Source organism: Dongshaea marina (genome assembly GCF_003072645.1).
GTDB lineage: Bacteria > Pseudomonadota > Gammaproteobacteria > Enterobacterales > Aeromonadaceae > Dongshaea > Dongshaea marina.
Map to the genome: position 1 here is coordinate 1,511,500 of NZ_CP028897.1, position 115,343 is coordinate 1,626,842.

Genomic DNA, 115,343 nt, shown 5'->3' on the forward strand with positions numbered 1-115,343 from the left:
ATACAGTTGGCTTCTCGCTGGTTTTTTATTCGTTTAGCGTAATAGGAGAAGCAACTTATCTTTAGGGCTTGGTTAGTTTTAACTTTTAGATCTATTTCCAGTAGGAATCTACTTTTGCACAGCCAGTATTACCATCGATATGCCAGCAACTTCTTTTCTTGGGTTCACTCCAGTTAGAGATATAGGCATGGCTTCCATATACATATTCAGGGTTTCCCGGTACATATACCTTACTAGTTTTCATGACTTTTCCATCATTTTGCCATAATTCAAAATGAATATTATTTATGCCAGCCTTACCACAACCACCGTCTCCGCTAGGGTCATTCGGGCCCCCCACAGAAACTTGAGTTGAGCCAACAGCAGGGTCAACCCACCACTGATGAGCTTTTGGACTAGTGGTTACATCACCATTGCAGATCATTTTGACATATAGGGTAATAAGGTTGATTGAGTTATCAGGATTCCCATCATTAAATTGACACTGGCCATGGTGACTATCTGAAAATGACTTGCAATAGATTGTATATTTATCTGCATGAGCCGTTGAAAATATAAAAATAGCTATTAAGAAAAGTATGATTCTCTTCATGTTTACTCCCTGAATGCTCACATTGTATATTAAATGGTATTTATTTTTATTGTGAGAAGGGATGTTAGATTATTTCTTATAAAAAGTCCCGCTATATTTTCAAAAATAGCCTTGTAGTATTTAATTAATTGCATGAGTGAGTTTTCTTTTGTTCAATCAATAAGATGGAGTTTTTTTGATATTATATTCTAATGTTTTCTTCTCTGTCTTTTATCATTACCTTAGAAGGGGCATCCAGGTGCTTGGCTCTTGCTATCAGAAATAGATGCTCTGTATTATCGAGGCATGGGATACGCTGTGGAAGTTGCCAATTGGTTCCATGACTTGGATTTGCTGCTAAGATTAAAAGTGTGAGTTTTTATGATGTAAGCTCACGTCGGGGCTCAGGTTTCAATCCTCCCTGAGCCCCACCTTCTCGTACCCCTAAGATCCTGTCGCTACTCTTTGAAAGCCTTGATCTCCCCCTGTTTGGTGAAACTCCAGACCGCAGGTGTTGCAGGAGCTCCTCCCATTCCAGGGCTCCCCGCTGGCATTCCGGGCACCGCGATGCCAGCGATATCTGGCTTGTCCCTGAGTAATTTCTTGATAAATTGCACCGGGACATGCCCCTCTACGATATAACCATCAACGATGGCAGTGTGGCAGGAACTAAGCTTCCGGGGGACTTTCATCTGGCTCAGCATCTGGTTGAGCGCTTTGTATGAGAGATCGTGCTCAGTCACTTTAAATCCGTTCTCTTTCATGTAGGTAGACCACCCACGACAACAGCCTCAGGTCGGGTCTTTATACACATCGACCGTTTGAGATGCCAAGGTTGCAAATGACCAGACGAACAACAGCGTACCGATAAATATTTGCTTCATACCAAGCTCCTTGTTAATCCATGTTCAGACCAGGTACTCCAGCTAATTTTGTGCATGGAGTCATTTCAGCTTAATCCTTCCACCGGCTGGAAGGTCAAGGAGTGATGGCGAGCTGCTCGCTTGTGCCTTTGGCACAGATGCCGCTGCCGATCGGCTGCGGGTTAAGGAGAGCGCGCCTCCCTCCTTAACAATCCTCCTGCGCCCCGGATCTCGCTGAATTCTCTTCATTTTTATTCTGCGGATAGACTATTACTGCTACGCAGTATTTGCCGGGGTGCCGGCAGCACATTACTTTTGTTCCGCCAAAAGTAATCAAAAGCTCACTCCGAACGATGGGTCCAACCATCGACCTGCGTGGCTTGGCATCCTGCCTCGAGAAGAAACAAAAATAACTTCCGCGTTTTCACCCAATGCTCGATCACGGGGAACAATAAACCCGTTCTACGATTTGGCTTTTTTATGGTTGGTTATTTCTGGTAGTAGAGCTGGAGAGTCTGCCCTGGGACTGCTTGTTTGTGCCTTTGGCACAGGCGTCCGGCCGCGGATTGCGGGTTAAGGAGAGAACGCCTCCCTCCTTAACAATCCTCCAGTGCCCCGGATCTCGCTGAATTCTCTTCATTTTTATCCTGCGGATAGACTATTACTGCTACGCAGTATTTGCCGGTGTGCCGGCAGCACATTACTTTTGTGCCGCCAAAAGTAATCAAAAGCTCACTCCGCACGATGGGTTCAACCATCGACCTGCGTGGCTCGGCATCCTGCCTCGAGAAGAAACAAAAATAACTTCCGCGTTTTCACCCAATGCTCGCTCACGGGGAACAATAAAACCCGTTCTACGATTTGGATTTTTTATGGTTGGTTACTGCTGATAGTAGAGCTGGAGTGTCTGCCCTGGGACTGCTTGTTTGTGCCTTTGGCACAGATGTCGCTGCCGAGTGGCGGCGGGCAAAAGACAGTTCTCGGGCATCGAGCCCTTATTCAGTACAGCCCTGCTATGTTTAAGTAGAGATATATAACTCAATCTGAAGAACAGGGAAGTTCGTATGTGGTACGCACTCCACCATAAGAGTGGTAGCAAGGTGATGTCTGCGGAGGATAAACGATGATCCTCAGGCTATTCAGACATAAAGATCCCCTGTCACAAAAGCTGCTGGTATGGATTCTGGCTCTGAGCTTTTTTTTCGCTTTTTTGGCTACTGTGGCACAGCTTTATACCGATTACCGTGAGTCACGAAGTGTACTGGATCACTCACTCAATGAGGTCTCAGTCGTTACACTCCCCTCTATTAATGTAGCGATGTGGAATATGGATGGTAAGGTCCTCAAAAGTATACTCGGGGGAGTGATCACTCAACCCAATATCGAATATATTGAGATCCGCGACAGCTATAATCACCTTTTCCTGGAGCTGGGAACATCTGCAGTTATCAATGCCATCCATCGGCACTACCCTATTATCCATACCAAAAAAGATGGCCAACAGGTCAAGATTGGGCAGCTCAACATCACCGCCAGCCTGACAGGGATCTATAAGCAGCTACTATCCAAGCTGGTCATAATTAACCTGAGCTGCGCATAAGAGGGGAACTAAAAGCCCAAGCTGCGATCTGATCGTTTGTCCAGAACCATCAATCGCCAAGGAGCTTGGGCATGATCAATTTAGAAGCTATTTTCGTTGATGTCGATGATTTCTGTCAGGTCTTTCTACCCGCTTGGCAAAAACAGCAGATCTCCTTAGGTGTGAAGCAGCGGAACAGACCCTCTCGCCTGGCTGTCAGTGAAGTGATGACCATCGTCATCGCATTCCATCGCTTGGGATTCCGAGACTTTAAATCCTATTATCTTCAGTTCGTATGTAAGTACTGGAAAAGCGAGTTCCCCGGCCTGGTGAGTTACACCCGGATGTTGAAATTGATGCAAACGACCCTTGTCCCTTTGTGCTCCTATTTCACCCACAGACAAGCAAAACCTACTGGGATTGCATTCGTCGACTCAACAAAACTTCAGGTTTGCCATAACCTTCGCATCCCTCGACATCAAGTATTTCAAGGTGCTGCCAAGCGTGGCAAAGGAACCATGGGGTGGTTTTATGGATTTAAATTGCACCTTATCATCAATGATCAAGGTGGTGTTATCTCGGTCAAATTAACCCCAGCCAATGTTGATGACAGAACTCCTCTTCCTGAAATGTGCGAGCAGCTCTGGGGTTCACTCTATGGAGATAAAGGCTATATTTCAGGACCACTTGCAGAAGAGCTGGCAGACCAAGGGGTCACATTAATTACCAGCATCAGGAAGAATATGAAACCAAAGTTGATGCGGCTATGGGATAAGCTGATGCTTCGCAAACGCTTCATCATTGAAACCGTCTTTGATCAGCTGAAGAACATCTCTCAGATAGAACACTCACGGCATCGTAGCTGCGTCAGCTTTATGGTGAATCTCCTTGCTGGCCTCATTGCATATACCTTCCAGGAAAAGAAGCCGAGCATCCGAATGTCTCGGCTTGAAAAGGAAGCGCTTATGCAGATCTGAGGTTAATTATCATTACTCAAACCGTCAAAACGTTTTTTATGTCTCTATGCATCCTGCTTCTAATCGATTGGATGGTGATCCGTTATCTTAAAAAATTATCAGACTGGGCGTTCAGAGTCCGGCTCGATGATTTCTGTCTGCCACTGGACATCAACCGCTCCCATAAAGGAAGAAGAGATGCCTTAGATATCCTGGTGATGGGAATTCAGAAGATGCAGAGCAGGCTGTCACAAACTATGGAGGAGAAAAACAGAGCCGAGATGGAAGTACGCGAGTGGAACAAGAAACTGGAGAAGCTTGTCGAGGAAAGAACCAAAGAGCTGAATGACTCACTAAAAAGTCTGAAAAAAACTCAGAAGCAGCTGGTTGAAAACGAAAAAATGGCAGCACTGGGTCAGTTAACTGCTGGCGTTGCTCACGAGATCAATACCCCCTTGGGGATCAGTGTTTCTGCCAATACCCTATTGTCCGAAAGCATCGAGGAGCTTGAGGAGCACATTCATTCCAATAACATCAAGCGATCTCAGCTGGATAAAATTATCAACACCAGCCAGGAAGCTTCTAAGATGCTAACGCTTAATCTCTCACGGGCAGCACAGCTGATCCAAAGCTTCAAGCGTATCTCAGTTGATGAGTCATCCGAGATTGAATGTATTTTCAATGTCCACAATTATCTGCAAGATATCATGGTGAGTGTCTCTCCTCTCATAAAGCAGTATCCGGAGCCGATAGCCCTCCATTTTGAGTGTGAGCAGAGAATTAACATCCACTCATGTCCAGGCTCTCTGGCACAGATAATCACTAACTTGGTTTCCAACAGTATTCAGCATGGTTTTAACGATGTAGATTGGGGGGGCCGCTCACCGGAAATAACAATTAAGGCAACCCTATCTGAGCATAATGAGCTCGTTCTGGATTATCATGACAATGGGCGTGGGTTGAATCCATCTGATGCAGAGCGGGTGTTCGAGCCCTTCTATACCACAGCTCGGGGTCAGGGAAGTTCCGGCTTAGGCATGAGTATCCTGTATAACCAGGTCACTCATAAATTAAAAGGACGGGTCGAGTTAGACTTACAGTGTGCAGATGGCTTCCATCTGATTCTTTTCATCCCCTCTCTGAAACCCTGCGCGGATCCCGAACCCCATCCACCGGAGCAGAGGATATAGATATGCTTATCGGCCCGATAACGAAGCCTAAACATTTCCATTATCTTCTACTGCTCTTTATGAGCTTTATTTGCTCTCCGACTCTTACAGCCAGTGAAAAACCGGCCATTTTGGTGATTCACAGCTGGCACGATATTCTCTGGGATCGTCTGTGGGAGAAAGGACTTGAGGACCAACTGGGAGACAGGTACAAGCTGATCCGTTTTGACCTTGATGCGATGCGAAGCTCCCCTGAGCAGCTTAAGCAACACGCCGAACAAGCCTGGGAGCTATATAAGAGCAGTAAGCCCAAACTGGTTATTCTGGGGGATGATGCTGCGCTCAAGGAGATGGGAGTGCGCTTTGCGTATCAGGTTCCGGTTGTCTATCTTGGGATCAACCACAACCCACGGACCCTGGTCAATGATAACCTGCCCAGCAATATCACCGGAGTGATGGAAAGACCCATCTATCTGCGTGCCCTGCACCTTCTTGTGAGAGTCTTACCTCCAGGGACCCAAAAGGTACTGTTTCTCCACGAGTCAGCATTTAGCTCAGATAATATAGTCACCGATCTAACCAAGGTCTTTAAGGATACAAACAGTGTCAAAATTGGAGATATCCGAATCGATCTGAAAATCGCACCAACCTGGGAAACTTGGCAACAGGCGGTTTTAGATTCCAAGTCAAATGGCTATCAGGCGATCTTTTTTGATTCACGTTATCTGCTTCGTGACAAAACAGGCCGTTATGTGGAGCCCGAGCCCGGGGTGATCCGCTGGATGGCAAAACACTCACCGGTTCCAATCTTCAACTTCTATGAGGACTCAATTGGTCCAGGGTTATCAACCGGGGGCTGGGTACTTTCGGGGATCAACCTTGGAGTCGCCGCTGCTAAGATGGTTAAAAAAATCCTGGATGAGCACATCCCACCTGAAAAAATAAAACCCATCTATTACAACGAAGGTGAGTATATATTTAGTCGAACCCAGCTCAAGCGATGGGGACTGACACTGCCACCGGATATCGCTAAGGAAGCAACTTATACAGAGGATCTACATCAGCTGTACCGGTTTAACTGTGACAATTATAAGGAGTCGCTCTGTTTCGATGAATAACCAAGATCACGAGATGGATACTTGTGAATGACAAATTCACATCATGATTTATTGGAGAATAAAATATGATGATTTATAGATTGCTGCATAGAAAACTATTTCTCAGTTTTCTGCTCCTAGCCCTGAGCACACTGTTTACTCCGGCTCTTCAGGCTGCAGAAAAGCCAAACATCCTGGTGATCCACAGCTGGCACGATATTCTCTGGGATCGCTTATGGGAGAAGGGACTTGAGGATCAATTAGGGGATAAATACAACCTGATCCGTATCGACCTTGATGCGATGCGCAGCAGCCCTGAGCAACTCAAACAGCATGCCGATGAAGCCTGGAAGCTTTATGAGAGTAAAAATCCAAAGCTGGTTATTTTGGGAGATGATGTTGCACTTAAAGTGATGGCGATGCGTTTTGCAAATACTGTTCCTGTGGTGTATCTGGGGATCAATAATAACCCACGTAAACTTATCGGCCAGAATTTGCCAACCAATTTCACCGGTGTTCTGGAAAGACCTATCTATATTCGGGCCATGAAAAATATCGCAAAAATCTTACCTGCTGGTACCCAAAAAATATTGGTACTCAATGACTCTCCAGTTAAGGGAACCGCTGTAGTTACCAACCTGGGTAAAGCCTTTGCGGGTAAAGAGTCGATCAAGATGGGCAAGGCTACGGCTGTACTCAAGGTTGCCACAACCTGGGAAGCATGGCAGAAAGCTGTTTTATCTGCCAAAAAAGATGGATATGACGCAATTCTATTTGACTCTCGCTACATCTTGCATGACAAAGATGGCAAATATGTAGAGCCAGAGCCTGGAGTGATTCGCTGGATGGCTAAACACTCCCCCGTTCCATTCTTCAACTTTTATGAAGACTCAATTGGCCCTGGGCTGTCAACCGGCGGGTGGGTCATCTCAGGAATTAATCACGGTAAGGCTGCTGCTGTGATAGTCAAAAAGATCCTTGATGACCATATTCCTCCCGAGAAAATCAAGAATGTATATTACAACGAAGGAGAGTATATCTTCAGTCGCACTCAGCTTAAAAAATGGGGACTGACGCTACCTCCGGCGATAGCCAAAGAAGCAACTTACACAGAGGATCTTCACGACCTGTATAAATTCGACTGTAAAAATTTTAAAGACTCTGTCTGCTTTGAAGAGTAAAGATACACACCAAGCAGAATAAAAAGTTTAGCAGGAGGGCTATAGCCCTCCTGCTTTTCAGTTACTCCTTGTCTGTATTGAAATCTTTTCTAAATTCAAACCTTTTATTAGCTAAGGCGACAAATCGATGACTGCTATAGCTTGAGTCTAATGTAATTATTAAGAGCTTATCTCTTCGAGGAAAGATGCCGAGAGGCGTAGCTCTGCGGAAGGGTGAAGTTGCTCCCAGAACAACGTAACGCGAGATAGGGTGTAATTGTGCGTTTTTTGGTCCATCGCGATCACCCAATAAGATCGATAGCGATCACTGAATAATATCGATCGCGATCGCTCAATAATATCGATGGCGATCACTTTTGAGTTTTATATTATTGGGTGATCGGCATGAATATTATGCAGTCCCGACCGAAATGTTATTCATTTCAACTCCCGTTTCGCAGGTGTTTTTTTAACCGGCTATGCTCTCTGTTTGACCTCGAGCGGAGAGCCAGCCATGCCAACGGTGCATATCACCATGCGAAAACTCAAAGAGATCCTCAGACTCAAGTACCAAGGCGGCCTGAGTCACCGCCAGATCGCAAGCAGCCTGTCTGTGTCTCCGTCGACTGTGTCCAATTACTGCAAAAGGGCCCAACAGATGGGGCTATGCCAATGGCCTCTGCCTGCTGAGTGGGATGAAGAGCGGCTGCGCCGTGAGTTCCTTGAGACCCGGATCACGGTTCGTCAGACACCTCCTCTGCCGGATTGGGCCGTGGCCCATCAGGAGCTCAGACGCAAAGGGATGACGCTACAACTCCTGTGGGAGGAGTATGCTGAGCGACATCCCAAGAACCACTACAGCTATAACCATTACTGCATGCGTTATCGTGAGTGGCGTAAATGCCAGTCTCCCTCAATGCGTCAGAGCCATAAAGCCGGTGAAAAACTGTTTGTTGATTACTGCGGTCCAACCGTGCCCATCGTGGATCCGAGGACTGGGGAGGAGCGTCGGGCTCAGATCTTTGTCGCTGTGATGGGTGCATCCAGCTACACCTACGCCGATGCAACCTTGAGTCAGGGGCTGGAAGACTGGGTGATGAGCCATAAACGGGCCTTCGAATTTCTGGGGGAGTACCAGAGATGATCGTTCCGGATAATCTCAAAAGCGGAGTCAGTAGAGCGTGTCGCTACGAGCCAGATCTCAATCCTACCTATCAGCAGCTGGCTGCACACTATGGTGTTGCAGTGCTTCCTGCCCGTCCTTACAAGCCCAAAGATAAAGCCAAGGCTGAGGTGGGCGTGCAGATCGTTGAGCGCTGGATCCTGGCAAAACTGCGCCATGAGACCTTCTTCAGTCTGGCTCAGCTAAACCAGCGGATCGGGGCTCTGCTCACCGAGTTGAACAATCGCCCGTTCAAGAAGCTGCCGGGAAGCCGTAAATCACAGTTTGAATTGCTAGACAAACCGGTGCTCAAATCGCTGCCTCAAAACCCCTATCAGTTCACCCGGGTGAAGGCGGTTCGGGTTCATATCGACTATCACATCGAGCTCGACAAGCACTACTACTCGGTTCCCTATACCCTGCTCAAACGCAAGCTTGAAGCGCATATCTGCGACAACCTGGTACGGATCTATCATGGTGGTCGCTGTGTCGCGACACATCCACGCAGCTATCAGCAGGGAGGGCAAACCACCCACCCCGATCATATGCCGGTCGCACACCAAAAGCAGATGCAATGGACCCCGGGACGCTTTCTGAACTGGGCTCAGGAGATAGGCCCCTCCACGCTTGCGGTGATCAAACAGCTGCTCTACCGAAAGTCCCACCCGGAGCTTGGATATCGGGCCAGCCTTGGGATCCTCAACCTGGAAAAGCGATATGGACGCCCCCGCTTAGAAGCGGCCTGCCAGCGAGCAGACCGAACGGGCGTTTACTATCAGAAAGGGATCCGCTCCATCCTGGAAAAGGGGCTGGATGGCCAGCCACTGCCCGAAACTCAGCCGGATCGTCTGGCGGAGCTCACTCACCTCAATATCCGTGGCTCAGGCTACTATCACTAAGGATCAAAGATGACAGAACAACTCAAACAGCAACTTCGGGAGCTGAAACTAAGTGGTATCCGGGATGCCCTGGAAAGGCAACATCAGCAACCCGGGCACTACCAGGAACTCGGGTTCGAAGAGCGACTCAGCCTGCTGCTGGAGCAGGAGCTGACGGATCGGTCTCAGCGGCGGATCGAGCGCCTTATCAAGCAGGCCCGATTCCGGCTGCAGGCAAATCTGGAGCAACTGGATTATCGAAGTGATCGCGGCTTGCATAGAGCCCAGATCCGCTCACTGGCAGAGGGATACTGGCTTAGCCTGGGGCAGACTCTGATCCTGACCGGGGCGACCGGGTGCGGGAAAACCTATCTGGCCTGCGCCCTGGGCCATCACTTCTGTCTGCAGGGACTCGGGGTTCGCTACTTCCGGTTTAAAGAGCTGCTGGAGCAACTGCAGCTGGCTCAGGCTGATGGCAGCTATCGAAAGCTGATGGTTCAGTTGAGAAACACGCCGCTTCTGATCCTCGATGACTGGGGACTGGAGTCGCTGAATGCGCTTCAGCGTAGCGATCTACTGGAGTTAATCGATGCTCGCCATGGTCACGGAGCCACACTGATCGGCAGCCAGCTTCCGCTGGAGCACTGGCACACAATGATCGGTGAATCAACCCATGCGGATGCGATCCTGGATCGTCTGGTTCATGGAGCGATCCGTGTAGAATTATGCGGAGAATCGATGAGAAAAATCACCGCAGAGTTGACGGATGCCGATCACTCAGGGTAAAAAATAACCCAGTCTGTGAGACGGGATGTTGAGGTGATCGACATCATATTATTCGGTGATCGCCATCGCGATAATACGCAGTAATTGCTTTTTAGCAATGAAACGGGAGGCAGGATGCCGAGCTGGGAGGATGGCCACGGATGGTTATCGTCGAGCTGGGGAAATTTATCAGGGATGATAAATACATCACGCGTAGAGAGCTTTTGGTTACTTTTCTCGGCAGAAAAGTCACTCACCCGCCCGGTGACTCGGGTTATGCGGTGAAGCTGCAAATCATTCGTCCGTAGGACTATAAAACATGGGGAGGGTGACATTTCGAATACATCTCCTCCCACCTTTTAAAGATCTAAATAAAAATAATTCGCATTTTAATTTAAGAATAATGGATACGCTTAATAATCCTCTGTGTTAAGTGATCTTAATCCCGTGATAAGAGATTTGTATGAGCGCTTTTAAAGGCCCTGTGGTAATTTATTCGGCCTTATGAATCATGCTGTCATTTGAAAGGAAGTTTTAATGTTAGTTTTATTGATCGGCGTCGTGGTGATCGCCGTGGTCGGGAGGGCGATATTTAAAGGATATTCCGCCACCGGCATGCTGTTAAGCGGTGGTGTTGTCCTGCTGGCGATTACCGCGCTGATGGGCAAGGATGTGTTACCCGCGAGCGTTACCTCAACCGGCAGCCGAATAACGGATATCTTTGAGTACATCAAGTTCCTGTTATCCAGCCGCGGCGGCGGCCTGGGTATGATGATCATGGTGCTGTGCGGGTTTGCGGCCTATATGACCAAGATCGGTGCCAATGATATGGTGGTTAAGATGGCCTCCAAGCCTCTGAAATATATCAAATCACCCTATATCCTGATGGTTGCGGTTTATTTTATTGCCTGCCTGATGTCTCTGGCGGTGTCATCGGCCACCGGCCTCGGAGTGTTGTTGATGGCAACCCTGTTCCCGCTGATGGTTAATATGGGGATCAGCCGGGAAGCGGCGGCAGCGATCTGTGCCTCGCCGGCAGCGATTATTCTTTCCCCGACCTCAGGTGATGTGGTGGTGGCAGCGGCATCCTCCGGGATGGAGCTCATCGATTTTGCCTTTAAGCTGACCCTGCCTATCTCCATCATGGCGATCGTCTGCATGGCGATTGCTCACTTCTTCTGGCAGCGCTATCTGGATAAGAAAGAGGGGATTATCCATGAGCGACTCGACGTGAGTGAGCTGGAGGTCAATGCGCCGAAGTTTTACTGTGTTTTGCCCTTTTTCCCGATTGTCGGGGTGCTGCTGTTTAACGGCTCCATTTTTCCAAAGCTGCAGATCATTACCATTTTGGTGATCTGTCTCTTTATCACGGCGATTATTGAGTTGATTCGCCACCGCGACTCCACCTCGGTATTTGATGGTCTGGATGTGGTATACCGGGGGATGGCTGATGCCTTTGCCACTGTAGTGATGCTACTGGTTGCAGCCGGGGTATTCGCCCAGGGCCTTAAGTCGGTGGGCTTTATCAATAATCTGCTGGATCTGGCGAGCTCGGCGGGCTCTGCCGGGATCATCATGATGCTGCTACTGGTGGTGATCACCACCTTGGCGGCGATCACGACCGGCTCCGGCAACGCGCCTTTCTATGCCTTTGTCGAGTTGATCCCAAGCCTTGCGGCCAAGATGGGGATTAACCCAGCTTACTTGGTGATCCCCATGCTACAGGCCTCGAATCTGGGACGAACCATCTCGCCGGTTTCCGGTGTGGTGGTCGCCTGTTCCGGGATGGCCAAGATCTCTCCCTTTGAAGTGGTGAAACGAACCCTGGTCCCCGTACTGGTAGGTTTGTTGGTGGTGATTATCGCAACCCAGGTGATGATCCCAACCTAAGTTATCACCAAGATCCGGCCCGCCTTGCTTGCGGGCCTTTTCATTTTAGGCCCGGGGTGGCCTACTGATCCTGATCATCCTCAGCGCACAGCCCGGGAACTTACATCTAAATAAGGTAAAGGAGCACCCGATGGAGCAAGGTCTTGAGCTCAATCGCTATCTTAAGCAGTTAGAACAACTGGTGAATATCGACTGTGGCAGCCACAGTCCTGAAGGGATCGCCCAGGTGGCGAACCTGTTAACCCCGCTTTTTGAGGAGCTGGGCTTTGCGGTCACCCGCCACCAGTTTGATGACAAGGCGGGCCCCTGTCTTGAGATCACCAACAAGCCCGGGGCCACCGAGTATGATGTGATGCTGTGTGGCCACATGGACACTGTGTTTCCCGAGGGAACCGTTGCCAGCCGGCCGATGACGACCGATGCAAAGAAGGCCTATGGTCCCGGGGTCAGCGATATGAAGTCCGGGATCCTGAGTGCCTGGTATGCTCTTAGCTCCCTGAGCGAGACCGAGCGCGAGCGTTTGTCGATCGTCATCACCCTTAACTGTGACGAGGAGATAGGCTCAGTCTATTCCAGAAATTGGCTGGAGGGGATCGCTCGTAAGAGCCGTCAGGTGTTGGTGTGTGAGGCCGCCCGTGCTTGCGGAAACCTCATTCGTTCGCGCAAGGGTAACGCGAAATACGAGCTGGAGTTTCACGGGGTTGCCTCCCATGCGGGCAGTGCACTGGCCGAAGGGGTTTCTGCCATCTATGAACTGGCGCAGTGGTCACTGGCGATCAAAGAGATGGTTAACCTTGAAACCGGCACCACCCTTAATGTGGGGGTGATTGAGGGGGGCGTTGCGGTTAATGTGGTGCCCGAGTATGCAAAGGCGATCGTCGATCTGCGTTTTTGGGATACCGATGAGGCCGATGTGATTCACCAGCGGCTGCAAAAGATGGCCGAGACTCCGTTCGAGAAAGGAGCCCGGGTGAGGGTCAATCGCCTGGCATTCAAGCCCTCGATGCGTCCGACCTCAGATACCCAGAGCTTGATTGCACTGGTGAGTGACGAGGCCGACAAGCTTGGGCTCAGCTATGGCTGGGAGGATGCCGGTGGTGGCTCGGATGGTAACTTCACCGCGGCGATCGGTACCCCGACCCTGGATGGTTTCGGCCCGTTGGGCGCAGGGTTTCACAGTGATAAGGAGTACCTGATTCTTGACTCGATTGAGCCACGGATCATTTTGCTGGCCAATGTGCTGCGACGCTTATCGGCGAGCTAGAGCATTTTCCCAACCGAAAGGGGAGGCTCGATTGCTCCCCTTTTACTTCGGCTCGTTCCTAAATGTCCATAAAAACCCCTAGGATCTGGTCTACCCCTGAAATTTTTTTAAGCGCTGAAATCAGCCTCTGAAATGCTCGCTCATTGTGAATAGGCATCCCTGTTCAACCCCCGCCATTCCTGAATATCTAAGCTTTCATTACCCGGGATAAGTGAATAAATAATCAATAGTTTCCGAAGAAAAAAGGACTCAGTTGTGTTGCATTTATGTGACAAATTATTTGTCGAGGCTATCGGTTTCGTGATAAACCTTTTTGTTTTCGGCGAGAAGTGATCGGCTGCTCGGTCGCTTCCGTGGTCAACAAGGAGCAATATAATGGAGCTAAAACAGGGGCAGGGCGACCTGACCAAGCGGATCCTATTTGGCATGATTGCCGGTATTGTTGTTGGAATCGGCTTGCGCTATCTGTGGCCGGACAACCTCTATGTTGAGAACTATCTGACCGAGGGCGTGTTCAACATAGGTGGTAAAATATTCATCGCCAGTTTGAAGATGCTGGTGGTTCCCCTGGTGTTTGTCTCTTTGGTATGTGGTACCAGTAGCCTCAAAGATACTCGCAGTTTGGGACGGATGGGGGGCAAGACTCTGGCCTTTTACCTGACTACCACGGCGATCGCGGTAGCCCTGGCGATTATGGTGGCGCTGCTGATCCAGCCCGGAAGTGGCATTCACCTGACCTCCAATGCGGTGTTTAATGTAAAGCAGGCACCGACCCTCTCCGATGTATTGATTGATATTGTTCCCACCAACCCCTTTAAGGCGTTCACCGAAGCCAAGATGTTGCAGATCATACTGTTTGCCATCCTGTTTGGTATCGCCATCTCGCTGTGTGGTAAGTCTGGCGAGCGGATCTCCAGCCTGTTTAATGATCTCAACAAAGTCATAATGAAGCTTTTGATGATGCTGATGTATATCGCTCCTTACGGTGTGTTCTGCCTGCTGGCCAAGCTCTTTTATGGCATCGGCTTTGAGGCGATCTCCAGCCTGGCACTCTATTTTGCGACCGTGATCCTGGTGTTGCTGCTGCAAGGACTTGGAACCTACCCGATTTTGCTCAAGCTGCTATCCGGGTTGAGCCCAAGGATCTTCCTTAAAAAGATGCGCGACGTGGTGATGTTTGCCTTCTCGACCGCCTCTTCCGGGGCCACCATTCCCGTCTCGTTAAATACTGTGATGAATAAGATGGGGGTCAAAAACCAGGTAGCTTCCTTTACCGTGCCGCTGGGGGCGACGGTGAATATGGATGGAACCGCCATCATGCAGGGGGTGGCGACCGTATTTATCGCCACCGTGTATGGGGTCGATCTGCATCTCGGGGATTATCTGATGGTGATCCTGACGGCGACACTGGCCTCTGTTGGAACCGCAGGGGTTCCCGGAGCGGGTCTCATCATGCTGGCGATGGTATTGCAGCAGGTCGGTCTGCCGGTAGAGGGGATCGCACTGATCATTGGGGTGGATCGTCTGCTGGATATGACCCGTACCGCGGTCAATGTGACCGGGGACTGTATGGTCACCTGTGTGGTCGCCAAGTCTGAAAAGCAGATGGATCTGGCGGTATTTCAGGATGAGTCCCATATCGATACCCAGGTGGATGAGGTGACCCGAATTGAGACTTCACCTGTGAAATAACTCTTCTATTCACCTTCGCTTTTAATACAAAAGCTCCGCACTCGGCGGAGCTTTTTTGATCCAGGTCTGTGAAGAGTTAAGGGCGGGGGACTGAATGAGACTAAAGGCCTGAGCCGCCAGGCAGGTACTTTTTGAAGATCTTTTCTGCGGTGCCATTTTCCTTAAGTTTGACCAGGGCGTGATTGATCCGGGTGGATAGCTCATAGGCGCGTGGGGACGTTTTAGAGATCATAAGGTAAAAGGTGAAGGACTTGATCCCGGGTACCAGGGCACTCTTGATTGAGTCCGGGATCGGATGCTCCATGATGGCGTGGCTGCCGTAGACAGGCTCTACCGAGCTCAGGAAAAAGTCATATCTGTTTTGCTCGAGCAGCTTAAAGGCCTGGCTATTATTCTTGACCGGGGTGTGAATTTTTCTGGTAACACCGGCTTCAATAAAGGGGCTGTAGTTATAGCCTGAGATCCCAAACAAGCGATACTGGTTGAGATCCCTGACATTATGGATAGGTACCCGCCCGGAGAATTTCTTGGCGGAGTAAAAAATCCCAGAATGGGTTTTATAGAGAGGGTGGGAGAAATAATAGAATTGATGGCGCTGTTGATTGAAACTGCCGTTGATCACTACCTCATATTTTTTGGAGACATCAAAGCTCTCTACCTCTTTGAGGCAGCGCTTCCAGGGGATGAGATCAATTTTGAACTCAAGATTGATCTCCTTGAACACCTCTTCCATCAGCTCGACCGTTGCCCCGCTGAGCTTCTCTTTGTCTATCTTGCCAGCATCTCTTTGGTAATAGGTGTAGGGGGGCCACTCGGCATTATCATCACAGATTCGCACCAGGCTTGCCTGGCTTAGTTGTGGGAGCAAGATGAACAGGAGTGCGATTGTCAGGAGCGGGGGAAAGCTCTGTGATGCTGTTATCGATGCTCTCTTCATCGATAGCCCCGGACGCTGGTGATTACCCATGAAGCATGGCCTATGCTGGGTTGCTTTTTAGTCAGTATAGCTCAGAGGTAAGGCTTCCTTTGGGGACTTCCTGGTGGGTCGGGGGATGTTTCTTCATCAGCTTTGAGATAAGCTCTGATGTCATAGCCATACTCCCGGGAGGTTAGAGGAGCGTTATGGGAAAAGTTTCAAATACTCTGAGCCGTTGGCAACAAAATGGCCAGAATTGGATGCAGCGGGGGCTGGATCGCTCGTTGCGATTGGCGGTGACCGGGCTAAGCCGTAGCGGTAAAACCGCCTTTATTACCGCACTCATCCACCAACTTGAAAACGCAGGCACCGAGTCTGTGATGCCACTGTGGCAGATCGCCCGCCAGGGGCGGATCCTCGGATGCCAGAGAGTACCGCAGCTCAATCACCATATTCCCACTTTTGACTATGCCGGGGGATGAGCGCCCTCACCGCAGAGCCTCCTCTCTGGCCGAGTCCGACCCAGGGGGTGAGTGAGATACGTCTGGAACTGCGTTACCGACCCAGGGGACGGGTGGCCCGAACCCTGAGCGATACGGCGACCCTCTACCTGGAGCTGGTGGATTACCCCGGAGAGTGGCTGCTGGATCTACCCCTGCTTGATCTGGATTATACCGGCTGGAGCGAGGAGGTTCGCCAGCAGCTTGAGGGGGATCCTGAGCTTAAGTCCGCCGCTAGCGAGTGGCTGAGCTTGGGAGAGCAGCTCAGGGGGGCTGAGAGCCTGGATGAAAACCAGCTCACTGCTGTGGTACAGGCCTATACCGACTACCTGCATCACTGCCGTAGTGTGTTGGGGCATCAACTGGTTCAGCCCGGTCGCTTTATTTTGCCGGGGGAGTATGCCGGGGCCCCGGTGCTGCAGTTTATTCCCTGGCTGTGGGAGATCCCAAGCGATCCGCGGCGGGAAGGCAGCTTGTATCGCTTGCTCGAAGAGCGTTTTGAGCATTATAAGCAACACATAGTGAAAGGCTTTTATCGTCAGCATTTCTCGCAAATTGACCGGCAGATCATCCTGGTTGACTGTTTGGCACCGTTAAACCATGGGATGACTCATTGCCTGGAGCTGCAGCGAGCTTTGGCGCAGATCATGAAAAGTTTTGCCTACGGCAAGAGTAACTGGTGGCGCCGACTGTTTGCTCCCAGGATAGACAGGGTGCTGTTTGCCGCCACCAAGGCCGATCATATCACTCCGGATCAACATGCAAACCTGGTTTCCTTGCTTCAGCACCTGGTGCGTCAGGGGTATCAGCAGGCGCAGTTTGAGGGGATCAAGATGGAGTGTATGGCACTGGCATCGATTCAGGCCACAGAGCCCGGGATGCAGCGAGAACAGGGAGAGGCCATTCCGGCCCTCAAGGGCAGGCGGCTGGAGGATGGCAAGCAGGTCATTCTCTACCCGGGAGAGGTTCCTGCTGAGTTTCCACCGGCATCCTTCTGGGAGCAGCAGGGGTTTTCCTTTAACGAGTTTGCTCCGCCGGAGCGGGTGATCAATCAGTGTATGCAGCATATTCGCTTGGACGCCGCCTTGCAGTTTTTAGTAGGAGATAAGCTAAGATGAGTCAGCAGTATCGTCCGTATCGCGAGTTTAAACACGAAGAGGTTGTTGAGGAGGCAAGCTTCTCTCCGGCTCAGGAGTTTGAGCAGCAAGAGAGCTGGGCGCCCCTGAATCAGCAGGAGATTGCGGCCGCTGAGCTTGAGGAGGCGGTGTGTGATGCGATCGCACCACGCAAACGAAAGCCTCGCTACTGGCTACGCTGTATCGGGGTGGCGGTCGCAGCCCTGTGTGGCTATGAAGTGGTTGATTTTATCTGGCAGCAGTGGCTGAGCTCCCCCTGGCTGGGAGGTTTCTACGGCGTCGTCACCGGGACGGTGATCTGCGCCGCAGGCTCGGCCTTTGTCCGGGAGCTGTGGAAGCTGCGGGCGCTGAAGCGTGGTCAGGATCTGCGCTCCAGGGTTGAGACTCTGCTGGTTTCAGATACCGTCGGGCAGGCTCTGCCCTTGTGTGAACAGCTGGCAGTCGAAGGCGGGTTTGATAAGAGCCCGGGCTATCAGCGTTGGTTGGAGCAGCTAACCTCGGTACATAACGACCGGGAGGTACTGGTGCTGTTTAGCCATCTGGTGCTTGCTGAGCGGGATAAACTGGCCAGAGCCCGGGTGACCAAGTGGTCGGGGGAGGCAGCGGTGATGATCACCGTCAGCCCGATGGCCACTTTAGATATGCTACTGTTGTTGTGGCGAAATCTTAAGATGATTGAGGAGCTGAGCGCCCTGTATGGGATTGAGCTTGGCTACTGGAGCCGGATCCGCCTGCTGAAGATGGTATTTCACAACATGATCTTTGCCGGAGTGACCGAGATGCTGACCGATGTCAGCCTGGATCTCTTTAGTGCGGATCTGATGGCCAAGGTCTCCGGGCGCCTGGCCCAGGGGCTGGGGGCGGGCTTGATGACGGCACGCCTTGGGTTTCGCACCATGGCGATGTGTCGCCCGGTGCCCTGGCAGGAGGAGGAGCGCCCCAAGCTCTCGGCGGTGCGTAAGCAGTTGCTCTCTTTGCTTAAGCACAGATTTAAGGAGAAGGATCAGGCGTAAGGCTTTGGGGCTGATAGAGGTTTCTTTGATCTGTTAGGGCGTTGCCTGCCGGATGCGGACGTATAATGTCCGCTTTTTATTATTTACCGATGTTTTTTTAGACGGGTATTTTCAGGGTTTGTTTTCAGATGGTAAGGGATGATGAGAGAGTTTATTAAACCGATCACGATTTTATTTGGCAGTGCGGTCCTGGTGTGGCTGCTGATCTATGCCGCGATCCCCAGTGGTTCAAAACTGCTGGTATTTTGTCTGCTGGCGTTTGCTTTGGGGCTACGTCACGGACTGGATGCCGATCATATCGCTGCAATCGATAATATTACCCGCAAGATGGTGGCAGATGGTCAGAGTAAATACACGGTCGGCATCTATTTTGCGCTGGGCCACTCCAGTGTGGTGTTCCTGATGACCCTGATGATAGTGATCGGGGTGCTCACCTTTAAAGGCAATCAGACCCTGGCAGATATTGGCGCCATGGTCGGGACCACGGTATCAATTCTGTTTTTGCTGATCACGGCTCTGATTAATGCCTGGGTGTTTCGCAATGTGTATCGCAACAACGGAGGAGATCAGGCTCCGAGCGGGATCTTTGTCAAACTGTTCCACCGGATCTTCAACTATGTGACCCGGCCAAGCTACATGTATTTTGTCGGATTCCTGTTTGGCCTTGGCTTTGATACTGCAACCGAGATCGCTATTCTCGGGATGGCCGCCAGCCAGGCGATGGACGGTGTCGCCATCTACTATATTCTGCTGCTGCCGGTTGCCTTTGCGGTGGGGATGTGTATCACGGATGCACTGGATAGCTGGATGCAACTGGGCCTTTGTAAGTGGTCCAACTACAGCTCCTATAGCCGGCGGCGTTATAACCTGGCGATTACCGCTTTTTCTGTGGTTGTGGCGGTGGGAATTGCCGGGGTCGAGATCCTGGGCATGCTGAACTCCCAGGCCTGGCTGAGCGGCTTCTTCTCCGACAACTCTGAGCTGATTGGACTGGCGATCGTGGTTATTTTTGGCGGCAGCTGGCTGCTGGTGCGGCTTTTCAGTAAAAGCCGCCTGGCAATTGCCAAATCCTGATTGAACCGGTTTTCTCTGAGCCCCAGCCCGGACTTCGGGTTGGGCCCTGGAGATGGGTGATGATCCAGTGTATTTTCCAGGGACTCTCGGTGTTTTTTGAATTAATTGACTGAAAATGGAGTGTTATGAACCAGCCCATTGATCGAGCGCTGTTTAACAGCCTCGAAGAGCAAGCTCAGGCCTCTGAGCGAAAGCGGATGAACCATAACTTTCACCAGAGCCCGGATGATCCGGTGCAGCGGATGTTGCTGAGCTTTGCACCCGGTACTTATATCCCGCCTCATCATCACCCTGAGCCCAATAAATGGGAGATGCTGGTGGTGCTTTCGGGGGCCTTGGAGGTTCTGTTGTTTGATGAGAGTGGGGCGTTGAGCGAACGCATCACCCTCAAAGCCGGGGGGGAGTGCAGCGGGATCGAGATGAAGCCCGGACAGTGGCACAGCATGTACCCTGTGGGGGAGTGCGCGACTGTTCTTGAGCTTAAGCCCGGCCCCTTCGTGCCGGCGACACCGGCTCACTTTTCAAACTGGGCTCCCGAGCCGGGAAGTGAGCAGGTTGAGGAGTTCATGAGCTGGATGAGCACAGCGCAGCCCGGGGAGCGCTGGAGCAGGTAACGGCTGAACTGTCAGGTTCCCATTGAAAAGCCGCTTTATTTGAAAGCGGCTTTTTTGTAGCAGAAAAAATAGCACATAAACCGGGTAAAACAATTTCTGGCTTTTACTTTCCATTGATAATTTCCTCGTGGATTGGCAAGTTTTATATCGATCACCTTTCTACAAGAAAAACCTTTCAGAAATCCAAATTGCTATCGGAACATGGATTTTGAACTTGTAATATCTTTTCGCCCTCACTATGGTGCTGGATTATTCATGCTGAGTGTGTGTGAGAAACTCTCAGATCGTCCCCCTGAACAGGGATTTATAAATCAATTAGTCATATATTTACCTTTTTTTGATAGGGTCTTGTTTCCCTAATTCAATTATTTCGGACAGGCAAGTTCGAAACTAATTTTAAATATATGTAAATAGATTCGAGTTTATTTCACAACACACCCAAATATATCCCAATACATTTTTCATTGTTGACCGGATAAACAGAACAATCGCCCCAACCAGCGATGTCCTGTTTCCTGTACACAGGTTAAAGATTAAAAATGGGAACGATTTCTTAAAGATTAGACTTAGTCCGACATAGAGAAAGAAGGGTTGAATGCTGTATTTTAATGTTTTCGGTCAGATGATGGGGGTGCTGCGTCGTGATGAGGAGTGGTGTTTATACCATTGCTCGGAGCGGGGACTTCGTTTGCCGATTTTTGATGTGATTATTCCCTCCGAGCTTGGGGAGGATGAGCTGGGCGACTTTTTGGGTAAGGCCTATGCCCACCTTGCAAAGTGTGGGCAGCGGCGGGTGGTAGCCGTTAGCTAACGCCGTGGCACAGAGCGCTGAGCTCTTTAAGAAACTCCTGATTGTCATGCTGGCGGCGCATGGCGAGGAAGAGATCTTTTGCTTCACTGTACTGTTGGCGCAGGTAGGTTAACCATTGTTTGCAGCGGTGTGCGAGATACTCGGGGTTATCCCGGCTCATCAGCTCGGCATATTCAACCAGCAACTGAGCGGTTTGTTGCCAGCTATAGCTAGATTCTCCACGGATACTCCGGGCCAGGTTTGGCAGGTTGAGGGCTCCGCGGCCGATCATCAGGCTGCTGCAGCCGGTTTGCCGGAGGCACTCCTGAGCATCCCACTGATCCCAGATCTCGCCATTGGCGATCACAGGTATCTCAATGGCCCGGTTGATCTCACCTATCTTCTGCCAGTCGATTTTATCGGCGCGGTAGCCATCGACCTTGGTTCGGCCATGGACACAGAGCTCGCTGGCCCCGGCGGCTTCGATAAGCTGGGCGATTTTCAGGCAATCTTCGCTGTGATCCCATCCCAGGCGTATCTTGGCACTTACCGGCAGATGGGATGGCACCGCGTCGCGCACCGCTTTGACCACCGAATAGATAGATTCAGGCTCCTGTAACATGAAGGCTCCGCCCTGGGAGCGGTTCACATTCTTGGCCGGGCAGCCAAAGTTTAGATCGACACCCGGAGAGCCCATCTCACAGGCTTGCAACGCATTATCTGCCATCGCCCGGGGGTTTTGTCCCAATAGCTGGACTCTTACCGGCACTCCGGCGATCTGTGATCCCTGGTTTAACTCAGGGTAGTGACGCAGAAAAACCTTTTTGGGAAGTGTCTGGTCGATGATCCGGATAAAGGCACCGATACACAGATCAAAACCCCCCTGAGCACACAATAGTTCGCGCAGGCTGTGATCCAGAACACCTTCCATCGGCGCGAGAATAATGCGCATGAGAGCCTCGTTGCTGAAAAAGAGCGCATTTAAGCAAAATAACGGCACAGGCTCAAGGGAAAAGGCTCGGAAACTACCCGGCCCGCAGGCCGGGAGCGGAGTTAGCTATGGGAGCGGATGGTAAATCCCTGTGGCAGGTTATAGCCCCGGGCTGCCAGCACGCCGCGCAGCTCGTCGGGACGATCGCTGATGATGCCATCAATGCCCCAGTTAATCAGCTTGACCACCTGAGGGTAGTTGAACTCTGTGCCCTCCTGCTCCGGCCATCCCCAGACGACGACCTTGAGCCCAAGCTTATGGGCCTCATCGATCTGAGCCTTGGTGATATCCATTTCGTAGGGCTCCCAGGCGGCGCCTCCCAGTTTTTTCACAAGCCTTGGCCAGGAGTTACCATAATCCTGGACCTTGTAACCCGCGGTCCAGGCGGTGGAATCACTGCTGTCACCATTGGCGGTGAGATAGGCGGTTTTAATCTTAGGATCCAGTTTATTGAGGGCGATGAGACAGGCAAAATCAAAGGCCTGAACCTCGGTTCTGTCGATCACATCCTCCTGCTTGAGCAGGGTATAGAGGGCCTTGGCGTACTGCTCCGGGGTAGCGCTCTGTTCGGGGTGGGTGGGATCGTTTTTGATCTCAATCTGGAAACCGACCTTATCGCCGGCAACACGCTTGGTGTATTCAATCACCTGCTTGAGAGTCGGGATTTTTGCATCTTTTTCGGCCAGCTGGTAGGGGAAAAACTTAGCATAGGCGGTACCGGGCTTAAGCTCGCCGACATTATAGCTTTGCAGCTGCTGATAGGTCAGATCATGGATAAGCAGGCTCTTTTTGATGAAGTTCCCCTGGCTATCACGGGTGATATTTGGGTTAAGCCCCAGATCGTGGGTCACCACCAGGACCCCGTCTTTGGTCATATTGATATCCATATCAATATAATCGACTCCCATCCTCAGGGAGGAGCGGTAGTTGGCCATGGTATTTTCCGGCCCCAGTCCCCGGCCGCCCCGGTGGGAGTAGATCTGAACATTCTGACCATCGAGTGGCTTACCGTTAAACTGTTCAACCTGTGATGCAGCGCTGCAGCCGGCTGCAAAAAGCAGTGTGGCAGTTCCCATAGCGATGAGTGTTTTTTTCATCAATCCTCCTGAAAGCATAGTTCCTGTGTGTGGCAGCAATGAAGCCGGCGATGAGTCGCCGGGGAAGTGCACTCCTGACCCCATAAAGGGGTTGGGATAAGTTTCGAAATTGTAATGAGACTGTTGGGCTTAAGGAATGGCTGCAGAGGGTAATATATTGAAACTGTGACTGATTTCACTGATGCACCTCTGCGACATTTTATGCTGTACCGATCTATTGGCTGCCTCTCTTACTGAGCCTGCATCTTAATTTTGGATTGTTACAGGTGTATGACTCTTACCAAGCTTGTTTCAGGTTGCTTGACCTGCAGTCAGCCTAGTTGTGCCTGCGGCACATTGCCGCTGCCGAGCGGCGGCGGGTCAGGGGGACTGCTCACCCAGTCCCCCTAACAACCCCGAGGGTGCCCCTCGATTCGCTTTTCTCCTCAAAATCATAGTGTTTTGAAGCACAACGCAGACAGTATGTCCCTATACTGGCTGCGCACTTGCAGCATCCATGCTGCTCAACTTCAAATCACTTTATGATTCTTCGGTGCGAATCAAAGGGGGAAGTTAACTCACTCCCGCGAGTGAGCGCTGAGGTGAACTATAAGCCCACTATTTTTGTTCTCGAGGCAGGATGCCTAGCACCGCAGCTTGATGGAGGAATCCATCTCGCTGCGTGCTGCGAGTTTATCATTCCTGATAAACCTCCCCAGCTTGATGTCATATCTCGCGTTACGTTACTCTGAGGAGCAACTTCACCCCTTCGCAGAGCTTTGCGGTTCGGCGTCCTGCCTCTAACAGATAAAAAACCAAGATTACTTCTATAGCTGAATCGAAGAGAGGAAGTTAAATCCCCCGTGAGTGAGCGCCGAGGTGAGCCGATGAGGATTGGAGTTGAGCAACAGGACGTTGTGAAAGCGTAGTCAGGCCATGGAAGGTCTGTCTACGCGGCACTTCAATCATCAGGTGAGCTGAGGATAAAGCGAGGTCCGGGACGCGAGGGGATTGCACGCCGCTAATGCCATCCTTGGCTAACGCGGCATTCACACTTCCTTGTGTATCAGGGGAAAGGTGTATCCCTGCCATACAGGATGTAGCAATGCCGTGGAAGGCAGGACGCCTAAGAACGGTCTTTGCTCGCTGTCGGGCGACCCCGACATCAGTGCAGCACAGCTGCAAAAAGGCCATCTGCAGGATAATAACAATCAGCCTATGCTGATGGAGGCCAACATCCTGCCCGCGCGTGCAAAAACGGGCAAAAAAAAAGCCGCATCGATGGGATGCGGCGGCTCAGAATCTGGTGTGACAAGTTTTGCAATGTGATGGATTGTCAGATCCGCTGACCACTCATCTTTGGTTTTAAAGATGAAAGGTCAGCAGGCCTGCGACCTGTACCATGACTGAGCCAAGGCTCTTTTGTTTCTGTGACTCTTTCTTCAGGAACGCCGGGAATTCTAACATCCCGGCGGGATGGCGGGCAGTCTCCTTTTTACCGACAAAAGCCGGAGGTTTGTTGCCCGCTTGTTGCCTGTTTGCTTAGCGGATCAAGTCCCGTCGAAAGTGGCACACCTGGTTCTTGCCGCTTTTTTTCGCCTGATACAGGGCCTTGTCGGCCTCATGCAGCAGTTGGCTTTGTAGGGGCTCGATCGGGGCATCACGCTTGGGGGCCATGGTTGAGACCCCAAGGCTTGCGGTGATCCCTATGGGGAGAGTGTCTATGGCTGCGATCGCCTGACGAAAGCGCTCTGCAGACTCGATGGCTCCCTGTTCGTCGGTATCCGGGAGGATGACGGTGAACTCCTCCCCACCATAGCGGGTGATCAGATCGCCGCGGCGCGCGGTACTCTTGAGGCTTTGGGCCAGTGCAACCAGGGCCTGATCCCCCAGGGGATGGCCGTAGGTATCGTTAAAGCTTTTGAAGTTATCCAGATCCAGCATGATGGCCGAAAGGGTGCGTTTACCCCGCTGTGACAGCAGCAGGTAGGTTTCAAGCTCAAGAGAGAGCAGACGGCGGTTGCCCACCTGAGTGAGTTCATCCGTGGTGTTTTGCTCAAACAGCTTTTGGTTGGCCTGCTCCAGCTCCCTGGATTTCTCCAGAATTTGCGCCTCGTATTGCTTGCGCTCGCTGAGATCGTTCAGGGCGCAGAGAATCAGCATCCCCTGAGGTGTCTCGATGAGGTTGAGGCCGACTTCGACCGGGAACTCATCCCCGCTTCGTTTACAGGCGAGCAGGTGACGCCCCAGCCCCATGGGCCGGGTGGAAGGGGATTTGAAAAACTTATTTCTTAGCTTGGGGTGGCGGCCCCGGATCGAGGGAGGGATCAGGATCTCGACGACCTGTCCCTGGAGCTCCCCGGCAGAATATTCAAACAGACGCTCCGCCTGCTGGTTGGCAAAGGTGATGACTCCCTTATCATTGATCATCAGCATAGCGCTGGGAGAAGCCTCTATGCCCTGGCGAAACATCTGCTCTGCGAGCCTGATCTGCTGGAGTGAGGACTCAAGCTCCAGCTGGCGTTGGTGGCGTTCCAGTTCATTACCGATCCAGATCCCCATCAGCTTAAGAGCGTCAATATCGATCTCGGAGAATTTACGCTCTCTTGGGACCGGGCTTGAAAAATTCAAAGTGCCATAGGTTTCACCTTTGAGAAAAACCGGGATCCCAATATAGGATTCGAGTTGGAACTTTTTATAGGCAGGGTGGGTATTGTAATCTGACTCTCCCATATGCTCGAAGCCGGTTGGTGCGTTGGCGTTTAAGGTGATGGAGCAGTAGGTTTCCTCAAAATCGAACTGGTCACCCGGGTTGAGGGGAACCTGCTCCGGGCAGTGGCAGTGCAGCACTGTATAGACGTTATCTTCGCAGTGGGAGAGGATCCCTATTTCCAGATCAAAGCGTTCACAGCCGAGCTTGAGAAGCTCTTGAACCTGGTGGGCGAGACCATGCTCGTAATCTGAGGTGATCTTGTACAGTGTGCGGATCACTTTCTCACTGTCACTAAACCGGGATGGGTCGCCCAGGTGTGTTGCTTCTTCCATGAGACAGATACCTCGATGAGGGAATGCACAGATGAGTCCAGTATATCCGAGCTTTTTCACCTCGGGTATGCCCGTGATGGTGTGAACTTTCCAAACGGTGACCCGTGAGAGAATCCAGGGCCTAAAAATCGCCATTTATGTTGCAATTTGTTGACAGTTATTCAACCTGACTGGCGGTGCGGCAGACTTTGGGTGACTTGCAATACGGGGGGGATAAGCCTAATCTATTGTCGCAAAGAGATACGCGATTTAGCCCGGCGTTTGCCAGGCTCTGTTGACATTTCCAATTTTGAACCTGTTGCCCCTGAAAATGCTCTGTTCGCGACGCGAATCACGCGGTTTCGTTGCTCTAAATAAGTGATGAGCAACAATGAACAGGGCTTTTTCAGGCGTAACCCGATGGGCAGTGGCTCTTTTTCCTCCCGGCGGCGTTATCAGATGTTCATGTAGAACAACTACACCACGCATCTTCTGCCTTGCCGGATGAAAAAATTGCCAATTGCAGAACCAAATCTGAAACGTCAACAGAGCCTATTAAAAACGGTGGGCTTTTTTATTGGTTAAATGACAAAATCTGAAGACCCATGAAACAACAAACACGTGAACTGATCCAGTCAAGCATCCGTGCGATTGCTGACTACCCTAAGCCCGGAATCATCTTCCGCGATATCACCAGCCTGGTTGAGGATGCAGCTGCATTTAAGGCGACCATCGATGAGCTGGTGGCTCACTATAAAGATGCGGGAATCGACAAGGTTGTTGGAACCGAGGCCCGTGGCTTCATCTTTGGAGCGCCGGTGGCAGCCGAGCTTGGAGTGGGCTTTGTGCCGGTGCGTAAGCCTGGAAAGCTCCCCCGGGAAGTGATCGAAGAGAGCTATGAGCTCGAGTATGGGCAGGATACTCTGCAGATGCATAAAGATGCGATCAGTGAGGGGGATAAGGTGCTGATCGTCGATGATCTGCTGGCGACCGGTGGCACTGCAGAGGCTGCCGTTCACCTGGTACGTCGTCGTGGTGGCCTGGTCCATGATGCGGCGTTTGTGATCTCCCTTTGCGATCTGCCGGGTGAGAAGAAGCTGCAGGCATTGGATATCAATGTGTGTAAGCTGGTGGAATTTGAAGGCGAGTAAAGTTCGTTTTTTGAGTCACTATGGCATGGATGAGATGCGATTAAGATGAGTTATCAAGTATTGGCCCGCAAATGGCGGCCACGCAACTTCCAGGAAGTTGTGGGTCAGCAGCATGTGCTGATGGCATTGGGCAATGCGATAGAACAGGGGCGGCTGCACCATGCCTGGTTACTCAGTGGTACGCGGGGGGTGGGAAAGACCACCATTGCGCGGATCCTGGCGCGCTGTCTCAACTGTGAGCAGGGCGTCACCGCAACGCCCTGCGGAACCTGTGACTCCTGCCTGGCGATCGAAGCCGGACGTTTTGTCGATCTGATGGAGATCGATGCCGCCTCCCGAACCAAGGTGGAAGACACCCGGGAGCTGTTGGATAACGTCCAATACAAGCCTGCCCGTGGCCGCTTCAAGGTGTACCTCATCGATGAGGTGCACATGCTGTCTCGCCACAGCTTTAATGCGCTGCTCAAGACCCTTGAGGAGCCGCCTCCCCATGTGAAGTTTTTGCTGGCCACGACCGATCCGCAAAAATTGCCGATCACCATCCTGTCCCGCTGCCAGCAGCTCCATCTCAAGAACCTGTCTCGTGAGCAGATCCTGGGGCAGTTGGAGTATATCCTGGGGCAGGAGGGGGCAAGCTGGGATGATGGTTCTCTGCAGGCCCTGGCAAAGGCGGCCAACGGCAGTATGCGTGATGGGCTGAGTCTGACCGATCAGGCGCTGGCCTGTTGCAGTGGAGCCCTCGAAATGGGCGCCGTTCAGGCGATGCTGGGCACTTTAGATGTGGATTATCTGCACCAGCTGTTTACCCCGCTGCTTGAGGGGGATGGCGATGGTCTGATGGCCAGGGCCCGCGAGATTGCGCAGTTGGGGGTTGACTTTGACCGGGTTCATCAGGAGCTTGAATCCCTGTTGCACCGAGCGGCCATGATTCAGCTGGCTCCGGCCGCGGTCGACCGGGAGCAGGCCGATCATCAGCTACTGCGCCGCTTAGCCGAGGCGTTGCCGGCGGAGCAGCTGCAGCTTTACTACCAGATAGCTCTCAAGGGGCGGGAGGAGTTGCCGATGGCTCCGGATCCCCGCAGTGGTTTTGAGATGACTTTGCTGCGGATGCTGGCATTTCAGCCCTTGGCGAAAAATACCGGGGCGGCACAACCGCAAAATTTTAGCCAGGCTCGGAGCCAGAGTGCCTCAGAGGGCATGGCTTCGGGCGCGCAGTCGCTATTTGCCGAGCAGCAGGCCCTGCTCAGGCAAGCAGCTGAGCTGACCTCGCCCTCTGAGCCCGCCCCGGCGGTAGCTCCCCCGCCTCAAGCCTCCGCAGTGGAGCAGAGTATTACCCGTGAGGCGCTGGAGAGCGAACAGCGTCAACTGATGACCGAGCTGGAGCCTGTGGCGACTGTGGTTGTCGAGCCTGAGGCTAAGTCCGGACCTCAGGCATTGGCCGGGTCGGCACCCGTGGCTGAATCGGCTGCAATGGCAGAGCCTGAACTGGCACCAGTAAACGAGGTGGTTCAACCAGAGCCGGCGGCGGAGCAAACGAGCACTTTTGATGCGAACACGGAGCAGGTCGCTTCCTCTGAGGCTGGGGGCTTGCAGCAACTACTGGCTCGGCGTCGCCAGCTACGAAGCTTTCGTAACACGAGTGATAATTCTGACAAGGGTGAGGCGCAAGCAGCTCCTGCTCAGTGCTCACCATCTAAGGAAGTAGCGCCTCGTCCGGCACCATTTCAGGCGGAAATGGCTCAGCAGAGCTCTGGATCACAAGAGCTCACCTCGGTGAACCCATCTGATATGGGGGCGCAGCCACCTGTGGAGGAGGTGCTTCAGCAGCCAGGGGCTGCTGATCATGGCGTAGAGCCGCAGGTGGAGCGTACTGTCAGCGGGGCGGTAACTTCGGTTGAAGATCGCCCGCCCTGGGAGGAGCCTCTTGATGAATCCGGGGTTCGACCCCAGGCTGCTTTACAGCAGCCACAGCAGCCACAGCAGCCACAGCAGCCACAGCAGCCACAGCAGCCACAACAGGAATCAACTGCTGTGCGGGGGCGGGGTGAGATTGCGGCCTCACTGCTGGCAGGTAGCGGTGACCCATGGGCCACCCTGATTGGCCGCAGTGAGTTGCAGGGGAGGCTGCGTCAGTTGGCGCTGCACTCGGTGGGTATTTTGGAGGAGAGTTGCTGGGAAATTAAGCTTCGTCCCTCCCATCGCCACCTGCTCAATGAGCGCTCCGAACAGGAGTTTGTGATGATCCTCTCCCGGGTATTGGATGAGGGCCATCAGCTGAAGGTGAACCTTGGCGCCGAGGGGGAAGGAGAGACCCCAACGGAGCTTGCTCAACGCCTCTATGGCGAACTCTGCCAACAGGCGGTACAATCCGTCGAACAAGACCCCGGGGTGAGACAGCTGGTCGAACACTTTTCGGCGGTGCTGGATTTGGATAGTATTGAGCCCCGGTAACTTGAAATCACAAAGAATTACCCAATATCTGGGTCATTACAGCAAAAAAGAGTAGAGACAATGTTTGGTAAAGGTGGATTAGGTAACATCATGAAGCAGGCGCAGCAGATGCAGGAAAAGATGCAGAAGCTGCAGGAAGAGCTGGCCCAGATGGAAGTTGTCGGTGAGTCCGGAGCGGGCATGGTCAAGGTCACCATGAACGGCAGTCACTCGGTACGCCGTATCGAGATCGATCCCGATTTGCTGCAGGATGACAAAGAGATGGTTGAAGATCTGGTTGCTGCAGCCGTTAACGATGCGGTGCGTCGCGTCGAGGAGCAGAATAAGAGCAAGATGGCAGAAGTCACAGGTGGGATGCAGTTGCCACCAGGCTTTCAGATGCCATTTTGATCAAGGAGCGGGCGCCATGGCGCCCGTTTTAATTGATGATGAAATTTAGCCCATTAGTCGATGCCCTGATCAGCGAGCTGCAGTGCCAGCCGGGAGTCGGGCCCAAGTCGGCGCAACGCATCGCGTTTCATTTGCTGCAGAGTGGACGTGAATCCGCAGCCCAGCTTGCGGCCGCCATGAGCGATGCCGTGAATCTTGTCGGGCACTGCGAGCGTTGTCGCACCTTTACTGAAAATCGTTTGTGTAGCCTGTGTGAAAACCCCAAGCGGGCCGAGTCGGGTCAGCTATGTGTGGTTGAGAGTCCCGCCGATGTGTTGGCGATAGAGCAGCTCGGTCACTACAGCGGTCGCTACTTTGTGTTGATGGGGCACCTCTCTCCCCTGGATGGAGTGGGGCCGGAGCAGCTGGGATTGGAACAGCTGGAGGCTATTTTTGCCGAGCAAGGCCTGGGTGAGGTGATCCTGGCGACCAACCCGACGGTTGAGGGAGAGGCAACGGCCTATTATATTGCCGAGCTTGCCAAGGATCATGGAATTGAGGTGAGCCGGATTGCCCATGGTGTGCCCGTGGGGGGGAGCTGGATCTGGTGGATGGCACCACCCTGGCTCACGCCCTGAGTGGCCGTCAGCCCTTTCAGGCATAGGTTTTTACTAGGGGGCCAAGCCCCCTTTTTGATGCAAAAAATAAGAAGAATAAGCCATGGATCTCAACTTTATTTTTATGCTGACCCGTCAGGATCAGACGGTGACGGGTGCCGGTGAGTACCTGGAGAAAGCACTCGGGACAGGGATTCGCCATATAGGTTTTAAAGATGTGGGCCTGCCGTTTGAGGAGCTTAAAACCCTGGCGCAGCGAATTCACCAGGCGGGGGCGACCTGTTATCTTGAGGTGGTCTCTTTGGATCTCGAAAGTGAGCTTCGATCGGCCCGGGCGGCTGTCGAGCTGGGAGTGGATTACCTGTTGGGAGGCACCCATCCCGAGGCGGTATTGCCGGTGATTGCTGGCAGCGGCATTAACTATTATCCCTTTGCCGGTCGAGTGGTCGGGCACCCGAGTGTGCTTGAGGGCTCTGTCGATGAGATTGTGGCCAGTGCCCGGGAGATTGCTGCTCTGGAGGGGGTGGATGGTCTGGATCTGCTGGCCTACCGGATGCGTGGAGATGTTGATCTTCTGATGGATTCGGTGTGTCGTGCCGTGAGTAAACCGGTGATCATGGCGGGCTCTATCGACAGCGAGCCGCGTATCGCGGCGGTGGCAGCATCGGGGGCGGCGGGCTTTACGGTCGGTACTGCGGCTCTGGATGGAGTGTTTCCCACAGAATCAGTCCTGGATGCACAGCTTGAGTGGATTCTGGAGAGGAGCCGGCAATAATCTGCTGGCATTGGCCCGGTGTTACTCAGGAAGAGCTGCTACCTCGGGTACCATATAGCGGGAAAGGATCCTCTCCTCAATACCCTTCTCTTTAAGCTGTTGCATGCCAGAGGCGAAGGCTGACAGGAGCTGTGGCGCATCCGGATGTTGGCGGCTGACCAACAGATAAGTATTTTTGCGAAGAATGTTGGCGGGAAGATTAGTGATCTGCATTCGTTCGGCAGGCTTGAAGCTCGACAGCAGGTAGTAGCCCACCTGAAAGTCTGCCGGGAAGAGATCGATGCGTCCTCGCAGCAGTTTTTTAAAATTAGCCACATCGGACTTGGCGCGGTTTAAACCTATATTCTGATCGTATCTATCCAGCAGGGGGCCGTAGCTATAACCAAAGGTTCCCCCGATGCTGTATCTTCTGAGTTTATCCTCGGTCAGCTCCTTCCCCAACTCAGCGAAGCTTCGATTCTTCAGATGAAAAAATACGTACTGGATGGGTGCGATCGGGATGCTGTAGGTAAAGTTTTTCTGGCGCTGTTTCGTCTTGAGCCAGGGAAAGGTCACGTCATGAACCCTGGCCTGGGTGAGCTTCATTGCCCGGGCCCAGGGGTAACAGCTGAAGCTGATTGCTATCTTCTGCTCTTTGAAGGCGGCTTCAACGATCTCAATCAGCAAGCCGTGAGGTTTCTCTCCCTGGCAGTGGATGTAGGGGGGCCAGTCGCCAACCGCGGCTGAGATTTCACTGATCCGGGGTAACCCTGATGCTGAGCTTGAGCTGCCAAGCAGGGCAAAAATGCTCACGACAGGGAACAGGAGCCTCATTGCTTTATCCGTTTGCGGGACCTTGACTTCAAGTATAGTGAGCAGCTTGCAACATCACCGGCCTTTAGTGAAGAGGCCGGTGAGCAGTTTACGAATCTAGCTGATTGAGCTGCCAGTTGTACTTCTGGTAATCCAGTTTAACCTTCGGATTTTTGAGTGCTTTTTTCAGTGCTGGGTTTTCCAGGTAGTCGCTGATGTAACCGAGCATCTGAGCCGGGCTTCCAAAGTCCTTACCATACCACTTAAAGATGCTGGAGAGTTCAACCTTGCTTCCTGAGAGGGCGACGCCCTTGGGGCTATTTACAAAGTGGCGAAAGGCCTGGTTGAGTTCGCTGTCGATATGGCTCCCGGTAAAGGGGGCTCGACGAAGATCCGGACAACCGATCGAAGCGCAGTTGACTGCGGCATGGATCCTGGGATCGTTCCAGATGGGGCGCAGTATCCTGTGTTCAATATCATTGAGAGTCAGGGATTGGCCCTCGACTTTGATCAGCTTCTCATCCCAGGGACCTGAGCTGAAAACCCCCGGTGAGATATCCAGAATGCTTTTTACCGGGTAGTGCTGCAGAATCACCTTGACCGTCAGCATATTGTAGAGATTGATCCAGTAAGCCAGCTGCTGATCCCGGTTGTAGCTGGAGATCTGAAGCTCGCTCAGCCGGTTTATCGCCTGGTTGAGTGCCTGTTTATCCTTAGCTGTGACCCCGGCGTAGTCCAAAAGACTTTGGCCCTGTTGCTCATGCCAGTAGCTCTTGAGAAAACTTTTCCAGACCGGGTATTGGATCGTCTGCTGTGACAGCGGGTTATCGGCAACCCACAGGTTCCAATACTCCTTGGCGGGTGCCGCAAGGGTGGCAAAACTGAACAGGGAGAGGGCAAGCAGCAGGGCTCGGAGCATGAGAATATACCGGATGTTTCGAAAATGTTATCAGGATATTGGGCGGCCTGGCTCAGGTCAAGCTATCCTCCTAAATAGGGGTACCATTAGAGACCCTCTGCTATCTCCGGCAAGGCAGGGCTGCAGTTACCGGGATATTCACAGTGGGGCACAACTGAAGAAAAGGAGTCTAGCCATGTTGGTTCAGCTGCTGAGACGATGTCGGAGTCGTTGGTGTCACTGGCCCTTATGGCGACAGCTCATGAGTCTCTTGCTTATCGCCTTGTTGGTGTTTAACCTGCTTGCGATCCCGGTAGCTTACCTGTTTCTCAATGAAGACTTCCAGCGCCATGAAGATGAGGAGCGTAACAGCCTCTATGCGATTCTCTCTTTGAGTATCCTGCAACCGATTCAAAACAATGACCTCCCACTGCTGCAGAAAATAGTCGACCAGTCGATGGCAGGTATGGCGGATCTGCACCGGGTGAAGATTGAAGATACCAATCGTCAGATCCTGCTGGATCAAATCCATGAGGAAGAGACGGCGCATGACGGGATGAGCCTGTATCGTCAGCCGATCATGAGCCAGGGGAAACTCTATGGCTACCTGACTCTTGAGTGGGAACACGAGGTGTTTAGCCACGGGATGGCGGATATGCTGAAAATCGTCCACTGGTATATATCCGGAGCCTTGGTGATATTTGCCGGGCTCATTTTTATTTTGCTGCACTTTTTGATGCTGCGTCCCCTGAATAAGATCAATCAGGGACTCAAAATGCTCACAAGGGGGCGAAAGCTTTCGCGGAGTAATCCTGTTTATGCCAACCGGGAGCTGCAGACTTTGATGGAGACGACCGACCAACTGTCGGGAATGTTGGCGTCAGAGAAAAAACGCGAAGCTCAGCTCAGGGAGTCTCGCCATCAGTTTGAAGATGAGATGATCATCAGCATCGATAAGTTTGAGAGGGCACTCAATGATCCCAAGCTGACTCGCCCGGATAAAGATCAGCTGATTGAGGAGCTCAGGCAGGAGCAGCAGCGAAGTCAGGAAAAATTACTGCAAACCGAGAAGATGGCAAGTCTTGGGGTGTTGTCGGCAGGGATCGCCCACGAGATCAATAATCCCCTGAGCTTTGTGAAAAGCAATCTTCAGCGGGTGAAAGGTTATCACCAGTTGTTACTGCAGCTGGCTAATTTCTGTTACCGTCACAGATACGATCCCAAGCTTGAGTTGCTGCATCAGAAGCTTCAGGAGCTTGAGGAGGGGGATCTTCAATTTATCATGCAGGATATCAGCCCTCTGATGGAGGAATCTCTGGAGGGGGTGGAGCGGATGCAGGAGATCGTCGAGGGCTTGTATAACTTTGCCCGCGCCGATAAGGGCGAGGTTGAGTTGTTGGACATCAACCAATTGCTGGAGTCTACCTTGAAAATCGTCTGGAGTGAGCTTAAGGATCACTGTGAGATCACTCGGGAGTTTACTGAGCTGCCAAAAGTTCAGGGTAATACAGGCAAGCTCAAACAGGTATTTTTGAATTTTCTGATGAACGCCTCCCAGGCGATTGAGTCTGAGGGGGTGATCGCGATTCGTACCTATTGCGATGGTGATGATGCGGTCATTGAAGTTGAAGATAATGGTCATGGCATGTCTGTCGAGCAGCAGCACCAGCTATTTACTCCCTTCTATACGACCAAGCCCGTTGGGAAAGGGATGGGACTTGGCTTGTCGGTGAGCCTTGGGATCATCGAAGAGCATGACGGGAGTATAGAGGTGAAGAGCGAGCCCGAGCAGGGGAGCCTGTTTAAGGTGCGTTTACCTCTCACTCCTGAGTGTGCTGCAGATTAATAACAGCTGCGGTAAAAAACTGTCTTCGGGGCACATCTGTGTTGAGTGCTGGTCACCATGATGATCTAGCCTGCTCAGAATGGGCGCCCTTTGCCCATTATTTTTCACAAATTTCTCGCTGCCCCTTGAATTCTTAAGGGGCGATCCTCATCTATCAGTTAACGTTTATCACAGTAACATTTGTCAAGGTAATAAAGTATGACAGAAACGGTTCAGACACAGACCCACGGTTTTCAGACTGAAGTCAAAGAGCTGCTTAACCTGGTCGCTCACAGCCTGTACTCAAACAAAGAGATCTTCCTGCGAGAGCTGGTATCCAATGCAGCCGATGCTGCCGACAAGCTCCGTTTCAAGGCGCTTTCTAATGATGCTCTCTACGAAGATAACGGTGAGCTGCGTGTGCGCCTGCTGATCGACAAGGACAATCGTACCCTGACTATCTCGGATAACGGCATAGGTATGACTCAGGCCGAAGCGATCGAGCATCTGGGGACTATCGCTAAATCTGGCACCAAGGAGTTCTTTAGCCAGCTCTCCGGTGATGAGTCTAAAGACTCTCAGCTGATTGGTCAGTTCGGTGTGGGCTTCTATTCTGCTTTCATCGTGGCGGACAAGGTGACAGTACGTTCCCGTAAGGCGGGCGAAGCGGCAACTCAGGGCGTTGAGTGGGTCTCCGATGGCCTTGGAAGCTTCACCGTTGCCGATATCGAGAAAGCCGATCGGGGTACCGATGTGATCCTGCACCTCAAAGAGGGTGAGGATGAGTTCTTAGATGACTGGCGTCTGCGCTCGATCATTGGTAAATACTCAGATCACATCAATGTTTCGGTAGAGATGTACAAAGAGGCGACCGAAGAGCAGGAAGGCCCGGATGGTAACAAGATCCCGGCTGAGCCTGCGGCCTGGGAGCAGGTCAACAAGGCGACCGCCCTGTGGACTCGCTCACAAAACGAGCTCGGCGATGAAGATTACAAAGAGTTTTATAAGCATGTGGCCCATGACTTCAGCGATCCGCTGATCTGGGGTCATAATAAGGTTGAGGGGAACCAGGAATACACCAGCCTGCTGTATATCCCATCTCAGGCACCCTTTGATATGTGGACCCGTGAGCAGAAGCATGGCCTTAAGCTCTATGTTCAGCGGGTGTTCGTGATGGATGATGCTGACCAATTTATGCCATCATACCTTCGTTTCGTGAAGGGGGTTCTGGATTCCAACGATCTGCCGCTGAACGTATCCCGTGAGATCCTGCAGGACAACAAGATCACCGCATCTTTGCGTAAGGCTTGTACCAAGCGGGTTCTGACCATGCTGTCGAAGCTGGCTAAGGATGACGCCGAAAAGTATCAGAGCTTCTGGGGTCAGTTTGGTCGCGTGCTCAAAGAGGGACCGGCGGAAGATTTCGCCAATCGCGAGAAGATCGCCTCTTTGCTGCGCTTTGCCAGCACCCACAATGACTCGGATCTGCAGAATGTCTCCCTGGATGAGTACATCGAGCGGATGCCTGAGGGTCAGGAGAAGATCTACTTCATCACCGCCGATAGCTATGCTGCTGCATCTCACAGCCCACACCTTGAGATCTTCCGCAAGAAGGGCATCGAGGTTCTGCTGCTGTCCGATCGCGTCGATGAGTGGCTGATGAGTCATCTGACCGACTATAAAGAGAAGCAGTTTGTTTCTGTGACCCGTGGTGAGCTGGATCTGGGTAACCTGGATGATAAAGAGGACCAGGAGCAGCAAAAAGAGCTGGAAGACTCCTTCTCAAGCTTCATCGAGCGCACCAAGGAGACCCTGGGTGACAAGGTGAAGGATGTGCGGATCACCCACCGTCTGACCGACAGCCCCTGCTGTGTGGTGACCGGTGATCACGATATGTCGACTCAGATGATGAAGCTGATGCAGGCGGCCGGGCAGACCCTGCCACAGCAGAAGTATATTCTGGAGGTGAACCCTGAGCACCCGCTGATCAAGCGCGTGGCAGACACCCAGGATGACGCCGAGTTCGCCGAGTGGCTGGATGTGTTGCTGGGTCAGGCTCAGCTCTCTGAGCAGGGCGGTCTGGAAGATCCATCCGTGTTTGTGGCTCAACTCAATAAGCTGCTGCTGAAGTAATTCATACCTCAGAAATCGTGAAAAGCCAGCAGGTCATCAGCTGGCTTTTTTGTTGTCACTCCTAAACTTTCGTCGCTGACCGTTATACCACTTTAAGTGGATGATGATATACAGCCAGGTGTTTGCTGAATGGGGAATTTAAGGGTGAAGCAGCAGCCCTGGCCTGGCTTACTTTTGACACTGATGTTGCCCCCATGATCGCGAATGATGCCATGGCTTATCGATAATCCAAGCCCGGTGCCTTCACCAACGCCCCTGGTGGTGAAAAATGGGGTAAAGATCTCTTCTATATGCTGCTCGCTGATCCCTGTGCCATTATCCTCAATCTCAATGATATTCTCTGAATTCCCGTAGTAGCTGTGAATCCTGATCTTGCCATGGGTATCGATGGCTTCTGCTGCATTTTCCAGCAGGTTATACAGGGCTTGTTTGAGCTGAGGCTCGTTCCCCTGGATTGGGGGTAAGGGGCTAAGCTCAGTGAGGATGGTTGCACAAGAGCCAAGCCGGCTTCGCAGAGTATCAATACTGATATGGATAATAGAGTTGAGATCAACCGGGCACATATCAACCGGGCCATGGCTGGCAAAACTTTTTAGACCATCGACAATATTTTTTACCCGATTTACTCCCTCGAGGGCCTCGAGCATCAGGGGCTCAAAATCTTCCATGATGTAGTCGATCTCACTGAGGTTGAATTCATCTATTCTGCGTGAAGGCTGGTCCGTCTCGGGTGAGGTTTCCTGCTGTTTTAAGCATGTCCGGGTAAAGAGTTTTAGCTGCTTTTGATAGCTCAGTGCGGTGGAGATATTACTCTTGATAAAGCTCAGGGGGTTATTGATCTCATGGGCAATCCCGGCCGAGAGTACTCCAAGGCTGGCCATTTTTTCAGTCTCTATCAATTTTTTCTGGGTGCTGGTCAGGGATTGTAGAGTCTGATCCAGCTCGTTGCTTGTGTCCACAATGCGTTGGTCAAGCTCCTGGTTTAACTCGGCGAGCTTGCTATTACTGGCCTTGAGCGAGGTGAGATCCCGATAGCCCCGAAGCGCCGTGAGAATCGAGACCTGGAGCTTACGTAGGGTGAGCTCACTCTTCATTTTGTAATCATTGATATCGTATTGGATGAGGGTTTGAAGTTCGGGGGCGGATCTCTCCTGGCCTGTTCTCAGAACAATTCGTGTCATTGCATTACACAGCTCATCGCGAATGAAGCGCACCAGAGCCAGGCCTTCTTCGTTTGATTCCATGACAATATCCAGCAGGACCAGGGCGATATCCGGGTGTTGCAGAAACAAGGCTCGGGCCTCTTTGCCGGAATAGGCATGCAGAAGCTTTAGAGGCCGACCAAACAGCTGGCTACTTTGAACCACCATCTGGGTCAGAGTGTGCATGTCATCCTCAGCATCGACGATCAGGATCAACCATGGGGATTGGGATTGTTTTAACTCGGAAGAGTCTTGATTGTTATGCATCCTGCTCCCTGACGATGAAAGGTGAACTCGCTTCACTCTATAGATATAGCAATGGGGGGAGGACACGACAAATGTGACACTTGTGAATTTATATACTAGTTCTTAAGAGAAGTATTCAAATGAGTTGGTTTACAGGTTCTGTGAACCAGTTCATCTCATGTGCGGGGCTGTTTTATGCTTGATTTCTGCTCAGGGGGTCAGGCTGGAGGCGAACAGATGGCAAAAACCATCCTGATTGTGGATGACTCGGCATCGGTCCGTAAGGTGGTCGGTATGGCCTTACGTGATGCGGGCTATGAGGTAATTGAAGCCGTCGACGGGGTGGATGCTCTCAGCAAGATGGAGGATCTAAAAAAAGTACATCTCATTATCAGTGATGTTCATATGCCGAACATGGATGGGATCAGCTTTTTAAAGGAGGTAAAGCGCAACCCTCGCAGCAAGTTTACCCCTGTCATTATGCTTACCACGGAGTCGGCAGAGGAAAAAATCCGAGAAGGCAAGGCTGCCGGAGCCAAAGCCTGGGTGACAAAGCCTTTTCGGTCACCCAAGATGCTGGACGCGGTCGCCAAACTGGTAACGCCCTGAGTTCGATGGGAGAGAGGGATGGCAGTTACAAGTATCACATGCCACAAGGCCAATGAGGTCTGTCGCCTGACGGTTCATGAGGAGATGACCATCTATACCGCGGCTGAGCAAAAAAAAATTCTGCTGCATTGGTTGCAGGAGGGATCTGAGATCCAGCTTAACCTTGCAGGAGTGAGTGAGGTGGATAGTGCCGGGCTGCAGTTACTCCTCCTATTACAAAACGAGGCTGAGCTTGCCCGGAAAAAGGTGCATTTTGTTGAGATGAGTGACGCACTACAGGAGGTGTTGAGGTTATTGCACCTGCAGGGGCGTTTTTCTGAGAATACCAGGACAGGTTTGGAAGTGGAAGCTGCCGATGAGCCCGAGAAAGAGTGAACCTGAAGAGGTCGTAGAAGTATTCGCCGAAGAGACAGAGCAGATGCTCTGTGAGATGGAGGCGGCGTTACTGGCTTTAGAGGACTCTCCCCAGGATTCGGAGCAACTGAACCGGGCGTTTCGTACCATGCATACCATCAAGGGGGCTGCCGGCCTGTTTGGTTTTGACCCTATTGTCAACTTTGCCCATCAGTTGGAGGGGGAGCTCTCCAGCCTCAGAGATGGTGAGCATCTTGCTGATCCCAAGCTTATCGCGTTATTACTGCGTTGTAAGGATCATGCCAGTCAGCTGGCAGCAGAGATCTTAAATCATGGTGAAGTGTCAGAGCCCTTGTTGCAAGAGGGGCAGCAACTCCTCGTACAGTTGTTCGGCGATGAGGTATCTCACTCTATCTTGAAACAGCCTGTTGAAGCAGAACGCCCGGAAGCTTCGGGGAGCGGATCTCAATATTGGCTGATTCTCCTCCAGTTCAAGCGCGATTCGCTGCGTAACGGTCTGGATCCCCTGTCTTTTATCCGCTATCTCTCGACCTTAGGTTCACTTGTCGATGTGATCACTCTATTCCCGGACTCCTTGCTGGGCTCTCAAATGGATGCAGAAGGTTGTTACCTGGGTTTTTGTATCACCTTTAAGAGTGAGGTGACCAAGGCGCGTATCCAGGAGGTGTTTGAGTTTGTTGAAGATGACTGTGACATCCAGATCTTGCCGCCATCTCAGCAGCAGCTATTCCAGGCTTTATTGGAAGAGCTGCCCTATGTTCATCAGCTGCACCTAAGAGAGGTGTTGAACCGGCTCTTTCCCCAGCCTTTAACACAGCCTGAGGGGTCAGCAACCCCACTTCAACAGGCAGTCCCATTAAACCCGATCCAAACCCCTTGCGTGAGACGAGTCATCTCTCAAACATCCCAAGACGATCCCCCTGTGCGCTATGCCTTATCTCCCGAGCCTTCGGAAAAGAAGCGAGCCATCAATACCCAGGATCTTAGTTATATTCGAATCGATGCCCATAAGCTCAGTGAGCTGATTGACCAGGTGGGCGAGCTCGTCATCTCAGGGGCGGCGATTAAATTATTACTGACCCATTATCAGATCCCGGATGTGGATGATGTGCTGGGGCGAATAGAGAGTCAGCTTGAGGAGATCCGTGACAGTGCACTGAGACTCCGAATGGTCCAGATAGAGGATACTTTTATCCGTTTTCGACGGGTGGTGCGAGATTTGAGCCGTGAGTTGGGTAAGGAGGTGGTACTGACTATCCAGGGGGGGAGAGTGAGCTGGATAAGAGCATGGTTGAAAAAGTCTATGATCCCCTGATTCACCTGGTGCGTAATGCATTAGATCATGGCATTGAGTCACCTGAAAAACGCAAACAATCGGGTAAGCCTTCACAGGGGCAGCTGACCCTCAAGGCAAGTCATGATTCCGGGCAGATCGTGATTGAGGTGATGGACGATGGCCAGGGAATCGATCCCCAGATGCTGCGAGAAGCAGCCGAGCAATCCGGCCGATTAGACTCAGGAGAGATTCTTTCTGAGGAGCAGCTCTTCCAACTGGTGTTTGAGCCCGGGTTTAGTACTCACCGCGAGGCAGACCACCTCTCGGGGAGAGGGGTAGGAATGGATGTCGTCAAGGGTGCGGTAGAAGGGCTGCGGGGAAGTGTGGCGCTCTATAGTGAACAGGGCGTCGGGACAAGGGTCACCCTGCGTTTGCCGCTGACGGTTGCGATTATCGATGGCTTTCTGGTTGACGTTTGTGGCTCGAGCTATGTCATTCCCTTGAGCATGGTTGATGAATGCATTGAGCTCGAAGAGCAAGACAGACAATCTCAGCTTGAGAACCAGTATTTCAACCTTAGGGGGAGCTGGTGCCCTACCTGGATCTGGGGGAGTTTTTCAAGGTGCCTGGCTATCAGAGAGCGGAGGGGATCAGCAACCTGGTAGTGGTTCGCTATCTGCAGCAAAGGATGGGCCTTCTGGTCGATCGCCTGCAGGGGAGTATCAAACGGTCATTAAACCGATGGGGCAGATATTTCAGGGGCTTGAAGGGATCTGTGGCGCAACGGTTCTAGGCTGTGGAGATATTGCTCTGATCCTGGATATTCACGGTTTATTCCGCTTGCTTACTTATCAGTCTCAATCAAGGTTAGGGGTCAGTTATCAGGGAGAATCACAGGATGGATGAGAGCACAGACAAGGTGTTGGCTGGGGAGGAGATGGCATACCAGTACCTTACTTTTGAAGTGGGACAGGAGCGGCTTGCGGTCAGCATCTCGGATGTCAAAGAGCTGATCGAGGTCGATACCATCACGCCTGTGCCCATGATGCCGGAATTTATCCTGGGAGTGAGCAATCTCAGGGGAACAGTGATCCCCATCCTTGATCTGGCGGCTCGATTGGGACGCGCTCCCTGCCAGCTCACCAAAAATAGCAGCATAGTCCTGGTTGAGCACCCGATGGCGGAAGGTATTCAGCTTATTGGCATGCTGGTGGATGAGGTCAATGAGATTTTAGAGATAGGGGCAGACCATATTCAACCTACCCCAAGCTTCGGCGTGGATATACGTCATGACTTCATCCAGGCGATGGGGCGGGTCGGCGAGGAGTTTATTATTTTACTGGATATTCATCACGTCCTTTGCTCTGAAGAGATCTCTGCACTGGAGCAGTTTGGGCAGCAAGTCGGGAATTATCCTGAACAAGAGTCATTAAAGGGGAAGAGGGATGAAATATCTACTCATATTACTCGTGTGCTTTGCAGGCAAGACCTTGGCTCTGGAATTTGAGCACGTGATGACTTTTGGGTCTAAGGGCAGTGGCCCGGGTCAGTTCCGTTATGTCGAAGATTTTGCCCTGGCGCACAATGGCACACATCTGTTGGTGACGGATGCTTCCCACTCCTGGGTTCAGGTCTTTGATAAAAAAACCGGAAAGTATATTACCCGTTTCGGCGGAAAGGGAGATGAACCACAGAACCTGGATAAACCGGAAGGTGTCTCGGTTGCGCCCGATGGGCGGATCTTTGTTGCGGATTACGCATCGGGATACGTCAAGATCTATGACAAGAACTATCGTTGGCTCAAGACCTTTAGCGGTTATGGGACGGCTCCGGGAGAAACCCGCAAGTCCGAGTTCAGTGACATTTATGATGGGCGTTATTATCTCCCAGAAGCTGGAAATCATAGGGTGAGCGTGTGGGATCTCCAGGGCAACTTCCAGTTTCTCTTTGGAGGCAAAGGTGACGGCCAGGGGCAGATGAATAACCCGGAAGCAACTAAATTCAGCAGCGATGGAAAACTCTATCTTTCTGATCTAAAGAACAACCGTGTTCAGGTGTTTGATGCCAAAGGGAAGTTTCTTTTTGCCTGGGGTCAGAAGGGCATCGGAGATGGTCAATTTGTTGCGAATTCAGGTTTAGCATTGGATCGTGACGACAATGTATATGTTGCCGAGATTGGCAATAACCGCATTCAGGTATTTAACCACCAAGGCAAGTTTCTCACGAAATGGGGTAGTAAAGGCTCAGGGGAAGGTCAATTTGGAAATCTGCATGGGGTATTTGTCGATAAATCCAGTGGCTGGGTTTATGTGGCGGATACAGCGAATAATCGCGTACAGGTTTTTCGCCAAAAGTAGATTGAGCGGCATGTCATGGATGAGCGATAAAGGGATGTGATTATGCGAGCGATAGGCATTAAGTACAGTGTATCTAACTGGATGGGGCTGTTTGGAAAGACGCTGCTCGCTTTTATGGTGATGGTGCTCTGTTTGTTGGTTGTTGGTGGCGTGGGCTTACTCTTTATCTGGAAGGTTCAGGATGAGGTCAAGCTGCTGACCGGAGAAGTCACTCCAGTGAATCGCCTGGTCATTTCATTGACTCATACGATGCAAGATACTCATCTGGAGTTAGCCAAGAGTCGCTTGGAAAAAAACCGGCAACAGATGATTGAACAAAAGGAGGTGCTGGAGAAGCATCATGAGAGTTTTAGCAACGACTTAAGTGAGCTGGAGACCTTATTTAAAGGTTCAAAGTTTCTCGTTGAGCTGGGCCCTCTTCAGTCAGCGCAACATGACTTTTTTACTATGGGTTTCCAAATGCTTGAGCTACTTCAGGTAAAAGGTGAGTTGGAGAGTCTTTTATCCGCAGAGCAGCGTACCGTCCAGAAAAAATTTCAGGCAGCTTTGCAAGTGATTAATGATCTCAAGCACAGGGTGCAAGCCGATCTTCACGAAAGCGAAGATTCGACCAAGACACTTCTTCAATCAGGGGTTGCGACTCAAGATGAGATTGAAGAGAGGCTCGCCCATCTTTTTGAGGTGAGTATCCCTTTGTTAGAGGGAGCAGAGGTGCTTGCGGGTTATCTTTTTCAGAAAGAGGAGATTATTGCGAGCTATCTCATCACCACAGATAATAATCAGCTCAAATCATTGGAGCAGAAGTTCAGCGCCTTGAGTCAGAAGGTCTCCCTCAGGCTTAAAAGAGTGATACAAAGGGCTGAATACGCAGGTTTGGTGATAGATCCCACTGTTTTGCAGCAAACCATACAGCAGTTTGATCAAGTTGCAACGGATCCTCAGGGGATTTTTGCCCTGAGATTACGCTCTCTTGAAACTCTTGCGATGCTGACCAGCCTGGAGTCTACACTCGAGCAGCGAACACACTTGATTGACTCAGAGCTCAGCCAGCTCTCTGATACCTCGCTCGAGCGAAATAACTATTCGTTACAGAGCACCCAAGATATTGTTTCTGATGCCGTATTTGTGGTGATCCTGATGATTATTCTGGGAGCCGTAATCGGGATCTTATTTTCGATTTTTTACACCCGCTCCATTATTTTACCCCTGATCTCGGCGGAAGGTTTTGCCAGAAAAATTACCAAAGGCGAGCTGGTTCAGCGCCTGGATATCCGGCGTGGCGATGAGATCGGAAGCCTGGTTGATTCGCTCAATGCCATGGCTGAAAGCTTAAAAGGGGTGGTGCTTAGTGTGGGCCAGACAACCCGTCATGTGACCTCCGGCTGCGCCGAACTCGATCAGTCGATCCAGGGAATTTCTACCAGAGCGATGAGCCAGGCAGCTTCAATCGAGGAGATATCTTCTTCTTTGGTTGAAATTAATACCAATATCCAGCAGAACTCTGAAAATGCATCCCGGACCAATGAGATTTCGGCCAAAGCTTCCCTGGATGCCGCCAAGGTCGGCGAGGCAATGGAACAGACCATGAAGGCGATGCAGTCCATCGATAGTAAGATGGTGGTGATCGATGAGATAGGACGAAAGACCAATTTACTTGCCCTCAATGCCGCAATAGAAGCGGCTCGAGCCGGGGAGCAGGGGCGAGGGTTTGCCGTGGTCGCAGCCGAGGTAAGGAAATTGGCAGAGTCCAGTCAACAGGCTGCCTCTGAGATCATCGAGCTTACCAACTCAAGTGTGGATATATCTCAGCAAGCCGGAGAGATGCTCTCAAGGCTGGTCCCGGATATCGAGCATGTCGCTGAGCTTATTCATGAAATCAGTGGCGCCAGCAGTGAACAAAGCTCAGGTGTAGAGCTGATCAGTACCGCAATTCATGAGCTTGATGCCGCGATTCAGCAAAATGTCAGCGTTACGGAAAATATGGCTGAAACCTCTAATGATCTCTCTGGAAAGGCTGAAAAACTTCAGTTGGAGATGAGCTTCTTTAAAACGAGTTGAGCTGTTGGGGGACATAAGCTTCGGAGGAATATATGCAGCAAGGAATGCACAGGGCGCGGCCCTATCGTCGGTTATTACCCCTCATCATTCTCGGTCTTTTTCCCCTGTGGATCCTGAGTCTATGGGTGTTTTGGGCGGCAACAGCGCTGGTTGGATCTGCCATCACTCCTGTGGAGTTTTATCGGCAGCTCTCCCTGCTTCTGATTGCTGTGAGCCTGCTGGTTGTCTTGTCTGCTCTGCTCCTGTCTAAATATGTGCTTGGCCATAAGGCTCAGGAAGAGCTCATGGCAGATCACCTGGCTCAGGGAGATTTGACCAAACGGCTTGAGGCTGTCTCAAACCATGAGGGCAAAGATCTCATCGCGAAGCTTGCGAAGGCCAGGGAGCGCTTATGGCAAGGGTGGGATTCACTCTCGTGCTTAGCTTCAGGACTCGAGAGACTCTCCGGGCCTGCCAGGGCGGCCGCTCAAGCCGCTGAGGCTACTTTGGAGAAACCACAACAAGATATCCATTATCATAATCCACTCGGAGCCATGACTTCGCAAATGCAACAGAGTCTCGAGAAATCCCATAAGAGCATCGAGCTCATCAATGAGATTAACTATCAGATGAAGCGCGGCGAGGGAGCAGTTGAACAAAACCTCGAAGCGATACGACGGATCAATAGCCGAATCAGCCTCATCGAGGATATTTCTTACAAAACCAACCTATTGTCATTGAATGCTGCGATCGAGGCTGCACGGGCGGGAGAGCAGGGCAAGGGCTTTGGCGTGGTTGCTTCAGAAGTCCGAAAGCTTGCTGAAAACAGCAGGGGACTTGCTCAGGAGATCAGCGAGCTTGCTTCATCGAGTGTAGAGACGGCCGAGCATGCCTGGGAGGTACTGCAAGGCTTACCTCTTAAAATGCTACAGGCAGCATCGCTAGGGGAGGAAAGCGTTAAGCTATCTCACACCCAACTGGAGAAAATAGAGGTCCTGGGGGAGTTACTGGGTCAGCAAGAGCAGGTGTTCCAGGTGAAGCAAACCCATCTTAGGAGCCTCACGGATTCGGTGGATGCGTTATTGAAACATTCAGAGCAGCTGAAACAGGGGCTGGTTTTTTTTGAGTCTGCTAAAACACAAGAGGGTATTCCGACAATCAAGCCCCTTGAAGTGGCCAGCGATCCAGAGGCGGTCGAGTTTTCGCAGGTGGTCGAGCTTGAGGAAATGAGGCCATTCAATGAACAGGACCGTCATTCAGAACCAGTGTTGGTGATAGAGGATGGGTTTAATGAGAAGCATTATAAGAAGTTCTGATTTTTCACTAGAGCGTTTTCCAGATAAACCGGTTCATCTCATGAAAGCAGCTTTGACTTTGATCGCTGACTCGCAAGTCACATCCATGTTGCTCTACTGCAGCATCCTTGCTGCAGAAGGTCAGCTTAACAAAGCAAAGCTCAAAGCAGCACTTGAACTTGAGGGGCGGGAATAACTACCCGGATTAAACCAAAAATGCTCTAGTGTCATCAGAGCTTAGCCAGAGGATAGCGGATTGATTCATCAGATAAGCGATAAAGAGTTCCACACCATATCCGACTTTATTCATGATGAGGCCGGAATAATTCTCGGGGAGAATAAAAAACAACTCGTGATCAATCGTCTGCAAAAAAGATTGCGCTTCTATGAACTGGATAATTTTTCCGATTACTTCAAACTGGTTTTTAACAAAAAAAACAAGCAGGAAAAGCAGATCCTGGTTGATCACCTGACCACCAATGAAACAAGTTTTTTTCGCGAGCCGGCCCATTTTGATTTTCTGCAACATGTTTTATTAAATGAGCTTAATCATTCGCATCCCAGGGTCTGGAGTGGGGCCTGCTCCTCTGGAGAGGAGGTCTATAGTATTGCCATGCTGCTTGCGGAGAAGTATCCCTATAGCTTTTGGGAGGTGATTGGTTCTGATATCTGCCAGAGGGTACTTGAGCAAGCGAAGCGTGGCTGTTACCTGCTTTCAAAGATGACCCCGGTAGAGACGGAGCTTTTGCATAAATACTTCCTTAAGGGGTTTTCTTCTCAGGAGGGACGAGTGTTAGTCGGAAATGATTTAAAAAAACATGTTAGTTTTTCGATGATTAATTTGACGAAACCCCTCCCCAAGCTTGGGGTATTTGATTTTATTTTCCTTAGAAATGTATTAATTTACTTTTCAAGCCAACACAAGAGGCTGGTGATTGAGAGAGTTGTGGGGGCCTTAAAAAAAGGTGGCTATCTTTTTGTGGGACACTCAGAAAGCCTCTATGGGATCAGTGACAAACTAAAAATGGTAAAGCCATCTATTTTTGTAAGGTTATAGAGCCCCGAGAAAAATAGCGGCTGGCTTTAAGATTTTCTCTCTCCTAGAATAAGCTCAATGCAGGGAACGATGCTCAGGGATATATGTTATGCCGCGAAGGGTCATCCAATATAACTCTATTGGGAAATTGAATCATTGGCTTTCGGCCGTGGTGGTCATTGGCTTGTTTATCCTGGGGCTGTGGATGGTGGAGTTGGATTACTATTCCAGTTGGTATCAGGTTGCACCCCACTGGCATAAGTCTATCGGTTTATGTCTGGTTTTTTTTACCTTGTTCCGCCTGGGTTGGAAACTGCTGACTCCCCATCCGGCTATTCAGGGAAAGCGCTGGGAGATCATTACCGCCCAAACAGTGCACCAGCTGCTGTACCTGTTGCTATTTATCCTCTTTGTTTCTGGCTATCTCATATCCACCGCCGATGGGCGCTCCATTGCCGTGTTTAACTGGTTTTCTATCCCGGGAGCGGGTGAACTCTTTGCAGATCAGGCTGATATCGCAGGCATGGTTCATTACTACACGGCCCTGGCGTTGATAAGCCTTGCCGGGCTTCACGCCCTGGCGGCTTTAAAGCACCACTTTATAGACAGAGATAACACCTTGAAAAAGATGATTGGAGGAGTCAAAGATGAAAACTAGCTGGATCGTTTCGATGATGTTTTGTTTGTTCGCAGTTTCCGGCCTGGCCAGGGCCGAACACTACATCATAGATAGTAAGGGAGCCCACGCTTCCGTCAATTTGAAGATAAAACACCTGGGATATAGCTGGATCAAAGGGCGGTTTAACACCTTCTCCGGGACATTTGATTACGATCCCAAGGATGTTGCAGCCTCCAAGGTGAAGGTAGTGATAGAGACCGCAAGCTTCGACTCTAATCATGCCGAGCGGGATAAGCATGTGCGCAGCAAGGATTTCTTGGATGTGAAGCAATACCCTCAGGCAACCTTTGTCAGCTCTCGGGTGACGGATCTGGGAGGGGGGAAACTTTCGATTGAGGGCAAATTGACACTACATGGCCAGACTCACCCGATGACGATTGCCGCCCACCTGGTTGGCCAGGGCAAGGATCCCTGGGGTGGCTATCGTACCGGCTTTGAAGGCTCGGCAGAGCTGCCATTGGCGGATTATGGGATCAAGGTGATCGGTGCCTCGAAAATCGCCTATCTGGAGCTGCATATCGAAGGGATCCGCCAGTAGTTTCCTGGCGCACAGCCCCGCTTCCGGCCGAGGCGGGGTTTTGGATAAGGGATCAGGAGCTGCTTAACGACAAGTTGTCTGCTCCAGGGTGTGACAGAGCTCCTGAAGTGTGGCGTGCAGGCTCAGGCTCTGTTCGCTAATTTTAAAGCGCCTGGCCAGCTCGCTCTTGAGTTCCTGGAGATCCAGGGGGCAGGCATAGAGATCATCAATCAGGTGGTGATCTTCATTGAGGAGCTCAGGCCTGGTGTGTAGGCATCTGGCAACAATTTCCTTGACTGTATTCATCCCATAGTTGGAGTACATAATCGATCCATCTTTAATATTCCTGTGGGGGAGGGAGAGTGCCGGTGAGTGACCCTTGAACCGGCGATATCTGTTACTTTATCTCAGATAGCTCTGCTTGTTGCTGGCAAAGGACTGAGATCCGCTGATACACAGAGTCGATCTCCTGCTGTTTTTCAAAGCGCTGTGAAGAGATGCGGCCGTGGTGGGATTTTTGGTGCTCGAGCTGCTTTAGGTTGTCGAGCTGGTGATAGAGTTCATTGAGTTGCTTGTTCATCTAACCTCCCTGTCTGAATTAGGAGCAATTTGCGCATCATGCGAAGCTCCTGAAAAGTGACTGTATGCATTTTAAGCGCTTTTTCATTGCTGTGACAATTGCATTTTTATGCATGACTGTCATTTTTTATCATCAGGAGCAGGCAGGGGATGTGAGGAGGGAACGGCCGGAGGCCAGGTCGCCTCCGGTTTAACTATGGGTGAGGCGGCTTAGAGGCCAAGATTGGGTAAGGGGAACTCCTCGAAGCCGTTTATCACCTCATCGGCTCCGGCAGCAAGTAGCTTGCCCCGGTTGGTTTGAGGGGCGTCCCCGATAAACCCCACCACTCTGCCGATCCCGGCAGCTTTGGCGGACTGAACTCCCGCAACTGAGTCCTCAATCACCATGCATTGTTCAGGAGAAAGTCCGAGAGCCTCGGCAGCCTTGAGGTAGAAGGCTGGGTGGGGCTTACAGGGGATGGAACCATCGGCATAGATGATATTGGCCAGATCAAACCAGTGGCTAAGGTGAAGATGTTTTTGGAAAAACTCAAGATTATGCTGGCAGGATGCGGTGGCTATGGTGAAGGGGATCTCTGCGGCTTTAAGCCTTGCCAGTAGCTCAGGGGCCCCAGGGGTGAGTTTAAATGCATCACCCAGCTCAAGACAGAGCTGTCGATAACGTCCCTCTTTACGTTCTGAATACTGGTGTGCCTCCGGTTCGCTCAGTTTTTTATCTAATACAGTTTCAAAGAGATCCCGGTTGGCTTTGCCATGAATGAACACCGCAAAATCACCTGTCAGGCAGGGATGAGCCGGAGCCAGTTCACGGATCGTTTCAAACCAGGCTTTTTCGTGGAGGGCCGAGTCCTGAAGCAGAACTCCGTTGAAATCAAAAATAACAGCTTGTAACTCTTTCATGGTTTGCTTCTCTTTAAACCGGATCAATTCTGATAGAGGGCTCCCAGCACCACGGGTCGGCTTGCACCTGTCACCGATGGCAGGTTCGCAGGCTGAAGCTCAATGCGTTGCCTGGCAAACCAGGCGAAAGCGATCGCCTCGACCCACTGGGCTGAGATCCCTATCTCATCGGTGAGCGCAAGACGCAGCCTTGCAAGCTCTGTGTTGAGTCGCTCGATGAGGTAGCGGTTGTAGGCGCCGCCACCACACAGGTAGAGGGCTTTACACTCAGGAGCGAAGCGCTTGAGGTCCGAAACGATGCTCAAGGCGGTTAGCTCCAGCAGGGTTGCTTGCACATCCTCCGCTGCCAAAGGTTCGAATCGTTTGAGATGCTGCTGTAGCCAATCTAGGTTAAACAGCTCCTTGCCGGTACTCTTGGGAGGAGAGAGCTGGAAATAGGGTTCAGCAAGCAGGGCTCTGAGGAGCCCGGGGTGCACCTGACCGGATTGAGCCCACTGACCATCCCGATCAAAAGGAGCCTTCAGATGATGCTGACACCAGAGATCCATCAGGCAGTTGGCGGGTCCGCAATCAAAGCCAATAACCCTGGCGGGATCCCGGTTGAGCAGGGTGATATTGGCGATCCCTCCAAGGTTCAAAATGGCGCGCTGCTCTGTGTCACTGGAGAAAAAGTGTTGATGAAACGCGGGGGTCAGGGGCGCTCCGTCTCCTCCAACCGCCATATCCAGACGGCGAAAGTCACAAACCACGGGCACGCCGGTTTGGGCAGCGATTCGGTTGCCATCTCCAATTTGCATGGTGAAAGGCAAAGCACCTCTCGGGGAGTGAAATATGGTCTGGCCATGGCAGCCGATGGCGGCGATCTCTGTTCGGGCTATCCCGGCATTTTCGATGAGCTGGTTCGCAACCGAAGCATAGGCTCGCCCTAGCCTAGCATCCAGCTCCCCGAGTTGTTGCAATCCAATCTCGAATGTTTCCAGGAGCTTGGTCAGCCCAGTTTGTAGTTCAGGTGTAAAGGGCTGGCTCAGACTATCGATGATCTCAACCCCTCCGGCGGGTGGAAACCTCACCAGGATAGCATCGATGCCATCAAGGCTGGTGCCGGACATGATCCCGATATAGTACATGGCGCTCTCCTTTGTCCCATCTGTACCTTTATTCCCATCCCCGCGACGGGACAATAAAGGTACACCGAACTCAGGGGGCAAGCCAGTGGCTTTTCCTCTGCAGTGAGAGACTTTTGGGGCCTGGATCACGGATCCGGTTTGCGCTGTTGCGATTTGGTTAATGAGTTGCTAAAAAATGGTTTCCTAGGCTCTGTTGACGTTTCAGATTTGGTTCTGCAGTTGGCAATTTATTCATCCAGCAAGGCAGAAGATGTGTGGTGTAGTGACTCTACATGAGCATCTGATAACGCAGCTGGGTGGGAAAATGGCCACTGCCCTGCGGGTTGCGCCTGAAAAAAGCCCTGTTCATTGTTGCTCATTACTTATTTAGAGCACTAAACTGCGTGATTCGCGTCGCGAACAGGCCATTCTCAGGGGCAACAGGTTCAAAATTGAAATGTCAACAGAGCCTAAGATGTGCAGCAATCATCCGGATCGGGTCTACAATTTTCAAAGAGCTGTTTTAACAACAGACCGTTGAGTGGACTCTGAAGGGGGATGGCGATGACGACATACCATCAATTGCTGGGAACCGATCCATCCCTTGCTTCATCAGAGATTAAGAAACGTTTTAAGCGGCTGTCTTTGAGGATTCATCCGGATCAGGGAGGAAGCTCAGCATTGATGTCGATGCTCCAGTTTACCTGTGAGAAGGTCCTCTGCGGGGAAGGAAATGAGACGGTTTGCTGGGAGCTGCCAAAATCAACTCAGGATTGCCGAACAGCCGGAGCCTCTGTCCAGACGGAAGCCCTGCTCTCAGAAAATGCACTGCTCAAGGTTCGCCTGGCAAAGCTTGGGAATGAGCTGACTCAGCATGATCTACATCGGGCAGCGCTTCAGGAGCAGCTTCATCAGATGCAGTTAGAGGCAGCATCTTATAAGAAAGCGTTTTTTGAGCTGAGACGTAAGATTCAAAAACGCCAGTCCGGGCAGGGGAGCGGTTCCCAATCCAACACCCGGGAAAAGGTCTCAGCCAGGCGGATCCAGAAATTGGAGCAGGATCATCACCGTGAGCTGTGTTGTGAGATCTGTCATAAGCGGATCAGTCAAAATTACAGTCTGGATGTAACAAGGATCCGCTGCGCGCTTCATGCAGAGCTTTAATCATGGTTTAATAGGGCCGGTCGGGATAACTCTTCACCGATCTGTGAACCGGATACACCATGGTTGACCCAAATCTTTGCTTCCTGGCAGGTAAGAGACTGAGTCGAGGTTCAGGAAGTAACAGCGCCAGCGGACAGGCACCATCACTAGAAACTATAAATGAGACGACCAGTGACCTCATGTTGTGGCCATCGCGCTGCGACTTAGGCGAGTTTGGGTGACCTTTACGGGAGATTAGATGATTACCTTTTTTATCGTGTTGGCGATCTATTTTGCCATTGTGTTTGCTATCGGGATCTGTGCTGCCCGTGCCACCAAAAATAATTCAGATTATGTGTTGGGTGGCCGGAGCTTGAGCCCCGCCATCACCGCTTTGGGGGCGGGAGCATCGGATATGAGTGGCTGGCTGCTGCTGGGGTTGCCCGGAGCGGTTTTTGTATCCGGATTGGATCAGCTGTGGTTGCCGGTTGGTTTGTCGATAGGCGCTTACCTCAACTGGCGATTTGTGGCCAAGAAGCTTCGGATCTATACCGAAAATGTGGGAGATGCACTGACCATTCCCTCCTATTTTGATGCGCGTTTTGGTCATGGTAACCGGGTACTACGACTGATGACCGCTGTGGTGATCCTGATCTTCTTTACCCTCTATGCCGCCGCCGGTTTTGTCAGTGGTGCCTACCTGTTTCAGGTGTTGTTCCACCTTCCTTACCATACGGCGGTCTGGATGGGAGCAATCTTCCTGGTGGCCTACACCTCTATCGGCGGTTTCCTGGCGGTGAACTGGGTTGACTTTTTCCAGGGCTCCCTGATGTTTTTTGCCCTGCTGATCACTCCGCTGGCAACCTGGTTTCATCTGGAGCATTCTGCCGACTTTACGCTACAGCTGCCGGCACACTATTTCTCTGTCGTGAGCAACCAAACCAGCCTGATCGCGATAGTGTCTCTGCTGGCCTGGGGACTTGGCTATTTTGGGCAGCCGCATATCCTGGTGCGCTTTATGGCGATCCGTGATGTTCGCGGCATGAAGGTGGCGCGGCGGATCTGCATGAGCTGGATGGTTATCTCCCTGCTTGGAGCATTTGCGGTGGGGATCACCGGGGCTATCTATTATGCAACTCGCGGCCATCAGTTTGATAATGAGATGGTCTTTTTAGAGCTGGCCAAGGGGCTGTTCCCGGCCTGGATTGCCGCTATTTTGTTTGCGGCGGTTCTGTCGGCGGTGATGAGTACCATAGCAGCCCAGCTACTTGCCTCATCCAGTGCACTGACCGAAGATATCGCTCACTTTTTTGAGATCCAGTTGAGTGAGAAAGCCAAGGTATGGTTTGGTCGGGGAGCTGTGATTGCCGTATCCCTGGTGGCGATGATCTTTGCCAGCGACCCTCAGAGCACCATCTTATCGATCGTGGGGCATGCCTGGGCTGGTATGGGGGCCGCCTTTGGGCCGGTGATCCTGTTTTCGCTGTTTTGGCGACGCTGTACTGCCAGGGGGGCAGTTGCAGGGATGACGGTCGGAGCGATTATGGTGCTTGTCTGGATATTTGGCCACTCCCAGTGGCCACAATCAGTGATCTTCAGCCTGTATGAGATCATTCCCGGCTTTATCCTGGCCTCTCTTGCTCTGGTGGTTGTCAGCCTCAGGGATGAGATGCCCTGTAAGCAGACCCTGCATCATTATGATGAGGTATTGCGTCACTGCCATGAGCCGGATTACACCGGAGCACCGATTCAGGAATAAGGTGCTCCCCTGGTGAATGAAAGGCCCTCAGTTGAGGGTCTTTTTTGTTTGTGGCGAAGCCACAATATTAGCTACATTCAGTGGATTCTGGTTCATTTTGGCACAAGGCTGGCTTATCTTTTTGTCCTTCGGACTGATATTAATGGCTTCGCCATATAGCCGTATTCGCCCGGCGGTCGAGTTACTTTGGTATCGCTCAAAGTAACCAAAGGCTCACTCCGGAACGATGTTCCCGACATCGACCTGCGTGGCTCGGCATCCTGCCTCGAAACAAAATATCAAGAAGAATATAAATCACCTTCGATCCCCCGTGAGCGAGCGCTGAGGTGAACCGTAGAGGATGAAGGTTGAGCGGCATGGATGCCGCGAGAGCTTAGTCATCACAGGGATGTGATGTCTAAGCGGTGCCTTCATCCTTAGGGGAGCCGAGGATAAAGCGAGATCCGGGGCGCGAGGGGATTGCAAAGGGGAAAGGCGTTGGCCCCTTTGCTCGCTGTCGGGCGATCCCGACATTCATGCAGTGCAGTTGCAAAAAGACCACCTTCAGGATAAATGTGCTAAATAGCTGATCCTATTACTGCTACATCTGTTGATGTGTGCTAGCAGACACGCTATGAATCCATCCATGGAAGCTCCACCGCGTCATTCATGACGCAGAGGGTCTGCTCATTCACAATTCAACAGCTGCCCAAATGATCTACTATTTGGAACAGTTATTTAGAGACTTAGCTCTGATCCCGAATTGGATATCCCTTCACGAAATTTAATAGCAAGGGACAATGCCATGCTCTATAAGTCCAATTTTATCTTTATTGGAGGGAAGCAGATGACCCAGGTGATCTCAGGTTATGGAATATCACAAACCGATTTTTATAATCTATATAGTGCAAATGCAAGGGATATAGACTCAGCCATTATCGAGAAGTTAAAAGAGTCGGCCTCAAGAGGAAATATTGATTCAATTGATCTCTTACAAAACCTGGCGCTCAGGAATGATGAGGTCGGCGAGACCGCGGAAAAAGCCCTGTTTGGGCTCTATTGTGGGCGCCAGTCCTCCGCGAAAGGAGTGGATGTCGAGATTGCTAAATCAAGCCTGATGCTTTACGAAAAAATTGACAGGGATAAGTTTAGCCAGAGTGACAGAACAAATAAGCTGACACGCCCCTCTGCTGTGCTATTCATGGCTGGCGCAGCCACCCCTGCGAATTCAGAGATAAGAGATAAAATCGCCTCGGTTTTTTCCGGTGCTGAGGTTTCTCAAAATGTGCATGAGAGGGTTGGGAAAGATGATTTGTGGGCCAGTAATCGATTTATCAGTGATGCTGAGCTGACGGCCTCTTCAATGGGATTAGATGCTTCGTCTAAGGGGCTGTCAGTCAACAGACCTGTTGGGCTAGTTGATCCGGTTTCTGGGGAAAATAAACTGGTCGATCTCTTTTTTGAAAAGATGGACTCTCAGGGGGATAACTTTCTGAAAGAGCCTGAGTTGGTTGCGGTGAATACCAAAGATCACTGGGTGTTGCTTGGGATTTATCCGGATGAGAATGGGGAGAGAAATGCCATTATTTTTGACTCTAAACCCCCTTTATCTGTAGGAACAAAAGAAAGGTTCGATGAAGTTGCACAACTGTGTGGCTGTAAACCTATCGAGTATCTTGCTATGGATCTGCAGCAGAATGTGCCAAATGGCTGTGGGCTCTTCGTTGACTCAGTGATGAAAAGTATTGCTGAGGGAGTTTTGAAAAAGACTGCGCCATCTGAGTCAGTCCACGCCTTTGTTGAGATGTTTACAGCAAAGAGCCCTGCGGAGCAGGAAGATTTTAACAGGAGCAGGCGTCTGCAATTAAGAGAGAATCTGATTTTTTCTTAAGGATTATGGTGGCACCTAAAACAGGACGCTGACACGTATCAGTTTGAGTATGGCTTCTCAACTGACCTCGCTGTCAGCGCATGACCATGATGGTTTAGCTCTGATTGTTCATGGTTTAGCGCATCCGCGAGGATAACTGATCCAGAGCGATAGGCTCCAGCAGCTGCTCCAGTTCCTCTTCTGTTTGCGGAACAGTTCCAAGTTCGAAGGTTGGTGGGCAGCCGCCATTGAGCATGTAGACGGTGTGATCACCATGATCATAGTGGAACCATTTACCATGTACGCAGAGATCTGTATAACAATTGGGTAGCATCTTCAACTTAGTACTCATACATCCTCCTTTCCCTCTGGTTTAATTATTTGCTCCTTTTTCATACAAGCCCAATTACAAATGAGTAACATTGATTTACATCAAATTTACCTCGGTTGTTGTGATAAAAATTGTTTTTCTGCAGGCAGAGAGACAAATGGATACTAATTCTCTGAAAGGAGAGCACAATAGCCTGCACCCGGCAGGGGATAAGGCTCGGATCACTATCATTTTGATAGTTTCCTCGGATGATTCTGCGGTTGGAAGCTCCTGGAGCTATCTATATCAGGACTCTTTGGGCACTTGCACCTAACAAAGCCTGGTAGATCATTTAGTTGACCTGACCTGACCTGACCTGACCTGACCTGACCTGACCTGACCTGACCTGACCTGACCTGTGGCCTGGTTGTTCTTGCGCAGCAGGCATCCACAGGATCTTTGACAAACTTTGCTACAGATCAACACACTCTGACACCCAGCTGACGAAAAGCTGCCACAGTTTGCGTTTTTAATGGTAAGCACCAAAAGCCGAAACTGAGGGTTTCCAGTGAATGAATTTAAAAAGTTTTTGATCATCTCGGCTGTTGCTATCGCTTTACCGCTGGCGGGGTGTGCCGCAAGTAATCCCCCAGCCGATCAGGCTGTTGCAAAACCTGGGGTCGAGCGTCCCGCTCCTCGTCCGGGGGCTCCTTTACCTGGTGGACAACACCTCAAGAATCATCCATTTGATGAGGTTGCATATCATAACCACCTCGAGCAGCAGCTTGAACAATTTAGCACGCCCCAGAAAAAGCGTGACTTCCTAAACGATAAATTGAACCAGCTGCAGCAACATAAGGCCCAGCTGGATAAGAGAACGCAACAGGCCCTGGCGAATCATCCCGAGCGCAGTGCGCAGATCAAGCAACGTCAGGTAGAGCAGCTGAATGTATTCAATAAGATGCAGCAGCAATTGAACAAAGAGTTAAGCCGGTTGTCTTAATCCGGAGTATGACTCAAGAGATATTGAGGATAGAGCTATGAATAATGAAGAACGATCACAAAAAATGTTTTGGGTCAGGCAGTTTAGAAAGGCAAAGACCCTGAAGACTTTGCACCTGATGGTCTCTCGCGCACTGGATCGCTATAGCCTTCAGTCTCGAGTTCTCGCTGCAATTTTTCTTGCGGAGTGCCAGCGTGAACGTGAGCTTAGCAGCGGGTTACTGCTGAATCATTAATTCCGAATTGAGAGATAAACAGGAGAGAGCCCGGGGCTGCCTCCTGGTAAGGAGTCAAATATGAAACGACTGGGTTATGGTGTTTTGACCCTATCCGCACTGCTGGTGGTCGGCTGCTCTTCTCAGAGGCAGGTAGCCATTGCGCCTCTGGCACAGCCATCTGCAGCCCATGTGATCTATGTGAATCAGAAGATTCAATCGAGCGATCAAACGGGGGCAAGCTGGCAGCATGCTTATTCAAGCCTGCAGCAGGCCTTGCAACAGGCAAAAGCGGGTGATCAGATCTGGGTTGCCGAGGGAACCTACTACCCAACCACAGGTACCGATCGTGACCTCAGCTTTAAACTGGTGAAAGGTGTCAGCCTCTATGGTGGCTTCGATGGCAGTGAAACCAAGCTGTCTCAACGAGACTGGCAGGACAATAAAACCATCCTGAGTGGAAATATTGGCGATAAGCATAGTGCTGATGATAACAGCTACCATGTGGTGATTGGTGCCAATCAGGCGGTGCTCGATGGCTTTATCATTGCCGATGGACATGCATTCCCATCCCAAATGAACCAGGGAAAAGCACCCGCGAATGGTAAGTCGCAAAATCATACCAGTCCACAGGCGATCACCTCTGGCCCAACCAATGGGGTGGGAGCTGGTCTTTTGAACTATCAGGCTGCAACCCTGGTGCGCAATACCCTGTTTCGCGATAACCAGGCGATGAAGGGCGGGGCGGTTTATAACATGACTAGCACCTCGGCGCGTCCCGAGAAGGGGAACCCTATCCCTGTCTTTATTAATGTGACCTTTGAGAGCAACTTTGCCAAAGACAGGGGCGGTGCGGTATCCAATGATCTGGGTACTAATCCTATCTTCATCAACTCCCTGTTTATCAAGAACAGCACAAGTGACAAGGGCGGGGCTTTGTACAATGACTTTGTCAGCTCTCCGCTTTTAATCAACACTGACTTTGAAAATAACCGGGCGGCCCGGGCTGCAGCGATCGGTAATGATGGCTCATCCCGTCCCGTGTTGGTCAATGTCTCTATTCATAACAACCTGGTGAGAGACCAGGGCGCCGGGATCTATCAGGGCTCCTACAATGTGAACCTGCCGGATTCGGCAAACATCAGCTATGTGATCAACTCCAGCATCAGCGGTAACCGTTCACAGACTCATGGCGCTCCGGAGTGGGTTAACTGGGGGCAGGATGGGATCAAATCCTGGAACTCCAGCATTAGTGGCTGGAGCTATGGCAATAATATGAGTCAGACCAAGCAGCAGGAGTTTGCTCCTCTGGTGTCTCTGAGTCAGAAGCTGGCTAAGTTGCCAGCGGATCAGATAAGTCCGTCCCAGCTCGAGGAGCTGAGTCAATATATTCAGCAAAATGTTCCGGCTCCTTCGGGGAACGTCCTGAGCCGGGCTTTGAATACTCAACCTGGTTTTGGAATAGATGAGCCTGTGATCAAGGAGGTTTCGGTTTCCTCACGCATTGTGTATGTGAATGCAAATGGCAAGAATACTCAGGTTGATGGCAAGAGTTGGAATACGGCCTATCATAGTTTGCAGGCAGCTCTTAAGGATGCATCCAATGGTGGGGCCCAGATCTGGCTTGCGCAGGGGACCTATATACCTTCGAAAGCCGATCGCTCTGTCTCCTTTGTTATTCCGGACAAGGTCGCAGTCTATGGTGGTTTTCAGGGGAATGAGACAAAGCTTAGCCAGCGAAACTGGCAGAAGTATCACTCTATTTTGAGTGGTAATATCGGCTCGCTTAAGAGTAATACCGATAACAGCTATCATGTGGTGATCGGCTCAAAAGGCGCATTGTTGGATGGCGTTACGGTTGAAGATGGTTACGCCGATGGTGAGTCTACCAATGGCTATGGCGGAGGTCTGTTTGCCTGGGGCTATGATCACTCGCTGCTGGTCAAAAATAGCCTGTTTAAAGATAACTATGCACGGGAGGGGGGAGCCGCCTTCTTCTTCCTGGATAGCCGCAGTAGTTTGCAGAATGTGACCTTTAGTCATAATTCGGCCGAGTATGGGGGCGCCGTGGCAGCCCGCTTCGGTTCTGACATTGAGATAGATAACTCTACTTTTAGTGGCAATCATAGTGATTATCGCGGGGGAGCCCTTCTGATTAACTATGGCTCCAATGTCAAAGTGAAGGGCACACTGTTTACCGATAACCGCAGTGAAGGTAATGGTGGCGCGATCTGGATCGATGATCAGGCATCTCAGTATGGTGGCACCTATCCGGTGATCAGCAGCAGCATGTTTGCCAACAACAGCGCCGGCTACTACGGGGGAGCGATTCATAACTTCAACAAGGCGAATCTGACGGTCAAAGATTCCTCTTTCAGCGGTAATCTGGCCAAGTATGGTTCTGCCATCGCCAATACCCTGGGTGCGAAGCTGACTCTTAATGGTAATCTTCTACCGAGCGGGGCTGTCTATCAGCAGGCAACAACGGGAGCTAAGCAACGCGTCGCTGCCAACAGTTAACCAGAAGTTTGAGGGGCTGGAGACAGCCCCCTTAATCCTTAGCCTAGCCTCTCAACACTCACCTTAGAATCCCAGGGCCGACGGCTCCTTGTCTAATCAAACAGCGATCTCTGGTTTATCATTGCGCGGCAGCTGAGCCTTTTGTGGCTTGGGAGCGGGGAGTTGCAACCTTTAAGAGTGGGAGACAGTCCACAATTTTCGACACAAGTTGATGGTTCGTTTACTAATTATTTTTAAATCAAAAATCACCCATGACGAGCGAAGTTCAGGGATAAGGTGCCTTGCTGGTTGAGGCTCTTCGGACGAGAGCTTGGTGTTGGTTTTTTTTTGTGTGCGAAAATCTTGTTTTTAACGTTACAAAACAGTCCTTTACAGCTAAAAAAATTTGTACTAAATAATCGCAAAAATAGCTTGAGGATTATCATCATGCAGAGCACAGCTCGTTTTTTTGACCGAAAAAATTTCCCTCATGGTTTTAGCCGTTCAGGTGTATTTACCCTTGCAGAGTCCGATCTGTTGGAAAATTATGGCCGCGCGATGCAGGCGCTATCAGATGGATCCCAATCGCCCCAGGATGAGTCAGATCTCCAGTTTGTTAAAGAGGTCTCAGGAGACTTGCCACCGCAGAGCGCTGAGGCGAAAGTCTGGCTCAAGTACATGGAGAAAGCCTTTGGCAAGCGTCGCGTCTATGTGCTGTGTGGTGAGGGCAAGAAAAAAGCTTCAAAGTCTTCCGATACGGCCGATAGTGAAGAGATTGATGAACCACAAATCGATGTAGTTGATGATGAACTGATCGCTAATATGGACAATGAATAGCTTATGAGCAGATCGAATGTACGCTCTTTAGGGAGTTGGTATAGCGAATGAATAAAAAGTTGCTGGAGCACTCGCTCCTGCTTGGTTTTGTGCTTGTCGCGATTGTCATCGCAAGCCTGGTTAACTAGGCTCTGCTGACGTTTCAGGGCAACAGGTTCAGCAATGGAAACTCCAAAGAGCCCCCTCATGGCAAGGGGGCTTGTTATTTAGCCAGCTTGCTCTTCATCGGCAGGTCGACTTCGGTAATATGGCTGACCCACCAGCGGTACAGAAAATTCAGGATCTCCTGGGCGCAGGCGTGTTTATCCTGAGCAATAGAGAACTGTTGTGCCAAATGGTTGATGCGGCGGCAATATTTGTGATGCTGGGGTTGATGCCAGGAGAAATAGTCCGGATCAAAATCAGAAAAAATAGCATCTTCGGTCTGGAAGTGGTGCTGGCCATAATCGACAATCGATTGGATCAACTCCGGCAGTGACTCGAGCTCTTCGCTCTCAAGGCGCTGTGCCAGGGTATTGATCATCTGGATGAGTGCCTGGTGTTGCTTGTCTATGGCGGGCAGTCCAAGCTCCATATAGCTGCCCCACTGGATAGGTTCCATCTTTTCCCCTTGCTTCCCTGAGCTCCACTCTCAAGCTTATGTAACTTCTCCTGCCTGGGCAAGGGAGGGGGAGATGTGGTGGATCTGTTGATTTCGGCTGCCACGCCACTGAAGGTTTGGCTCGGCAAGCCCTGACTCGAATTTTCCATCGATCAGGACATCAATATATTGCACCACCTGTTGCTGCCTGGAGCTTAGTTCTCTGAGGCGATAACCGCTCCACAGCCAGATATCTTTACCCGGACACTCGGAGCGCACTCTTTGTACCAGCTTCAGTACCGTTTCCAGGTTGGCCGGATGCAGGGGATCGCCCCCGGACAATGAGAGACCACGCCTTGGGATCCGGCTATCCTGCAGATCATTGATGATCTGATCAAGCAGGGTTTGGGTCACCGGTTTTCCGGAGTCGGGGCGCCAGGTCGACTGGTTGTAGCAGCCTTTGCACTGGTGCTCACACCCTGACAGGAACAGGGTGCAGCGGGTCCCCGGGCCGTTGACTACATCCAGAGGGTAATACTTGTGGTAATGGCTCACAGGTGCTTGACTCTGCGCTGTACTTCCAGCTGTTTACCGCGATTGAAGGGACGAGCATCCGGGCTTCCCAGGTAACCACAGACCCGGCGGGTAACCGAGACCTTGGCCGGATCGTGATTGCCGCAGTGGGGGCAGCTAAAGCCCTTGCTGGTACAGTCAAATTCACCTTCGAAACCACAGCTATAGCATTGGTCGATGGGAGTATTGGTGCCGTAGTAGGGCACCTTGTCGTAACTGTAGTCCCAGACATTTTCCAGCGCTTCGAGATTATGGGCCATGTTGGGGTATTCGCCATACAGAATGAAGCCGCCACTGCTGAGCTCGGGATAGCCTTTCTCAAAATCGATTTTATCGTAAGGGTTCACCTTCTTCGCCACGTCGAGGTGGAAGCTATTGGTGTAATACCCCTTGTCGGTGATCCCGGCTTGTTCGCCAAATTGCTTACGATCCAACTCACAGAAGCGGTTGCACAGGTTCTCGCTTGGAGTGGCATAGAGGCTAAATCCATAACCGCTCTCTTCACGCCAGCGCTGCGTCGCCTGCTTGAGGTGACGAACGATAGCGTGGGCCTTATCCTGTAGCTTGGGATCATCATAGAGATGGGTCGAGTCACCATACAGGGCGATAATGGTTTCATGCAGGCCGATATAACCAAGGGAGATCGAGGCGCGGCCGTTTTTAAACAGCTGGCTGATCTCATCTTCCGCCTGCAGCCGAACACCACAGGCCCCCTCCATATAGAGAATCGGTGCTACCTTGGCCTTCACGCCTTCCAGGCGCTCAATACGGCTGTCTAGGGCGCGTTTTGCCAGGGTTAACCGTTTGTCCAGCAAGGCATAAAACTCCTTCTCATCTCCCCTGGCCTGCAGGGCGATCCTCGGCAGGTTGAGGCTGATGACCCCGAGGTTATTACGCCCCTCATGGATCTCCTGACCATCTTCCTGGTAGCGGTCCAAAAAGCTGCGACAACCCATGGGTGTTTTAAACGAGCCGGTGATCTTAATCAGCTGGTGGTAGTTGACTATGTCCGGATACATCCGGTGCGCCGCACACTTGAGCGCCTGCTGCTTGATGTCATAGTTGGGATCCTGTGGGCTACGATTCAGGCCTTCGCGGATCGCAAACACCAGCTTGGGGAAGACCGCGGTTTTGCTGTTTTTACCCAGTCCCAGCAGGCGGTTATGCAGGATAGCCTTCTGGATCAGCCGGGCCGCCCAACTCTCACCCAGTCCAAATCCAAAGGTGACGAAGGGAGTCTGTCCATTGGCGGTATGCAGGGTATTGACCTCATACTCCAGGGACTGGAAGGCATCGAAGCACTCTTTCTCGGTTTGGGCCCTGGCATAGGCCGTTGCATCGGCAACCTGCCACTTGGCCGCGGTATCCAGGTGCTTTTGATAACTGCACTCCACATAGGGAGCCAGGACTTCATCAATACGGTTGATGGTGGTTCCGCCATAGATATGGCTGGCGACCTGAGCGATGATCTGCGCCGTGACCGCGGTTGCAGTGGCGATCGATTTCGGAGTGTCGATCTCGGCGTTACCCATCTTGAAGCCACCCTCCAGCATCCCCTTGAGATCGATCAGCATGCAGTTGAACATGGGGAAGAAGGGCGCATAATCCAGATCATGGTAGTGGATATCCCCCCTTTCGTGAGCCGCCACCACATCGGCGGGCAACAGGTGCTGCTTGGCATAGTGGCGGGAGATGATCCCGGCCAGCAGATCCCTTTGGGTAGGGATCACCTTGGCATCCTTGTTGGCATTCTCAAACATCAGGTTGGCGTGACTCTGGGCGATCAGCCCCTCAATCTCATGATGCAGGGATGTGTTCTTTTCGCGCTGGATCAGGCGCTGCTTTGCGTGAGCCTGATAGCTTTGGGCAATAGCGGTCAGTCCATGTTGATTTAGACTGTTGAGCAGCAGAGTCTGAATCTCCTCACTGCTGCAGTGGCTTTGTTGGTCAAGAGTTGTGATCACTGGATCCAGGATGGCTGGGAGCTGTTCCTGTTTCGCACCGGCATGGGATAAGCTTGCCTGGAGTTTAGTCAGGCTAAGGGGCTGGCAACGACCATCACGTTTGATCACTTGACTCATTAAATGAGACTCCTGTCACAAAATTGGTTTTCATTAGTATATCTAGTGGTTTGAATTGTATTTATGCCACTACATGTAGATCAACCGCTGTTATCTCCAAACGGCATTTCGATGATCTGGATCAAATGAAGCTATAGGTTGGCTAATTGCTGTACAGCAATAATCTGTTGTTTTTTCACTAAATTGTGAAGGGTAGGCTTGACTTTCTGCCGAAAAAACAGAGCCCCGGATCCGGGGCTCGGCTGTTCAACATCGCTAGCTGTGTTGCGATTAATAGGCGGGGGTCAGTGGCAGCTCTGATTCATCATCATCAAAGTCTCCTGCAATCTCCTCCATCAGATCGCGGACCGTGGTGATCCCGACAAACTCACCCTGGGCATTGCGAACCAGCGCCAGGTAGGTTTTATTGGCTCTAAGAGCCCGCATCGCTTCCAGCAGGTTGCTGCTATCGGTCAGATAGAATGGCTTTTGGATGAGGGATCTCAGCTCCAGTGGTTGCTTGCTCAGCAGCCGGGCCAGTACATCACGCTTGCGAATGATCCCCAGTGGCTTGCTGGCATCGCCGTTCTCAATGGCGATCAGTCGCGAGTGGACCGTGCTGGCCAACAATTGACGCAACTTGTCGTCGCTCTGAGAGAGATCCAGCATCTCGGTCTTTTTAGGACTCTCCATGATGGCACTGACTGGTAGAGAGCCGAGCTTTAGTACCTGAGCAACCATCTGCTGTTCATCCTGGGCAAAGATCGGCTGCCCGACTTCAGGAAGGACCTCTTGTGGCAGGTCTTCACCCACCCCATTTTTTTCACCCAGCATCCGCATCACCAGCTTTGCAGCTCGCTCCCTGTGGCCCAGGTTCAGCTTGAGGCGTTTACGGCGTTTTTTCTGCGCCAGCTGGTTGAATAGCTCAATGACGATCGAGAAGCCGATCGCTGCATACAGGTAGCCCTTAGGAATATGCAGGCCAAATCCTTCAGCCACCAGGCTAAAGCCGATCATCAACAGGAAGCTTAGGCAAAGAATGATCAGGGTTGGGTGTGCGTTGATAAACAACGACAGCGGCTTGCTGGCGATGATCATGATGATCATCGCGATGACCACGGCGATCATCATGATCGACAGGTGATCGGCCATACCGACCGCTGTAATCACCGAGTCCAGGGAGAATACCGCATCGAGCAGGACAATCTGGGTTATAACGGACCACAATGGGGAGAAATTTTTTCTTGGACCTTCGCTGTTGTGTGAGTGTCCCTCCAGGCGCTCATGGAGCTCCATCGACCCCTTAAACAGCAGGAACAGGCCGCCCAGCAGCAGGATCAGATCCCTTCCGGAAAATGTGTGACCCAGCACTGTGATCAGTGGATTGGTTAGGCTGACCAGCCAGGAGATACAGGCGAGGAGTCCCAGCCGTATAAACAGGGCGAGAAACAATCCGACGCGTCGTGCTTTGTCACGTTTTTCGGGGGGGAGTTTTTCTGCCAGGATGGCGATAAACAGCAGGTTATCGATCCCAAGGACGATCTCAAGGATCACCAGAGTGGCAAGGCCAGCCCAGGCCGTCGGGTCCATAAACCAGGTAAAGTCCAACATATAGTCTCCGTGTAGATTCTAAGTAACCCGCCAGCGAGGCTGCTCAGTTGGAGAACTGGTTTTGTGGGGGCAGTGACTGCCTGGAGCACAATCCGTGTTCCTTGCCTGATGAGGTCCGCGAAGCGGGCGTCAACGGTGTTCGATGTATCCGGGGATAGCAGCGAACACTCTCGCATCATAAGGTAACTGAGCTGGGGAGCAAGCCTTTTTTTGTGGGATTTTTCAGCGAGAGCGGCGAGGGAACGTGATCCAGCGCATAACCGCTGGTTAATTTGTCATCAATCAGTGAGTCAATGCTTGTTCCCCGGGGGGCTGGGGTGTAGATTCATACCCTTTGCGGGCTTTTGACTATGTTGAGTCAGTGACTGGCCCCGAATAAAGCCGAAAATAAAGAGTTGAGGAAGAGTCAATGCGGATTATTCTGTTAGGTGCGCCCGGTGCGGGTAAGGGTACCCAGGCACAGTTTATTATGAACAAGTATGGGATCCCCCAGATCTCCACCGGTGACATGCTGCGTGCTGCAGTTAAAGCTGGGACTCCATTAGGTCTGAAGGCCAAAGAGGTGATGGATGCAGGTCAACTGGTCTCTGACGAACTGATTATCGGCCTGGTGAAAGAGCGAATTGCCCAGGACGATTGTGAGAAGGGCTTCCTGCTGGACGGTTTCCCACGCACTATTCCTCAGGCTGATGCGATGAAAGAGAATGGCATCGATGTCGACTATGTTCTGGAATTCGATGTGCCGGACGAGGTGATTGTTGAGCGGATGGGCGGGCGTCGTGTACACCCTGGTTCAGGTCGCGTGTATCACGTGGTCTTTAACCCGCCTAAGCAGGAGGGAATCGATGATGTGTCCGGCGAAGAGCTGGTGATCCGTCCCGATGATGAGGAAGGAACCGTTCGTAAGCGCCTGGCCATCTACCATGAGCAGACCGAGCCGCTGGTTTCCTACTATCAGAAGGAAGCGCAAGCCGGTCGTGGTCAGTATCACCAGATCAACGGCATGCAAGCGGTTGATGCTGTGAGCAAGCAGCTGGCAACCATTCTTGGCTAAATCACCCGGGCCTTTGTCTGACAAGGCATCCGCAGAGATAACCCCGAGCAAACACGGGGTTATCCTGATCAACCTGGGTACGCCCTCGGAGCCAACTTCGCAAGCCGTCCGGCATTTTTTACGTGAGTTTCTCTCAGACCGACGCGTGGTCGGGCTTTCGCCCTGGCTATGGTTACCCCTTCTGTATGGGGTGATCCTGCCTCGCCGAAGCCCCCGGGTTGCCAAAAACTATCGCAAAATCTGGCTCAGGGAGCAGAATAAGTCGCCCCTGTTGTACTTTAGTGAACAGCAGGCTGAAAAACTCCAGAAGCGGTTTGATGAACAGGGTCAGCCCGTGGTGGTGCGCTGCGCCATGACCTATGGCAATCCCTCCCTTAGTAGTGTTTGGCAGGAGTTTAAACGTCTTGGGATCACCCGAGTCTCCTTACTGCCGCTCTACCCTCAATACTCCAGCTCAACCTCGGCGCCAACCCTGGATGCCTGGAGCCGGGTGATGGGAAGAGAGTTTGCGCTGCCTGATCTGCACTGGATCCGCGACTACCATCAACACCCCCTATATATCAGGGCGCTGGCGGAGAGTGTGCGCCAAAGCTGGCAGCAGGGCTCTGGCCAAAGCTATCTTTTGATCTCCTGCCATGGGATCCCGGTGCGCTATCAAGACCAGGGAGATCCTTACCCACAACAGTGTCAGCAAACCGCAACCCTGCTTGCCCGCGAGCTGGGTCTTGAAGAAGATCAATGGAGCCTGACCTTCCAGTCGCGTTTTGGTAAGGAGCCTTGGATCACCCCCTACACAGATGAGGTTCTGCAGCAGCTTCCGGCTCAGGGGATCCGCAATATCTCGGTGATTTGTCCCTCTTTTTCCGTCGATTGTCTGGAGACCCTTGAAGAGATTGCCGATGAGGGGCAGGCGCTGTTTCTTAAGGCCGGGGGAGAGCAATTTAACTATATCGCAGCGCTCAATGATTCTAAGAGCCATATAGAGCTTTTTTACCAGCTGATTCAGCCTTCATTGAGATAACAGGCAGTTTTTTGTGGTAAAGATTTAGATTTTATAATGTTTAGCAATTCCTCACTGTCGGAACTGTGGTAGAATCGCCCACCATCTTTGTTACTGCACAGTTCAATCACTTATGAAGTTTCCGGGTCAGCGTAAATCACAGCATTATTTTCCCGTTACCACACCCCGCACTCTCCTCGAGCAGAGCGCAGCCCGTACGGCTCATGGCCAAAGCTATGTTGTTGGGATCGACCAGACCCTGGTCGATATTGAGGCCCATGTGGACGATGCGTTCCTGGAGCGCTACGGCCTGAGCAAGGGACACTCGGTTATCATTACCGATGAGACGGCCGAAGCTGTCTATAAAGAGCTCAAAGACAATGAGATGGTGGTCAGTGAGTTTGCTGGTGGAACCATAGGAAACACCCTTCATAATTACTCTGTACTGGCCGATGACCTGTCGATCATGCTGGGAGTGATGAGCCGCAATATCGCAATCGGCAGCTATGCCTACCGCTATCTGTGTAACACCTCATCGCGGATGAATCTCAACTACCTGCAGCCTGTTGATGGTCCGGTCGGGCGCTGCTTCACCTTTATCTCAACCGATGGTGAGCGCAGCTTCGGGATCAATGCTGGCCTGATGAACCGTCTCAGCGAAGATTATATTCCCAAGGAGGTGATCCAGGACTCGGTGGCTCTGGTGATCACCGCTTATCTGGTTCGCTGTTCTGATGAAGATACGATCAAGACCGCGACCTTTAAAGCCCTGGAGTATGCCAAGGAGGCAGGTGTCCCTGTGATCCTGACCCTGGGGACTCGCTTTGTTATCGAAGATGATCCAAAGTTCTGGCAGGAGTTTATCCGTGACTATGTGACCGTGGTTGCGATGAACGAAGAGGAGGGGCTTGCCCTGACCGGTGAGAAGGATCCTCTACTGGCGGCCAATAAGACTTTGGATTGGGCAGATATGGTGCTCTGTACCGCAGGCCCAGAGGGTCTGTATATGGCTGGTTATACAGATGATAAGTACAAGCGGTTAACGGCTCACCCTATTTTGAACAACGAGCAGTTTCCTGAATTCAATCTCTATGAGTTCAGCCGACCGATGAAGCGTAGCGCCTGCGAGAATCCTTTGCGTATTCACTCTCACATCGCTCCTTATATGGGGGGCCCGGAGAAGATCAAGAATACTAATGGGGCAGGAGATGGGGCCCTGTCAGCCCTGCTGCATGATATGGCTGCCAATGGTTATCACAAGCTGAATGTCCCTCACTCAGAGAAGCATAAGAGCGAGTTTCTCACATACTCCTCGTTTGCTCAGGTGTGTAAATATGCCAACCGGGTAAGCTATGAGGTTCTGGCACAGCACTCACCCCGTTTATCTCGTGGGTTGCCTGAAAAAGAAGATAGCCTGGAAGAGGTATACTGGGCAAGGTAATTGCCCTATATCATTTCGATTGCTTAAGCCCGGCCTTGTGCCGGGTTTTTTCTATCTGGCCGATTAGCGACGATTAGCGACTATTTTGCCGAAAGGGAGAGCTGAGCAAAAGGGCGAGCAGGGTTTTATCCTGTGGTGCTGGAAGCGTTTTGAGAAGAATCTTTTTCAGGGACTTCAGGATAAAATTGGAAACGTCAACAGGGCCGGCTTCACCGGCCTGGATGGTCATCGTTCGCGGCCAGCACGAAAGGCATCTGATGAATCAGGAAGTAGAACAGCTTATTGGAAATCGATCTGTTACTTTTCAGCGAGATCGGCACCATGAGTACTGCTCCCGGCATCAAGCAAAGGGTTGGAGCAGACTGCCAGCTGTTGGTGGGCATAAGCGAGCGTACTCTGATAGCTGTCCCGGTTTAATCCATCATAGAGCCGCTGTCTCAGATAGATATGCAGCAATTCAATACGATCGGATTCATTTTCATCTGCTCTGGGGATAAGCAAGGTCTCCCTCATGGGTTCAGCCGATTTCCGGTGATCCTGAGTAGAAGGTTGTTCTGAGCTTTGCCGCTGGCCCTGGGTGATGGGCATTTCGGGGATCATCATATTCCTTGTGATGGTTTTGAAATTTTTAAATACATTTTCAAGAATAAACGCAAGGCTACATTATTAAAGTCAAAATGTAAACTTACGTGATACCTGCGGGATATTTTATTCGGTATAACTAGAAGTTTGGTGCCATTTGAGGAGTTGATCCTTATAAATAATGGAGTTTTTCTGGATATCAGTCAGGGTTTAGGATAAAATCCCGCCCCTGTCTTGGAGGCAGAACCTGGGTGCTCTTTCTATTTTATTAAAGCTTCTTCTTTACTGACTATGAATAAATCAAACGCACAAAGAAAAAACAATATAATAAAAAACATTGATTATCTGATTAAATCAAGAAATGAAACCAAGTTCTCTTTTTCTGAGCGTTGTGGTTTAACGCGCACATCCTTGTATAAAATATTGGATGGTAAAGTACAGAATGTAAAGCACTCAACAATTGAGAGGATCTCTGATTTTTTTGGCGTTGCATGTGATGAGATTGAGTATTTTGATCTTGAGAAAATTGAGAGTCAGAGAAAGACAATCTCTATTGATGGAAATAAAAATCCTGCAGCAGTTCCAATTATTCCTCAATCTTGTTTTTGTGATAGCCGAAACAAGACGATCGGACAGTTAGTAACAGAGCATCCTCTGACATATATCTATGATGATGCCTCAGAGGTTATCGCGATTCGTCTTGAGAAAGATTATGGGAATATTCTTTCTTCAGGGGAAGTTATTGTTGTAAAGAGAATTCCGGTTTTGGTTGATGGCTTTCTGGCTCTCTATGTATCTGAAGATAAGGAGCTAATCATTAAGGATGATGATACATATGTTGGATTTAGCTCTTTTGATCTGTCTGAAGATCTTGAGCTGATAGGTTGTATTATTGAGGAAAGATTTTGATGGCGACAAAATATAAGTTGTTGGGATTTACTCGGACTCCCCTGTTATCTGCTTCAATCATGGTTTTATCGACAGGCAAGACGATCCGTATGGGACTAAAAGATCTGGTTGATAGTGAGATTTTTGATGAGCTCGATAGAAATGAGCAGAAGTCGGTTTACCGAAAATTCTATGGCGGTAAAGGTGTCAAGACCATGTATGATATTGCCGATCGAAATGAACGATCCTGGAATGCATACATCCTGATCTGTATTGCTCTGACTGCTCTATTCCTGGCTTGTACGCTGACCGGTATCAAACCAGTTAGGATCGAGTCACTGCATATGACAATTCCCGCAGCTATTTTTGTCTATCCATTGACATTCATCTTGATAGATATCCTTAATGAGTTTTATGGCCTGCGAAAGGCGAGACAAGCTATCTTTGGAACCTTCATCGCTAATTTACTGTTTGTTGGTGTTCTTTGGTTTTCTACCAAGATGAATGCAATTCCTGGCTGGGGTATGGACTCTTCATATGACTCAATAAGCTACGGGATTACATCAGTATTTATTGCATCATCCCTTTCATACCTTTTATCTGAAAACATAAACTCTTACCTTTTATGTAAGATAAAAGCATTGACTAACTCCAGGTATCTTTTTATACGGGTTATTGCAAGCACAACGGTCGCTGCTGCGGTTGATAGCATTACTTTCATCACAATTGCTTTCCATGGTGTCCTCAGTATGGATATTATGATGACAATGATTATCTCTCAGTTTGTAATTAAAATCACTTATGCCATTGTTGGTGTGTTCCCCATCTATGGAACGCGCTGGCTGTTCAGGCACTATATCAATGTACCTCAGAACTCAATGGTTACACCTCAAAAAGAAGGGAATATGAGTTATGCATAATGAAACTCCAGATGTTTACGCAAAGCATTTAGGGCAGAAGTCCGCCTATATCGATAACTATGATGCATCTTTATTGCAGCCTATTCCCCGGGCTCTGGGGCGGGGTAATATCGGGATTTCTTCCGAGCAGCTCCCTTTTTCGGGGTTTGATCTCTGGACCGGTTTTGAACTTTCCTGGCTGAATGCTAAAGGCAAGCCTGTTATCGGGATCGCTGAATTTAAAATCCCTGCTGTATCAGAGTGCCTGATTGAATCAAAGTCTTTTAAGCTTTATCTGAATAGCTTTAACCAGACCCGCTTTGATTCAGCCGAGCAGCTGCAGGGGATCATGGAAAAGGATCTGTCTGCAGCCGCAGGCGCACCGGTAGAGGTGGCTCTTTTTGAAGGAATGAAGGGCTATTCAACAAAAATCGATGAGCTTGAGGGAGAGAATATTGATGAGCTTGACATCGAGGTTGAGGATTACTCTTTCAGGGAAGACTATCTTGAAGGTGCGGTGACCGACTCCTCTTTGCAGGTGAATGAGACTCTGAGCTCACATCTGCTAAAGTCCAACTGTCTGGTAACCTTCCAGCCTGACTGGGGAAGTGTCACCATTAAGTATCAGGGTGGACAGATCGATCGTGAAAAACTGTTGCGTTACCTGATCTCTTTCAGGCAGCACAATGAGTTTCACGAGCAGTGTGTTGAGCGGATCTTTAATGACATCCAGAAGTTCTGCGCCCCACAAAAGCTGAGCGTTTTTGCACGCTATACTCGCCGTGGTGGCCTGGATATCAACCCCTTCAGAAGTAACTTTGAAGAGACTCCAACTATGGGGCGACTGGTTCGTCAGTAAACCAGCCTCAAATTTGACTGACAGCAGTGCAAAGCTGCTGTCAGCAAGCTTACCTCTCCAGCATAAGAAGCATCTTCAGCGCAAAGTGTGTGGCACCAGGACCACTCTTTTTCCGGTGATAAAGGCCGCGTCAATTTACCCCCGGAAACCCTCTGCCAGAATATCCTGCTTACTTGGCCTACTTTCCATCCCTGAGTTTCGATCAAGGTCGCTTTGCATCTGTTGATTAGCTAGGCAACTGGGTGGGATGTTTCTGTAGGAGCAAAGAACTTCATCCAGTCGCGGATAGCTCAATGCGGGTCTTTTCTTTGTGCGTTAACTCTTTTACATGATTCAAAAGATCAACATTGGCTCGATTCGAGCTGGAGACCGGAATTTGTTATCTTTGATCCCATAGCTGCGGTTAAAGCTCATGATGCTCTTTCATTGGAGTTTGAGGTACGGATATTCTCGATTTTAAAAGGAGATTAAAATGAGTAAGAAAATATATTGTGTTGCCCAGTTTCAGCCAAAAGAGGACAAGTTTGATGAGCTTTTTACAACTCTGAAGGCTCTGGAGCCTGATACTTTGCGGGAAGACGGGTGTATCCAGTACGTAGTAACGAAACATATTCCAAGTCCTTTTGCCGAAGGTGACAGCTATCCGATAGCATTCCAGGAAATCTGGGCTTCAAATGAAGCATTTGAAGCCCACTGTCAAAAAGACTGCATCAGAGAGTTCTTTGAAGATGAGTGCGCTGCGGATTCAGGGCTGGTAGATAAATGGAATGTATGTATTTATACCGATGAGTAATCATCTTTTAATTTTCTGTAACCAACTACTGACCTTAGAGTGAGGTCAGTAGTTGTATCGCCATTCAGTTGAGTGGCGGTTGAATTTGAGCAAAACCACAACTCGATCGGCAAGCAAAGAATCCTATGGCCTCATTCTCGAGGTTTTATGATCAGAGTTATGAGATTGCCTAAATTAGGACCCGGATTCCATATTCTCCAAGCTATGAAAGGGAATGGATCAAATATCTTCATCCAGCAGCAGGGAGCGGTGATACTCATGTAGGAAACGCCTTGGGATGTGGGAGAGCCAGCCCCTGGCACGCATGAAGTCGCTAATCTGGGATACCGGGATCTTCAGTGTCTGGCAAGCCCGGTTGATGCGTGCTCTTGCCGCTGTCGTTGATATATCTAAGCGAGTCCCTATCTGCTTATCACCCAGGCCAATACCATAAAGGAACAGAGCCTCCCATACCTTCTCAGAGAGTAACTCGGTTGGCGTTTTAAGTTTCCAGGCTTCACTGGCTGTACGTTGGGTGGCTGTGACTGTTTTCGCATTCTCGATCCGTCCCAGCACTATGTTAGTAAACAGTGAGATATTCTCATGCAGGGGCATGCAATGGAAGAAGGTACCCAGAGGCTCTGAGCAGCGATTATAGATAGGGGTTTTACAGAAGATATAGGGTTGGGTGATCTGTTGAGGTCCAAATGGATGTATTTCAAGAGATTTTACTGTGGTCCCAGCCTTTTCTGTGGTGCGATCATGGGCGATAAACATCTGTGAGAATTCAGAGGTGGATGCCGGGAGCTCAGAGTTGGTTTTTCCCTTGAGCTCAAATCCTTCCGGAAGATTTAGCAGATCGATATAGGCTTGATTAGAGTAGACAAACCGGGACTGGTTATCCTTGATCCCCATAGGCTGCGGGTTACGCTTCATGATCTGCAGGAGCATGGGGGCGATTCGTTGCAGCTCTATCTCTGTCTGGATCGCATTATGACACTCCGCGAACCTGAAAAAGTCTTCTAATGAATCCGCAATGAACATATTTTCACAAAAAGTCACCCTAATCCTCCTGAATTCGCTCTTTAATCGAGGAAAACCCTACTTTCAAAAGGGGTTTTCGGTAACAAGGATAAAATATTTTGGCTTTTATCCAAGGTTTTTTTGCTAAAGTAATTAAGCTTAATCAATGGGCTCATGTGGGTCTTTGTTTCTTTTGAGACTGTTATTAATGATTTATTGCCAATAAAGAAAACAATGACCTTTTAATTTCCTAATTCGCTAGATCCCAATTGAATCCATACTGAACCTCGCCTTAACCAGAGGTGTCAATAATAGACGCAGATGGCTTCTGGAGCCACTTTCCGGTGCCGACTAAGTACCCCCGTAGGCTGTTTGTTGACCCATTTAGAGGTGCAGCCTCTCGGTTCTCAGTTTTCAAAACCATGTATTATCTCTGTTCTTCCATGGTGCGGTCAAGTGTGAATATTATACTTTTTAATTTTGTGATAGTGCTTGATGGCGTTGTTTCCTAAATCCGAGTCTGATAATTGACTTGTACCCATTCAGGCAGCTTGCTGCCTGACAGGCATACCAAGCCCGATCACTTTGTTTAAAGCTTTAACTCCGGCCAAGGCTTCCCCAACCTGACCGTTATAACAACGTAAGCTCAGCTGTGGAGAATTGAGCTGTTTGTAGCGAGACATTGCTGTTTCTGCTAACGAGCGCTGATGGTAGTCGTTGTCATGCTTCCATTGTGAAAGCTGCCCATTTTTAAGCGCTTCGACAGCTTCATTTCTGGGATGATCTCCTTTCCAGTAAGCTGCATTACTGCGGGGAGGAATCGTTGGTTTACAACCCTTTCTCTGTAACAGTGCATAGCAAGCCTCTGTATCGTATGCACCATCTGCTGAGACTTGCTGTATCTTGCGTCGTAGTGGGTTTAATAAGGTCGGCAACACCTCGTTATCTCCAACACTATCAAGGCTGACCTCGGCTGCTATGATTTCATGAGTTTGAGCATCAACAGCCAGGTGGAGCTTGCGCCAAACTCGGCGCTTTTCTTTTCCGTGCTTGCGCATTTTCCACTCTCCCTCACCGTGGATTTTGAGCCCTGTCCCATCAACGACCACGTGAGCAACAGGGCCTCGGCTGGGGCGGCGATATTTTATCTCAACGGTCTTCGCTCGTTTGCTGATACAGCTATAAGTCGGTGACTTAAGAGGAACATTCATGAGCTGAAAGACCGAATCAAGGAATCCTTGCAACCCCCTCAGTGGAAGGCTGAATACTCCTTTGAGCATCAACGCGGTTTCGATAGCGGTATCACTGAACGTGAAGCCTCTTCCTCTGTCGCCATGGTGCTCCTGACAATGCCAGTTTTTGACTGCATTCTCATCCAACCAGAAGGTGATCGAGCCACGCTTTACCAATGCTTTATTGTATTGAGACCAGTTCTTGATTTTGCCGTTGGATTTACCCATTTGAAGCTTCCCATCATGACGATGGGAGATCAGATCTTGCTCAAACCAAAAGGTTCCATCGATTTAGGAAACAACGCCACGCTATGGTGATTATTGGCAGCTGGATATCTGCTGTAGGAGTGATAGCTATTGTTATTAACTACTCAAATTATCAAATGACATCTTTGATTGGGATATTAATGATCTTGGTGGGAGGGGTAATCTTCTTCAATTTTCTTGAAGAAGATCAATGCTTCTCATCCATAAAAAAAAATAATTAGAAATTAGAGCAGACAAAGCGATGACAAGTGTTGATGCAATCGGTGCAGCACGTTCTGAAAAGCCGATCGCAGATAGAGTGGTTCATCTGAGCGGGTTTGTTAGCCTCATCAGACATGAACTTGTGAGCTCTGCTATTGTCTGCTCCTCAAACCACCATATGCTCATCCTGAGCAATGGACTGTGATCTAATCATTTAAGGATCTAACCAGGTTAGATCCTCCTTTCTCACGCTTAGTGCAGCGCCTGGCAGTCTCCCTGATGAGCAAAGGCGTAGCCATGGCATTTGCTATTTTGGGCTGCGCGCTTTAACTCCTGTAGCTCTTCGCCGATAGGCTCCTCCATCCAGGCCAGTACGGCTGAGCAATAACCATTCTTGAGTGCTTTTTTCAGGGTCTGTAATCGATCTTTAAGTTGCTTGGCCTGGATGATCAGCACATGCTGAGTATCGATTCCCAGAGCCTGTAACTGTTCGGCACATGGGAGCGCAGGGGGAGCGATCCATAGTTGCCAACGCTTCTGCTGACTCAGAGGTGCTAACTGCTTGAGCAGTGTATCTAAAGAGTATTCATCGCCCAGGGGCTTGCTGGTGTTGAACTGTGCTGTGTGCTGGTAACCCTGAAAAGATGTCATGGTACTCTCCAAAAACAAAACCACTGTATGGGTATACAGTAGTTTTCTCTAAACTGTTTTGCAAGTCGTTTTTGTGAACATGTGATCTTGTATGGGTATTGTGCTGCGTACGGCTGATTTTCAGCTACACTGCAATCCCCTCGCACCCCTAAGGATGAAGGCATAGCTTAGACATCACATCCTTGTAATGGCTAAGCTCTCGCGCCGCTTATCATCCCTGATAAGCCCTCCCAGTTCAGCATCCTACCTCTCTCTCTGCTTCTCTGAGAGAATCGTGGCCCTTATTGCTCAACCTTCATCCTCTGCAGTTCGCCTCAGCGCTCGCTTACGGGGAGTTAAACTCCCCCTTTGGTTCGCACCGAAGAGTCACGTTGGAGTTTGAGATTGAAGGATATGGATATCCTGAAAGCAGGGCCGAGCCATGGATGGCTCATTTCTGCGTATCTCATAAAACCAGTGGCTCTGAGGATCAATGCGAATCAGGGGGCACCCTCGGGGTTGTTAGGGGGACTGGGTGAGCAGTCCCCCTGACCCGAAGTCCGCGGCCGGACAGTTGTGCCGCAGGCACAAAATAGCTGACCGCAGTTCAAATGATTGAGGTTCGCTTTGTACCAATAGCGAACTTTCTATATATATATCCTGCGGATAGCCTTTTTGCAGCTACGCTGCATTATTGCCGGGGTGCCGGCAGCACATTACTTTTGTACCGCCAAAAGTAATCAAAAGCTCCCTTCGCGTGATGGGTCCCTCCATCAAGCTCCGGTGCTCGGCATCCGGCCTCGACAACAAAAATAGTGGACTTATAGTTCGCCTCGGCGCTCGCTCACGGGGGCTGCTTCCCCTTTGATTCGTGCCTGAAAATCATAATGCGAGTGAAGCCGAATGGCAGGACGCCATGAGTGCATAGCCACGCCAAGGACGGCGTGTCTATGCTGAGCTTCAAGGAGTAAGTGATTTTCAGGATTTCCACGCATCGAGGGGCACCCTCGGGGTTGTTAGGGGGACTGGGTGAGCAGTCCCCCTGACCCGCCGCCACTCGGCAGTGGCATCTGTGCCGAAGGCACAAACAACAGCCCGTAGGGCAAACAAGCGAAATACCGGGGTGTTCTTGGGAGTGAAGAGGGTATTGGACAAGCAATACTCTTTTCCCCCAGCCCGAAGGACAGAACAGAATAAGGTAAAAATGATCCACAGATTTACTGATTAATCAGTGGATAACTCATGTAATAGCGCGAAATACGGGGCCTGGAAGCGGTGGTTGCTTATTGATCATTGAGGGGCGAAGGGAAGGGCCCGGGCCCGACGTAGGAGTCGGTCCGAAGGGCCCAGGCCCGTTTAACTTAACTTGCTGCTGTACTATTTGTGGTATGGATCACCCCGAGGGTCAGAGGTGGATTTTTCACAAACTGTTTTGCCTCGGTTGGGTTTTGTGGATTGCGGGTCGACACCTTGATGGTCTGCCCATCTTTGAGATCAAATGAGAGATTCACCGGTTGTGACTGGATCACCTGATCATTGTTCGCGGTGCGATAATCTCCCTGGTAAGTCACCTTCAGGTAGTTGTTGCCCGGAGTCAGGGTTTCAAAGGATGGACTCCCTTGGACCGCCTTACCATTGAGTTCAACCAGCTTCACCTGGGATGGCAGAATCAGGGTGTTGGCTCTTTCAGTCAGGGGCTGAGCCGGTGCCTGGGTAAAGCTGACGCTTTGGCCGGTCGCTTGATCCACCAACTTGAACTGTGGATTGGTCTGGGTCGAACTCATCACCTGATTTACATCTGCATTGGTGGTGGTTACGCTCGGAGCGATAGCCTGAATTGATATCTGCTCTCCCTGGTTGGCGTTAAATACGATCGTCATCGGCTTGGATTTTGCGTAAAAATTATCCTGGAGATCGCTACTGTAGTACTGAACCGTGACCTTGTTCTGGCCGGCCTTGATTGGGGTGATCCCCTGTTGGGTCACCGCCTGGCCATTCTGACCCAGCAACAGGACATCACTCGCCGGGGTCAGGGTGCTCTGCTTGAGGGTGGTTGCTCCGGCCTTTTGGATATTGAAGGGAACACTGGCGCCCGTTGCCTGATTCACCAGCTCAAATTGAGGAGCATATTTGGCCTGCTGAGCCTGTACCAGGGAGTTGGGTTGCTTTGCCTTGAGCAGCAACTGCTCGCCGCCGGTGGCATTAAAGCTTATCTGCATCGGGACCGAGCGGATCATCTGTGAATGATTACTGTTTTGATACTGGCTCTGATACTGGATCACCATCTGGTGCTCACCTTGGGTCAATGTTTGGGTGGTAGCATCGGTGGGCAGCTTTTGATCGATACTCTGGATCGCAACATTCGAGCTTGTTTTTAGCAATGCAGAAGAGGTATTGGCTGCAAATGCCTGAGTGGCCAGGGCTGGAACTGCCAGAGCGATTGCAATTGAGATTGCTTTAAGTTTCATGATTGACTCCTATGGATTTCTATATCTCTATATTTTCAATATTGTGCTCCGATAAAGTGGCAGCTTTACTCGGAGTTAAATCTTTATTACGGCTCCAGTATAAATCTGAATCTTGAATGAAAGCTGAATGATGAAAAGCTGAATAAATTAATCACAACTCCTACACTTTGTCATTATTTGCCATACTTTTTCATAACTTTATTCGATGAAATACTCTCCTTGAGTGTGCGCCTTTTTCCATGTGTTCAAATGCTTTTATTTTATTCATTAATTATTCATAAGATAAGGTTCAAATAAAATAAATCGTTTAATAACAATAAGTTACGCCATTGCCTGCTATAAGGGGAACCGTGTGGGTTGCTGGTGTTCGTCCTATCGAGAATGAGTTTTATCTTGCAGATTCACAACAAAGTGCGACAGTTTCTCTGAGCTATAATTTTCAATGCTTTTTTCATTTGATATTTCATATGTCGATAACTCACTGGGGTGGTGAGTTGATATTACGCCACTGGTAAATATTGTTTTTCCTGGCAGGAAACAATAATAAATCAAAGGTATTTTTCCGGGGCTGAATTGGTTATGAGCTATCTGTTGATGGGGGAGTTAAATAAGATGTGAGAGGGAGTTTTTGAAACATATCTCACATATGGATGTTCGTTATAGACAGTGCTTCCTGTACTGCTGGCTAGTTATGCAGCCGACAAGGCAATGGAGGAGCAGGGCGTCAGATGCACCGTGCGTCAGTTCTTGACACGCCAAGGGGCTTTTGAATAAAAGTTGTAAATTGTTGTTAACAACTGAAGCATTCAGCGGTCAGTAAGCTGATGTTCTGGATAATCTTCAATTAAATCAAGGGATTATCATGATGGTGCCTGGTTAATAGCAGATATAAAAATGGCTGACCAGATTTAAGATTCATTTATGTCCGTTTCTGAGAGCGGTGTGGCAATCCCCCACGGGATGACTAGCTACAATGATGAGTTTTCTCTTATAGTAGCTTCACCCTTTGGCAAGGTTCACCGGTTGATCTGTTGCTCATTTTTTGAGCGAAAAGGTTGAAAGGTCAGGGAGAAGGTGATAGTAATTCTTACTCCCATATCAAAAACGTAGTAGTTTAGTGTGGTACGGGATGTTGATCGGTTTGGGTTAGTGCGTGATCTGTGTATCAGAGCATTATGTCACAGGCTGAAACGGGATCATAAAGAGCGGTAGCGCTTCATCCTATCAAAGGAGAGAAGAGAGATGATCACGGATGATATCAGGGCATTGGGCACACAGCCTGTTTCAGAGCAGTCTCCCGGGGGAGAAAACGCTACCCTGGATCCTGATATGGATGCCCTGCAGCTTGAGCTGGACAAGCTCAACAGCATATCCCAGGCCAGTGAAATCAGCTGGCCACGCGTAGAATCCCTGGCAGAAAGCTTATTAAAGAACCGCAGCAAGCATTTCCAGGTTGCGGCTTACTGGGGGGTTGCTCGCCTGCACAATCATGGCTTTGAAGCGATCGCCGAGGCCGCGGTGGTGCTACAGGGGCTGGTCGAGACCTTTTGGGATTGTGCCTGGCCACCGAAAAAGCGGATGCGTGGCAGGATGCTTGCCATTGAGTGGTGGCTGGATGCCGCAGGTCAATGGGTGAGTGATTATCAGGGAGAGCCGATTGATGAGGCGACCCAGGTGGTTACCCTGGAGAGCATCGATCGCCTTGAATATGCCCTGACCGAACGTAATCCCGATGCGCCTATGATGCGCTCTCTGATCAATGGGATTAAGCGTTTACCCCTGGTCGCTCCCGTTTCTGAGTCTGCTGCAAAGCCCGTCGAGGCCGATTCATCCCCTTCACAGGAACACCCCACTGAGTCAGGTGCTTCGAATCAAGTTGAACCCAACAAAGATGTTCAGCCTGCCTCTGCCCCGGCTCAATCTTCTGCACCCGCCACCCCGGCTTCGTCTCCTGTCGCCGATTCAGCGCCCAGTTCACCGAGCCCTGAGCTCCCTATCTGTGATCCCGGTGGTGACGAGTCTCCGGATAAAGAGTTGGCTCGGGGGATGAGCGCCTTTATTCATGTCGCAGAGCTGCTGTTTCGTGCAGATCCATCCAGTGCGGATAGTTACCGTTATCGGCGCATCGGGAGCTGGTGCTCCCTGAAGACACCCCCCATCAGGGGGAGAAAACCCGCCTTCCACCGCCTGCCAGCGATGATCTTGAGATGCTGCAGCGCCTGCTTAAAGCGGGTAACTGGAACGGACTGCTCAAATCCTGTGAGATGCGGGTCAGCCAGTACCGTTACTGGCTGGATCTAAGCTTCTACTCCCATCAGGCTCTACAGGCTCTGGAGCACCTACAGGCTGCACAGGCCCTCGAACAACAACTGGTGCAGTTTGTAGAGCGGCTACCCGGCATCGAGGCGATGTGCTTTTCAGATGGTCGGCCGTTTGCTTCCCCTGAGACCCGCCAATGGCTGGAGCAGGCGAGCGCAACCCATGCCGGTGATGCATCTGCCGGACTCTCCGAGCTGGATACCCTGTTGCAAAAATCTAAGATTGCGGCCAAGGGGGATAAGCCCGAGCAGGGGTTTTCTATGCTACAGGAAGCCCTTGAGGGGGCCTCGGTTGCCGAGCAGGTCGAATTGCGCTGCCAGCTTGCCACTTTGATGAGCGAGGCGGGTCATCCAAAGCTGGCGTTGAGCCAGATCGAGAGTGTGTTGGAGGCGGTTGAGCACTATCGCCTGGAGGAGTGGGATCCTCAGTTAGCACTTTACCTGTTAGGCAGTGCCTATGATCTTTTTCACGCATCTGGCGATGGTCGCCGGGCGCAGCAGACGCTGGCGAGAATAGCTTTACTCTCTCCGGTGGAAGCGATGCAGCGAGCATCGAACTGATTAGGTTCACTCTGATTAAGGAGAATAAGAGATGGCAAATGAAGGCTCAGTCGCCCCAAAAGAGCGGGTGAATATTGTATATCGACCCGCAACAGGAGGGGCCCAGGAAGAGGTTGAGCTGCCTCTCAAGATGCTGGTGGTTGGCGACTTTACCCAGCAGGAAGATGAGCGCATGGTGGAAGAACGCGCCCCGATCAATATCGACAAGGATAACTTTAATGATGTGCTCAAGGCTCAGGGACTGGAGCTTGAGATGAATGTACCGCGTCGCCTGGCGGGTTCCGAGGAGGGGGATCAGCTACCTGTGAACCTGAAGTTTAATAGCATCCGTGATTTTGAGCCGGATCAGATTATCCAGAAGGTTCCGGAGCTGGCCAAGTTGTTGGAGCTGAGAGAGGCCCTCAAGGCTCTCAAGAGCCCGCTGAGTAATGTCCCTGAGTTTCGTAAAAAAATTCAGTCATTGGTTCAGGATGAGTCATCGCGCGAAGCTCTGCTTAAAGAGCTTGGGCTTGATGGTGCAGAAGAAGACAAGGAGTAGGAGAGAGGGATGGCAGAACAACAAGCAAATGAGCAGTCCAAAGACGAAAGCGTTTCACAGGTTAACTTGCTCGATGAAATTGTAGAAGCGACCCGCCTCAACCCGGAAGATCAGGCCTACTCGGTGACCCGCAGCGGCCTGCAGGCGCTGCTGACCGACCTGGTCAAGCCCGAATATCAGGGTGCCAAGGTCTCCGGCGATCTGGTGGATGCGATGATCGGTGAGCTGGATCGCCAGCTGTCGGTGCAGGTCGATGAGATTTTGCATTGTGAGGAGTTTCGTACCCTGGAGAGTTCCTGGCGTGGCCTCAAGTTCCTGGTGGATCGTACGGATTTTCGTGAGAACGTGCGCATCGAATTCGTGAACCTCTCCAAGCAGGATCTGATGGATGACTTTGAGGATAGCCCCGAGGTCGTCAAGTCCGGCCTGTATCAGATGGCTTACACCGCTGAGTATGGCCAGTTCGGTGGCCAGCCCTATGGCACCATCATCGGCAACTATGATTTCGATCCCGGTCCCCAGGATATGAAGCTGCTGCAGAACCTTGCTTCTGTTTCGGCGATGGCTCACGCCCCCTTCATTGCTGCGGCAGGCTGTGGTTTCTTCGGCATAGAGAAATGGGAGGAGCTTCCCGGGCTTAAAGATCTGCACTCGGTCTTTGAGGGCCCTCAGTATGCCAAGTGGAACTCGTTCCGTGACAGCGAGGATGCCCGCTATGTGGGGCTGACCCTGCCACAGTTTTTGCTGCGTCTGCCCTATGGCCAGAGCACGGCGCCAAGCAAGCTCTTCAACTACAACGAAACCGTCAGTGACGGTGACCGTGACTACTGCTGGGGCAACACCGCGTTTGCTTTTGGTAGCCGGCTGTCCGATAGCTTCGCTCAGTATCGCTGGTGCGCCAACATCATCGGCCCTCAGAGTGGCGGTGCGGTCGAAGATCTGCCACTGTACCAGTTCCAGTCGATGGGCGAGACCAAGACCAAGATCCCGACCCAGGTGTTGATCTCAGAGCGTCGTGAATATGAGCTGGCCGAAGAGGGCTTTATCGCGCTGACCATGCGTAAGGGCAGTGACAATGCGGCGTTTTTCTCCGCCAACTCCTGCCAGCGTCCCAAGACCTTTGGCAACTCGCCGGAGGGCAAGGAGGCGGAGCTTAATTACCGGCTCTCCACCCAGCTGCCCTACATGATGATCATGGATCGACTGGCGCACTACATTAAGGTGCTGCAGCGCGAGCATATCGGCTCCTGGAAGGAGCGTCAGGATCTGGAGCGTGAGCTCAATAAATGGGTCAGTCAGTATGTGACCGAGATGGATAACCCGCAGCCCAGTGTACGCAGCCGGCGTCCGTTGCGGGCGGTTGAGATTCAGGTGAATGATGTGCCGGGGGATCCCGGTTGGTACCAGGTATCGATTAAAGCACGCCCACATTTTAAGTATATGGGCGCATCATTTACCCTTTCACTGGTCGGTAAACTCGATAAAGAGTGATACAGGCTACTTTGTCTAACTTAAGGAGAAATAAGTCATGGCTTTGACTATGTATATGTCAGTGAACGGTAAGAACCAGGGCGAAATCAAAGGCGGTTGCACCCAGTCTGGCGACAAACAAGACAAGGTTCTGGTATATGCCTTTGATCACAACGTTGAGATCCCTAAAGATACGCACACCGGCCTGCCGACCGGCCAGCGTATCCACCATCCGCTGACCATCACCAAGGCCCGCGATGTAGCCTCTCCAAAACTGCTCAAGGCCTGTACCTCAGGCGAGCAGTGCACCGTCAATATCGATTTTTATGACATTGATGCGGATGGCACCGAGAAGAAGTACTACTCGATCCAGCTGGATGAGGCGATCATCGTGAATCGTAAGACCAACACCCCGACCACTTTCCTGGAAGAGAACAAGCCCTACAAGGATATGGAACAGGTCTCCTTCACCTACTCCAAGATCACTGAGACCTTCAATGATGGCAACATTGAGGTCGTGGATTCCTGGAAAGAGTCTTAATGGATAGGGGGCGGCCGGGCCGCCCCTCTTTTCTATGCAGGGAGGTGTGATGCGTACCGAGCGTTTATTGGAGCGGATCCGTTACGGTGAAAACCCGGACGGTCACGACAGTGAGCTGGTGCGTCTGAGCAGCTCGGTGACCCGCTACCTGTCGCGGATGCTCAACACTCAGCAAGGCAGTGCCCTGACGGTGCCCGATTTTGGGATGCCGGATCTCAACCTGGTGCGCTTTGGGGAGGGGTTGGAGAATCTGCGGGGACTGGAGCGGGTCATTGCCGATCTGATCTTGCGGTATGAGCCCAGGGTGGAGCGGGTTCAGGTTGAGTTCATACCCCAGGAGACGGATCGTCTGTCGCTGGTCTTTAAGATCAGGGCAGGCATACGTTATGAGAATAATCTGGTGCCCGTGGTGTTTGAAACCGTGCTGGGCCCGGATGGCCGTATCTCGGTCGCGGAGAGCTGACGGACAGGGAATGATTAATCGATACTATCAGCAGCAGCTGAGCTACCTGCGGGAGCTCGGCATCGAGTTTTCCCGCAAACACCCGGCGCTGGCGCCGATGCTGGCCGGGCAGAATGCCGATCCCGATGTGGAGCGGCTCCTCGAAGGGACCGCCTTTTTATCCGGGATGGTGCAGGAGCGGCTGGATGATGATTTTCCGGAGATTATCCATGGCCTGACCGAGCTGTTGTTTCCCCACTACCTGCGGCCGCTGCCGGCGGCCACGATGATCCAGTTTCGTCCCAAGCCGGGGCTCAAGGAGCCGCTGACCATCAGGGCGGGGGTGGAGCTTGCCTCGGTGGAGCGGGACGGACAAAGCTGCACCTTTACCACCTGCGGCGATGTGGAGTTGTTACCTCTGTCGCTTGAATCCGTGGTCACCCGAAATGACCGGGTGCGGCTGAGTTTTAACCTGCAGGGGATGCCCCTTGAAAGCTGGCAGAGTGATTCGCTGCGGCTTTTTCTTCGGGGCAACTACAGTGAGGCGGTGGAGCGCTTCTCCACCCTGAGCCGCCACCTCAAGGGGGTGCGGTTGCATGCCGGAGGGCGCTCGGTGCGCCTGAGCGCCGAGCAGGGTTTTCGGGTGATGCCCGAGGATGACGGGATGCCGCTCTTTCCCTATCCGAGCAATGCGTTTCGGGCCTTTTTATCGGTGCAGGAGTATTTCCTGCTGCCGCAGAAGTTTCTGTTCTTCGAGCTCAGGGGCCTCTCCTGGCTGCGCCAGTTTGGTGAGTTGGGCAGCTTCGAGGTGGAGCTGGAGCTTGGGACCGACAGTCTGGAGCTCCACGGCGGGCATCTGGCGCTGTTTTGTGTGCCGGCGGTCAATCTTTTCTCCCACCACGCCGACAGTATACTGCTGGACCACCGGCTGCCCGAATACCGGGTCAGCCCCTCGGGGGGGAGAGCTACCAGGTCTATTCGGTGGAGCGGGTCACCGGTTTTGAGCAGGGCTCGGCCCGGGCGCGGGAGTATCGGCCCTTTGCGATGTTTAATCCCCAGGCGGAGCAGGTGCCGGTCTACTCACTGCGGCGTCGCCAGTCGACCCTGGGCAGCGGCTCGGATCTCTTTTTGTCGGTGACCTACCCGAAAAAAGTGGGGCAAATTCAGCGTGAGAGCCTGGCGCTGCAGGTGCGCTGCACCAATGGTCAGCTGGCGGATAAGCTGCAATACGGGGATATCTGTCGCCCCACCGAGAGCTCGCCGGCGTTGGCGGAGTTTTCCAACATCATTCCGCCCACCATGTCGGTGGAGTGCCCGCTGGGGATAATCTGCTGTGGCGGATGCTGTCCCATCTCTATCTCAACCAGCTGAGCCTGTCGAAAAAAGAGAATCTCATTGCCATGCTCAAGCTCTATATCTTCACCGACTCCCAGGCGCGGGCCAAGGTGCTGGCGAACACCAAACGGGTGGAGGCGATCCGCGATCTCAAGATGGAGACGGTGAATCGGTTGCACCGGGGGATTTTAGTGCGGGGCAGCTCGCTCCGATTGCAGCTCGACCCTGACGGCTTTCCCAGTCGCGGCGACATGTACCTGTTTGGCGCTATGGTGAACCGATTGCTGTCGGCCTATTCAAGCATCAACAGTTTTACCCAACTGCGGGTGGATAACCTGCATGATAAAGAGAGCTTTTTATGGCCCGCGCAGATCGGCTCACGCAGCCTGGTGTAATCGAGGAGCTTAAGACTCGTCCCGAGCTGTTCAGCTATGTGCAGGCGCTGCGACTGTTGCGCTGGCAGGGGGAGGGGAGCGATTACCTCAAGCGTCGGGTGCGCAGCCGGGCCCAGTTGTCGCTGGGTTTTCCGGCCACCGATGTGGTGGATTTCACCGAGCAGGGGAAACAGACCACCCTGACCACCACCTTCCTGGGGCTGTATGGCCCGGCCTCACCGCTCCCCACCTTCTACACCGAGGAGCTGCTGGATGAGGCCAATGAAGATGGTTGTGCGACCCGGGATTTTTACGATGTCCTGAGCCAGCCCTTCTTCGAGCAGTATTTTCGGGCGTGGGAGAAGTACCGGCTGTTGCCGCAACTGGTGGGGGCGCGTAACCCCAAGCTGCTGGAGCGGCTGTTTGCCCTGGTGGGGATCCAGAGTGACACCCTGACGGGCAGTGAGGCGGAGGCTTTTGAGCTGCTGCCCTATATGGGGCTCCTCAGCCAGGGGATGCGCTCGGCCCAGGGGCTGGAGGCGCTGATGCGTCATCTCATCGGGGCCGACTCGAAGGTATGGCTGGAGCAGTGGGTGGAGCGCTGGGTGGAGATCCCGGGCGAGCAGCGCTGCGGTCTGGGAGAGGCCAACAGTGAGCTGGGTGGCGAGTGTTATCTGGGCAGTCAAATTCGCGATTGCAGCAGTGCCTGCCGCATCCATGTCGAGGTGAATGATCGCGCCCTGTTTGAATCCCTGCTGCCGGGGGCGCCCCTGTATCAAAAGATTTTGAAATTTTTACGCCACTATATGCTGGATATGCTGGACATGGAGCTGCGTATCTGGCCGGGAGCGAACGTGGTAGGCGAGCCGGTGCTGAACTCCCGGCAGGGGGCGTTGCTGGGGATGAATGCCTGGCTGGGCGGCGTGCCCCACCACCTGACGTTGCCACTGAATTACCTTCAAGGAGAGAGAGTCGATGGTTAACATTAGTTTGAAAACCCTGCTGGGCAAACTGAACTACTACTGCAGCAACACCCTGAACAATGCGGCGGGGCTGTGTGTGTCGCGCACCCAGTATGAGGTGACGCCGGAGCACTGGTTGCTCAAGTGTCTGGAAGCCCGGGAGGGGGACTGGCAGGCAATTTTGACGGTCCAGGGGGTGGATGTGAACGCCCTTATCATCGAACTCAATCGCTCCTTAGAGGAGCTGGCGACCGGCAACAGTGGCAAGCCGGTGTTTTCGCCACGTTTAACCGATCTTCTGACCGATGCCTGGCTCGTCGCCAGTGTCGATCTGGAGCTTGCACAAATTCGCTCCGGCGCCGTGTTGCTGGCACTGCTGGCCAGGCCGATGAGTTACGGGCAGAGCGGTTGGTTTGATTGCCTGCGCAAGATCGACCGCGAGCAGTTGCAGCAGCAGTTTTTTGCGCTGGTGCGTGAATCGGCGGAGCAAGCGGAGCCGGCGGCGACCGAGACTAAAACCGAAGGGGGTGAAGCCAAGGCGGGCGGCTTTGTGGAGCGGTTTTGCATCGACTTTACCGCCAAGGCGGCGGGCGGCACCCTGGACCCTGTGTTTGGCCGGGATCCGGAGATCCGCCAGATGGTGGATATCCTGGCCCGGCGGCGCAAGAACAACCCGATTTTGGTGGGCGAGCCCGGCGTGGGCAAGACCGCGGTGATGGAGGGATTGGCGCTGCGCATTCACGAGGGGGATGTGCCGGAATCGTTAGAACAGGTACGGCTCCTGGGGCTGGACATGGGGGCCCTGGAGGCGGGTGCCGGGATGAAGGGGGAGTTTGAGAATCGCCTCAAGGGGGTGATCGATGAAATTAAGAGCAGTGAGCGGCCGATTATCCTGTTTATCGATGAGGCCCACACCCTGATCGGGGCCGGGGGCAGTGTCGGGGGCTCGGATGCGGCGAACCTGCTCAAACCGGCGCTGGCGCGGGGAGAGCTCAAGACCTGTGCGGCGACCACCTGGGGGGAGTACAAGAAGTACTTTGAGAAAGACCCGGCACTGGCTCGACGCTTTCAGCTGGTGAAGCTCGATGAGCCGAGCGTTGCCACCTCGGCGCTGATTTTGCGCGGATTGCGCGACTCCTATGAGCGCAGCCATAAAGTTGTGATCCGTGATGATGCGTTGCAGGCGGCGGCGGAGCTGAGCGATCGTTATATCAGTGGGCGGTTTTTGCCGGATAAGGCGATCGATCTGATGGATACCGCCTGTGCCCGGGTGAAGGTGAACTTGAAGGCGACACCGCCGGCGCTGGAGGATGTGCAGCGGCGTATCCAGGCGCTGAGTCGTCAGCAGCAGGGGCTGGAGCGGGATGCCGAGCATGGTCAGGCGATCGACCCTGAGGCACTGGCGGAGCTGAAAGAAGGGATTGCTGAGGGGGAGGTGCAGGCCGAGGCACTGACGGCGAGCTGGCAGGCGGAGCAGCAGGCGGTGCAGGCGGTGTTAGCGGTGCGCGAAAAGCTCGCGCAGGCGCAAGAGAGTGAGCGGGCAGCCTTGCTGGATGAGCTGAATGCGGCGCGGGAGGCGCTGGCCGAAGTGCAGCAGGAGCCACCGATGCTGGCCTATGAGGTGACCCCTGAGCTAATGGCGCAGGTGGTGTGTGACTGGACCGGGATCCCGCTGGGTAAGATGGCCCAGGATCAGGCGAGCTTGCTGCTGAATCTGGAGCAGGAGATGGGGGCCCGAATTAAGGGGCAGGATGCGGCGCTCGGTGCGCTGTCGACCGTGTTGCGTGCGGCCAAGTCGGGGCTGACTAAGCCGGAGCAGCCCCTTGGAGTCTTCCTGTTGGTGGGACCTTCGGGGGTGGGTAAGACCGAGACCGGGCTGACCCTGGCGGAGCTGCTGTTTGGCAGCGAGAGTCATCTGGTGACCATTAACATGAGTGAATTCCAGGAGAAGCACACGGTGAGCCGGCTCATCGGTTCGCCTCCGGGTTATGTGGGGTATGGCGAAGGCGGGATGCTGACCGAGGCGGTGCGCCAGCAACCCTACAGCGTGGTGCTGCTTGATGAGGTGGAAAAAGCCCATCCGGATGTGTTGAACCTCTTCTACCAGGTGTTTGATAAGGGGGTGCTCAACGATGGCGAGGGGCAAACCATCAACTTTGCCAACACGGTGATTTTGTTGACCAGTAACCTGGCCAGTGATGTGATCACCGAGCTGTGTGGTGAGGGCTGTGACGCCGAGACCATCGGCACCGCCATTCGGCCGATGCTCAATGAGCACTTTAAGCCGGCGCTGCTGGCACGGATGACGTTGCTGCCCTACGGGGCCTTGCCCAATGAGGCGATGGCCGAGATCACAGAGCTTAAGCTGGGGCAGCTGAAGCAGATGCTCAAACACAACAATGGGGTGACCTTGAGTTACTCCGATGCGGTGGTGGAGCAGATCGTGGCGCGCTGTGATGAGAGTGAGACCGGGGCGCGCAACATCGACTTTATCCTCAATGGCCGGGTGCTGCCGGAGCTCTCCAGGGCGGTGCTGGCGCAGATGGGGGATGAGTCGTTGCCGGCGGTGATCACCCTTCGCTGTGATGATGCAGGCAACTTTGAGTTTGATTTTAGCGAGTCGGTCGGGGAGGGAGCATGAGCCTGAATCAGAGTAAGTTTTTATTTAATGCCAGCGGCTGGGAGTCCGATGCCTTCTCTGTGGTGCGCTTTGAGGGCGAAGAGGGGCTCAGTGAGCTCTATCGCTTCCGGCTGACTCTTATCTGCCAGGATCCCAACCTGGATCCGGATAAACTCCTGAGCGCCGAGAGTCACTTTAGCATTGAGCGAGAGCAGCAAGCGGCGCAACAGTTTCATGGGATCCTGTCCCGGGTTGAGGTGGTGGGTGAATCCTATGGCAACATCTATCTCGAGGTGGATCTGGTTCCCCGGGTCTGGGGACTCACCCTGGGCGTGGGCAGCCAGATCTTTTTGGATAAGAGTATTCCGGAGATCATCGAGGCGATTCTTGAAGACCGGGGACAAAATGGGGTGCTGCCCAACTATCAGCTGCAGCTTAATGGTGACTATGAGCCCCGGGAGTATGTGTGTCAGTACAATGAGTCGCCGTTTCATTTTATCTCACGGCTGATGGAGCAGGAGGGGATCTACTACTACTTTGAGCAGCAGGGTAGTGAAGAGGTACTGTGTATCCGGGATAACCTGATGGCGCATAAAGCCAAGAGTGGTGAGGGGACCCTGAGTTACTCCCCCTCTTCGGGGCTGGAAAATTCCGTCTATGATGAGGTGCTGACCTATTTTGTGGCGGGGAGCTCCCGTTTGCCTAAAGGGTTCTTCTCAAGGGCTATGATTATGAGCGGCCGGATCTTTTGCCTGAGGGCAAGGCGCAGGTGTCGGATTCCGGGTTTGGTACCGTCTATTACTATGGTGAGAACTTTACCACCCGCGCCGAGGGCAACCGCCTCGCCAAGGTGAGGGCCCAGCAGCTTGCCTGTCAGGGAGCCGAGCACAGAGGTGAAGGGTCGGTTCCCTGGCTACAACCCGGGTATCTGTTTGGTTTGCAGAGTCATTTTTTAGGCAAGCTCAATCAGCAGTATCTGGTGACCTCAGTGACCCATGAAGGTAACCAGGCGGCTTACCTGACTCATGGAATGGGTGAAGACTCGGAGCAGAACGGGCTTTATTATCGTAATAGCTTTAAGTGTATCCCATCGAATGTGCAGTACCGTAACCCTCTTAAGACCAGGCGACCTAAGATCACCGGGGTGCTGAGTGCCTGGATCGATGCGGCGGGGAGTGGCCAGTATGCGATGCTCGATGATCAAGGGCGCTATAAGGTGTTGATGCCCTTTGATCTGTCGGGGCGTGATGAGGGAAAAGCTTCTTACTGGTTGAGGATGGCCCAGCCCTATGGGGGGAGTGGTCACGGAATGCACTTTCCATTGCTGAAAAATACCGAGGTGTTGCTGGTATTTATTGAGGGGGATCCGGACAGGCCGGTGATCCAGGCCGCGGTGCCGAATGCCGATAATCCCAGCCTGGTAAATGAGCAGAGTAACACCATCAACCATATCAAGACCGCCAGCGGTAGCGAGATCATCATGGATGATAGTGGTGGTAAGCAGAAGGTGGTGTTCCAATGCCAGGGGGCGACCATTACCCTGGGACATACGGATGACTGATGGCTGGCTAAAGTTGTGATCATTTAGCACAAAAGTAAGCAGAGGTTTCACGGAGGATAGCATGACAACAGTAACCATCAGCTCACCTGGAAGCGGCGATAGCTATCATCAGAGCAGTGCTGTGACGTTGAAGGCCGGACTGAGCAGTGACTCAAATGTCGAAAAGGTTGAGTTTTATGTCGATGGTTCCATGGTTGGCAGCGATGTTCCTCCGTCTCCTCAGGTTTCCTGGACGACCGGTAGTAAGAATGCTCACAATAGCATCATGGCTAAGGCGCTCCTGTCCGATGGCTCGAGTGTCTCCAGTAGCTCTGTTTCTATCAAGGTAGATGGTGTTGATAGCAAATGGGACGATGGCACAAAAAAGGTAACCAATACCACGGTGGATAGTGGTGCCTTCCATGGGAACTATGCGATCAACTGTCAGAATAAGGTCTCTTTGACCTTGGGATCGGCGGTTGATCTGACGGTGGGTTTTAAGTCGTATAACCTGCTTGGAGGTTCTGTTGCCGTAAACGCGGGGCCACTTTTTACCAATCTGGGTCTTACCAATACGATCAATGCGAACATAGCGTTGGAGTCAAATTTTAATTCCTTAAAAAAAGAGCTGACGGCAGACAGTGATGAAGTAAAGGCCAAAAAATATGAGGCTGAGCTCTCAAAGTCGCAAACGATTGCTGACTTAACAACCTTGGTTGTTGAAAAGTGCTCTGCATTAAACTCTGAAGTGGTAGCTGTTAATGAACGTGTTGATACAGTAAATGATCAACTAGCAACAAAAAATGATGAAATTGAAGTTATCAATGAAAGTATTTTGGCAGTAAATCAGTCGATAGAAACCGTTGAGACTCAGATTACAGAGAAGGTTAATGAGATAAAGAGTACCTCAAATGAGCTAGCTGAAATTAATACTCAATTGTGGAGTACCCAGTGCGCGATCAATGAATGCCAGAGCCAGATTAACTCCGGAGAGATTGCCATTCTGGGTGCAACCCTGACGATGATGGGAGAGTGACTATGGCGGACTGGAAAGATGGCGCAAAAAGTCTCACTAGCGCAAATGTTGATAAAGGTGCTTTTCATGGGAATTATGCAATCAATTGCCAAAACAAGGTCTCTTTAACTTTGGGATCCGCTGTTGATCTGACCGTTGGTTTCAAGTCTTATAGCTTGCTCGGTGGCTCGGTAACTTTTGGGGCAGGGGTCACAACGGCCGTCAATGCCAATCTAAACTTCAAGTTGAGCTTTGATAAAGATGTTAATTTAAGAAATTATGTCACCCGATTAAAAGCCAAAGATGACAAAGTCGCTTTGGAGGACTTTCAAACCTTGCTGAATAAAACCGGGGTTGTTTCTGAGCTATCAGAGTTAACACTTGATGCGATGCATGCAACAAATGAAAAGGTTGAGGCCGTGAGTAATCGGGTTGGAGTCGTAGAAACCGATCTGGGGGCCGTGACCAACCGGGTTCAGGCGACGGAGCAATCGATTCAGCAGCAAAGTATCCGAATCGATAACACGGAAGCCAGGATAGGCGCGGTCGAGACAGATGTTCAACAGGTAACCGCCAGAGTGGATGATGGAGAAGCCGTCATCCAAAATCATGAGGCAAGAATCACCGCAGGTGAATCCGAGGTGACAACAATCAATATAGCTGTCAATGGATCAGCGCTCATCATTATGGGGTAGCGATGGATCAGAAGCCCGGGTTAGCTTCCCGCTGGAAGCTAACCTAAAGATCATTATGCAATATTGGTTTCAATAGAGCTGAGCATTGCATAATGATTTAATCACGATGGTGATATGGAGTATTCACTATCAATAAGTGAGAAAACTTTAGATTAAGGTAGTAGTTATGGTAACCGCGACGGCAGTAAATAGTATCAGTATTCTCTCACCTGAAAATGGAGCACAGTTTAAGCAGAATTCATCGGTGATGATTAAGGCCCGGGTCAATGATCCCCACCGGGTGAGTAGAGTAGAATTCTATGTTGCAGGGCAGCAGGTTGGAGTGGTGGAGTCGCAATCTTTTGATCAGAGTGATTTTCATTATGATTGGACAACAGGCAACAAAGACCAACAGAACTTAAGTGTTGAAGCCTGGGTGATCTCCAAAAATGGCAATATTGTGGAGTCGCATAATGAGGTTACCATCTCGGTTAGTGGAAAACCTGCACCCAGTAAAGATTGGAGTAAAGGGAGTAAGCCGATATCTTCCAGCTCTGATAGTAAAACCCATGGCTGCTATACGCTAACGGCTCAAAATGTAATCACTATGGCGATGGGAAGTAATATCGGTGTGACTTTGGGAAATAAGTCGACAGATGTTATTGGTGAAAATTTAGCAGTGAACATTGGCTTAGCAACAAAAGTAAACCTGGACTTAGAGTATACATTTAATGCTGGGGGAGCTCTAACGCTAAAAACATACCAGAAGGACCTAAAAGGTAAATATGACTCTCTAAAAGGGAGAGTGTCTAAGATTTTTGCATCTCAATCCCAACTAGGGGACGATAGTCAAATAGTTATTAACAGCGACTTGGCTGTATCTGATGAATCAATACGAACAGTGAATAACAATATTAACGTCTCTGGGGAAAGCATATCTAGCGGTGAGCTTACAATTAATAATACTGGGCAGGTCGTGCAAACAATTGAAAGCCAAGTGCAAGAGATAGAGGTTAGTGTTGAAGAGATACAATCTAATATTGTTAATTCAGAAATGCTGGTTCGAAGCCTTAGCGTTCAGTTAGATAACGCTCAAATGATGATAGATGATGGTGATATGGCGATTCGTAGTAGAGCTCTAACTATAGATAATTCAGAGATTCATATTTTAGGTTAGCACCTTGGGCACAAAAATAAGATAACCAAAGGAATAATGATGCGGGTGGTCAAGAGTTTACAACAGGGAATACTGCTAGCGCCTTTCCAGCTGGGGCGTAAGTGCCACTTGGGGATCACCACCATGGTGGCGTTTGAGCTGGGTGAGCGTGAACAGATTATCGATGAGCAGCAGATGTGGACGCGCCTGCAGGATGTCTTAGGGGGTGAGAGTCTGGATGTCGGCATGCCAAAACTCAATGGAGAGTGGCTGCTCAAGGGCTCTGCCTATAGTGAGGGAGATCCCCAGCCGGAGGTGCGGATCGGTGCCGGAGTTGGCGGGGCCAATAAGCAGCTGGATATCTATGGGGAGCGTCACTGGCTGGATGATGACAGTGCTTCACAACCACTGCCTTTTGCATGCCGCCCCCTGAGTCGTGAGTTATGTCTTGTGGCGGACAGGGCCGACTCGGAGCAAGCTGAACAGGCTTTACAGCCTGCTTCAATTTTTTATCCCGGACAAGCCCAGCTCAGGTATAAGCAGCAGGTGCCCGAGGCCGGAGTGTTGCCCCTTGCAATGGAGCATCCCCTGCGTTACCGATATCTGGGGACTTATGATAAGCAGTGGCTGCAAACGAACTGGCCTGGCTTTCCCGATGATTTTGATCCGCGCTTTTTCAATGTTGCGCCCTTGGATCAGCAGATTAAGGGGTGGTTTGAACTCGGGGCTGAGTATCACCTGGTGAATCTACACCCGCAGCAGCCTAAAATTACCGGTGCTCTTCCGACTTACCGACCACGGGCGTTCATTAAACATGATGAGGATGAGCAAGAGCTCTTTACCGAGGTGACTCTGCATTGCGATACGGTGTGGCTGCTTCCCGAAGCAAACATGGGAGTGGTTCTTTACCATGGCGCCGCCGTGATCCGGGATGACGAGGCGCTGGATGTGAAGCAGGTGGTGCTTGGGCTGGAAGCGCCGGGTAGTGAGCCCTTGACCATTGAGCAGTATCTTGAAGAGTCCAAACGCAGTACGGCTGAGCGGATGATGCCTGAGCAGGTGATGGCAGATGCGAAGGAGCTAAAATCCCAGGCCAAACTGAAGCTGGCGGAGGCGAAGAAAAAGCTTGCTGATGTACCTAAGCTGCTTAACTTTAAGCTTGATCAGATCAAGGGAGCACAGCCTAAGCCCAAGCTCGGGATGCTGGATCTGGCACCCTCCATGAGCAGCCAGCTCGATGGTCATATTGAGCGGTTACTGGCTACCAAGGCGTCCCTCAAGAGCAAGCCGATGCCACCCGGGGTGATTGCCAAATTGGATAAGGCCCACTCTCAGCTCCTCAGGCAAAGGGCTACGCTGGGGGAGCTGCCAGCTAAAATAGCGGATGTGCAAAAGCAGGCCGGCCAGGAGCTGGAGAAGGCGCAGAAGCAGCTTCAGCAGCAGGTGAAAAAATACCCCCAGCTTCAGGGAAAGCCGGAGGTAGAAGAAGCACTGGCAAAGCTTGAGCAGAGTAAGGCCCAGGTTGCATCTCAATTTGAGCTAACCAACGATTGGTCGACCCAGGCGAGCAGGCTGGTTGCCCTGGCACAGAGTAGTATCGCTAAAAAGCGCCCGGAGCATGAGGCACTAGGGATCCGCTCTGTGAGTGCCCAGCGCTATCTGCTGGGGTACCTCGGGGCGGCTTATCCTTTTAAGCCACAGCAGTGGCAGCTGAATGAGGCTGCAGAGCGCGATAGCATTGGCCCGGGCTGGCTGCTTGCGGAATATAAAGAGGATAAATTTGTCGGGCTAACGGTCAGGCCCAAATCCCTTGATAGTGCTAAAGGCGAATACAGGGTTCAGGGCAGCGAAAGTCCCGAATGTTGCTGGAGTGCAGGACCACCCGAGGAGGATGCCCCGGCGCTGGTGGCCGGTGATCCTTTCACCGCCTATTGGCTGGCACAGGATCTGGATGATTCGCTACGAGTTGGAGTTGCTCCGAGTGCTGAGAGTGAAGGGGCGAAACAGGTCGTCAAGGCTGATCCGCTACTTATCCCGGTTGCGGCAGAGCAATCGGAGAACCAGGAGCTGCTGGCCCCCTGGTTAGCAGTGAACCCACAGGCCAGGCTTTGGCCTCTCCCCAAGGATATGGGATCGCTCGAAGATTTTATCGAGCAAAAGCACAACCCCCGGGCCTGGCTCGAACCCTACCTTCGCAAAGAGCAGCAGGAGGCGCCGGGGCCGGCCGACTTCCAGCAGGCGATGCAGGAGAAACACACAGGGGGCTTATCGATACCGGACTTTATCCGCAGCAAGTTAGACACTCATCTTAAAGAAGCGGAGCAACAGCTTTCGAAAATTCCCCACGCCGAGTCAAAGGCGAAGGCTCTGGATGCATTGAGCCAGTACCGGGGGAATTTCTTAAAGGCGATGGCAAATCCCCTGCCTGCGAACCCGGTGCAAACCTTTAAGGAGTTGCGCCAAGGGCTTGATCAAGCGATGGCCCAGGTGAGTGCCGTGGCAAGTCATAAGAAGTATCCGCTTCCGGCAGAGCAGCTCAAGAAGATGGATGACTTTAAGCAAAAGATGTCGGGGATCCTGGATAAGATGGAGCCCCTTGCGGTTCAGGCGCCCGAACAGATAGAGCAAGCGAAGAGCCAGGCGGCGGCAGTGAAAGAGGATCCCAAACTTGCCAAGCTTAAGTATCGCAAACTGACCCGCCCCGAATTAGAAGAGGCTTATCGAGATGGAGAGTCCTTGCAGCGCCTGGATCTCTCGGGACTTTGTCTGAAGGGGATTGTGCTCAGTGGAGCCGATCTCTCTCACTCCATACTTTCGGGGACCGATCTGAGCGATAGCGATCTCTCTAAGGCCAGGCTTCACTCTGTGGTTGCCGATAAACTATGCCTGGTCGGGGCAAACCTTTCCCAGGGGGATTTGAGCCAAGCGCTGATGGGAAAGGCGGACCTGAGTGAGTGCCAGGCTCCGGAGGCTGTGTTTGATAAGGCGATGCTGAAGGGCGCAAAGCTCGCGAAAGCCAATCTCAGCGGGGGGCGTTTTTACCATACCCTGCTGCAGGATGCCGACTTGAGTGATGCAAACCTCAAGGACTCCGATCTCGGGGAAGTATATGCCATGAAGGCGACCCTGGATCGGGCTGATTTGAGAGGAGCACGGCTGGAAAAAGCGGTCTTGATGAATGCGAAGCTTCGCCAGGGGAGGCTGCAACAGTCCCGGGGAGCGAAAGCCAACCTGTGGTCCATTGAGGGGGAGGATATTGCATTTGAGGGAGCCGAACTTCCGGGGTTACGCCTTGGGGCCGCGATGATACCCGGGGCAAATTTTAGCGGGGCACAGCTGCCAAGACTCAGTATGATGGAGGGGGATGCCAGTGGGGGAGACTTTTCAGGGACTAACCTGGATGGAGCCTATATCAACCAGTGCCAAATGATGAAGGCTGACTTTACCCATGTGGATCTGAAAAAAGGTCAGTTAGCTCGCAGCAATCTGGAGGGGGCTAATTTCAGGGGGGCCAATCTGATGCAGACGGCCCTGGTGAAGACTCGGTTGGTTGGAGCAGATCTGAGTCACTGCAGCCTGTATAACGCGGACATCCGTAAGCTGGAGATTGGTGATACCAAGCTTGAAGGAATCAACCTAAAGCGCACTGTGCTGGTGGATAAAGAGAAGCTGCTGGAGGCGATCAATCATGAATCGAAGTGAACTGTTGCAGCAAGCGGAGTATACTCCGGTATTCAAGGATCAGTGTTTTGCCAGGGAGGTGCTCAGTGATATCGATTGCAGCAATCTGGTGTTTGAAGATTGTGATTTTTCCGGAGCGATACTCACCCAGGCTGAGCTTAAAGGTGCGATCTTTCGTCGTTGTAGGTTTGACGACACCCGCTTTCATAAGGCTAATCTGACGCGAACCGTGATGGAGAACTGTCAGTTTGAACGCAGTGATTTTCAGGGAACCGAGTTAAACTCGACGCTCTTCACAAAATCCAATCTCTCCCAGTGTGATCTCAGGCAGGGGCACAGTGAAAACACCATATTTAAGGGCTGTGAGCTTGAGGAGATCGAGTGGTCTCAGGCTTCCCTTAAGCGAGTGATTTTTCAAAAGTGCAGCCTGGAACAATGCAACTGGAGCCAGAGCAGGTTGACAACCGTGGTTGTGCAGGAATGTGCCCTTGAGTCCATTGATCTGCAGGAGGCCCTTTTAGAGAAGAGTTACCTGGCAAAACTGGATCTACGTCCCTTACAGCTGAAGGGAGCCCGTTTTTATGCGGTGCAGCTCAATGAGTGTCAAATGCAGGAGATGGATCTCGGTGGATTACGGATGCCCCACTGCTTTTTTATCTCAAGCGATCTCAGTGGGGCGAACCTGGAGGGGATTGAGGCACCCTACAGTGTTTTTCAAAAGGCAAACCTGTCGGGTGCAAGCTTTATCCGTAGTAATCTTCAAAATGCGAACTTTGATAGTGCCAGGTTAAAGGATACAGACTTTAGTGGTAGCGTGTTACTCCAGGGAGTTATGACCACATTAGAGGGGGAGGGAGGCCGCTGGCTCGAATGTGATTGCCGCTATGCCGATTTCTCTTATGCCAGTCTGAAACAGGCCGACTTTAGTGGGGCCAACCTGTCCCATGCTAAGTTTCACCGTAGTGTGCTGGAAGGAGTCGAGTGGCAGGGAGCCAATCGCTTTGCGGTGACTGGCACCGATGATGATCTCTATGAAGCGGAAACCTGGTCGCTGCGCCGGGATGGATGATGCGGCAAGATGATTGCCGGTCAAGCTTCTCTCTCAAGAGACCGAATCAATCAGGAGGATCGCTATGTTTATGAAAATATGGGGCCAGGCATGAATATGGGAATGCCCGATGTGTGTAACACGCCTACTCCCGTTGGGCCTGTGCCGATCCCTTATCCCAATATTGCGATGGATGCGACGGCTGCCGGGGGGGTGATGAACCTGCTGGTTGCCGGGCTACCAGCCCTGAATGCCGGCTCTGAGATTACCGTGAGTAACGGTGATAACGCCGGAGCGGCCGGTGGTGTGGTGTCCGGCATGATGATGGGACCGACCCGCTTTATGGTGGGCAGTGTCACCGTGATGGGAGATGGGATGCCGATTCAGCACATGACGAGTGTGACGGGACAAAATGGTATGAGTCCCAACTGCCCGGGGGTCGCCATGGTTCCGGGTCAGTTTACCGTATTGGTGATGTCTTAGGTGACAGCAGAGCCTACAATGAGTGATGGAATATGAATAAAAAAACAGTTTGGATTAGTGCGCTGGAAAAAGATGAAGCCCGGGTGAAATCTCTGTTTGAAGGGCTGAGTAAGTATGGTTTGGCCGTGTCCGGCCACTTCTGGCTTGAGCATGAGGCGGATATGTCTGCCTTGTGCCAGGAGCTGGAGAAAACAGATACTTGGGTCATCTGGTCGGATAACCCGATCACGATGGATCAGTGGCGAGCCCTGAGCCTGGCTTTGTTAACCGTTCGTCAGCATCGTGATACCGAGCTTCCGGTCTTTGTGGTTGCCCCCCATCAGGAGCGAGCGCCGATGCTGTTTTCTAACCTGCAATGGGTCAATCAGGCACAGCTTGGCCCTCGTTTGTTGGCCCGGGCGACCAAGCCAGCCAAGGTGCAAGCCAAACCTTATCGGATTTGCTGTCATCACCAGCCTCAGCAGGGCACCTGGTTTGAGGTGGGACCTGAGGATGGGCAGTGGCAGGGTGCGATGCTGGCCATTCATGGGGGAGAGATCGATGCTCATGGGGTTGGCCCGGCCGGACGGTTGCCCGAGCGCTGTCAGCTCAACTTCCCGTTTCAGGGGATGGAGCTTGAGGCCGGTTCTCAGAAGTTTTTAGCCTGGGGAGTCGCTAATCCCTTAACGGATGATGATAGTTATTATGTAAGGGTGAAAGGGGATGTCGATGCGATCTTGTTTGGCTCGGCCCCGGGTGATGAGAGTGAGGCTGAGCTTTACCGGTTAGATCTGATCTAGTGCGGCTAAGCGCTATTATGTATATCGCTTATCCAAATGCTATTTGCCTGCAGCACGACTGCAAACAATGTTGAGAGTGGCGATGCATATGGATATGCGAATGCAGCGATAACCAGGGATGGGGTTAGCTGCCGACGACACATTACTTTTGTATCGTCAAAAGTAATCAAAAACTCGCTACGCGCTGCGAGTCCCTGTGCAGAGCTTCGCGACTCGCCATCCATGGCCCAGGGTCATGTAACAAGTTTGGTTGGTGGTTAAGCTATGTGGTACGAGGAGGTTTCATGAGGCGACTGATGATCTGTGTATTGGGGATCTTGCTGGTGGGCTGCTCCAGTGGCTCTAAATCCTCAGATCCGGCGGCTAACCCGGTTCCGGTTGAGCATCCGGATCAGATCAAATGGGATTGGCAGCCTGATGCTGCTAAGTTAACCATCACCAGCAGCAAACAGCTGAACCTCTATGATGCACAGCCCCATACCCTGATGCTGTGTATCTATCAGCTCTCAGATATTGCCGCTTTTAATGAATTGACCAAGAGTCGCAAGGGGCTTAAAACCCTGCTGAAATGCTCAAGCTTTAGTAACTCGGTCACTCACAGTCGTCGCCTCTTTATTCAACCCTCTCAAAGCTTACAACAGACGTTTGCCCGCTATAAGGGCAGCCGGTTTGTTACGATTGTGGCAGGTTACAGCCACCTGAATTCGAAAAATGTCATTGTGAGTTATGAGTTTCCGATCCTGCATTCAACCAAGGGGAGCCTGTTCTGGAAAAAAGATCAGTATCTTCCGGGAAAGTTGGATATGCATTTGAAATTGAGTGAGAAAGATATTCAAAAGGCAAGGGTGCCTGCGAACTAGTGCAGCGAAGCGTTATTATGTAGACCGCTGCCCCGGATGCTATTGTTCAGCTGCACTGCTGCAAAGCAAATCGGGGCTACAGGAGCATATACGGACGCGGTGATAACCAGAGATGGTGCTAACTCTCGACGGTACATGAATTTTTATCGTCAAAAGTCATCAAAATCTTGCTACGCGCTGCGAGTTCCTCCGCAAAGGTTCGCGGCTCGCTATCCATGGCTCCTCGGAGCATGTCTCAAGGGAGACAGGGTATTTTGGCTATACGGTATTAGGAGAATGAAGTGAAAAGGAATGCTCCCCTTTATTGGCATCAGGGGTTGCTGCTTCAGCCGCAACACTTCCAACTGGAATCACAATATCACCAGGTACACAGAACCAGGATCACCCAGCTATTGGGCAATGATAGCTGGGGGGTGAATAGCCTGACGATTCATGAAGATGCCCTGGCGGAGAAGCGGCTGGTGGTGAGTGAGGGAGAGCTGCTGTTTCCCGATGGCAGCCTGTGCTCAATCCCTGAGTCTGCGAGTGTCTCCAGTCGCCAGTTTGATCATGCCTGGGTCGAAACTGGCCAGCCTTTCACCGTCTATCTGGGGCTTCGCCAGTGGCAAACCCAGGGGAGTAATGTGGCCGAGGTAGAGGCCGGCGCCAGCGGTGCCGAGCTCGATAGCCGCCTCATCACAGATTTAGATCCCCACACTGTGCCGGATCTCTATGGCCAGGGAGCTCCGGGACAGGCGCGGCAGATGCGCTACCTGGTGAAGATCTTCTGGGAGAGCGAGGTGGAGCAGGCGGGAGATTATCAGTTGATCCCGATTGCCCGCCTGGAGCGCGATGGCCCGAATATCCGGCTGTGTGAGCGGTTTGTGCCACCGCTTTTGAATGTGCAACAGTGGCCGGGACTGCGCTTTTTGCTGACCGATCTTAGGGATCAGATGGTATCACGGGCGCGCCAGGTGGAGCGCTTTAAGCAGCCCGGCGAGCGGATGCTCGAAGAGGGGCAGTTTGATGTGGGACTGATGCTGGCGATCCAGGCTCTCAATCGCTGTGCCTGGCGGGTTCAGGATCTGGTGGAGACCCCTGTTGTGCATCCGCGGCTGATGTGGTCCTCCCTGTGCTCTATGGTTGCCGAGCTCAGCAGCTTCGTGATGGATCTGTCGGTGGCCGGGGAGCCGGGAACCGACCGCTGGCCCGAATACGATCACTGCCGGCTGGCCCAGGTGTTTGATCAGCTGCAGTATCAGCTCAAGCGGGCGCTGCGGGGGATCATAGTCGGTCCCGAGTATGTGGTGCGTCTTGAGAAGCAGCAGGGGATCTGGAGCTGCGAGCTTGAGGAGCGGGCGCTGTCGGGCGAGTTCCGTTACTGGCTGCTGTTTCGTGGTTGTGAGCGGGAGAAACTGCTGGGTGATCTGGGTCGCATGGTCAAGCTGGCCTCGACCGAGGGGCTGACCGCCCTGATGGCGCGGGCGGTTTCCGGGATCCCCCTGACTCCTCAGGAGAGCACCCCTCATGGTCTGCCCTATGTGGAGGCGGGCCTTTATTGCGAGATCGACAAGGAATCGCCGCTGTGGCAGCAGGTCTGTGATAGCCGCAGGCTGGGCCTGTATTGGATGAGCCCGGAAGAGGGGCAGGTGACCCTCTATATCACCCGAGGATAGTTATGGTTTTATTGGGAATTTATCAGCCATTTATGGCGGCGGTGTCCCTGGTGGCCGAAGGCAAGTGCCAGCTGGAGAGCACTGCGATCGGTGACTGGCTGGAGGAGCTGCGTGAGCAGACCAGCGCTCAGATCGGGCGTCTGCGGGGTGCCAGTGAGTGGCAGGGGGATGCGGATTTTGCGGTGTACGCCTGGGCCGATGAGATGTTGCTGCTCTCAGAGTGGGGAGTTGCCCAGGGTTGGCAGCCACTGCAGATGCGCTTTTTCGGGACCAACTGTGCCGGAGAGGAGTTTTTTGTCAGGCTCGATAGCCTTCTGGCAGGGCACCGCAAGCAGCAGACCAATCCGGCACAGCTGGCGGTGGTGACGGATCTGCTGTCTATCTACGGAGCCTGTCTGGCCAGTGGCTTCAAGGGGCGCTTTTACCATGAAGGAGAGGCGCACCTGCAGCAGGTTCGCAATGAGATCAATGAGTGCCTTGGTTATGAGGAAAGTGAGGTGTTGTTTGATGTGCTGCATGACAACCCGACCAGCTCACGCAAGCGAATTAAGGCGTGGCACTGGATTGATCCGCTGGGGATCGCCCTGATCATCGGGGCATTGATTGGGACCCTGGTGGTGTTTTTGGTCTATCACGATCTACTGGTGACAGAGCTATTGAATTGGCCCGCTTAGAGGGTTTGGAGAACTAAATGGGCAAGTTTTTTTGGGGTTTGCTGAAGTGGCTGCTGCTGTGTGTGTTAATCGGGCTGGTTGCCGGCGGTGTGTTTTACCTGGTTAAGATCTATGAGTGGCCCTGGTGGGTGGGTGGCATCGCCCTGGCAGGGATTGCCGGGCTGGTGGCCCTTGGGATCCTGTTGCGTCGCTATCTGTTGCGGCATCGGGAAAAACAGTTTGTTGAGCGGATAGTCGAGAGCGATGCCCGGCGGATTGCCGAGGCGCAACAGATCCATAAGCTGCGTTATCAGGAGCTGCAGCAGCGCTGGCTGGATGCGGTGAATACCCTGCGCTCATCACGGCTGAGAAAGCAGGGCAACCCCCTGTATGTCCTCCCCTGGTACCTGGTATTTGGTGAGTCAGACTCGGGGAAGAGCAGTGCTATTTCTCACTGTGGCCTCACCTCGGTGCTCTCAAAGGTTGGCCCGGTGGCCGGGGTTTCTTCGACCCATAACTGTGACTGGTGGTTTTTCGAAGAGGCGGTGGTATTGGATACCGCGGGTCGCTACGCGGTACCGATCAATGATCATGAGGATGAGCAGGAGTGGCTCGACTTCCTGGTCTTGCTGGCTCGTTATCGCAAACGTGAGCCCGTCAACGGCATCATGATCACCCTTCCCGCCGATAAGCTCCTTAAGGGGAGAGAGCTTGATCTCCAGGAGTATGGGCGCTACATCGGCGCCCGGCTCGATCGTTTGACCCGGGTGATGGGGGCCCGGATCCCTGTGTACCTGATGATCACCAAGGCTGATCAGATCTACGGCTTCGTGGACTATGCCAGTGGCTTGAGCCTTGAGGAGAAACGTCAGGGATTTGGCTACACCAACAGCGCCGAGCTGCCGGTCTCACAACTGATCCCGGCGGCTCTGGATGATATGGTGAAGCGACTCAATCGCCAACTGATCAAGGAGAGACCCAGCCATGTGGGAAGTGGCCGGTTGGCTTTGGCCTCGGAGCTGGGCCTGTTAGCTGAGCCGATTAAGGAGTTTTGTAACAGTGCCTTCGGCCACCAGAACTATCATGAGGCGGCCCTGCTGCGGGGGTTGTACCTCACCAGTGCGATGCAACCGGGAGAGCAGACCAGCCTGACGCTTGGGGAGATGTCGGTTAGCCGGGAGAGTGATAAGAGTGAGGGGCTGTTTCTTTACGATCTGTTTGCTCGCCTGCTGCCTGAAGATCGCAACCTGTTTGAGCCGATCAGCGAATTTCTGCGCTGGCGTACCCTGACCAGTAACCTGACCCTGGTAACCGTGCTGTTGCTGTCATTTGCAACGGTCGGGATCCTGAGCCTGGGTTATATCGATAGCGATCACTCGATTCGCACCCTGGATAAACAGCTCAAGAAAACCATGGCAGTGCAAGGCTCGGTGGAGCAGGAGATCCTCTCTTTACAGGCCCTGCAGCAGACGATGGATGAGGTTCAGCAGGATCAATCTCAGTGGTATCTGCCCAAGCTAACCCTCCAGGATCCCGTCTACGAGGCGCTGGATCGTGGTCATCGCTATTTTGTGAAACGCTTTGAGAAGAAGGTGCTGGATCCCATCAATAATCAGCTCCTTCGCCAGGTGCAGAAGATGGGCAGTGATGCCTCTTTTGTGGCGGTTGGTGATGCGGCCGATCACCTCTCCTGGCAGCTATCGGTGATCCAGGCCCGGCTGAAGGGGAACTCTCTTCCCGGACTCAGCGGCTGGGCGAAAGGAAATAAGTCGCTGGCGGGGGTCGATGTTGAGTATCAAAATGCCTTTGCCCGTCTGTTTGTCTCTTATGTGCGTTGGCAGAGCGAGCCACAACAGCTCTACGATCTGGCCTCGATTACCCGGCTTCGGCTGTCTCAGGTTCTGGCCACCCGGACCGATCTCTACTGGGTGACCCGCTGGGCCAGTGATAAGGTGTCCGGGGTGAGTGCTTCTGATTTCTGGCAGCTGCCTCTGAGCAAATCGCTGAAGGTGCCGGGGGCTTATACCGAGAAGGGCAACGAGCTGATTAATACCCTGCTCACCCAGATCCTTGATACCAGTGGCCTGGCCGATATCCAGGATCGGATCAAACGCTTTAAGACCTGGTATGGGTTGCGCTATGTCCAGCACTGGAAACAGTTTAATAAGGACTTTGTGGCCTCGGGACAAAACCTGAGCTCTGCGGATCGTAAGCTGATAGCCCTGACGCTGAATAACCAGAATAACCCCTTTATCAGCCTGCAGCGGCGCACTCTCAAGGAGTTGAGTGTGATCCAGGATCTGGTGAAGGTGAACCTGAGTTCTTTGCGCCTGTCACAGGGGATCATCGATAGTTACTGGGCTCACCAGGAGAAAGGAGCATCAGGAGTGATTAGCCAGGGACGCCAGCTATTTTCTTCGGCGGTGACCGGTGCTCAGGAGACGGATCCAAAGTACTTCCAGCTGCTCTCTCAGGGGGAAAAATATTATCAGCTGCTGGAGAAAGGGCTGACCAGTATGCTGCCAAGCGTCAGCAGTGAAGCGGGTGCAGCCCAGAGTATGGGGAAGATCTTCTCCTACTCAGGCGGGGGGACCGGCCCCACCCAGGCCTATACCGCGGTTCAAAAGCTCAAACAGCTGTTTAGTGAAAAGGAGCAGGTGTTGTCGATCAACGGCGCTCAGGTGTTCCAGAATATGTATCAGTTTATTATGGATACCGGCCTGGATCTGGCGGCATGCCGTCTGCAAAGTGAGTGGGAGAGCGATCTCTATGGGGCGCTCAAATATATCCCTCAGTCTGAGCAGCGCAGCCGATTGTTCTCCAGCGACGGCTTGCTGTCTAAGTTCCTTAGCGGCCCGGCCAAGCCCTTTATTGAGCTTCAGGCAGATGGCTGGCATCCGGCCAGTTACCAGGGGTTGCAGCTTCCCTTTAAGCGGGATTTCTTCAATTTCATTGAGCAAGGCTCCTATCTGGAGGCCGAGACCAAGGATTCTTACCAGATCCATTTTGAGGCACTGCCGATCGATGTAAATCCCGGAGCCAAGCAAAAGCCTTATCAATCGACCCTGACGCTGCAATGTACGGATGCGCCCCAGCAGCTTGAGAACTTTAACTATCCAACCTCTGCGACCTTTACCTGGAAGCCGAAAAGCTGTGGCACAACACGTCTTGAGATCGACTTTAATGGTCTGGAGCTGACCAAGACCTGGCAGGGCAAACAGGGTTTCCAGCAGTTCCTGCAGGCGTTTCGTAGTGGCCAGGTGGACTTTACCTCTGCTGATTTTCCCGATAAAGCCCAGTTTCTTCAGGAGCTTGGGATCCAGTGGATTCGGGCTAAGTATCAGATCGATGGTGCCTTGCCGATCTTGTCTTTGGTCAAGGGAGATAAGCTGGCGATCCCTCTGGAGATCACTCAGTGTCAGGGAGGCTTAGGGAGCTGATTATGCTGTTATTACGAAAATTGCCCTATGTCATCTTCGGACTATGGATACTCGGGGTTGTGTTGATCCTGATTGTTGCGGTTCGCGGGAGTGACCACTCATTTAGTGAGATCCGCGCCGATGTCATGATTGAGGAGCTGGCTAATCTCTCCCATCAGCTGCTGGGGGGGCATAATCGCAATGCCCCTCTGTCCGATGCTCAGGTATTGTTGGAGCAGCATCAGTCGCTGGCGCACCGGGTTTCCAAGCGCAGGCAAGCACACGCTTTGGCTCCGCGACAATCTTCCGGGAAGTTAGGGCTCCCCCAGCCTGTCGCGGCGAGCCTGGTGCATCAGCATACGGTGTGAATTTATAATCTCAGGTAATCCCCGGCAGCGCCGGGGAGACTTGCCTTGTGCACTAAGCGTTATTACGCATCCCCGTCATTCGAGAGCTTTTCGTTTGCAGCTGTGCTGCAAAACAATGTCGGGGGTTCCGATGCATATGGATATGCGAATGCAGCGATAACCAGGGATGGGGTTAGCTGCCGACAGCACATTACTTTTGTATCGCCAAAAGTAATCAAAAACTCACTCCGCGCTGCGAATTTATCATCCCTGATAAATCTCCCCAGCTCGATATCCTATCTCGCGTTACGTTGCTCTGGGAGCAACTTCGCCCCTCCGCAGAGCTGCGCCACTCGGCATCCTGCCTCGAACTGAAACAACTCTATATAGAGCTCGCCTCGTTGCTCGATAATGGGATTTTAGGCCCCTTTGATTCGCGCCGAAGAATCATCCTGTGACTTGAAGTCGAGCTGCATGGACACTGCGAGTGCGCAGCCACCATAAGCTTCCGGCTTGAGCTGTGGTTATTTAACTCCCAATGGTAATCGCCTGTCTCAAGTGGATTTTTTTGAGGCCCTTTTTTATGCAAATTTTATCCAAAGCAGATAAACCCGGATGGAGATTTTATCTGAATGCCTGCTACTTTTTGATACCCCGAATTCAAGGAGTGAAGGTAAATATGTTAAATCCGGGATGGCTGGTGGCTTGCCTGATCTTTGGCATCTGGTTAATGACGGTATCCGTCGTGGTCTACGAGAGTGTGGCTCTTTAATCTGAGGGTAGGGGAGAGGCGACAATGAGTGCAGCTGCTTCGATTCGTCACGATGGCACCATGAGTGCCGAGGGCTCGGGAGATTTTATTTTGCGGGCCCATCGCAAATTCTGCTATCTGCAGGGGGCGGAGATTGGGGTCAATCTGGGGTTTAAGAGTTATAACGTCCTGGGTTGGCAGCTTAATGTCACAGGGATTGCCAATACCGAGGTGAATCTTGGGCTTAAAAACACCCTGACGCTGGGAAAGGAGAGAAACTTTGCGACCGGTGAGGAAAAAGCGCGGCTCGAGACATTGAATGCCGATCTAAAAAACACCACTGTGATTGCTGAGATGGACTCAGCGATTGCAGCCAATCAGACGGTGGCACTTAAAGAGGTGAAAACTGTTGCAGATCAGACGACTGCTCTTGGGATAAGTCTTGAGCAACAAGGGCAATCGATGAAACATAGCATCTCCAGAATAGATAAAGTTGAAGAAAGCATCTCCAACACACTGTCAAAAGTTGAAAAGATCGGTAGTAGAGTGAGTTCGACCGAAGTTGAGCTTACACAAGGCAAATCACAGTTGAAAAAGGTGGACTCCAAGCTCGAAACCCTGAGCACCAAGCTTGAAAATACCAAGACCACAATTTTTGCCGGGAAAGTGCAGCTGGTGGATTGTAATGTGACTGTTTACGCATAAAGGGTAGGTTGGTTTTTGTCCTCCGGACGGATATTTATGGCTTTGCCATATAGCCGTATTCGCCCGGTGGTCGAGTTACTTTGCTATCGCTCAAAGCAACCAAAGACTCACTCTGGAAAGATGCCCCTATGTCCCTATAGGCTCCTCCAGCTCAGCATCCTGCTTCTCGCTTCATTGCTACGCCATTACCCCCAAACATCGACCTGCATGGCTCGGCATCCTGCCTCGAAATAATAAAAACACCAAAAAGCATATAAGCTACCTTAGAAGCTAAATCGAAGAGAGGAAGTTCTCCCCCCGTTAGTGAGCGCTGAGGCGAGCTGTGGAGGATTAAGGTTTAGCGATAGGGATATCGCGAGAGCTTAGCCATCACAGGGACGTGATGTCTAAGCGGTGCCTTCATCCTTAGGGGAGCCGAGGGTTAAGCGAAACCCGGGGCGCGAGGGGATTCATAAGGGGAAGAGCGCCTTCCCCTTATGGCTCTGTCGGGAGACCCCGACAATCATGCAACTTGCTGCAAACAGCCATCCGCGGGATAAAAATAAGGCTCTGTTTGACCTGCGGTCAGCAGTGTGTGCCTGTGGCACAATGGTCGGGCTGCCGACTGCAGCCAAAGGGGATTGCTTGTCCAACCCCCTCTGTACTCCCAAGGACACCCCGGTATTTGAATCGATGACCTGCGGTCAGCTTCTCTGTTCCTGGGGCACAAATGTCGGGGGCGCCCGACAGCGCCCTACTTTTGAATCGCCAAAAGTAGGCAATATCTCGCTTCGCACTGTGCATTTATCATCCCAGATAAATCTCCCCAGCTCGATGTCCTATCTCGCGTTACGTTGCTTTGAGAGCAACTTCACCCCTCCACAGAGCTGCGCGGTTCGGCATCCTGCCTCTACCAGATAAAAAACCAAGATTACTTCTATAACTGATCCGAAGATCTGAAGTTTACTCCCCCGTAAGCGAGCGCCGAGGCGAACCGTAGAGGATTCAGTTCGAATCACATGGATGTGATGAGAGCTTAGCTGCGACAGGGAACTGCTGCCGTCCCTGACTCTCGTTCCATTGGCACAATCCCTGTGCGGCAGGAGTTGCGCCTAAGCTGTGCCTTCATCCTTAGGGGAGCCGAGGATAAAGCGAGATCCGGGGCGCGAGGGGAAAAAGTCAGCTTTTTACAGGTTCTAGCAGCAAAAAGCAGGCAAATCACGATTTACTGTCGACTTGTGGCCTGCTGTTTTCTTATAATGGCGCGGATTTCATTATCCCCCACATGAAAATCTGGTGAATCGTACATATGGAAATTTTAACAGGCTCTATTGCACTGTCTTCGTTTCGGGCTGATAAGCTGTTGCGCACCCTGGGTGAGCAGGAGGTCAGGGTCCGAAGCATAACCGCCCACTATCTGTTCTTCTGCGAGTTAAATGCGCCCCTTGAAGAGCAGGAACGAGACAAGCTGACAAGGCTTTTGACCGACTCGAATTCCCAACAACATCCCCCCAGCTCTTCAAACTCTCTTCAACTTCTTTGCGTCCCACGCCCCGGCACCATCTCCCCCTGGTCTTCTAAAGCGACCGACATTGCTCACAACTGTGGCTTAACCCATATCCAGCGCATCGAGCGCGGTATTCTCTACCAGATAGACTCAGAACATCCCCTGGATGAGAACGAATCCTCCATTCTCAAGTCGGTACTGCACGATCCCATGATGGAGGTGGTGTTTGAGCAGATTGATGATGCCAGGGCTTTGTTTAGTGAACACCAACCTCAATCCTTTGCCTCTGTACCGCTGCTTAAAGAGGGGCGCAGCGCCATCGAGCGGGCTAACCTCTCCCTGGGACTGGCTCTTAATGAAGAAGAGATCGATTACCTGAGTGAGAAGTTCACCGCCTTGGGTCGTGATCCCCATGATATCGAGCTCTATATGTTTGCCCAGGCAAACTCGGAGCATTGCCGACATAAGATCTTTAACGCCAGCTGGACCATTGATGGCATCGAGCAGTCTAAATCCCTGTTCTCGATGATCAAGAACACCTATAAGCAGTGTCCGGAGCATGTGTTGTCGGCTTATCGTGACAATGCTGCGGTCATGGAGGGGGGAGAAGCCGGACGTTTCTTCCCGGATCCCGATTGCGGGCGCTATCGCTATCATCATGAGGCGATGCCGATTTTGATGAAGGTGGAGACCCATAACCACCCGACGGCAATCTCACCCTGGCCGGGCGCTGCTACCGGTGCCGGCGGTGAAATTCGTGATGAGGGGGCGACCGGGCGAGGCTCAAAGCCCAAAGCGGGCCTGACCGGATTTTCTGTATCTAACCTCAATATTCCCGGCTATCACATGCCATGGGAAGAGAACTATCCGATGCCGGGGCACCTGACTTCCCCTCTGGATATCATGTTGGAAGCCCCGCTGGGTGGCGCCGGTTTTAATAACGAATTTGGCCGCCCGAATCTGACCGGTTACTTCCGAACTTACCAGGAGTGGCTGCCAACGGCAGAAGGGCGTGAGCGCCGGGGTTATATCAAGCCGGTGATGCTGGCCGGAGGCATGGGTAACATCCGTGCCGAGCACGTGGAAAAGGGTGAAGTACCTGCCGGTTCTAAGCTGATTGTGCTGGGCGGCCCGGCGATGAATATCGGCCTTGGCGGAGGGGCTGCTTCCTCCATGGCTTCGGGCCAGTCGGATCAGGCTCTGGATTTTGCCTCGGTGCAGCGGGATAACCCTGAGGTGGAGCGTCGCTGCCAGGAGGTGATCGATCGCTGCTGGCAGATGGGGGATGAGAACCCGATCCTGTTTATCCATGATGTGGGTGCGGGTGGTCTTTCCAATGCGATGCCTGAGCTGGTCTCGGATGCGGGACGGGGCGGGAAGTTTGAGCTTCGCGATATCGCCTGTGATGAGCCAGGCATGAGCCCGCTTGAGATCTGGTGTAATGAATCTCAGGAGCGTTATGTGCTGGCGGTTTCTCCAGATCAGCTGGAGCTTTTCAGCGCACTGTGTGAGCGTGAGCGAGCGCCTTTTGCGGTTATCGGTGAGGCAACCGAAGAGCAGCAGTTGCTCCTCAATGATGAGCTCTTCGATAATCAGCCCATTGACCTGCCGCTGGATCTGCTGCTGGGTTCGACGCCCAAGATGGAGCTGGATGTAACCCGCCGCGAGATCCCGGCCAAGCCTCTTAAGCTGGGTGGTCTGAGCCTGGGCGAAGCGGCGGAGCGAGTACTGCGCCTGCCTGTGGTGGCGGATAAGAGCTTTTTGATCACCATAGGGGATCGCAGTGTTACCGGGCTGGTGGCCCGAGATCAGATGGTGGGTCCCTGGCAGGTGCCGGTCGCTAATTGTGCGGTGACCGCAGCCTCCTACGATAGCTACCTGGGTGAGGCGATGGCCGTGGGTGAGCGGGCTCCCCTGGCACTGCTCAACCATGGTGCCTCGGCCCGAATGGCGGTGACAGAGGCGCTGACCAATCTGGCGTCTGCTATGGTGGGGCCACTTAACCGGGTGAAGCTTTCTGCAAACTGGATGTCTGCACCCCATCACCCGGGAGAGGGAGCGGGTCTCTATGAGGCGGTCAAGGCGATCGGCGAGGAGCTGTGCCCCGAGCTTGAGCTGACCATTCCTGTGGGTAAAGACTCGATGTCGATGCAGACCCGCTGGCAGGAGGGGGATGAGAAGATGCAGGAGACGGCGCCCCTGTCTCTGGTGATCTCAGCCTTTGCTCCGGTCCAGGATATTCGTAAGACGGTGACGCCACAGCTTCGCACCGATGCAGGGGATAGCTGCCTCATCCTGGTTGACCTTGGAAATGGTCGCGATCGGATGGGCGGCTCAGCCCTGGCTCAGGTGTGTCGTCAGGTGGGCGATGAGGCGCCGGATCTGGATCATCCGGCCCAGCTTAAGGGACTGTTCGATGGCGTTCAGTCGCTGATTAAGGATGATTACCTGCTGGCTTATCATGACCGCAGTGATGGCGGCCTGTTTGCCACCCTGTGCGAGATGGCTTTTGCCGGAGCAACGGGGATCAATGTCGAGCTGGATCAGCTCAATGATGATGACTTCCTGGCTCTGTTCAGTGAAGAGGCGGGAGCCGTGATCCAGGTGCGCCGTCAGGACAAAGAAAAGGTGCTGACCACTCTGGCGGGCCATGGGTTAGCCGGATGTGTTCATACCATAGGTGGTCTGAATCGGGATCAGCAGATCCGCTTTACCCGGGGTGGCCATGAGCGCTTTGTGGCACCGCGCACCCAGCTTCGCGGGATCTGGTCTGAGACCAGCTTCCAGATGCAGCAGCTCAGAGATAACCCTGAGTGTGCCAGTTCTGAGCAGGAGGTTCGAGTCGATGCCAATGATCCGGGGATGTCGGTCTTTTTGAGCTTTGATCCGGCTGAAGATGTGGCGGCGCCTTATATTGCCAAGGGACTGCAGCCTCAGCTGGCGGTGCTGCGAGAGCAGGGGGTCAACTCACAGAGCGAGATGGCCGCAGCTTTTGACCGGGCTGGCTTTGATGCCGTCGATGTGCATATGAGTGATTTCCTGAGCGGGCGCCATACCCTGGATCAGTTCAAGGGACTGGCAGTCTGCGGTGGCTTCTCCTACGGGGATGTGCTGGGGGCAGGCCAGGGTTGGGCAAAATCAATTTTGTTTAACAACGCCCTGAGCGATCAGTTTGCAGAGTTCTTTGCGCGCCCTGATAGCTTTACCCTGGGGATCTGTAATGGCTGCCAGATGCTCTCTCATCTCAAGTCACTGATCCCCGGAGCCGAGTTGTGGCCATCTTTCGTGCGTAACCGCTCCGATAGCTTTGAGGCGCGAAGCTCACTGGTTGAGATCCAGCAGTCCCCATCTTTGTTCCTCAGAGGCATGGCGGGAAGTCGCCTGCCGATTGCGGTTGCCCATGGTGAAGGGCAGGTCGAGGCTTCAGCCGAGCAGTTGGCGGCTCTGGAGGCGGGCAATCAGGTTGCGGTGCGCTTCGTGGATAACCATGGACAGCCCACCGAGCGTTATCCCTATAACCCGAATGGTTCCTTTGGCGGGATCACCGGAGTGACCAGCACCGATGGTCGTGCCACCATCATGATGCCACACCCTGAGCGGGTATTCCGGGCGGTTGCCAACTCATGGTATCCGGCTGAGTGGGGTGAAGATGGCGGCTGGATGCGGATGTTCCGTAATGCACGGGCTAACATCGGCTAATGGTTTAAGCGGCTCAGCCCTATGGACTGAAGTCAGGTGAAAAGGGGCAGCTTAGGCTGCCTCTTTTTTATCCAGCGGATGACTTCTTTATTTATACCTACGGCACAAACAACCATTGAGAATGATAAAAGGCTTTTGTTCGCTATTGGTACAAAGCCAACCTTTTATATCCTGCGGATGGCTATTTGCCACTATGTGGCAATTGTCGGTCTCGCCCGACAGCGAGCAAAGGGGCAAACGCCTTTCCCCTTTGCAATCCCCTCGCGCCCCAGCACCTCGCTGAACCCTCGATTCACCTAAGGATTAAGGCACCACTTAGCCATCACATCCCTGTGATGGCTAAGCTCTCGCGATATCCCTATCGCTCAACCTAAATCCTTAACGGTTCACCTCAGCGCTCGCTAACGGGGAGGTGAACCCTCTCTTCGATTTGATAGCTGAGGTGCTGTTCAGTGCCTCTTGAAATTTTATGTTTTCAGCGCTGAAACCAGAACAGAGAAAAAATTTAGATATCACCACTGAGCTAACTGACTGGGATTTTTGGCCCCGTTTATTTGCGCCGAATGGTTCATTGTTGATGAACGTATCAATCACATGGATGTGATTGAAGGGCAGCCAGAATAGGGACGTTCTGTCTGTCCGTTAGTGAATCTGATGAAGCATGAGGATGAAGCAAATACCGGGGTGTCCTTGGGAGTGAAGAGGGTATTGGACAAGCAATACCCTCTTCCCGCCGCCGCTCGGTAGCGGCAAATGTGCCATAGGCACAAAACCGCCGACCGCAGGTCAAATGATGGAGGTTCGCTTTGTACTAACAGCGAACCTCCATTTGTGCGACGTCTGACTGAACGGATGTTTCCCTAGATACACATTCTTGGGTAGAGTGAAAACTTAGGGTACTCATCGAGGCTATCTAAGTTTTTCTTCATCAGGAATCGTAATTTACCTGAGCAGACCACCTTTTTATAATTCGTATCAAAATGCTTCTTGAGTGCCGCCCCTTTGCTGGTATCGCTAAATCCCACAAAGGTTGGGTCTGAGAAAGCGTTGATGATGACTCTGGGCTCGGGCT

99 protein-coding genes and 3 pseudogenes (1 of these 102 running past the window's edge) are annotated in these 115,343 nt (G+C 51.9%); 78 read left to right on the plus strand and 24 right to left on the minus strand.

The features are described from left to right. Window positions 1-91: 91 nt before the first annotated feature. Window positions 92-592 (minus strand): hypothetical protein, encoded by a 501-nt coding sequence (locus tag DB847_RS07430; RefSeq protein WP_108650106.1) that lies wholly within the window; start codon window positions 590-592, stop codon window positions 92-94. A 437-nt stretch (window positions 593-1,029) separates the two neighbouring features. Further along, on the minus strand, window positions 1,030-1,335 hold the full coding sequence (locus tag DB847_RS07435; protein WP_108650107.1) for a DUF411 domain-containing protein: 306 nt from the start codon (window positions 1,333-1,335) through the stop codon (window positions 1,030-1,032). Window positions 1,336-2,557: 1,222 nt separating this feature from the next. On the opposite strand from DB847_RS07435, the gene DB847_RS07440 reads away from it, so the two are divergent. The 11 genes and pseudogenes from DB847_RS07440 (at window position 2,558) to DB847_RS07485 (ending at window position 15,046) form a co-directional block, all read left to right on the plus strand. Beyond that, window positions 2,558-3,034, plus strand: coding sequence for a hypothetical protein (locus tag DB847_RS07440; RefSeq protein WP_108650108.1), 477 nt, complete (start codon window positions 2,558-2,560; stop codon window positions 3,032-3,034). Window positions 3,035-3,105: 71 nt separating this feature from the next. Continuing rightward, window positions 3,106-3,990, plus strand: a complete 885-nt coding sequence (locus DB847_RS07445) for an IS982 family transposase (protein ID WP_108649402.1) — start codon at window positions 3,106-3,108, stop codon at window positions 3,988-3,990. Window positions 3,991-4,028: 38 nt separating this feature from the next. Continuing rightward, entirely contained in the window at window positions 4,029-5,159 is a 1,131-nt protein-coding gene (locus DB847_RS07450) for a sensor histidine kinase (RefSeq protein WP_108650109.1), read from the plus strand. 113 nt (window positions 5,160-5,272) lie between these two features. Further along, complete coding sequence (locus DB847_RS07455; protein WP_159084449.1) at window positions 5,273-6,256, plus strand: ABC transporter substrate-binding protein; 984 nt, start codon at window positions 5,273-5,275, stop codon at window positions 6,254-6,256. Between the two features lie 65 nt (window positions 6,257-6,321). Further along, window positions 6,322-7,416 carry an ABC transporter substrate-binding protein gene (locus DB847_RS07460; RefSeq protein ID WP_108650111.1) on the plus strand — a complete coding sequence of 365 codons (1,095 nt, stop codon included), beginning with the start codon at window positions 6,322-6,324 and terminating at the stop codon, window positions 7,414-7,416. Window positions 7,417-7,909: 493 nt separating this feature from the next. Then, window positions 7,910-9,456 (plus strand): annotated as a pseudogene (istA, locus tag DB847_RS07465) (IS21 family transposase). 9 nt (window positions 9,457-9,465) lie between these two features. Next, window positions 9,466-10,221 carry an IS21-like element helper ATPase IstB gene (gene istB, locus DB847_RS07470; RefSeq protein WP_108649424.1) on the plus strand — a complete coding sequence of 252 codons (756 nt, stop codon included), beginning with the start codon at window positions 9,466-9,468 and terminating at the stop codon, window positions 10,219-10,221. Window positions 10,222-10,361: 140 nt separating this feature from the next. Beyond that, window positions 10,362-10,508 (plus strand): hypothetical protein, encoded by a 147-nt coding sequence (locus DB847_RS24290; RefSeq protein WP_159084450.1) that lies wholly within the window; start codon window positions 10,362-10,364, stop codon window positions 10,506-10,508. A 229-nt stretch (window positions 10,509-10,737) separates the two neighbouring features. Further along, a complete protein-coding gene (gene dcuC / locus DB847_RS07475) occupies window positions 10,738-12,090 on the plus strand; it encodes an anaerobic C4-dicarboxylate transporter DcuC (RefSeq protein ID WP_108650112.1) in 1,353 nt (450 codons plus the stop codon). 130 nt (window positions 12,091-12,220) lie between these two features. Further along, entirely contained in the window at window positions 12,221-13,354 is a 1,134-nt protein-coding gene (locus tag DB847_RS07480; RefSeq protein ID WP_108650113.1) for a M20 family metallopeptidase, read from the plus strand. A 375-nt stretch (window positions 13,355-13,729) separates the two neighbouring features. Beyond that, window positions 13,730-15,046: a dicarboxylate/amino acid:cation symporter gene (locus DB847_RS07485; protein WP_108650114.1), complete on the plus strand. Its 1,317-nt coding sequence runs from the start codon at window positions 13,730-13,732 to the stop codon at window positions 15,044-15,046. A 100-nt stretch (window positions 15,047-15,146) separates the two neighbouring features. On the opposite strand, the gene DB847_RS07490 is transcribed toward DB847_RS07485, so the two are convergent. Then, the gene (locus tag DB847_RS07490) at window positions 15,147-16,013 is read right to left on the minus strand and encodes a substrate-binding periplasmic protein (protein WP_108650115.1); all 867 of its coding nucleotides are present in this window, start codon (window positions 16,011-16,013) and stop codon (window positions 15,147-15,149) included. Between the two features lie 155 nt (window positions 16,014-16,168). On the opposite strand from DB847_RS07490, the gene DB847_RS25965 reads away from it, so the two are divergent. The 6 genes from DB847_RS25965 to DB847_RS07515 all read left to right on the plus strand — a co-directional run bounded on the left by DB847_RS25965 (window position 16,169) and on the right by DB847_RS07515 (window position 21,110). Further along, window positions 16,169-16,444: a YcjX family protein gene (locus DB847_RS25965; RefSeq protein WP_267897745.1), complete on the plus strand. Its 276-nt coding sequence runs from the start codon at window positions 16,169-16,171 to the stop codon at window positions 16,442-16,444. After that, on the plus strand, window positions 16,441-17,580 hold the full coding sequence (locus tag DB847_RS07495) for a YcjX family GTP-binding protein (protein WP_267897746.1): 1,140 nt from the start codon (window positions 16,441-16,443) through the stop codon (window positions 17,578-17,580). The genes DB847_RS25965 and DB847_RS07495 overlap by 4 nt, the downstream gene beginning before the upstream one ends. Further along, a complete protein-coding gene (locus tag DB847_RS07500; RefSeq protein ID WP_108650116.1) occupies window positions 17,577-18,611 on the plus strand; it encodes a YcjF family protein in 1,035 nt (344 codons plus the stop codon). Before DB847_RS07495 ends, DB847_RS07500 begins: the two co-directional genes overlap by 4 nt. Before the next feature lie 141 nt (window positions 18,612-18,752). Further along, the gene (locus DB847_RS07505) at window positions 18,753-19,685 is read left to right on the plus strand and encodes a HoxN/HupN/NixA family nickel/cobalt transporter (protein ID WP_159084452.1); all 933 of its coding nucleotides are present in this window, start codon (window positions 18,753-18,755) and stop codon (window positions 19,683-19,685) included. Between the two features lie 125 nt (window positions 19,686-19,810). Continuing rightward, the gene (locus DB847_RS07510) at window positions 19,811-20,299 is read left to right on the plus strand and encodes a WbuC family cupin fold metalloprotein (RefSeq protein WP_108650118.1); all 489 of its coding nucleotides are present in this window, start codon (window positions 19,811-19,813) and stop codon (window positions 20,297-20,299) included. A 595-nt stretch (window positions 20,300-20,894) separates the two neighbouring features. Beyond that, window positions 20,895-21,110 (plus strand): DUF7661 family protein, encoded by a 216-nt coding sequence (locus DB847_RS07515; protein WP_108650119.1) that lies wholly within the window; start codon window positions 20,895-20,897, stop codon window positions 21,108-21,110. Here the strand turns inward: DB847_RS07515 and DB847_RS07520 are convergent. Both DB847_RS07520 and DB847_RS07525 read right to left on the minus strand, forming a co-directional pair. Continuing rightward, complete coding sequence (locus DB847_RS07520; protein WP_108650120.1) at window positions 21,103-22,041, minus strand: tRNA-dihydrouridine synthase; 939 nt, start codon at window positions 22,039-22,041, stop codon at window positions 21,103-21,105. The genes DB847_RS07515 and DB847_RS07520 overlap by 8 nt on opposite strands. A 101-nt stretch (window positions 22,042-22,142) precedes the next feature. Next, window positions 22,143-23,177: a glycerophosphodiester phosphodiesterase family protein gene (locus DB847_RS07525; protein ID WP_159084453.1), complete on the minus strand. Its 1,035-nt coding sequence runs from the start codon at window positions 23,175-23,177 to the stop codon at window positions 22,143-22,145. Window positions 23,178-24,266: 1,089 nt separating this feature from the next. Between DB847_RS07525 and DB847_RS07530 the strand changes: the two genes are divergently transcribed. Then, entirely contained in the window at window positions 24,267-24,485 is a 219-nt protein-coding gene (locus DB847_RS07530) for a hypothetical protein (RefSeq protein WP_108650122.1), read from the plus strand. Between the two features lie 213 nt (window positions 24,486-24,698). Here the strand turns inward: DB847_RS07530 and DB847_RS07535 are convergent, their stop codons facing one another. Further along, on the minus strand, window positions 24,699-26,201 hold the full coding sequence (locus DB847_RS07535) for a diguanylate cyclase (RefSeq protein WP_108650123.1): 1,503 nt from the start codon (window positions 26,199-26,201) through the stop codon (window positions 24,699-24,701). Between the two features lie 584 nt (window positions 26,202-26,785). Here DB847_RS07535 and apt point away from each other — a divergent pair. The 5 genes and pseudogenes from apt (at window position 26,786) to DB847_RS07560 (ending at window position 31,543) form a co-directional block, all read left to right on the plus strand. Continuing rightward, window positions 26,786-27,331 carry an adenine phosphoribosyltransferase gene (apt, locus tag DB847_RS07540; protein WP_108650124.1) on the plus strand — a complete coding sequence of 182 codons (546 nt, stop codon included), beginning with the start codon at window positions 26,786-26,788 and terminating at the stop codon, window positions 27,329-27,331. A 45-nt stretch (window positions 27,332-27,376) separates the two neighbouring features. After that, complete coding sequence (gene dnaX, locus DB847_RS07545; RefSeq protein ID WP_108650125.1) at window positions 27,377-29,782, plus strand: DNA polymerase III subunit gamma/tau; 2,406 nt, start codon at window positions 27,377-27,379, stop codon at window positions 29,780-29,782. Between the two features lie 60 nt (window positions 29,783-29,842). Beyond that, window positions 29,843-30,172 (plus strand): YbaB/EbfC family nucleoid-associated protein, encoded by a 330-nt coding sequence (locus tag DB847_RS07550; protein WP_108650126.1) that lies wholly within the window; start codon window positions 29,843-29,845, stop codon window positions 30,170-30,172. Between the two features lie 38 nt (window positions 30,173-30,210). Beyond that, window positions 30,211-30,815: pseudogene (gene recR / locus DB847_RS07555) on the plus strand (recombination mediator RecR). A 56-nt stretch (window positions 30,816-30,871) separates the two neighbouring features. After that, the gene (locus DB847_RS07560; RefSeq protein WP_108650127.1) at window positions 30,872-31,543 is read left to right on the plus strand and encodes a type 1 periplasmic-binding domain-containing protein; all 672 of its coding nucleotides are present in this window, start codon (window positions 30,872-30,874) and stop codon (window positions 31,541-31,543) included. A gap of 21 nt (window positions 31,544-31,564) precedes the next feature. Here DB847_RS07560 and DB847_RS07565 read toward each other — a convergent pair whose 3' ends face one another. Both DB847_RS07565 and DB847_RS07570 read right to left on the minus strand, forming a co-directional pair. Then, the gene (locus DB847_RS07565) at window positions 31,565-32,356 is read right to left on the minus strand and encodes a substrate-binding periplasmic protein (protein WP_108650128.1); all 792 of its coding nucleotides are present in this window, start codon (window positions 32,354-32,356) and stop codon (window positions 31,565-31,567) included. 88 nt (window positions 32,357-32,444) lie between these two features. Beyond that, a complete protein-coding gene (locus tag DB847_RS07570) occupies window positions 32,445-33,254 on the minus strand; it encodes a DUF547 domain-containing protein (protein ID WP_108650129.1) in 810 nt (269 codons plus the stop codon). A 241-nt stretch (window positions 33,255-33,495) separates the two neighbouring features. On the opposite strand from DB847_RS07570, the gene DB847_RS07575 reads away from it, so the two are divergent. Together DB847_RS07575 and htpG are read left to right on the plus strand one after the other, a co-directional pair. Beyond that, a complete protein-coding gene (locus DB847_RS07575; RefSeq protein ID WP_159084454.1) occupies window positions 33,496-35,079 on the plus strand; it encodes a sensor histidine kinase in 1,584 nt (527 codons plus the stop codon). Window positions 35,080-35,277: 198 nt separating this feature from the next. Further along, window positions 35,278-37,191 (plus strand): molecular chaperone HtpG, encoded by a 1,914-nt coding sequence (htpG, locus tag DB847_RS07580; protein WP_108650131.1) that lies wholly within the window; start codon window positions 35,278-35,280, stop codon window positions 37,189-37,191. 92 nt (window positions 37,192-37,283) lie between these two features. Here htpG and DB847_RS07585 read toward each other — a convergent pair whose 3' ends face one another. Further along, on the minus strand, window positions 37,284-38,660 hold the full coding sequence (locus DB847_RS07585) for a hybrid sensor histidine kinase/response regulator (protein WP_108650132.1): 1,377 nt from the start codon (window positions 38,658-38,660) through the stop codon (window positions 37,284-37,286). A 216-nt stretch (window positions 38,661-38,876) separates the two neighbouring features. On the opposite strand from DB847_RS07585, the gene DB847_RS07590 reads away from it, so the two are divergent. The 14 genes from DB847_RS07590 (at window position 38,877) to DB847_RS07645 (ending at window position 48,841) form a co-directional block, all read left to right on the plus strand. Then, window positions 38,877-39,248 carry a response regulator gene (locus DB847_RS07590; RefSeq protein ID WP_108652930.1) on the plus strand — a complete coding sequence of 124 codons (372 nt, stop codon included), beginning with the start codon at window positions 38,877-38,879 and terminating at the stop codon, window positions 39,246-39,248. Between the two features lie 18 nt (window positions 39,249-39,266). After that, entirely contained in the window at window positions 39,267-39,623 is a 357-nt protein-coding gene (locus tag DB847_RS07595) for an STAS domain-containing protein (protein ID WP_108650133.1), read from the plus strand. Further along, window positions 39,604-40,938 carry an Hpt domain-containing protein gene (locus DB847_RS07600; RefSeq protein ID WP_108650134.1) on the plus strand — a complete coding sequence of 445 codons (1,335 nt, stop codon included), beginning with the start codon at window positions 39,604-39,606 and terminating at the stop codon, window positions 40,936-40,938. The genes DB847_RS07595 and DB847_RS07600 overlap by 20 nt, the downstream gene beginning before the upstream one ends. Beyond that, entirely contained in the window at window positions 40,911-41,564 is a 654-nt protein-coding gene (locus tag DB847_RS07605; protein WP_108650135.1) for a chemotaxis protein CheA, read from the plus strand. Before DB847_RS07600 ends, DB847_RS07605 begins: the two co-directional genes overlap by 28 nt. Next, a complete protein-coding gene (locus DB847_RS26585; RefSeq protein ID WP_159084455.1) occupies window positions 41,522-41,692 on the plus strand; it encodes a hypothetical protein in 171 nt (56 codons plus the stop codon). Before DB847_RS07605 ends, DB847_RS26585 begins: the two co-directional genes overlap by 43 nt. Beyond that, the gene (locus tag DB847_RS24875) at window positions 41,641-41,805 is read left to right on the plus strand and encodes a hypothetical protein (RefSeq protein ID WP_199911896.1); all 165 of its coding nucleotides are present in this window, start codon (window positions 41,641-41,643) and stop codon (window positions 41,803-41,805) included. The genes DB847_RS26585 and DB847_RS24875 overlap by 52 nt, the downstream gene beginning before the upstream one ends. Beyond that, window positions 41,798-42,406 (plus strand): chemotaxis protein CheW, encoded by a 609-nt coding sequence (locus DB847_RS07615; protein WP_108650137.1) that lies wholly within the window; start codon window positions 41,798-41,800, stop codon window positions 42,404-42,406. The genes DB847_RS24875 and DB847_RS07615 overlap by 8 nt, the downstream gene beginning before the upstream one ends. Continuing rightward, the gene (locus DB847_RS07620; protein WP_108650138.1) at window positions 42,345-43,256 is read left to right on the plus strand and encodes an NHL repeat-containing protein; all 912 of its coding nucleotides are present in this window, start codon (window positions 42,345-42,347) and stop codon (window positions 43,254-43,256) included. The genes DB847_RS07615 and DB847_RS07620 overlap by 62 nt, the downstream gene beginning before the upstream one ends. Before the next feature lie 42 nt (window positions 43,257-43,298). Further along, window positions 43,299-45,314, plus strand: a complete 2,016-nt coding sequence (locus DB847_RS07625; protein ID WP_108650139.1) for a methyl-accepting chemotaxis protein — start codon at window positions 43,299-43,301, stop codon at window positions 45,312-45,314. A gap of 32 nt (window positions 45,315-45,346) precedes the next feature. Next, window positions 45,347-46,609: a methyl-accepting chemotaxis protein gene (locus DB847_RS07630; RefSeq protein WP_108650140.1), complete on the plus strand. Its 1,263-nt coding sequence runs from the start codon at window positions 45,347-45,349 to the stop codon at window positions 46,607-46,609. Continuing rightward, the gene (locus DB847_RS24295; RefSeq protein WP_159084456.1) at window positions 46,584-46,784 is read left to right on the plus strand and encodes a hypothetical protein; all 201 of its coding nucleotides are present in this window, start codon (window positions 46,584-46,586) and stop codon (window positions 46,782-46,784) included. The genes DB847_RS07630 and DB847_RS24295 overlap by 26 nt, the downstream gene beginning before the upstream one ends. A 60-nt stretch (window positions 46,785-46,844) precedes the next feature. Next, entirely contained in the window at window positions 46,845-47,645 is an 801-nt protein-coding gene (locus DB847_RS07635) for a CheR family methyltransferase (protein WP_108650141.1), read from the plus strand. 88 nt (window positions 47,646-47,733) lie between these two features. Next, window positions 47,734-48,282: a cytochrome b gene (locus DB847_RS07640; RefSeq protein ID WP_108650142.1), complete on the plus strand. Its 549-nt coding sequence runs from the start codon at window positions 47,734-47,736 to the stop codon at window positions 48,280-48,282. After that, window positions 48,272-48,841, plus strand: coding sequence for a YceI family protein (locus DB847_RS07645; RefSeq protein ID WP_108650143.1), 570 nt, complete (start codon window positions 48,272-48,274; stop codon window positions 48,839-48,841). Before DB847_RS07640 ends, DB847_RS07645 begins: the two co-directional genes overlap by 11 nt. 63 nt (window positions 48,842-48,904) lie before the next feature. On the opposite strand, the gene DB847_RS07650 is transcribed toward DB847_RS07645, so the two are convergent. From DB847_RS07650 to DB847_RS07665, 4 genes are all read right to left on the minus strand, one after another. After that, window positions 48,905-49,144, minus strand: a complete 240-nt coding sequence (locus DB847_RS07650; RefSeq protein WP_108650144.1) for an acyl carrier protein — start codon at window positions 49,142-49,144, stop codon at window positions 48,905-48,907. 73 nt (window positions 49,145-49,217) lie between these two features. Continuing rightward, a complete protein-coding gene (locus tag DB847_RS07655) occupies window positions 49,218-49,400 on the minus strand; it encodes a hypothetical protein (protein WP_108650145.1) in 183 nt (60 codons plus the stop codon). 209 nt (window positions 49,401-49,609) lie between these two features. Further along, entirely contained in the window at window positions 49,610-50,299 is a 690-nt protein-coding gene (locus tag DB847_RS07660; protein WP_108650146.1) for an HAD family hydrolase, read from the minus strand. A 23-nt stretch (window positions 50,300-50,322) separates the two neighbouring features. Continuing rightward, complete coding sequence (locus tag DB847_RS07665) at window positions 50,323-51,426, minus strand: anhydro-N-acetylmuramic acid kinase (RefSeq protein ID WP_108650147.1); 1,104 nt, start codon at window positions 51,424-51,426, stop codon at window positions 50,323-50,325. Window positions 51,427-51,969: 543 nt separating this feature from the next. Between DB847_RS07665 and DB847_RS07670 the strand changes: the two genes are divergently transcribed. The 3 genes from DB847_RS07670 (at window position 51,970) to DB847_RS07680 (ending at window position 56,177) form a co-directional block, all read left to right on the plus strand. Beyond that, window positions 51,970-52,569 (plus strand): J domain-containing protein, encoded by a 600-nt coding sequence (locus tag DB847_RS07670; protein ID WP_108650148.1) that lies wholly within the window; start codon window positions 51,970-51,972, stop codon window positions 52,567-52,569. A 238-nt stretch (window positions 52,570-52,807) separates the two neighbouring features. Then, window positions 52,808-54,307 carry a sodium/proline symporter PutP gene (gene putP, locus DB847_RS07675; protein WP_108650149.1) on the plus strand — a complete coding sequence of 500 codons (1,500 nt, stop codon included), beginning with the start codon at window positions 52,808-52,810 and terminating at the stop codon, window positions 54,305-54,307. Between the two features lie 784 nt (window positions 54,308-55,091). Further along, window positions 55,092-56,177, plus strand: a complete 1,086-nt coding sequence (locus DB847_RS07680; protein WP_108650150.1) for an ElaD/SseL family deubiquitinase — start codon at window positions 55,092-55,094, stop codon at window positions 56,175-56,177. Window positions 56,178-56,292: 115 nt separating this feature from the next. Here DB847_RS07680 and DB847_RS07685 read toward each other — a convergent pair whose 3' ends face one another. Continuing rightward, complete coding sequence (locus DB847_RS07685; RefSeq protein ID WP_199911771.1) at window positions 56,293-56,508, minus strand: hypothetical protein; 216 nt, start codon at window positions 56,506-56,508, stop codon at window positions 56,293-56,295. 526 nt (window positions 56,509-57,034) lie between these two features. Between DB847_RS07685 and DB847_RS07695 the strand changes: the two genes are divergently transcribed. The 4 genes from DB847_RS07695 (at window position 57,035) to maoP (ending at window position 61,019) form a co-directional block, all read left to right on the plus strand. Beyond that, window positions 57,035-57,469 (plus strand): hypothetical protein, encoded by a 435-nt coding sequence (locus tag DB847_RS07695; RefSeq protein ID WP_108650152.1) that lies wholly within the window; start codon window positions 57,035-57,037, stop codon window positions 57,467-57,469. Between the two features lie 37 nt (window positions 57,470-57,506). Next, window positions 57,507-57,704, plus strand: a complete 198-nt coding sequence (locus DB847_RS07700) for a hypothetical protein (RefSeq protein WP_108650153.1) — start codon at window positions 57,507-57,509, stop codon at window positions 57,702-57,704. Between the two features lie 60 nt (window positions 57,705-57,764). After that, window positions 57,765-60,203, plus strand: a complete 2,439-nt coding sequence (locus DB847_RS07705) for a right-handed parallel beta-helix repeat-containing protein (RefSeq protein ID WP_108650154.1) — start codon at window positions 57,765-57,767, stop codon at window positions 60,201-60,203. A 288-nt stretch (window positions 60,204-60,491) separates the two neighbouring features. Beyond that, a complete protein-coding gene (gene maoP, locus DB847_RS07710; protein ID WP_159084457.1) occupies window positions 60,492-61,019 on the plus strand; it encodes a DUF413 domain-containing protein in 528 nt (175 codons plus the stop codon). Between the two features lie 202 nt (window positions 61,020-61,221). Here the strand turns inward: maoP and DB847_RS07715 are convergent, their stop codons facing one another. The 4 genes from DB847_RS07715 to DB847_RS07730 form a co-directional block, all read right to left on the minus strand. Further along, on the minus strand, window positions 61,222-61,620 hold the full coding sequence (locus DB847_RS07715) for a bacteriohemerythrin (protein WP_108650156.1): 399 nt from the start codon (window positions 61,618-61,620) through the stop codon (window positions 61,222-61,224). Window positions 61,621-61,656: 36 nt separating this feature from the next. Next, on the minus strand, window positions 61,657-62,154 hold the full coding sequence (gene nrdG, locus DB847_RS07720) for an anaerobic ribonucleoside-triphosphate reductase-activating protein (protein WP_108650157.1): 498 nt from the start codon (window positions 62,152-62,154) through the stop codon (window positions 61,657-61,659). Next, complete coding sequence (gene nrdD / locus DB847_RS07725; RefSeq protein WP_108650158.1) at window positions 62,151-64,253, minus strand: anaerobic ribonucleoside-triphosphate reductase; 2,103 nt, start codon at window positions 64,251-64,253, stop codon at window positions 62,151-62,153. Before nrdD ends, nrdG begins: the two co-directional genes overlap by 4 nt. Before the next feature lie 270 nt (window positions 64,254-64,523). Continuing rightward, window positions 64,524-65,843, minus strand: a complete 1,320-nt coding sequence (locus tag DB847_RS07730; RefSeq protein WP_108650159.1) for a TerC family protein — start codon at window positions 65,841-65,843, stop codon at window positions 64,524-64,526. A 409-nt stretch (window positions 65,844-66,252) separates the two neighbouring features. Here DB847_RS07730 and adk point away from each other — a divergent pair, with 409 nt between their 5' ends. The 3 genes from adk to DB847_RS07745 all read left to right on the plus strand — a co-directional run bounded on the left by adk (window position 66,253) and on the right by DB847_RS07745 (window position 69,338). Next, the gene (gene adk, locus DB847_RS07735; RefSeq protein ID WP_108650160.1) at window positions 66,253-66,897 is read left to right on the plus strand and encodes an adenylate kinase; all 645 of its coding nucleotides are present in this window, start codon (window positions 66,253-66,255) and stop codon (window positions 66,895-66,897) included. After that, window positions 66,890-67,918, plus strand: a complete 1,029-nt coding sequence (hemH, locus tag DB847_RS07740) for a ferrochelatase (protein ID WP_234418533.1) — start codon at window positions 66,890-66,892, stop codon at window positions 67,916-67,918. The genes adk and hemH overlap by 8 nt, the downstream gene beginning before the upstream one ends. 112 nt (window positions 67,919-68,030) lie before the next feature. Next, on the plus strand, window positions 68,031-69,338 hold the full coding sequence (locus DB847_RS07745; RefSeq protein WP_108650161.1) for an inosine/guanosine kinase: 1,308 nt from the start codon (window positions 68,031-68,033) through the stop codon (window positions 69,336-69,338). Window positions 69,339-69,635: 297 nt separating this feature from the next. Here the strand turns inward: DB847_RS07745 and DB847_RS07750 are convergent, their stop codons facing one another. Beyond that, complete coding sequence (locus DB847_RS07750) at window positions 69,636-69,839, minus strand: hypothetical protein (protein WP_234418534.1); 204 nt, start codon at window positions 69,837-69,839, stop codon at window positions 69,636-69,638. Window positions 69,840-70,211: 372 nt separating this feature from the next. Here DB847_RS07750 and DB847_RS07755 point away from each other — a divergent pair, with 372 nt between their 5' ends. From DB847_RS07755 to DB847_RS07770, 4 genes are all read left to right on the plus strand, one after another. Beyond that, window positions 70,212-70,829 carry a helix-turn-helix domain-containing protein gene (locus DB847_RS07755; protein WP_159084458.1) on the plus strand — a complete coding sequence of 206 codons (618 nt, stop codon included), beginning with the start codon at window positions 70,212-70,214 and terminating at the stop codon, window positions 70,827-70,829. After that, window positions 70,829-71,728 (plus strand): queuosine precursor transporter, encoded by a 900-nt coding sequence (locus DB847_RS07760; RefSeq protein WP_108650164.1) that lies wholly within the window; start codon window positions 70,829-70,831, stop codon window positions 71,726-71,728. The genes DB847_RS07755 and DB847_RS07760 overlap by 1 nt, the downstream gene beginning before the upstream one ends. Next, a complete protein-coding gene (gene queF / locus DB847_RS07765) occupies window positions 71,721-72,566 on the plus strand; it encodes an NADPH-dependent 7-cyano-7-deazaguanine reductase QueF (protein ID WP_108650165.1) in 846 nt (281 codons plus the stop codon). Before DB847_RS07760 ends, queF begins: the two co-directional genes overlap by 8 nt. Before the next feature lie 472 nt (window positions 72,567-73,038). Beyond that, a complete protein-coding gene (locus DB847_RS07770; RefSeq protein WP_108650166.1) occupies window positions 73,039-73,359 on the plus strand; it encodes a putative quinol monooxygenase in 321 nt (106 codons plus the stop codon). Between the two features lie 219 nt (window positions 73,360-73,578). Here DB847_RS07770 and DB847_RS07775 read toward each other — a convergent pair whose 3' ends face one another. From DB847_RS07775 to DB847_RS07790, 4 genes are all read right to left on the minus strand, one after another. Next, entirely contained in the window at window positions 73,579-74,400 is an 822-nt protein-coding gene (locus DB847_RS07775; RefSeq protein ID WP_159084459.1) for a PAS domain-containing protein, read from the minus strand. 503 nt (window positions 74,401-74,903) lie between these two features. After that, window positions 74,904-75,821 carry an IS5 family transposase gene (locus tag DB847_RS07780; RefSeq protein WP_108648954.1) on the minus strand — a complete coding sequence of 306 codons (918 nt, stop codon included), beginning with the start codon at window positions 75,819-75,821 and terminating at the stop codon, window positions 74,904-74,906. Window positions 75,822-76,313: 492 nt separating this feature from the next. Beyond that, window positions 76,314-76,712 (minus strand): SulA-like leucine-rich domain-containing protein, encoded by a 399-nt coding sequence (locus tag DB847_RS07785; RefSeq protein WP_108650168.1) that lies wholly within the window; start codon window positions 76,710-76,712, stop codon window positions 76,314-76,316. Between the two features lie 1,340 nt (window positions 76,713-78,052). Continuing rightward, window positions 78,053-79,159, minus strand: a complete 1,107-nt coding sequence (locus DB847_RS07790) for a DUF2057 family protein (protein WP_108650169.1) — start codon at window positions 79,157-79,159, stop codon at window positions 78,053-78,055. Between the two features lie 1,242 nt (window positions 79,160-80,401). On the opposite strand from DB847_RS07790, the gene DB847_RS07795 reads away from it, so the two are divergent. The 25 genes and pseudogenes from DB847_RS07795 (at window position 80,402) to purL (ending at window position 114,271) form a co-directional block, all read left to right on the plus strand. Beyond that, window positions 80,402-81,460 (plus strand): type VI secretion system ImpA family N-terminal domain-containing protein, encoded by a 1,059-nt coding sequence (locus DB847_RS07795; RefSeq protein WP_108650170.1) that lies wholly within the window; start codon window positions 80,402-80,404, stop codon window positions 81,458-81,460. Beyond that, window positions 81,367-82,038: a type VI secretion system domain-containing protein gene (locus tag DB847_RS07800; protein WP_199911897.1), complete on the plus strand. Its 672-nt coding sequence runs from the start codon at window positions 81,367-81,369 to the stop codon at window positions 82,036-82,038. The genes DB847_RS07795 and DB847_RS07800 overlap by 94 nt, the downstream gene beginning before the upstream one ends. Before the next feature lie 31 nt (window positions 82,039-82,069). Further along, window positions 82,070-82,576, plus strand: coding sequence for a type VI secretion system contractile sheath small subunit (tssB, locus tag DB847_RS07805; protein ID WP_108650171.1), 507 nt, complete (start codon window positions 82,070-82,072; stop codon window positions 82,574-82,576). Between the two features lie 9 nt (window positions 82,577-82,585). After that, complete coding sequence (gene tssC / locus DB847_RS07810; RefSeq protein ID WP_108650172.1) at window positions 82,586-84,067, plus strand: type VI secretion system contractile sheath large subunit; 1,482 nt, start codon at window positions 82,586-82,588, stop codon at window positions 84,065-84,067. Between the two features lie 37 nt (window positions 84,068-84,104). Further along, a complete protein-coding gene (gene tssD, locus DB847_RS07815) occupies window positions 84,105-84,587 on the plus strand; it encodes a type VI secretion system tube protein TssD (RefSeq protein ID WP_108650173.1) in 483 nt (160 codons plus the stop codon). 49 nt (window positions 84,588-84,636) lie between these two features. After that, window positions 84,637-85,050: a type VI secretion system baseplate subunit TssE gene (gene tssE, locus DB847_RS07820; RefSeq protein ID WP_159084461.1), complete on the plus strand. Its 414-nt coding sequence runs from the start codon at window positions 84,637-84,639 to the stop codon at window positions 85,048-85,050. Window positions 85,051-85,060: 10 nt separating this feature from the next. Then, window positions 85,061-86,759: pseudogene (gene tssF, locus DB847_RS07825) on the plus strand (type VI secretion system baseplate subunit TssF). Next, window positions 86,723-87,721 carry a type VI secretion system baseplate subunit TssG gene (tssG, locus tag DB847_RS07840; protein ID WP_108650178.1) on the plus strand — a complete coding sequence of 333 codons (999 nt, stop codon included), beginning with the start codon at window positions 86,723-86,725 and terminating at the stop codon, window positions 87,719-87,721. Before tssF ends, tssG begins: the two are co-directional and overlap by 37 nt. Continuing rightward, window positions 87,714-90,341: a type VI secretion system ATPase TssH gene (gene tssH, locus DB847_RS07845; protein ID WP_108650179.1), complete on the plus strand. Its 2,628-nt coding sequence runs from the start codon at window positions 87,714-87,716 to the stop codon at window positions 90,339-90,341. The genes tssG and tssH overlap by 8 nt, the downstream gene beginning before the upstream one ends. Next, the gene (locus DB847_RS25970) at window positions 90,338-91,174 is read left to right on the plus strand and encodes a type VI secretion system Vgr family protein (protein WP_108650180.1); all 837 of its coding nucleotides are present in this window, start codon (window positions 90,338-90,340) and stop codon (window positions 91,172-91,174) included. The genes tssH and DB847_RS25970 overlap by 4 nt, the downstream gene beginning before the upstream one ends. After that, window positions 91,090-91,881 (plus strand): type VI secretion system Vgr family protein, encoded by a 792-nt coding sequence (locus DB847_RS25975; protein WP_267897747.1) that lies wholly within the window; start codon window positions 91,090-91,092, stop codon window positions 91,879-91,881. The genes DB847_RS25970 and DB847_RS25975 overlap by 85 nt, the downstream gene beginning before the upstream one ends. 61 nt (window positions 91,882-91,942) lie before the next feature. Then, complete coding sequence (locus DB847_RS07860) at window positions 91,943-92,896, plus strand: Ig-like domain-containing protein (RefSeq protein ID WP_108650182.1); 954 nt, start codon at window positions 91,943-91,945, stop codon at window positions 92,894-92,896. Between the two features lie 2 nt (window positions 92,897-92,898). Further along, window positions 92,899-93,570, plus strand: a complete 672-nt coding sequence (locus DB847_RS07865) for a hypothetical protein (RefSeq protein WP_108650183.1) — start codon at window positions 92,899-92,901, stop codon at window positions 93,568-93,570. 166 nt (window positions 93,571-93,736) lie between these two features. Next, a complete protein-coding gene (locus tag DB847_RS07870; protein WP_108650184.1) occupies window positions 93,737-94,726 on the plus strand; it encodes an Ig-like domain-containing protein in 990 nt (329 codons plus the stop codon). 39 nt (window positions 94,727-94,765) lie between these two features. Next, entirely contained in the window at window positions 94,766-98,407 is a 3,642-nt protein-coding gene (locus tag DB847_RS07875) for a DUF2169 family type VI secretion system accessory protein (RefSeq protein ID WP_159084464.1), read from the plus strand. Next, the gene (locus tag DB847_RS07880; protein ID WP_108650186.1) at window positions 98,394-99,455 is read left to right on the plus strand and encodes a pentapeptide repeat-containing protein; all 1,062 of its coding nucleotides are present in this window, start codon (window positions 98,394-98,396) and stop codon (window positions 99,453-99,455) included. The genes DB847_RS07875 and DB847_RS07880 overlap by 14 nt, the downstream gene beginning before the upstream one ends. A 9-nt stretch (window positions 99,456-99,464) precedes the next feature. Next, window positions 99,465-99,917, plus strand: a complete 453-nt coding sequence (locus DB847_RS07885; protein WP_199911772.1) for a DUF4150 domain-containing protein — start codon at window positions 99,465-99,467, stop codon at window positions 99,915-99,917. A gap of 32 nt (window positions 99,918-99,949) precedes the next feature. Next, the gene (locus DB847_RS07890) at window positions 99,950-100,696 is read left to right on the plus strand and encodes a hypothetical protein (protein ID WP_108650187.1); all 747 of its coding nucleotides are present in this window, start codon (window positions 99,950-99,952) and stop codon (window positions 100,694-100,696) included. A gap of 284 nt (window positions 100,697-100,980) precedes the next feature. Continuing rightward, complete coding sequence (gene tssJ, locus DB847_RS07895) at window positions 100,981-101,556, plus strand: type VI secretion system lipoprotein TssJ (protein WP_108650188.1); 576 nt, start codon at window positions 100,981-100,983, stop codon at window positions 101,554-101,556. Between the two features lie 281 nt (window positions 101,557-101,837). Then, window positions 101,838-103,211, plus strand: a complete 1,374-nt coding sequence (tssK, locus tag DB847_RS07900; RefSeq protein ID WP_108650189.1) for a type VI secretion system baseplate subunit TssK — start codon at window positions 101,838-101,840, stop codon at window positions 103,209-103,211. Between the two features lie 2 nt (window positions 103,212-103,213). Then, window positions 103,214-103,885, plus strand: a complete 672-nt coding sequence (locus DB847_RS07905; RefSeq protein WP_108650190.1) for a DotU family type IV/VI secretion system protein — start codon at window positions 103,214-103,216, stop codon at window positions 103,883-103,885. Between the two features lie 17 nt (window positions 103,886-103,902). Continuing rightward, window positions 103,903-107,304 (plus strand): type VI secretion protein IcmF/TssM N-terminal domain-containing protein, encoded by a 3,402-nt coding sequence (locus DB847_RS07910; protein WP_108650191.1) that lies wholly within the window; start codon window positions 103,903-103,905, stop codon window positions 107,302-107,304. 2 nt (window positions 107,305-107,306) lie between these two features. Next, window positions 107,307-107,651, plus strand: coding sequence for a hypothetical protein (locus DB847_RS07915; RefSeq protein ID WP_108650192.1), 345 nt, complete (start codon window positions 107,307-107,309; stop codon window positions 107,649-107,651). A gap of 775 nt (window positions 107,652-108,426) precedes the next feature. Further along, window positions 108,427-109,086: a hypothetical protein gene (locus DB847_RS07925; protein WP_108650194.1), complete on the plus strand. Its 660-nt coding sequence runs from the start codon at window positions 108,427-108,429 to the stop codon at window positions 109,084-109,086. A 1,288-nt stretch (window positions 109,087-110,374) separates the two neighbouring features. Continuing rightward, window positions 110,375-114,271, plus strand: a complete 3,897-nt coding sequence (purL, locus tag DB847_RS07930; protein ID WP_108650195.1) for a phosphoribosylformylglycinamidine synthase — start codon at window positions 110,375-110,377, stop codon at window positions 114,269-114,271. 860 nt (window positions 114,272-115,131) lie between these two features. Here purL and DB847_RS07935 read toward each other — a convergent pair. Next, window positions 115,132-115,343 carry the final stretch of a substrate-binding periplasmic protein gene (locus DB847_RS07935; RefSeq protein WP_159084465.1) on the minus strand. Its footprint extends 535 nt past the window's final position, so only the last 212 of its 747 coding nucleotides appear in the window; its start codon lies off the right edge, out of view — the gene reads right to left on this strand; the stop codon is at window positions 115,132-115,134.

Coding starts and splice junctions, on each gene's coding strand:
- DB847_RS07430 (WP_108650106.1), bottom strand. CDS start 592: ATGAAGAGAATCATACTTTTCTTAATAGCTATTTTTATATTTTCAACG.
- DB847_RS07435 (WP_108650107.1), bottom strand. CDS start 1,335: ATGAAAGAGAACGGATTTAAAGTGACTGAGCACGATCTCTCATACAAA.
- DB847_RS07440 (WP_108650108.1), top strand. CDS start 2,558: ATGATCCTCAGGCTATTCAGACATAAAGATCCCCTGTCACAAAAGCTG.
- DB847_RS07445 (WP_108649402.1), top strand. CDS start 3,106: ATGATCAATTTAGAAGCTATTTTCGTTGATGTCGATGATTTCTGTCAG.
- DB847_RS07450 (WP_108650109.1), top strand. CDS start 4,029: ATGTCTCTATGCATCCTGCTTCTAATCGATTGGATGGTGATCCGTTAT.
- DB847_RS07460 (WP_108650111.1), top strand. CDS start 6,322: ATGATGATTTATAGATTGCTGCATAGAAAACTATTTCTCAGTTTTCTG.
- istB (WP_108649424.1), top strand. CDS start 9,466: ATGACAGAACAACTCAAACAGCAACTTCGGGAGCTGAAACTAAGTGGT.
- DB847_RS24290 (WP_159084450.1), top strand. CDS start 10,362: ATGGTTATCGTCGAGCTGGGGAAATTTATCAGGGATGATAAATACATC.
- dcuC (WP_108650112.1), top strand. CDS start 10,738: ATGTTAGTTTTATTGATCGGCGTCGTGGTGATCGCCGTGGTCGGGAGG.
- DB847_RS07480 (WP_108650113.1), top strand. CDS start 12,221: ATGGAGCAAGGTCTTGAGCTCAATCGCTATCTTAAGCAGTTAGAACAA.
- DB847_RS07485 (WP_108650114.1), top strand. CDS start 13,730: ATGGAGCTAAAACAGGGGCAGGGCGACCTGACCAAGCGGATCCTATTT.
- DB847_RS07490 (WP_108650115.1), bottom strand. CDS start 16,013: ATGGGTAATCACCAGCGTCCGGGGCTATCGATGAAGAGAGCATCGATA.
- DB847_RS25965 (WP_267897745.1), top strand. CDS start 16,169: ATGGGAAAAGTTTCAAATACTCTGAGCCGTTGGCAACAAAATGGCCAG.
- DB847_RS07495 (WP_267897746.1), top strand. CDS start 16,441: ATGAGCGCCCTCACCGCAGAGCCTCCTCTCTGGCCGAGTCCGACCCAG.
- DB847_RS07500 (WP_108650116.1), top strand. CDS start 17,577: ATGAGTCAGCAGTATCGTCCGTATCGCGAGTTTAAACACGAAGAGGTT.
- DB847_RS07505 (WP_159084452.1), top strand. CDS start 18,753: ATGAGAGAGTTTATTAAACCGATCACGATTTTATTTGGCAGTGCGGTC.
- DB847_RS07510 (WP_108650118.1), top strand. CDS start 19,811: ATGAACCAGCCCATTGATCGAGCGCTGTTTAACAGCCTCGAAGAGCAA.
- DB847_RS07515 (WP_108650119.1), top strand. CDS start 20,895: ATGCTGTATTTTAATGTTTTCGGTCAGATGATGGGGGTGCTGCGTCGT.
- DB847_RS07520 (WP_108650120.1), bottom strand. CDS start 22,041: ATGCGCATTATTCTCGCGCCGATGGAAGGTGTTCTGGATCACAGCCTG.
- DB847_RS07525 (WP_159084453.1), bottom strand. CDS start 23,177: ATGAAAAAAACACTCATCGCTATGGGAACTGCCACACTGCTTTTTGCA.
- DB847_RS07535 (WP_108650123.1), bottom strand. CDS start 26,201: ATGGAAGAAGCAACACACCTGGGCGACCCATCCCGGTTTAGTGACAGT.
- apt (WP_108650124.1), top strand. CDS start 26,786: ATGAAACAACAAACACGTGAACTGATCCAGTCAAGCATCCGTGCGATT.
- dnaX (WP_108650125.1), top strand. CDS start 27,377: ATGAGTTATCAAGTATTGGCCCGCAAATGGCGGCCACGCAACTTCCAG.
- DB847_RS07550 (WP_108650126.1), top strand. CDS start 29,843: ATGTTTGGTAAAGGTGGATTAGGTAACATCATGAAGCAGGCGCAGCAG.
- DB847_RS07560 (WP_108650127.1), top strand. CDS start 30,872: ATGGATCTCAACTTTATTTTTATGCTGACCCGTCAGGATCAGACGGTG.
- DB847_RS07565 (WP_108650128.1), bottom strand. CDS start 32,356: ATGAGGCTCCTGTTCCCTGTCGTGAGCATTTTTGCCCTGCTTGGCAGC.
- DB847_RS07570 (WP_108650129.1), bottom strand. CDS start 33,254: ATGCTCCGAGCCCTGCTGCTTGCCCTCTCCCTGTTCAGTTTTGCCACC.
- DB847_RS07575 (WP_159084454.1), top strand. CDS start 33,496: ATGAGTCTCTTGCTTATCGCCTTGTTGGTGTTTAACCTGCTTGCGATC.
- htpG (WP_108650131.1), top strand. CDS start 35,278: ATGACAGAAACGGTTCAGACACAGACCCACGGTTTTCAGACTGAAGTC.
- DB847_RS07585 (WP_108650132.1), bottom strand. CDS start 38,660: ATGCATAACAATCAAGACTCTTCCGAGTTAAAACAATCCCAATCCCCA.
- DB847_RS07590 (WP_108652930.1), top strand. CDS start 38,877: ATGGCAAAAACCATCCTGATTGTGGATGACTCGGCATCGGTCCGTAAG.
- DB847_RS07595 (WP_108650133.1), top strand. CDS start 39,267: ATGGCAGTTACAAGTATCACATGCCACAAGGCCAATGAGGTCTGTCGC.
- DB847_RS07600 (WP_108650134.1), top strand. CDS start 39,604: ATGAGCCCGAGAAAGAGTGAACCTGAAGAGGTCGTAGAAGTATTCGCC.
- DB847_RS07605 (WP_108650135.1), top strand. CDS start 40,911: ATGGTTGAAAAAGTCTATGATCCCCTGATTCACCTGGTGCGTAATGCA.
- DB847_RS24875 (WP_199911896.1), top strand. CDS start 41,641: ATGGGGCAGATATTTCAGGGGCTTGAAGGGATCTGTGGCGCAACGGTT.
- DB847_RS07615 (WP_108650137.1), top strand. CDS start 41,798: ATGGATGAGAGCACAGACAAGGTGTTGGCTGGGGAGGAGATGGCATAC.
- DB847_RS07620 (WP_108650138.1), top strand. CDS start 42,345: ATGAAATATCTACTCATATTACTCGTGTGCTTTGCAGGCAAGACCTTG.
- DB847_RS07625 (WP_108650139.1), top strand. CDS start 43,299: ATGCGAGCGATAGGCATTAAGTACAGTGTATCTAACTGGATGGGGCTG.
- DB847_RS07630 (WP_108650140.1), top strand. CDS start 45,347: ATGCAGCAAGGAATGCACAGGGCGCGGCCCTATCGTCGGTTATTACCC.
- DB847_RS24295 (WP_159084456.1), top strand. CDS start 46,584: ATGAGAAGCATTATAAGAAGTTCTGATTTTTCACTAGAGCGTTTTCCA.
- DB847_RS07640 (WP_108650142.1), top strand. CDS start 47,734: ATGCCGCGAAGGGTCATCCAATATAACTCTATTGGGAAATTGAATCAT.
- DB847_RS07645 (WP_108650143.1), top strand. CDS start 48,272: ATGAAAACTAGCTGGATCGTTTCGATGATGTTTTGTTTGTTCGCAGTT.
- DB847_RS07650 (WP_108650144.1), bottom strand. CDS start 49,144: ATGTACTCCAACTATGGGATGAATACAGTCAAGGAAATTGTTGCCAGA.
- DB847_RS07655 (WP_108650145.1), bottom strand. CDS start 49,400: ATGAACAAGCAACTCAATGAACTCTATCACCAGCTCGACAACCTAAAG.
- DB847_RS07660 (WP_108650146.1), bottom strand. CDS start 50,299: ATGAAAGAGTTACAAGCTGTTATTTTTGATTTCAACGGAGTTCTGCTT.
- DB847_RS07665 (WP_108650147.1), bottom strand. CDS start 51,426: ATGTACTATATCGGGATCATGTCCGGCACCAGCCTTGATGGCATCGAT.
- DB847_RS07670 (WP_108650148.1), top strand. CDS start 51,970: ATGACGACATACCATCAATTGCTGGGAACCGATCCATCCCTTGCTTCA.
- putP (WP_108650149.1), top strand. CDS start 52,808: ATGATTACCTTTTTTATCGTGTTGGCGATCTATTTTGCCATTGTGTTT.
- DB847_RS07680 (WP_108650150.1), top strand. CDS start 55,092: ATGCTCTATAAGTCCAATTTTATCTTTATTGGAGGGAAGCAGATGACC.
- DB847_RS07685 (WP_199911771.1), bottom strand. CDS start 56,508: ATGAGTACTAAGTTGAAGATGCTACCCAATTGTTATACAGATCTCTGC.
- DB847_RS07700 (WP_108650153.1), top strand. CDS start 57,507: ATGAATAATGAAGAACGATCACAAAAAATGTTTTGGGTCAGGCAGTTT.
- DB847_RS07705 (WP_108650154.1), top strand. CDS start 57,765: ATGAAACGACTGGGTTATGGTGTTTTGACCCTATCCGCACTGCTGGTG.
- DB847_RS07715 (WP_108650156.1), bottom strand. CDS start 61,620: ATGGAACCTATCCAGTGGGGCAGCTATATGGAGCTTGGACTGCCCGCC.
- nrdD (WP_108650158.1), bottom strand. CDS start 64,253: ATGAGTCAAGTGATCAAACGTGATGGTCGTTGCCAGCCCCTTAGCCTG.
- DB847_RS07730 (WP_108650159.1), bottom strand. CDS start 65,843: ATGTTGGACTTTACCTGGTTTATGGACCCGACGGCCTGGGCTGGCCTT.
- adk (WP_108650160.1), top strand. CDS start 66,253: ATGCGGATTATTCTGTTAGGTGCGCCCGGTGCGGGTAAGGGTACCCAG.
- DB847_RS07745 (WP_108650161.1), top strand. CDS start 68,031: ATGAAGTTTCCGGGTCAGCGTAAATCACAGCATTATTTTCCCGTTACC.
- DB847_RS07755 (WP_159084458.1), top strand. CDS start 70,212: ATGAATAAATCAAACGCACAAAGAAAAAACAATATAATAAAAAACATT.
- DB847_RS07760 (WP_108650164.1), top strand. CDS start 70,829: ATGGCGACAAAATATAAGTTGTTGGGATTTACTCGGACTCCCCTGTTA.
- queF (WP_108650165.1), top strand. CDS start 71,721: ATGCATAATGAAACTCCAGATGTTTACGCAAAGCATTTAGGGCAGAAG.
- DB847_RS07770 (WP_108650166.1), top strand. CDS start 73,039: ATGAGTAAGAAAATATATTGTGTTGCCCAGTTTCAGCCAAAAGAGGAC.
- DB847_RS07780 (WP_108648954.1), bottom strand. CDS start 75,821: ATGGGTAAATCCAACGGCAAAATCAAGAACTGGTCTCAATACAATAAA.
- DB847_RS07785 (WP_108650168.1), bottom strand. CDS start 76,712: ATGACATCTTTTCAGGGTTACCAGCACACAGCACAGTTCAACACCAGC.
- DB847_RS07790 (WP_108650169.1), bottom strand. CDS start 79,159: ATGAAACTTAAAGCAATCTCAATTGCAATCGCTCTGGCAGTTCCAGCC.
- DB847_RS07795 (WP_108650170.1), top strand. CDS start 80,402: ATGATCACGGATGATATCAGGGCATTGGGCACACAGCCTGTTTCAGAG.
- DB847_RS07800 (WP_199911897.1), top strand. CDS start 81,367: ATGCTGCAGCGCCTGCTTAAAGCGGGTAACTGGAACGGACTGCTCAAA.
- tssB (WP_108650171.1), top strand. CDS start 82,070: ATGGCAAATGAAGGCTCAGTCGCCCCAAAAGAGCGGGTGAATATTGTA.
- tssC (WP_108650172.1), top strand. CDS start 82,586: ATGGCAGAACAACAAGCAAATGAGCAGTCCAAAGACGAAAGCGTTTCA.
- tssD (WP_108650173.1), top strand. CDS start 84,105: ATGGCTTTGACTATGTATATGTCAGTGAACGGTAAGAACCAGGGCGAA.
- tssE (WP_159084461.1), top strand. CDS start 84,637: ATGCGTACCGAGCGTTTATTGGAGCGGATCCGTTACGGTGAAAACCCG.
- tssG (WP_108650178.1), top strand. CDS start 86,723: ATGGCCCGCGCAGATCGGCTCACGCAGCCTGGTGTAATCGAGGAGCTT.
- tssH (WP_108650179.1), top strand. CDS start 87,714: ATGGTTAACATTAGTTTGAAAACCCTGCTGGGCAAACTGAACTACTAC.
- DB847_RS25970 (WP_108650180.1), top strand. CDS start 90,338: ATGAGCCTGAATCAGAGTAAGTTTTTATTTAATGCCAGCGGCTGGGAG.
- DB847_RS07860 (WP_108650182.1), top strand. CDS start 91,943: ATGACAACAGTAACCATCAGCTCACCTGGAAGCGGCGATAGCTATCAT.
- DB847_RS07865 (WP_108650183.1), top strand. CDS start 92,899: ATGGCGGACTGGAAAGATGGCGCAAAAAGTCTCACTAGCGCAAATGTT.
- DB847_RS07870 (WP_108650184.1), top strand. CDS start 93,737: ATGGTAACCGCGACGGCAGTAAATAGTATCAGTATTCTCTCACCTGAA.
- DB847_RS07875 (WP_159084464.1), top strand. CDS start 94,766: ATGCGGGTGGTCAAGAGTTTACAACAGGGAATACTGCTAGCGCCTTTC.
- DB847_RS07880 (WP_108650186.1), top strand. CDS start 98,394: ATGAATCGAAGTGAACTGTTGCAGCAAGCGGAGTATACTCCGGTATTC.
- DB847_RS07885 (WP_199911772.1), top strand. CDS start 99,465: ATGATTGCCGGTCAAGCTTCTCTCTCAAGAGACCGAATCAATCAGGAG.
- DB847_RS07890 (WP_108650187.1), top strand. CDS start 99,950: ATGAATAAAAAAACAGTTTGGATTAGTGCGCTGGAAAAAGATGAAGCC.
- tssJ (WP_108650188.1), top strand. CDS start 100,981: ATGAGGCGACTGATGATCTGTGTATTGGGGATCTTGCTGGTGGGCTGC.
- DB847_RS07905 (WP_108650190.1), top strand. CDS start 103,214: ATGGTTTTATTGGGAATTTATCAGCCATTTATGGCGGCGGTGTCCCTG.
- DB847_RS07910 (WP_108650191.1), top strand. CDS start 103,903: ATGGGCAAGTTTTTTTGGGGTTTGCTGAAGTGGCTGCTGCTGTGTGTG.
- DB847_RS07915 (WP_108650192.1), top strand. CDS start 107,307: ATGCTGTTATTACGAAAATTGCCCTATGTCATCTTCGGACTATGGATA.
- DB847_RS07925 (WP_108650194.1), top strand. CDS start 108,427: ATGAGTGCAGCTGCTTCGATTCGTCACGATGGCACCATGAGTGCCGAG.
- purL (WP_108650195.1), top strand. CDS start 110,375: ATGGAAATTTTAACAGGCTCTATTGCACTGTCTTCGTTTCGGGCTGAT.